At 34.5% G+C, this 115,343-nt stretch carries 89 protein-coding genes, 1 pseudogene and 2 riboswitches (2 of these 92 running past the window's edge); of the genes and pseudogenes, 47 read left to right on the plus strand and 43 right to left on the minus strand.

Features of this window, described 5'->3' with window-relative positions:
* Positions 1–745, plus strand: partial view of an ATP-binding protein gene (locus PL77_RS05760; RefSeq protein WP_172665805.1) — the 3' portion only. Its footprint begins 845 nt before the window's first position; 745 of the gene's 1,590 nt are visible here — the last part of the coding sequence; its start codon lies off the left edge, out of view; it ends in the stop codon at positions 743–745.
* Here the strand turns inward: PL77_RS05760 and PL77_RS05765 are convergent.
* Entirely contained in the window at positions 737–949 is a 213-nt protein-coding gene (locus PL77_RS05765; protein ID WP_156152258.1) for a hypothetical protein, read from the minus strand. The two genes, PL77_RS05760 and PL77_RS05765, sit on opposite strands and share 9 nt — an antisense overlap.
* A gap of 55 nt (positions 950–1,004) precedes the next feature.
* Positions 1,005–1,111: riboswitch (SAM-I-IV-variant riboswitch) on the minus strand.
* A gap of 149 nt (positions 1,112–1,260) precedes the next feature.
* On the opposite strand from PL77_RS05765, the gene PL77_RS05770 reads away from it, so the two are divergent.
* Positions 1,261–2,364 (plus strand): cytochrome-c peroxidase, encoded by a 1,104-nt coding sequence (locus PL77_RS05770; RefSeq protein ID WP_044202691.1) that lies wholly within the window; start codon positions 1,261–1,263, stop codon positions 2,362–2,364.
* 322 nt (positions 2,365–2,686) lie between these two features.
* On the opposite strand, the gene PL77_RS05775 is transcribed toward PL77_RS05770, so the two are convergent.
* A complete protein-coding gene (locus tag PL77_RS05775; RefSeq protein WP_044202694.1) occupies positions 2,687–4,018 on the minus strand; it encodes an MATE family efflux transporter in 1,332 nt (443 codons plus the stop codon).
* A gap of 226 nt (positions 4,019–4,244) precedes the next feature.
* Here PL77_RS05775 and PL77_RS05780 point away from each other — a divergent pair, with 226 nt between their 5' ends.
* Positions 4,245–4,826: an alkylphosphonate utilization protein gene (locus tag PL77_RS05780; protein WP_044202696.1), complete on the plus strand. Its 582-nt coding sequence runs from the start codon at positions 4,245–4,247 to the stop codon at positions 4,824–4,826.
* A gap of 274 nt (positions 4,827–5,100) precedes the next feature.
* Entirely contained in the window at positions 5,101–5,439 is a 339-nt protein-coding gene (locus PL77_RS05785) for a hypothetical protein (RefSeq protein WP_044202698.1), read from the plus strand.
* A gap of 8 nt (positions 5,440–5,447) precedes the next feature.
* Here the strand turns inward: PL77_RS05785 and PL77_RS05790 are convergent, their stop codons facing one another.
* From PL77_RS05790 to PL77_RS05805, 4 genes are all read right to left on the minus strand, one after another.
* On the minus strand, positions 5,448–6,305 hold the full coding sequence (locus PL77_RS05790; RefSeq protein ID WP_044202702.1) for a sterol desaturase family protein: 858 nt from the start codon (positions 6,303–6,305) through the stop codon (positions 5,448–5,450).
* Positions 6,306–6,499: 194 nt separating this feature from the next.
* Complete coding sequence (locus PL77_RS05795) at positions 6,500–7,045, minus strand: hypothetical protein (RefSeq protein ID WP_156152259.1); 546 nt, start codon at positions 7,043–7,045, stop codon at positions 6,500–6,502.
* A gap of 2 nt (positions 7,046–7,047) precedes the next feature.
* Complete coding sequence (locus PL77_RS05800) at positions 7,048–7,905, minus strand: hypothetical protein (RefSeq protein ID WP_156152260.1); 858 nt, start codon at positions 7,903–7,905, stop codon at positions 7,048–7,050.
* 799 nt (positions 7,906–8,704) lie between these two features.
* Positions 8,705–9,676 (minus strand): C40 family peptidase, encoded by a 972-nt coding sequence (locus PL77_RS05805; RefSeq protein ID WP_172665806.1) that lies wholly within the window; start codon positions 9,674–9,676, stop codon positions 8,705–8,707.
* Positions 9,677–9,978: 302 nt separating this feature from the next.
* On the opposite strand from PL77_RS05805, the gene PL77_RS05810 reads away from it, so the two are divergent.
* The gene (locus tag PL77_RS05810; RefSeq protein WP_172665807.1) at positions 9,979–12,507 is read left to right on the plus strand and encodes a LysM peptidoglycan-binding domain-containing protein; all 2,529 of its coding nucleotides are present in this window, start codon (positions 9,979–9,981) and stop codon (positions 12,505–12,507) included.
* An 88-nt stretch (positions 12,508–12,595) separates the two neighbouring features.
* Here the strand turns inward: PL77_RS05810 and PL77_RS05815 are convergent, their stop codons facing one another.
* The 3 genes from PL77_RS05815 to PL77_RS05825 form a co-directional block, all read right to left on the minus strand.
* Positions 12,596–12,847, minus strand: a complete 252-nt coding sequence (locus tag PL77_RS05815) for an acyl-CoA-binding protein (RefSeq protein ID WP_044202716.1) — start codon at positions 12,845–12,847, stop codon at positions 12,596–12,598.
* A gap of 125 nt (positions 12,848–12,972) precedes the next feature.
* The gene (locus tag PL77_RS05820) at positions 12,973–13,365 is read right to left on the minus strand and encodes a DUF2147 domain-containing protein (protein ID WP_044202719.1); all 393 of its coding nucleotides are present in this window, start codon (positions 13,363–13,365) and stop codon (positions 12,973–12,975) included.
* A 193-nt stretch (positions 13,366–13,558) separates the two neighbouring features.
* Positions 13,559–15,244: a caspase family protein gene (locus PL77_RS05825; RefSeq protein ID WP_044202722.1), complete on the minus strand. Its 1,686-nt coding sequence runs from the start codon at positions 15,242–15,244 to the stop codon at positions 13,559–13,561.
* Between the two features lie 90 nt (positions 15,245–15,334).
* Between PL77_RS05825 and PL77_RS05830 the strand changes: the two genes are divergently transcribed.
* Both PL77_RS05830 and PL77_RS05835 read left to right on the plus strand, forming a co-directional pair.
* On the plus strand, positions 15,335–16,063 hold the full coding sequence (locus PL77_RS05830) for a VC0807 family protein (protein WP_044202725.1): 729 nt from the start codon (positions 15,335–15,337) through the stop codon (positions 16,061–16,063).
* A 2-nt stretch (positions 16,064–16,065) separates the two neighbouring features.
* Positions 16,066–17,025 (plus strand): L-threonylcarbamoyladenylate synthase, encoded by a 960-nt coding sequence (locus PL77_RS05835; protein ID WP_044202727.1) that lies wholly within the window; start codon positions 16,066–16,068, stop codon positions 17,023–17,025.
* Here the strand turns inward: PL77_RS05835 and PL77_RS05840 are convergent.
* The 5 genes from PL77_RS05840 to PL77_RS05860 form a co-directional block, all read right to left on the minus strand.
* Positions 17,017–18,870: a HAMP domain-containing sensor histidine kinase gene (locus PL77_RS05840; RefSeq protein ID WP_044202730.1), complete on the minus strand. Its 1,854-nt coding sequence runs from the start codon at positions 18,868–18,870 to the stop codon at positions 17,017–17,019. The genes PL77_RS05835 and PL77_RS05840 overlap by 9 nt on opposite strands.
* Before the next feature lie 146 nt (positions 18,871–19,016).
* Positions 19,017–21,242: a PP2C family protein-serine/threonine phosphatase gene (locus PL77_RS05845; protein ID WP_044202733.1), complete on the minus strand. Its 2,226-nt coding sequence runs from the start codon at positions 21,240–21,242 to the stop codon at positions 19,017–19,019.
* A gap of 174 nt (positions 21,243–21,416) precedes the next feature.
* A complete protein-coding gene (locus PL77_RS05850) occupies positions 21,417–22,103 on the minus strand; it encodes a hypothetical protein (protein ID WP_156152262.1) in 687 nt (228 codons plus the stop codon).
* Between the two features lie 70 nt (positions 22,104–22,173).
* Positions 22,174–23,367, minus strand: a complete 1,194-nt coding sequence (locus PL77_RS05855; RefSeq protein ID WP_044202736.1) for a DUF1501 domain-containing protein — start codon at positions 23,365–23,367, stop codon at positions 22,174–22,176.
* A gap of 11 nt (positions 23,368–23,378) precedes the next feature.
* A complete protein-coding gene (locus tag PL77_RS05860; RefSeq protein ID WP_044202738.1) occupies positions 23,379–24,764 on the minus strand; it encodes a DUF1800 family protein in 1,386 nt (461 codons plus the stop codon).
* A gap of 212 nt (positions 24,765–24,976) precedes the next feature.
* Between PL77_RS05860 and PL77_RS05865 the strand changes: the two genes are divergently transcribed.
* Entirely contained in the window at positions 24,977–25,240 is a 264-nt protein-coding gene (locus PL77_RS05865; protein WP_044202741.1) for a hypothetical protein, read from the plus strand.
* Positions 25,241–25,399: 159 nt separating this feature from the next.
* Positions 25,400–26,560, plus strand: coding sequence for a sigma-54 dependent transcriptional regulator (locus PL77_RS05870; RefSeq protein WP_044202743.1), 1,161 nt, complete (start codon positions 25,400–25,402; stop codon positions 26,558–26,560).
* Between the two features lie 60 nt (positions 26,561–26,620).
* On the opposite strand, the gene PL77_RS05875 is transcribed toward PL77_RS05870, so the two are convergent.
* The 7 genes from PL77_RS05875 to PL77_RS05905 form a co-directional block, all read right to left on the minus strand.
* Positions 26,621–27,034, minus strand: a complete 414-nt coding sequence (locus PL77_RS05875) for a molybdenum cofactor biosynthesis protein MoaE (RefSeq protein WP_052444203.1) — start codon at positions 27,032–27,034, stop codon at positions 26,621–26,623.
* 29 nt (positions 27,035–27,063) lie between these two features.
* A complete protein-coding gene (locus PL77_RS05880; protein WP_044202745.1) occupies positions 27,064–27,303 on the minus strand; it encodes a MoaD/ThiS family protein in 240 nt (79 codons plus the stop codon).
* 91 nt (positions 27,304–27,394) lie between these two features.
* Positions 27,395–28,006 (minus strand): NADH:ubiquinone reductase (Na(+)-transporting) subunit E, encoded by a 612-nt coding sequence (nqrE, locus tag PL77_RS05885; RefSeq protein ID WP_044202746.1) that lies wholly within the window; start codon positions 28,004–28,006, stop codon positions 27,395–27,397.
* A gap of 29 nt (positions 28,007–28,035) precedes the next feature.
* Complete coding sequence (locus tag PL77_RS05890) at positions 28,036–28,683, minus strand: NADH:ubiquinone reductase (Na(+)-transporting) subunit D (protein ID WP_044202747.1); 648 nt, start codon at positions 28,681–28,683, stop codon at positions 28,036–28,038.
* 43 nt (positions 28,684–28,726) lie between these two features.
* Entirely contained in the window at positions 28,727–29,458 is a 732-nt protein-coding gene (gene nqrC, locus PL77_RS05895; protein ID WP_044202749.1) for an NADH:ubiquinone reductase (Na(+)-transporting) subunit C, read from the minus strand.
* Positions 29,445–30,644, minus strand: a complete 1,200-nt coding sequence (locus PL77_RS05900; protein WP_044202751.1) for an NADH:ubiquinone reductase (Na(+)-transporting) subunit B — start codon at positions 30,642–30,644, stop codon at positions 29,445–29,447. Before PL77_RS05900 ends, nqrC begins: the two co-directional genes overlap by 14 nt.
* 41 nt (positions 30,645–30,685) lie before the next feature.
* Complete coding sequence (locus PL77_RS05905; RefSeq protein ID WP_371199164.1) at positions 30,686–32,032, minus strand: Na(+)-translocating NADH-quinone reductase subunit A; 1,347 nt, start codon at positions 32,030–32,032, stop codon at positions 30,686–30,688.
* A gap of 252 nt (positions 32,033–32,284) precedes the next feature.
* On the opposite strand from PL77_RS05905, the gene PL77_RS05910 reads away from it, so the two are divergent.
* A complete protein-coding gene (locus PL77_RS05910) occupies positions 32,285–32,671 on the plus strand; it encodes a hypothetical protein (RefSeq protein ID WP_156152263.1) in 387 nt (128 codons plus the stop codon).
* 117 nt (positions 32,672–32,788) lie between these two features.
* On the opposite strand, the gene PL77_RS05915 is transcribed toward PL77_RS05910, so the two are convergent.
* Entirely contained in the window at positions 32,789–33,523 is a 735-nt protein-coding gene (locus PL77_RS05915) for a nitroreductase family protein (RefSeq protein WP_052444204.1), read from the minus strand.
* Between the two features lie 137 nt (positions 33,524–33,660).
* On the opposite strand from PL77_RS05915, the gene PL77_RS05920 reads away from it, so the two are divergent.
* Positions 33,661–34,146, plus strand: coding sequence for a hypothetical protein (locus PL77_RS05920; protein WP_044202759.1), 486 nt, complete (start codon positions 33,661–33,663; stop codon positions 34,144–34,146).
* A 38-nt stretch (positions 34,147–34,184) separates the two neighbouring features.
* Here PL77_RS05920 and moaA read toward each other — a convergent pair whose 3' ends face one another.
* The 4 genes from moaA to PL77_RS05940 form a co-directional block, all read right to left on the minus strand.
* The gene (gene moaA, locus PL77_RS05925) at positions 34,185–35,153 is read right to left on the minus strand and encodes a GTP 3',8-cyclase MoaA (protein ID WP_044202761.1); all 969 of its coding nucleotides are present in this window, start codon (positions 35,151–35,153) and stop codon (positions 34,185–34,187) included.
* Between the two features lie 110 nt (positions 35,154–35,263).
* Complete coding sequence (locus PL77_RS05930) at positions 35,264–35,452, minus strand: hypothetical protein (protein ID WP_044202762.1); 189 nt, start codon at positions 35,450–35,452, stop codon at positions 35,264–35,266.
* A 1-nt stretch (position 35,453) separates the two neighbouring features.
* A complete protein-coding gene (locus tag PL77_RS05935) occupies positions 35,454–36,161 on the minus strand; it encodes a NapC/NirT family cytochrome c (RefSeq protein ID WP_052444206.1) in 708 nt (235 codons plus the stop codon).
* A 21-nt stretch (positions 36,162–36,182) separates the two neighbouring features.
* Positions 36,183–38,465 (minus strand): molybdopterin-dependent oxidoreductase, encoded by a 2,283-nt coding sequence (locus PL77_RS05940; RefSeq protein ID WP_216595887.1) that lies wholly within the window; start codon positions 38,463–38,465, stop codon positions 36,183–36,185.
* A gap of 229 nt (positions 38,466–38,694) precedes the next feature.
* Here PL77_RS05940 and PL77_RS05945 point away from each other — a divergent pair, with 229 nt between their 5' ends.
* A complete protein-coding gene (locus PL77_RS05945; protein ID WP_044202764.1) occupies positions 38,695–40,023 on the plus strand; it encodes an alginate export family protein in 1,329 nt (442 codons plus the stop codon).
* A gap of 179 nt (positions 40,024–40,202) precedes the next feature.
* On the opposite strand, the gene serA is transcribed toward PL77_RS05945, so the two are convergent.
* Both serA and PL77_RS05955 read right to left on the minus strand, forming a co-directional pair.
* On the minus strand, positions 40,203–42,095 hold the full coding sequence (gene serA / locus PL77_RS05950; protein ID WP_044202767.1) for a phosphoglycerate dehydrogenase: 1,893 nt from the start codon (positions 42,093–42,095) through the stop codon (positions 40,203–40,205).
* A 129-nt stretch (positions 42,096–42,224) separates the two neighbouring features.
* Positions 42,225–42,581: an MmcQ/YjbR family DNA-binding protein gene (locus PL77_RS05955; RefSeq protein WP_044202770.1), complete on the minus strand. Its 357-nt coding sequence runs from the start codon at positions 42,579–42,581 to the stop codon at positions 42,225–42,227.
* 221 nt (positions 42,582–42,802) lie between these two features.
* Here PL77_RS05955 and PL77_RS05960 point away from each other — a divergent pair, with 221 nt between their 5' ends.
* The 17 genes from PL77_RS05960 (at position 42,803) to PL77_RS30300 (ending at position 66,251) form a co-directional block, all read left to right on the plus strand.
* Positions 42,803–45,205, plus strand: a complete 2,403-nt coding sequence (locus PL77_RS05960) for a TonB-dependent receptor (protein ID WP_044202773.1) — start codon at positions 42,803–42,805, stop codon at positions 45,203–45,205.
* A gap of 125 nt (positions 45,206–45,330) precedes the next feature.
* A riboswitch (SAM riboswitch) is annotated at positions 45,331–45,434 on the plus strand.
* 102 nt (positions 45,435–45,536) lie between these two features.
* Complete coding sequence (gene metX / locus PL77_RS05965; RefSeq protein ID WP_256380330.1) at positions 45,537–46,610, plus strand: homoserine O-acetyltransferase; 1,074 nt, start codon at positions 45,537–45,539, stop codon at positions 46,608–46,610.
* 84 nt (positions 46,611–46,694) lie between these two features.
* Entirely contained in the window at positions 46,695–46,874 is a 180-nt protein-coding gene (locus tag PL77_RS31715) for a hypothetical protein (protein WP_156152264.1), read from the plus strand.
* Positions 46,875–47,019: 145 nt separating this feature from the next.
* Complete coding sequence (locus PL77_RS05970; protein WP_044202778.1) at positions 47,020–47,847, plus strand: protein-glutamate O-methyltransferase CheR; 828 nt, start codon at positions 47,020–47,022, stop codon at positions 47,845–47,847.
* Between the two features lie 17 nt (positions 47,848–47,864).
* On the plus strand, positions 47,865–48,461 hold the full coding sequence (locus PL77_RS05975; protein ID WP_044202781.1) for a chemotaxis protein CheB: 597 nt from the start codon (positions 47,865–47,867) through the stop codon (positions 48,459–48,461).
* A 51-nt stretch (positions 48,462–48,512) separates the two neighbouring features.
* Positions 48,513–49,550 (plus strand): GAF domain-containing protein, encoded by a 1,038-nt coding sequence (locus tag PL77_RS05980; protein ID WP_044202783.1) that lies wholly within the window; start codon positions 48,513–48,515, stop codon positions 49,548–49,550.
* A 78-nt stretch (positions 49,551–49,628) separates the two neighbouring features.
* A complete protein-coding gene (locus PL77_RS05985; RefSeq protein ID WP_253273970.1) occupies positions 49,629–53,069 on the plus strand; it encodes a PAS domain S-box protein in 3,441 nt (1,146 codons plus the stop codon).
* A 129-nt stretch (positions 53,070–53,198) separates the two neighbouring features.
* Positions 53,199–53,747 (plus strand): SiaB family protein kinase, encoded by a 549-nt coding sequence (locus PL77_RS05990; protein ID WP_044202789.1) that lies wholly within the window; start codon positions 53,199–53,201, stop codon positions 53,745–53,747.
* 6 nt (positions 53,748–53,753) lie between these two features.
* Positions 53,754–54,116, plus strand: a complete 363-nt coding sequence (locus PL77_RS05995) for a DUF1987 domain-containing protein (protein ID WP_044202790.1) — start codon at positions 53,754–53,756, stop codon at positions 54,114–54,116.
* Between the two features lie 189 nt (positions 54,117–54,305).
* Entirely contained in the window at positions 54,306–57,446 is a 3,141-nt protein-coding gene (locus PL77_RS06000; protein WP_044202791.1) for an ATP-binding cassette domain-containing protein, read from the plus strand.
* 62 nt (positions 57,447–57,508) lie between these two features.
* Complete coding sequence (locus PL77_RS06005; protein ID WP_044202793.1) at positions 57,509–58,411, plus strand: hypothetical protein; 903 nt, start codon at positions 57,509–57,511, stop codon at positions 58,409–58,411.
* 34 nt (positions 58,412–58,445) lie between these two features.
* Entirely contained in the window at positions 58,446–58,874 is a 429-nt protein-coding gene (locus PL77_RS06010; RefSeq protein WP_044202794.1) for a hypothetical protein, read from the plus strand.
* Between the two features lie 161 nt (positions 58,875–59,035).
* Positions 59,036–60,109 (plus strand): prephenate dehydratase, encoded by a 1,074-nt coding sequence (gene pheA / locus PL77_RS06015; RefSeq protein WP_044202796.1) that lies wholly within the window; start codon positions 59,036–59,038, stop codon positions 60,107–60,109.
* A 66-nt stretch (positions 60,110–60,175) separates the two neighbouring features.
* Positions 60,176–61,396 carry a hypothetical protein gene (locus PL77_RS06020; RefSeq protein WP_044202798.1) on the plus strand — a complete coding sequence of 407 codons (1,221 nt, stop codon included), beginning with the start codon at positions 60,176–60,178 and terminating at the stop codon, positions 61,394–61,396.
* Between the two features lie 138 nt (positions 61,397–61,534).
* Entirely contained in the window at positions 61,535–63,700 is a 2,166-nt protein-coding gene (locus PL77_RS06025; RefSeq protein WP_044202801.1) for a PD40 domain-containing protein, read from the plus strand.
* Positions 63,701–63,703: 3 nt separating this feature from the next.
* The gene (locus tag PL77_RS06030; protein WP_082026416.1) at positions 63,704–64,276 is read left to right on the plus strand and encodes a YfiR family protein; all 573 of its coding nucleotides are present in this window, start codon (positions 63,704–63,706) and stop codon (positions 64,274–64,276) included.
* Between the two features lie 46 nt (positions 64,277–64,322).
* Positions 64,323–66,251 (plus strand): response regulator, encoded by a 1,929-nt coding sequence (locus PL77_RS30300; protein WP_052444208.1) that lies wholly within the window; start codon positions 64,323–64,325, stop codon positions 66,249–66,251.
* A 33-nt stretch (positions 66,252–66,284) separates the two neighbouring features.
* Here the strand turns inward: PL77_RS30300 and aroQ are convergent, their stop codons facing one another.
* Entirely contained in the window at positions 66,285–66,704 is a 420-nt protein-coding gene (gene aroQ, locus PL77_RS06040) for a type II 3-dehydroquinate dehydratase (protein ID WP_044202803.1), read from the minus strand.
* A gap of 93 nt (positions 66,705–66,797) precedes the next feature.
* On the opposite strand from aroQ, the gene PL77_RS06045 reads away from it, so the two are divergent.
* Positions 66,798–68,342 carry a hydroxymethylglutaryl-CoA reductase gene (locus PL77_RS06045; protein WP_044202806.1) on the plus strand — a complete coding sequence of 515 codons (1,545 nt, stop codon included), beginning with the start codon at positions 66,798–66,800 and terminating at the stop codon, positions 68,340–68,342.
* Between the two features lie 87 nt (positions 68,343–68,429).
* On the opposite strand, the gene PL77_RS06050 is transcribed toward PL77_RS06045, so the two are convergent.
* A complete protein-coding gene (locus PL77_RS06050; RefSeq protein WP_044202809.1) occupies positions 68,430–69,737 on the minus strand; it encodes a hypothetical protein in 1,308 nt (435 codons plus the stop codon).
* Between the two features lie 404 nt (positions 69,738–70,141).
* Here PL77_RS06050 and PL77_RS06055 point away from each other — a divergent pair, with 404 nt between their 5' ends.
* Positions 70,142–72,382, plus strand: a complete 2,241-nt coding sequence (locus tag PL77_RS06055; protein ID WP_044202812.1) for a hypothetical protein — start codon at positions 70,142–70,144, stop codon at positions 72,380–72,382.
* Between the two features lie 93 nt (positions 72,383–72,475).
* Here the strand turns inward: PL77_RS06055 and gcvP are convergent, their stop codons facing one another.
* On the minus strand, positions 72,476–75,376 hold the full coding sequence (gene gcvP, locus PL77_RS06060; protein ID WP_044202817.1) for an aminomethyl-transferring glycine dehydrogenase: 2,901 nt from the start codon (positions 75,374–75,376) through the stop codon (positions 72,476–72,478).
* A gap of 138 nt (positions 75,377–75,514) precedes the next feature.
* Between gcvP and PL77_RS06065 the strand changes: the two genes are divergently transcribed.
* The 3 genes from PL77_RS06065 to PL77_RS06075 all read left to right on the plus strand — a co-directional run bounded on the left by PL77_RS06065 (position 75,515) and on the right by PL77_RS06075 (position 78,994).
* The gene (locus tag PL77_RS06065; RefSeq protein WP_044202819.1) at positions 75,515–77,038 is read left to right on the plus strand and encodes a CotH kinase family protein; all 1,524 of its coding nucleotides are present in this window, start codon (positions 75,515–75,517) and stop codon (positions 77,036–77,038) included.
* 244 nt (positions 77,039–77,282) lie between these two features.
* Positions 77,283–78,434 (plus strand): MFS transporter, encoded by a 1,152-nt coding sequence (locus tag PL77_RS06070; RefSeq protein WP_371199166.1) that lies wholly within the window; start codon positions 77,283–77,285, stop codon positions 78,432–78,434.
* A 149-nt stretch (positions 78,435–78,583) separates the two neighbouring features.
* On the plus strand, positions 78,584–78,994 hold the full coding sequence (locus tag PL77_RS06075; RefSeq protein ID WP_044202825.1) for an acyl-CoA thioesterase: 411 nt from the start codon (positions 78,584–78,586) through the stop codon (positions 78,992–78,994).
* A 7-nt stretch (positions 78,995–79,001) separates the two neighbouring features.
* Here the strand turns inward: PL77_RS06075 and PL77_RS06080 are convergent, their stop codons facing one another.
* The 7 genes from PL77_RS06080 to PL77_RS06110 form a co-directional block, all read right to left on the minus strand.
* Entirely contained in the window at positions 79,002–80,114 is a 1,113-nt protein-coding gene (locus tag PL77_RS06080; RefSeq protein WP_082026418.1) for a lipid A-modifier LpxR family protein, read from the minus strand.
* A gap of 36 nt (positions 80,115–80,150) precedes the next feature.
* Positions 80,151–81,020, minus strand: coding sequence for a DUF302 domain-containing protein (locus tag PL77_RS06085; RefSeq protein WP_172665809.1), 870 nt, complete (start codon positions 81,018–81,020; stop codon positions 80,151–80,153).
* A gap of 246 nt (positions 81,021–81,266) precedes the next feature.
* Positions 81,267–82,166 carry a hypothetical protein gene (locus tag PL77_RS06090; protein WP_044202830.1) on the minus strand — a complete coding sequence of 300 codons (900 nt, stop codon included), beginning with the start codon at positions 82,164–82,166 and terminating at the stop codon, positions 81,267–81,269.
* Positions 82,167–82,319: 153 nt separating this feature from the next.
* Entirely contained in the window at positions 82,320–83,630 is a 1,311-nt protein-coding gene (locus PL77_RS06095) for an ammonium transporter (protein ID WP_052444210.1), read from the minus strand.
* A 311-nt stretch (positions 83,631–83,941) separates the two neighbouring features.
* Positions 83,942–84,583 (minus strand): pyridoxamine 5'-phosphate oxidase, encoded by a 642-nt coding sequence (pdxH, locus tag PL77_RS06100; protein WP_044202833.1) that lies wholly within the window; start codon positions 84,581–84,583, stop codon positions 83,942–83,944.
* 6 nt (positions 84,584–84,589) lie between these two features.
* Positions 84,590–86,191 carry an NAD(P)/FAD-dependent oxidoreductase gene (locus tag PL77_RS06105; protein ID WP_044202836.1) on the minus strand — a complete coding sequence of 534 codons (1,602 nt, stop codon included), beginning with the start codon at positions 86,189–86,191 and terminating at the stop codon, positions 84,590–84,592.
* 144 nt (positions 86,192–86,335) lie between these two features.
* Entirely contained in the window at positions 86,336–87,106 is a 771-nt protein-coding gene (locus PL77_RS06110) for a hypothetical protein (RefSeq protein ID WP_156152265.1), read from the minus strand.
* A gap of 437 nt (positions 87,107–87,543) precedes the next feature.
* Here PL77_RS06110 and PL77_RS06115 point away from each other — a divergent pair, with 437 nt between their 5' ends.
* Together PL77_RS06115 and PL77_RS06120 are read left to right on the plus strand one after the other, a co-directional pair.
* The gene (locus PL77_RS06115; RefSeq protein ID WP_044202841.1) at positions 87,544–88,731 is read left to right on the plus strand and encodes a glycosyltransferase; all 1,188 of its coding nucleotides are present in this window, start codon (positions 87,544–87,546) and stop codon (positions 88,729–88,731) included.
* Positions 88,706–89,962, plus strand: coding sequence for a glycosyltransferase family 4 protein (locus PL77_RS06120; RefSeq protein ID WP_044202844.1), 1,257 nt, complete (start codon positions 88,706–88,708; stop codon positions 89,960–89,962). The genes PL77_RS06115 and PL77_RS06120 overlap by 26 nt, the downstream gene beginning before the upstream one ends.
* Positions 89,963–90,166: 204 nt before the next feature.
* On the opposite strand, the gene tig is transcribed toward PL77_RS06120, so the two are convergent.
* Entirely contained in the window at positions 90,167–91,507 is a 1,341-nt protein-coding gene (gene tig, locus PL77_RS06125; RefSeq protein ID WP_044202847.1) for a trigger factor, read from the minus strand.
* Positions 91,508–92,137: 630 nt separating this feature from the next.
* Here tig and PL77_RS06130 point away from each other — a divergent pair.
* Both PL77_RS06130 and PL77_RS06135 read left to right on the plus strand, forming a co-directional pair.
* Positions 92,138–94,357: a bifunctional (p)ppGpp synthetase/guanosine-3',5'-bis(diphosphate) 3'-pyrophosphohydrolase gene (locus PL77_RS06130; protein WP_044202849.1), complete on the plus strand. Its 2,220-nt coding sequence runs from the start codon at positions 92,138–92,140 to the stop codon at positions 94,355–94,357.
* Between the two features lie 248 nt (positions 94,358–94,605).
* Positions 94,606–97,659, plus strand: a complete 3,054-nt coding sequence (locus PL77_RS06135; protein ID WP_044202852.1) for a GAF domain-containing protein — start codon at positions 94,606–94,608, stop codon at positions 97,657–97,659.
* An 81-nt stretch (positions 97,660–97,740) separates the two neighbouring features.
* On the opposite strand, the gene PL77_RS06140 is transcribed toward PL77_RS06135, so the two are convergent.
* Positions 97,741–98,289, minus strand: a complete 549-nt coding sequence (locus tag PL77_RS06140) for an SRPBCC family protein (protein ID WP_044202854.1) — start codon at positions 98,287–98,289, stop codon at positions 97,741–97,743.
* A gap of 253 nt (positions 98,290–98,542) precedes the next feature.
* Here PL77_RS06140 and PL77_RS06145 point away from each other — a divergent pair, with 253 nt between their 5' ends.
* Together PL77_RS06145 and PL77_RS30305 are read left to right on the plus strand one after the other, a co-directional pair.
* The gene (locus PL77_RS06145) at positions 98,543–100,522 is read left to right on the plus strand and encodes a hypothetical protein (RefSeq protein ID WP_044202857.1); all 1,980 of its coding nucleotides are present in this window, start codon (positions 98,543–98,545) and stop codon (positions 100,520–100,522) included.
* 73 nt (positions 100,523–100,595) lie between these two features.
* Positions 100,596–101,966 carry an alpha/beta fold hydrolase gene (locus PL77_RS30305; RefSeq protein WP_052444211.1) on the plus strand — a complete coding sequence of 457 codons (1,371 nt, stop codon included), beginning with the start codon at positions 100,596–100,598 and terminating at the stop codon, positions 101,964–101,966.
* Positions 101,967–102,006: 40 nt separating this feature from the next.
* On the opposite strand, the gene PL77_RS06155 is transcribed toward PL77_RS30305, so the two are convergent.
* From PL77_RS06155 to PL77_RS06165, 3 genes are all read right to left on the minus strand, one after another.
* Entirely contained in the window at positions 102,007–103,848 is a 1,842-nt protein-coding gene (locus tag PL77_RS06155; RefSeq protein ID WP_044202860.1) for an OmpL47-type beta-barrel domain-containing protein, read from the minus strand.
* Positions 103,849–104,163: 315 nt separating this feature from the next.
* Positions 104,164–105,372 (minus strand): NAD(P)-dependent oxidoreductase, encoded by a 1,209-nt coding sequence (locus PL77_RS06160; RefSeq protein ID WP_044202863.1) that lies wholly within the window; start codon positions 105,370–105,372, stop codon positions 104,164–104,166.
* 174 nt (positions 105,373–105,546) lie between these two features.
* Entirely contained in the window at positions 105,547–106,122 is a 576-nt protein-coding gene (locus tag PL77_RS06165) for a TerD family protein (protein ID WP_044202865.1), read from the minus strand.
* A gap of 288 nt (positions 106,123–106,410) precedes the next feature.
* Here PL77_RS06165 and PL77_RS06170 point away from each other — a divergent pair, with 288 nt between their 5' ends.
* The 7 genes and pseudogenes from PL77_RS06170 to PL77_RS06200 all read left to right on the plus strand — a co-directional run.
* Positions 106,411–107,535 (plus strand): FAD-binding oxidoreductase, encoded by a 1,125-nt coding sequence (locus PL77_RS06170; RefSeq protein ID WP_044202868.1) that lies wholly within the window; start codon positions 106,411–106,413, stop codon positions 107,533–107,535.
* A 170-nt stretch (positions 107,536–107,705) separates the two neighbouring features.
* Complete coding sequence (locus tag PL77_RS30310; RefSeq protein WP_082026419.1) at positions 107,706–108,332, plus strand: cytochrome c; 627 nt, start codon at positions 107,706–107,708, stop codon at positions 108,330–108,332.
* 244 nt (positions 108,333–108,576) lie between these two features.
* Entirely contained in the window at positions 108,577–109,044 is a 468-nt protein-coding gene (rimP, locus tag PL77_RS06180) for a ribosome maturation factor RimP (protein WP_044202870.1), read from the plus strand.
* Between the two features lie 43 nt (positions 109,045–109,087).
* A pseudogene (gene nusA, locus PL77_RS06185) lies at positions 109,088–110,332 on the plus strand (transcription termination factor NusA); the annotation flags it as partial.
* A 695-nt stretch (positions 110,333–111,027) separates the two neighbouring features.
* The gene (infB, locus tag PL77_RS06190) at positions 111,028–114,234 is read left to right on the plus strand and encodes a translation initiation factor IF-2 (protein WP_044202872.1); all 3,207 of its coding nucleotides are present in this window, start codon (positions 111,028–111,030) and stop codon (positions 114,232–114,234) included.
* A 591-nt stretch (positions 114,235–114,825) separates the two neighbouring features.
* Positions 114,826–115,131: a Bor/Iss family lipoprotein gene (locus PL77_RS06195; RefSeq protein WP_044202874.1), complete on the plus strand. Its 306-nt coding sequence runs from the start codon at positions 114,826–114,828 to the stop codon at positions 115,129–115,131.
* Positions 115,132–115,333: 202 nt separating this feature from the next.
* Positions 115,334–115,343: the 5' end (the start) of a hypothetical protein gene (locus tag PL77_RS06200; protein WP_044202995.1), read on the plus strand. It continues 413 nt past the right edge of the window; 10 of the gene's 423 nt are visible here — the first part of the coding sequence; its start codon is at positions 115,334–115,336; its stop codon lies beyond the right edge, outside the window.

Consider the following 115,343-nt stretch of genomic DNA (forward strand, 5'->3'; position numbering starts at 1 on the left):
CTTGAAGAAACAACAGGACCGTCTTAGGCATACTCAACTTTTGCTACAAAAATCCAATAATGAACTTGATGCGTTGATCTATCATATCTCCCATGATTTAAGAGCCCCTCTTGCCTCTGCTCTAGGACTCGTTTTTGTCAGCCAACAAGAGCACAAAATTGAAGAAGTAAAAAACCAATTAAAGCTTCAGCAAAAAAGCTTAGAAAAAATGGACAACTTTATCAGTGAAATCTTGGAATTTGCTAGAATTGCAAGAAAACCGAATGATAATGTAACCATTGCCATCGAACAATTAATAAAAGATACAATCCAATCTACCTCAGATGCACTAGACCAAAAACTTGAGGTTACGATTACATCACATCAAAATTTCCCTTTTGTGAGTGACATTAAAAAAGTCACTTCTATTGTTCAAAATATCATTCATAACGCTTTCCAATTCAGAAGTAGAAACCGCTTCAATGAGAAAAACCTCTTAAACATTTCCATTAATGTGGAAGAAAATGACACCTGTATCATCTTTGAAGACAACGGGATTGGCATTCCACAAGAATACGTCCACAGAGTAACAGAAATGTTTTTTAGAGCACATACTGAATATGTAGGTTCTGGTATTGGGCTTTATATTGTGGATCAAGCCATCAAAAGATTAAGAGGTCACCTTTCGATTATTTCTAGAGTAGATCAAGGTACTACACTTATTGTGTGGCTACCCAATCACTACTTTAAAAAAGCTCTAACTTAACCTTTCTTCTATCTTCACTAATAAGTGATGACCATAAAGTTTAGGGCTTGAATGATCATTTGTATTTCTTAATCCTAAAAGTCTTTCCGCTTGTAGCATGGTTAGATTTCTATATTTCACCTCTGAAGGATTCGTTACAAATTTATCCTTCAAAATATCATAACACTCTTTTAAAGTTAAGTCGAAAGGTGATTTTTCTAGCATTTTTTTAATGTTTATAATGTTGAACAGTACAAACATCAAGCTTTAATTAAGAGGGGGGATTCTGTTTTTTTGTCGTGAATCAGACCACATCTATTTTACCACCGTGGCTTTTGCATGCTCGGTTGGTACCTCTTCTTAAGAAAAGGTGTCTTGATGTTTATATATATTTGGTTGCAAGTTTACAACAGACAATACAGCTTTCCAATATCTTTTAAATAATTAACATAATGCAACATGGTTGTGATAACAGCATTCCTAAACAATTTTATTATTCATAAAAAAATTGTATTTTCATAGCAAACCAAAGTAACATGCAATCTAGAAAATTCATCTTTTTATCGTTGCTTTTATCACTATTATCCAGTTGTGAGGAGTCAGAACCAATCAACAACCCACCTTATGTTTTAGATATCCCAGCACATTTTGGTAAGCAATATGTTTTACCAGAAGATAACCCAATGACTGTCAAAGGAGTTGAGTTGGGGAGAATGCTTTTTTACGACCCTCAATTATCAAGGGATTATTCTACATCTTGTGGTACCTGCCACCAACAGCAATTGGCCTTTACGGATGGTAAAGCGAAAGCAGAAGGTATTCATGGCAGAACAGGCGACTTCAGTAGTATGTCTACTGTCAACTTGATGTGGACCGGAAAATTCTTTTGGGACGGTCGTGCTCCTAGTATAGAAAGTCAAGCACTAGATCCAATTGAGAACCCTTTGGAAATGGATATGACGTTAGCAGAAGTAGTTGAAAGACTATCACAAGACGAGAAATATCCTCCAATGTTTAATCTTGCATTTGGAAGTTCTGAAATTACTGCAGAAAAAGTAGGGAAAGCAATTGCTCAATTCGAAAGAACATTGATTTCTTCTAATTCAAAGTACGATCAAATAGTCAAAGGAACTTACACTCCAACTGAACAGGAGAAACTAGGAATGGACCTGTTCCTTACTCATCCTATTGCTGGCGAAATCCGTGGAGGTAATTGCGGTGATTGCCACCTTGGGGTACTTACATCAGGTGACCCTGTCAGTTTCAGAGGATTCCATAATAATGGACTAGACGATGATACCAACTTGAAAGAGGGTTTGATGGGCGTTACAGAAAATCAGTTTGACAAAGGGAAATTCAAAGCCCCCACTCTGCGTAATATTGCCCTTACTGCCCCTTATATGCATGATGGAAGATTCAATACTTTAGAAGAAGTGTTGGAACATTATGATGAACATGTAAAGAAAAGTCGAACACTTGACCCTTTGATCCAAGAGGCTAGTAATGAACCCATTTTCCCTGGTGATCCTATAAAACTACACCTTACTCAAAAGGAAAAAGAAGCCATTATTGCTTTTCTTCATTTACTAACAGATGAAGAATTCATCAATAATCCAAATCATTCTAACCCTTTTGAATAAGTAGAAAATGAAATATACTGTAAACTAAGTTTTTGTTATTTTACAATCGGTATTTCTACAAGCTTTTATAGGAACTACTCTCATGTTTCCTTCTTCTTCATTTTTGTCTTAACACAAAAACGAAGCACAAAAGTCAAGGCTTTGAAGGGGTTAGATCTACCAAACTAAAAGAGTAGAAAACCCACTGAGTGAATTTTAAGCTTTAGCAGCATTTATGTTCTATAAATCATAAGAAATCCAATGATTCCTAAATGCCATAAATAATCGAAAACTTAGTTTACAATGTATGAAGACTTCAACTTTAGGTTTGAAGACTTCATTTTTATAATCGTCTTAAATGTTTCCAATACAAAAAGCCGGAAACACATAGCGTAAATACTTCTGACAGTACTATCGCATTGATAATACCTTCACCTCCATAAAAATGAGTTAAAAGGAGAATTAATCCCACTGGTAAAATTAATGTTCTCAGTAACGAAATAATTAATGAAGGCTTGGGATGGTGTAATGACGTAAAAAATGCTGAAAGTAGGATATTCACACCTAAAATCACTACTATTGGTGCCGAAGATAATATAAACTGACTTGTTAAAACTTTTGTTGATGGACTGTCATTTTCTAAAAACAAATCTATAAATTGATCTACAAATAAGGTCGTTGTCAAAGCAAGACATCCACCTAATACTACAGCCGTCACTAAAGCTATTTTTAAGAAACGCTTCACTCTATCCATCAATTGAGCTCCAAAATTTACACTCACTATAGACTTCAATGCATCTGACATACCATAACTGAGCATTATCATAAAATACATCAAGTAGCCTACAATAGCATAAGCTGCTACACCTTCATTCCCATAGTATTTTATCATTTGAAGATTGATAAGGTAAAATAAAAAACCACCAGACAATTCACTCAAAAACTCAGAGGAACCATTATAGGAAATTGCACTCAACATCTTCCATTCCAACTTCTTAAACCTAAACTTCAAGTTTCCATTTCCTTTTATGAATGGCGGAATTAATAATATTGGCAATACAAAATAGGATAATGAAGTTCCCAAAGCTGCACCTTTTACTCCCCAATTCAATTGAACGATAAATACATAATCCAAGATTGTATTAATCAGGGCCACTAAAAGTAAAGAGATAAAGCTCAAATTAGGCTTTCCATCTACCCGTGTAAAATACGTTAACGCATAACATGATAATACAGGAGACATACTGATAATAATATACAGATATGTAACAACTAATGGCTTAATAGTATGATCTGCTCCTAAAAAATCAGCAATTTCTTCAATAAAAAAAAGGCCTAAAAAAGTCAATATAAAGCTGATTACAGCTATAATAACAAAGATATTTGTAAAAATAATTCGGGCTTTTTCAAGCTTCCCCTCACCTATAAATTTACCACAAAACACCTCGCCTCCAACCGAAAAAAGTATCGGAAGCCCGAATAGCAAAGAGTAGATTGGAGAACATAAAGAAATGGCAGCCAATGCTTCTGCTCCAACATAATTTCCTACAAACATTCCATCAATTATCCCCGCTGACGTCACTGCCAACATTCCCAATACGGTGGGTATTGAAAACGACAAGAATACATTCAATACACTACCTTCAAGTACCTTGGTATTATTATTATTCATCATCTAGATTTTTTATATCATGCGAACCTAAAATTACTAACTCTTACTTCCTTGAAAGGGAATTTTTGATGGAATTTCATTTAAAATTGTGTTATTAAAATTGAATACTCGAAATAAAAAATAGTGGCATTCCATTAATATTCCTTTATGAATTATCATATCCCTTATTTTTTCAGCAATTTTGATATGTTTTATGAAGCTAAGCAAGATTTAAAATATATATCCTAAAATGAGTTTAGAAAAAGAACTTCAGAAAAGAAGTAATGGTGTTTGTGAACTATGTGGATCTACGGAACATGTATCTCCTTTTTTAGTTGAACCGAAAAATTCATCAGACAGTGGTGATCATGCCTACATTTGTTCTACATGTCAAGAACAAATTAATGATAAAGAAAAAATGGATGTTAATCACTGGAGATGCTTAAATGACAGTATGTGGAATGAAAATGCTGCCGTTCAAGTATTAGCCTGGAGAATGCTTTCTCGTTTAAAAAGTGAAGGCTGGCCACAAGATTTACTTGATATGCTTTACCTTGATGAAGATACTCAAACATGGGCGGAAGCAACAGGAGAAGGTATTGATGAAAGTGATAAAGTGATTCATAAAGACAGTAATGGTGCTATTCTTTCTAATGGAGATAGTGTGGTTTTGACTAAAGACCTTAATGTGAAAGGTGCTAACTTCACTGCGAAAAGAGGAACTGCTGTTAGAAATATTACTTTAGTACATGACAACCCTGAACACATAGAAGGAAGGGTAAATGGTCAACACATCGTCATTCTTAGTAAGTTTGTAAAGAAGAACTCATAACAAATTATACAAGAAAGAGCCTTCGTTGGCTCTTTTTTGCTTTCAATACGCAACCGATTGAAATCTAATTAACTATAAATTTCACTCTATTTTCTAATTAAATACTTAAGGAATACAAAATGTATATTGTTATTAAAATCTCTTCACTAAAAGATTGTTATTCTTTAGTAAACTTCATTGTTTCATATGATATTCCTCTAGTATCTTTGAATTAAAGCAAAATCAGAACTATTCATGCCAAATTAAATAAAAGACCTTTTAACCCATTTTTAATATGACTTATGCCAATCATATTGAAAGTATACAGAAAATTATTTCAAAAGAGTATGACGCACAATTGACCATCTCTTTGAATGATATTATTTCTAGTTATACTGTTGGTTTTGACTTTCAGGACAAGAAAGACATTACCGAAAATATTCTGTTGATCTATAACATCGATTATAGAAATCATGCAATGTATTTGAATGATACTTCTTTTGTGTTGAAAAAAACAATTGAAGAACACCTTATTTCCTTGAATGTTGATTTAGAAAAGAAAGAAGAACAGTGGAAAGATTTCTTAGAAGCTGTAGAAATGGAATCTATGATTTACAAGAAAAATAATCGATAGTTACGTCATCAAGTATTATCCCATTCATTATTTTCATTCCTCTTCTTATTGTCTCTATACGTCTGAAATGGAATTTTGAGAAGGTTAGCAATCATGCTATTTTCTTCTGGCTTCATGTGCGTATCAACGCCATACACTAAGGTATTATTATCCGCTTCAGCATAAGTTCCAAAAACTCTATCCCAAGTGGAAAAGATGTTACCGTAATTTGTATCGGTAAGGGGCTGCTGGTAATGATGATGAACATGATGCATATTGGGTGTCACTATCACCCAACTCAATACCCTATCTAACTTTTTAGGTATCACAATATTGGCATGATTGAACTGGGAAAGCATCACTGAAAGTGACTGGTACAAGAAAATCATCCAAATAGGGGCTCCAATGAATAAAACTCCTAGTATTGTTGCTAATAACCTTAAGACACTTTCTCCTGGGTGATGCCGGTTTGCTGTTGTAGTGTCCACATGTGTATCAGTGTGATGAATCAAATGAAAAAGCCAGAACCATTTAATTTTATGATTCAAATAATGAATACTATAAGCACTGATCAAATCCATTAAAGCCAAGCCTGTAATCAATACAATAGGTAACGGAAAATCAGACATCCATTGCATATAACCAAAATTATGAGCTAAAGTCCAGTCAGAAACTTTGACCATTACAAATGCTAATGACAAATTGATCACTGCTGTTGTAAGAGTAAAAAATAGATTAGTTAATGCATGCTTCCATTTGTTGTGTCCTCTAAACTGGAATAATGGCTGAAAGCCTTCTATGACCCAAAAGAACATAATTCCACCCACCAATAAAATAGAGCGATGAAAAGAAGGCATCGTAGAAAAGTAATCGATTAAGGTTTGCATTAAAATAGTAAGTTAAATAAAAAATTGGCTTAAGATCAATATTATACTTGATCGCAGTGTTGTGTTGTCTTCATTGAATGTAATAAGAATCAACTGATTGTCAAAATCTTTATGACCTACCTTATTGAATGCAAACCCCTCTATTAAATAAATTATTCTACTGATCAGAGACCATATATTAGTCTAAATTTTTGTCAGTTCATTATTTTATAATTTCTCTTTCCGTTGATTGTGATATGCTTAAGTTTATTCATTTTTTCAGCATCAGAAATTTTGAAATAAAATGACATCTTGAATTTACAATCACAAGAGCAATCTGTACCATAACTCTGGGAAATTAAATCTAAAGTTTGTTCATTTATAATCGTGTAATCGATAAGAAAGTATTGACAACAATTGGAAATTTTATCGATATCTATTTGAAAGGACTCTTCTGAGAAATTGAAGTTCGTCACTTTTTCAATGTAATACTCCTCTTCAGAATGATCACTTTTATTGCTTTCTGTATTGTCATCGTCAACTAAAACGACCACGGTTTGAGGTTCCTTGCAAGAGTGGATAATCACACTATCAAGGTAAACCCCACAACCCCAAGCTATTTTTTGATTCCAGGTATTTTGTAAAATATAGTTCCCAGAAAAACGGTCATCAACCGTCACTTTTTTATTAAAATCAATATTTTGAGCTTCTACTTTGTGGTAGCTGATTACCATTAAGCTAAAAAGCAGAATCCACTTCATCTTTAGATCGTGTCTAAGATCACAACTCCGTGTTTTGCAGATGTGCCATAAATAGCCTGTAAACCTGCATTCGATTTCATAACATCAAACTTCTTCACCTCTTTGAGAGAGTACTGATTCAAATCTGCTATTTTAGACAACTCTCCATTGATCATCACTAGTGGGTATTCCCATCTGTTTGTTGTACTGCTAACACTCAACTGTTCTTTGATATCTCCCTCTACTCTATTGTAAAAGTCTGTTTTTTCGATATCATCACCTAAAAAACGATCGATTCGAAGAGTTGACATTCCCCATTTGTACCTACCTGGGGCCAGTGAATTTAAAAAAGTATGCACTAGATCATCATAATTAACCTTAGAATATAAATTATCTAACAGGGCTACCACCGCTTTACAATCTTTATTTCTTGATGCATTTGGAGACCAATAGCTTACCACTTTGTATTTCTCTTTTGTAGCGATTTCAATGTATACAAAGCTTCCATCAATTCCTCTAGTATTATCATTTTGTAATTGCATCATCTCAGAAGGTTTAAAAAAGTCTATTAGATCTGCAGTCATTTCATCTGAAAAAGCCGTAGTAGTATATACAGGGCTATCACTGGTCGTATGTAATTTGTATTCAGAAGATGATGTTTGAGTATCATTAAGAGTAAAAATGCTATGTTGTTGCCAAATTCTAACATTAAAAGCATCATCTGATGATCGAAGGTCTTTTAAATTAAACGCTTCTAACTTTGAGGGTAATTTATCCATAAAAACCTCGACAACCTTCGTTTGAGGAATGTCAACGCTTTTTTGACCATATACAGGGCTCAATAATAAAAATAGTAAAGCTGTTTTTAGTAGTTGTTTCATTTTTGCATAGTTTGATCTTGAAAGAATAATTAAAGGTAACAAGAATATCTGTTTTTGATTCCTGGCTTCATTCGTTTTCATTGATAAATTATGTTAAATACAACTCGAATAATTTTTTATTATCAGTGTTTCAGCACATAGTTTTCAAAAAAATCCATTTTCTTTAAAAATTTATATTATTCATTTATAAAATGCAATTTATTGGAATATTTAAATATTTATCTTGAAATAATTATACTAAAACAGGGTAAATCAACCTCCCAAAAACACTTTTTGACATGATTAAGGCTATCGAAAAACATAGATTTGAAAATATTTACAACCTTTTTTCAACCACTCCGTTCATTAAACCACAACACATCAATTAACAGTTATTATCACTAGAGATTTCACACTGATTAGCACCTAGAATAACTGATTTTATAAATCCCAACCCATTTACAAGAAATTTACATCGGATAGACAGATGTCTAATGGTGACTCATTTTTTACCCCAATTTTACTATTATCTTATTATTGTATACTATCACTTTTACTGCTTGCAATGGGAGGGTGTAAAACACACCTTCTCCATTGCCTAAAAGAAGATTTTACGACCTATTAATCAATTAATTTGTATTAGTATTACAAATAAAAATTTAATACTCTTATTTTTTCGTTACTTGATAATACTTTAATTATTGATTGGTTAGATCTTATGATATTATTTTCGTAAGCACTTTGAATGAGGGTTAGTCCTCAAAAGAAAACACACAGTAATTTTATTAAAAGCTCATCATTAAATGATGGGCTTTTATTTTTATTTCAATAATCGTTCTTGCTCTAAAGTTAAAAGTCTTTTGATGAAATAAGGTCTCGATTCCCAATACCCATCTGTTAAAGGAGCTACAATAACACCTGTACTTGTACCACAATGTATCATTTTTACTTGATCCTTTTCAATTTTATAAATCATCCCTAAATGAGATATCGAAGCATAATCATTAGAATCATTTGAACCGAAGCAAACAATGTCACCTTCCTGTACATTTTCTAAGGTGATTGTTTTACCCAGCATTGCGATTCTCTTAGTATTGTGTGGAAATTCAACTCCAAATTGCTTATAGACATATAATACAAATCCTGAGCAGTCAAATCCTTCATAAGGATTTTCTTTCGCATATTTATAAGGAACTCCTATATAGTCATCCGCTTTTTTTGCTATTAAGTAAGGCGGAATATTAATATTCTCTGCCTTGAAAAAGGTCTCATAACCACCTTCTTTGTAAGTAAACGAAAAAGGTGAAAACAATTCTTTATCCTCTTTTACCGATACTATTTTTACTGCAGTAGCAGTTTCATCAATCTCCAAAACAAAAACATTTTCACTGAGCTGATTAATCTCTCCCAAACGTACATCATTCTGATCTTCTAATGCTTTTTTTCCGAATTCTGTTAGAAATAAGGTGAGTTTATTTTCTAAAGTAGCTAACGGTTTATCTGAGGAAGATTTCAGTTTCTCATACCTCACATAATGTTCTACTGATCGTTTTAAATATTTCCATTGGGTGTCAGAAAATTTTGGAAAAGCTTGTGCCTTAAACCAGCATGCCCAACTCATATATTTAGACGGATAGGCTTCATTATAGAGTTTTTGATGCGCTTTCATCCCCTGCTTCATCACTTTATCATACTTCCCTTTGTTTAAAAGTTTTTGGAGTTTTTTGTCGCTTTGGGCGTGAGAAGTTAAAACGAAACCTAATAAAAAATAAAAAATGAAAATGTATTTCATAATTACCGTATTAAACTGTTCCATTTTCTACCGAATCAAAATTATGTTGATTAAATTGAGTAAAAAATGGATATTATAAGTGTTTGTTTAAACAATGTATGAATTTTTAATGGAAGAATAATACTTATGTAAGTTTTTTAATCAGGGCTTATTGGAAACATAATTTTTAATATCTTGATTATTGGCTAAAATTCAATAAAAAAACTTAAGTATAAGATTTCTAAAACATTACATTACATCTTATAGTATCAATGTGCCTTATCAAGCATAAGCAAAAAAATACGCCAAAACATATTGTTTTTATGAAATATACTGTAGTTGCAGGAGATACTTTATATGGTATTTCAAGAAAGAATAATATATCAACCCAAGAAATATTAGCTTTAAATGGATGGTCAAGTGCACCTCCTTTACAAATTGGTCAAGAAATTATTGTAGCCAAAACGAGTAGTAATACACCTCCTTCTACAAATTCAAGTACAACAAATACAAGTACCTACACTGTAGTAAAAGGAGATTCATTGTATGCTATTGGAAGAAAAAATGGCGTAACTCCTTCTGAAATTTTGGCTCTTAATGGATTGAGCCCTTCAGACGGTCTATATATTGGACAAGTATTGAAGATCCCATCAAAAGATAGTTCTAATACAAGTAGTAGTACTATTACTCCTACCCCAACGACATCTACTACAGGTAGTCAATCTAATCAAAAAACGCATACGGTTTCAGCAGGGGAATCACTGTACGCTATTTCAAGAAAATATAGTACAACACCTCAAGCTATTTTAGAGGAAAACGGATTAGGTAATAATGCTCCTATTTATATTGGGCAAACACTAAAAATACCTAGTGCTACCCCAAAGCCTGCACCTGCTACATCTACCACCACTGTAAAAAGTACTTCAACTCCGCAAGATAAAATTGTATACACTGTACAACAAGGTGATACATTATATCAGATTTCTAGAAAAGTAGGACTAAGTCCTCAGCAAATATTGGCATTAAACGGGCTAGATGGGAGCACCCCTATTTATATTGGGCAGGAATTAAAAGTAAAAGGTGTTCCGAAAGTAGCTCCAGAAGTGACAACTCCTACTCCAAATGAAAGTAGTAAAACACATACCGTTCAAAGAGGTGAATCATTATATGCCATTGGGCGAAAATATGGATGTAGCCCTGCAGAAATTCTAGCGGCTAATAATATGGCTATTGATGCAACAATTTATATTGGCCAACCCTTAAAAATACCGGCTAAATCTACAGCTAAACCTGTTAGTCCGATAACACCCCCACCCCCGGTTCGTCCTACACCAACTCCCCCTGCCCCAACCAACAACTTTAGGGTTTATACTGTTCAATCCGGTGATTACATTTCTAAAATTGCCAAGAAGTTCAATATTACTCCCCAAGCTTTAGTGGCGGCAAATAAACTACCTCAAGGTAGAATTTATGTTGGACAACAATTGATGATCCCATCTTCTTCAACACAAACGCCTTCTCAAGGTTCAAATAACATCAAAAACCAACAAGGGCGTAGTATTTACCAACTGAGTAAAGTGGATGGAAAAGGCGTGTTCACGAGTGGTTTAAGAGGACCTATTGGTAGTAACTACAGGATGTCACCAGATGATGTTCAGAAAGTTCAGCAACGTTTGGTACAATTAGGCAGTTTGTCAAGTATTCATAACGAAAATGCTCATGCTATCGCTCAAAGGTCTGGAGGTGTAGTACCTGGCAATGGTATTCCAAAAACGCTTGCAGCTATCAAAAATCTGCAAAATAAATATCGATTGAATTGGTGGGTAGAATCTCCAACAAGGGCTCAAATGATGGGGACCAATGTATTTAAATATGGTGAAATTCAACCGAACGATATTACGTTTAAATTCTTAAGAGAGTTTACGAAATTCAGATTACAATTCCCTCATCCGATTACAGGAAATACAGAAGTAGCTGAATTTACCAATTTTGTAAGAAGTGGGTATAATCAGTATTATGATGGAGTGGGTTATGTCGGTAAATCATTGCCTTCAAATGTACCTTTAAAAGTTTATACCGATGTGGGCCTTTCTACGACTTTAGCACAAGCGATGCAAGTTGTTTCAAGTCATGAAGGTAACTTTGATGCGATCAACAGTTATGATAAAGCCTTTTTCTCTTATGGTTTTATTCAATTTGCTGGAGGAGGAAGAGGTTTAGCTCCTGTTATTGCCCGAATGAAGGTAAGTCAACCTGCACTTTTTAAATCCATTTTCCAAGCAGCAGGTATTGATGTGACTTATACTACTAGGAACAACGATATTCATCAAGGAGAATTAATTATTCAATTTCCTAACCGTGGTACTCTAAAAGGAATTGAGGCTGAAAAAGCACTTCGTGGTGACCATCAGCTTTATGGACCGTTTATCAGAGCGGCTTTCCACCCGGATTTGATCAAAGCACAAATTGAGCAATCAGTCAAAGCTTATGCTAAACCTGCTCTGGGTATCAAACTCAATATTCAAACGAGTGGTTTTAGATCAAGTACAGTACCATTGACCGATTTTATCAATTCTGCAATGGGATTGGGATTTGCAATTGACATGACCGTAAATAAATGGATTGTAAAAACTGGACAAATGTTCTCCGACGCCATCAATTCAATAGCACGAAAAAGAGGTTATGTTTCTTATGAACAATTGGCATTGATTGATGAAAGAGAGGTCATCCAAGAAATAGTAAATAAAGAAGGTCCAGCAGATAAGAGAGTTGCTGACCGTGGAAATAGCATGATGAAATCTGGATTAAGCTTTGCCAAAAGTCCTTCAAAAGGTAGCGGTATGATTGCTTAATTGTTGATTTTTCTTTCATAACAAAAAAAGTGAAGTTTTAAGGCTTCACTTTTTTTTGTTACTTATCTTTTAGTTAAACATTAAAAGCTTAACCTTCCAATTGATTAACCAATGTGATGTATTTCGATTCAGCGTCTTCTGCTGAAGTTCCTTCAATTTTTTTCCATGCATCCCATTTCGCATTTCCTTTAAAATCGAAACCTCCAGGTCTTTCTGTATTCACATCTCCTTCTGTTGCCTGCTTAAAAAAAGCATACAACTTCAATAGATCATCATTTGATGGTCTTTCTGATAATTGATTGACTCTTACTTGCGCGTCTTTAAAAGCATCTGATGCCATAGTGTATAAAGTGTTGTTTATGTTGATAAAATGAAAATATTAGAAGATCAATAGATCTATTATTAGAACAAAATAAATCTGATTAATGCACCTGATTTCTTCAAATCATCGGTTTATATAAAAAATTAATCGTTGACTCTTGTCCAAAGTTCTGTTCTACCAAAAAGTTTGATACCAACATAACCTCTCATTTTTAATACGTTTGGCCCGGTACTCTGAATACTTCCACTATACGTTTTTCCCGAATCTGGATCATAAACAGACCCATTTTCCCACGTTCCATTGCCTTTGTATTCAAAATCAATTAAGATATACATATCTTCTAATAATCGTTCTCTCAAAGAAGAATCTGGGTTTAGCTTATCAATTCTTGGACCTCCATCTTCTTCCTTATCTCTTTCCATCCAAACAATTCTACCTTGTGCTTTTCCGTTGTCATCTACTTCAATAGCAACATGTGCATCTTTAAGGCCAGTTAACCAAACGCCTTCAATAAAATTTTGTTGAGAATCAGTCATAAGTTAAGTTTTAATTAGTGTATTAAAAGAGTGATTATTCATTTTTAAATGTAATAAAAAAAAAGAACCGATACTAAATGAATTTAAATTTTCATTCAGATCGGTTCTTTTTTAGTTTTCTTTGTTCAAGAATTTATACTCAAAGTGATGTTTTATAAAAGTCAACAATGGAATGTTACTTCCATACACTTGATTATTTTCTGATAAAGATAAATCCACCTCCTTCATCGCCAGTTTGATTGATTACACCAAACTGAGGCACATTTTCACTGTTGTTCATCACTGCAACTCTAAAGCTATCAAATAATGATCTTGCACTGATAAATTTTTCCTGATTGCTGACCAAACGTTTCTGTAAATATTTCACAAATACACTTTCATCAGGTACTTCCTTTAATGTACCCGATGTCATTGCTTTTCTTGATGGCAGTTCCTCTAAAGCTTTAACTGATTTATCAGCTCCATCAAAAGCTGCTCTAGTTTTGAAGATAGAACCGGAGAAACAAGCATCAGAAATTAATAATACGTGCTTTGCTTTAAAAGAAGCGACATATTCTTTTATTGTCGAATTTCTCACCCAATTGGCAGTGCTTTTTGCTTTTGCATCTGAAGGCAACCAATACCCTGCCTTACGTCTTTGATCCCAATGTCCATGTCCTGCATAAAAAATCAAGATATGATCGTTCTCTGAAGACTCCTCCATCATGGCATCAAATGTTTCAATAAGGTTTTCCCTTGTAGGGCTAAGTAATAGTTTCACATCCTCTTTTCCGAATGAGTAATATGTCGTCAAAATTTCTTGTAAAGAAGAAGCATCTTTTTCAGGATTATCCAAACTGGCAATTTTACCATCATTGTAAGTATTGATACCTATGATAATTGCTTTGTATTTAGGTTCTGGTACGTAATCTTTAATATCAAAACCTAAGTCAGAAAACGAAGATACAGTAGAAGGCTTCTTAGCAGGTGAAGCTTCTTTTTTCTCAGATTGATCACTTTGTGTTGAAGTATCTGTATTTCTACTCAAAGCAACTTCCTTCTTCACTTCCGTAGTAGTCTCTATTACTTTATTTAAAGGAATTTCCATCAACTTCCCTTCTTTAGAAAAATACGCTTTCTGACTCACTCCATCAATACAAGGAGGGTGATTCAATTTACTTTGGTTGATAGACAAAACTGGTTCAGGGTCTGACCAAGTACCGTCATCATTTTTTCTAGCCATCATTACATCATAATCAAAACTCTCATCACTAATCTTTGAAGTGAACATTAAAGTTTTGCTATCAGGAAGTATTTTTGGTTCTTTCTCACTATACAAATTCACTCCTTCCGGTAACTTTACAGGCTCTCCCCATTTTCCATCACGGTCCAATTCAGAATAGTAAATAGCATATTTCAAATCCATGGGATCAGAAACATCATCCAAACGAGAAAAATAAAGTCCTTTTCCATCCTTTGTTAAGGATGGGTACATTTCATAACCGCTTGTATTTACTTTTCCTTCAATTTTCTCAGGTTTTCCCAGTCGGCGTCCCCATCTCTTCATACGATAAATATCACTACCTGATGTTTCTCCTTTAGCTGAAAAGTAAATCCAACGTCCATCATAACTGATCATCGGGCCAGTTGGATAAGGTAGATCTTTTGGAAGCATTAAAGTAGTTGGAGGCATAAACTTACCATCAATCTTATTGGACAAATGAAAGGTAAAACCTTCTTTGCTTTCTCGTGCAAAAAGGAGCACCTTCCCATCTGAAGTTATACTTGGAAAACGCTCATCTCCTTCCAAATCAAAAGATGGAGGAAATTCTGATTGAGCTTGAATACCTATTGAACTAAAAAATAGGATGAAAAAAAATAAAATTTGACGTCTATTCACAATGCGTATTTTCAATGGTTTTTTTATTCTGTATCTTTGTGAGATTTTATTACAATATAAAGAAGTGAACAAACTTCATACCTCAAAAAAATGCAATTAGAAAAAAAACAAAAGAAAAAGGAATCCCCCGTAGTAAGTTTATTACTGAATATCGTTATTCCTTCATTTGTGATGAGCAAATTGAGTGACCCTGAATACTTAGGCGATTTATACTCAGTCCTTATTGCCATCGCTTTTCCTCTTGTATATGGTATTTATGACTTTATCGTTCGTAAAGATATTAGTATCATAGCTGTGTTAGGTTTAATCAATGTGGCCCTAACGGGAGGAATTAAATTGCTGCATTTACCAGCTGACTATATTGCAATTAAAGAGGCAATGATTCCAGGTGTTATCGGTGTGATCGTTTTCATCTCTACTTTTACAAAGTACCCTTTGGTGGAGAAGTTACTTTACAATGAAAACTTCTTGGATGTCAAAAAAATTGAAACCCAATTAAAGTTTAGAAATACTCGTGAGCTTTTCGAAAAGCGTTTAAAAAATACTTCTTTCATGTTGGCGGGATCGTTCTTTTTATCATCTGCATTGAACTATATTTTAGCAAAAGTGATTGTAAAAAGTGATTCCGATACTGTTGAGTTTACAAAAGAACTTGGACAAATGACAGCATGGAGCTGGGTAGTCATTGCTATTCCTTCTACCATTGTGATGATGGGCGCATTGATGTACCTTATCAAAGGGGTGAAAGAATATACTGGATTTGAAATGCAGGAGGTTCTTGTAGGGTTTGAAGAAGTTGAAAAAGAGAAAGAAAAATAAAAATGGCTTTAATTGATCATTCCATAGAGAAGGCAAAAGAGGTATTAGACAGTGGTCAACTTATTGGGTTGCCTACGGAAACGGTGTATGGACTTGCAGGAAATGCGTTAGATCAGAAGGCGGCTTCTATGATTTTTGAAGCAAAAGAACGTCCTAGTTTTGATCCACTCATTGTACATAGTAATTCATTAGAACGTCTAAAACCTTATATTTCAGAATTGCCTCCCCAAGCTGAAAAACTAGCAGCAGCTTTTTGGCCTGGCTCTTTGACAATGGTTTTACCGAAGTCCGATCAAATTCACGATCTTATTACAAGTGGATTGGATACTGTAGCCGTTCGTGTTCCTAATCATGAACTTACTTTGTCGCTTCTTGCGTCATTAGATTTTCCTGTTGCTGCACCAAGTGCCAACAAGTTTGGGTATATTAGTCCCACTACTGCACAACATGTGCAAGATGGTTTGGGAGATTTGATTCCTTATATTTTAGATGGAGGCGCTTGTAATGTAGGTGTAGAGTCTACCATCGTTGGTTTTCCAAATGGTGAACCGACAATTTACAGAAAAGGTGGTATTCCGGTTGAAGAAATAGAAAAGGTGATTGGACCTGTAAAAGTCAATGCACAATCCTCTTCTCAACCTAAAGCACCAGGAATGCTCCACAGACACTATGCTCCAAATGCTACTCTTTTATTAGGTGACATCAAAACACTATTAAAAGAGCATGATGGAAAAGATGTTGTCACGCTTTCTTTAAAAACAAAGTTTGATGAACTTCCAGAAGAAAAACAATTTGTGCTTTCAGAGGATGGTGATTTGAAAGAAGCTGCACAAAACTTATTTAAGTATTTAAGAGAAATCGATCAACTCGGTCCTCAATATATTCTTGGCGAATGGATGCCAGAAGAAAGTTTGGGTAGAGCGATCAATGATAGAATCAAAAGAGCAGCATCCTTAGGATAGCTGCTCTTGCTTTATAGTTGTATTTTCTTCTTCGGCTATTAGATCAAATAAAACGGTACACCTTGTTCCTACTCCCTCTTGTGAATCGATAAAGAGTTTCGCATTATTCCTTTTTACAAAATCTTGTACTAGAATCATTCCTAATCCCACTCCCTTTTCTCTTGCAGTTCCTTTCTTAGAAAACTGTACCATTGGATCAATCAGTTTTTTCAACTCTACTCCAGACATTCCAATCCCATTATCAGTGATCGTCACCTCTAACTTCCCTCCACGTTCCATGACCGAAATACTAATAATTCCTTTTCCATTTGCAGATGTAAATTTCAATGCATTGGAAAGTAGATTTCTAATTACACAATCAATGCTGTTTTTATCAACTTCAACATAAAAATCCCCATCTACCTCAGAAAGCAGCTTAATGTTTTTCTCAATAGCATTAGGCTGTAATAAACTAACATTTCTATTGATGATTTGTGTAATATTGAACTTCTGTATATCAAACTTTATAGCATCAGAAGCAGACCTAGACCACGAAAGTAAATTTTCCATCAAAGCCATCATGTTTTTCATAGAGTTCAACATGTCTTTGGAAAGACTTTGAATCTCATCAGGAGAAAAGGCATTAGACCTTTCCATTAATAACTTTAAGAAACCAATCTGAGTATTGATAGGCCCTTTCAAGTCATGAGAAATAATGGAGAAGAATTGATCTTTCACTCTATTGCTCTCCATTAATTTTTTCTTGGAACTTTTTAATTTTCGATTTCCCTGTTCCAGTTCTGCAAACTGGTTTTGGATCATCTCATACATTTCCTGAAACGAATCAGCCAATGCTGCAACTTCTCTAGTTGGTTTGTTTAATTCTTTAAAGTCAACATCATCTCCCTTCGCCACATAACCATTTTCAATAATTCTTCTCGTCTTATCCTGTAATACAGTAATTGGCATTGAAACGCGTGAAGCGGTATAATATCCAATGATAACTGTAAATAAAACAGCGGCTAAAGACACCAGTAAATAAGAAAGTTTGACTTTCCACATTAAAGAGATAAATCGGCGAGATACTTCTGTCCCTAAAGAATCAAATTCTGATTCTATATAGGAAGCCGTACTATTTAACTTTCCTTTTAGACCTTCATTATTGCTTTTCCCTAACTTGTAATAGATCAATACAATCTCATTATAGGCCGAGAGGTAATCATCTACGGCCTCTATCAGAAACTTATTTTTGGAAGGGTACATTTCAAGTTCTTGCTGTAACTGCCCGGCAGACTTATTGATCTCTAAAACAAAAGATGTCTTTGGGTCCAATAAGTATTTCATTCCATTCAGTTGCATTTGATCGAACAACCTCATGTGTTCTATGTTATTAAGCTGACTTAAGATGGTAGCATTCTGATACATTTTACCGTACAAACCGGTTGTATCAGAGCCTAAATCTTTTTTGGCCTGCATTAGATTAACTACTTGATCATTATATCGATCAATTAAGCTATCAATAAACATCAAATGCGGTTCTAATTCCCAATCTTTTATTTGTTCATGATTAAGCAACTTATCAATACTTACCGATACAAGATGTACTCTATTACTCCTTTTATTAATAAAATCATTTAATGATGATTCATTGTAATAGTTTGAAGAAAGGTCGTTTGAAATATCAGTAGCATCTCTTTTTATCAAATCCAAAACACTAACCTCCAAGTGCATTAACCATGCTTTCACTTGATCGAGTTCTTCACTTCTATGAATATATTTATAAGTAATAAATGATATGCAGCTAAATAATACTGAAAAGGAGATAAACACAGTAAGAATTCGGCCTCTTAAACTTCCATTATTCATAATCTTAAGTTAGTCTACTTTATTCCAAGATAATTAATATTCTTACCATTACCAATTTCAAGGCTTTGCAAAAGAAAATAGAAGATATAGATCATGTTTGGAGATTACCAATTGATCTATACCTTCTATTTATCAGTCGGGAAAATTTAAATTAGTTTGATCCCTAAAATTGAAGCGTCATCATTTTGTGGATGATCGCCCTTCCATTCTATAAATGTCTTTTCTATATATTCTTTCTGAATGTTTAATTCCTCAGCATGAACATCAATCAATAACTCTTTGAGTCTTTTCTGAGTAAATGAAGCTTGTTCGCTGTTATTTTGATGAATTACTCCATCTGAGAACAAGTAAAGCTCAACATTCTTGACTCTGTTTAATGGAATATAATGTGTATTTGCTATAAATTGACTTTCTGAAGAGCTAGCATTATTCGTCAACTCATCCCCGATTAATTCTTCAAAGTTCTCATCACGAATTACAAATACAGATTGATTCAACCCAGAGAATTCTACCATTTGTTTTTGTCGATCCCAAACACAAACCGAAAGCTTTAAACCATCATTGAAGATAAGGTCTTCTGATTTTGTAAGCTCAAACAAGCTTTTATTGATTGCTTCAAGAATTCGACTCGCAGAAGCCAAACGCTTTACATTTACTACTTCATTGATGATTGAAGTAATGACCATTCTACTCAATGCAGCTTGTATACTGTTCTTACCGGTATCTCCTAAGAAAAAGAAAACTCTACTATCTCTTTCATAAGTACAGATAAAATCACCTGAAATTTCTTCTTTTGCCTTATGAATATGGAAATGATTTTCAAGCGACAAATGATAAAGACTGCTATCGTACATTCCTAACTTCAAAATCTTCTTTACCGCTTTATAGTGAGTATCTATTTCTAGTTCTAAATCTTTTATCTGATGTGTCAACTTTTGATTATCAGAAATTAAGTTCTTTTCTCTTGAAGAAAGAGTTTCATTTTTCTTATGCTGTTGACTCACTATATCAGAGCTTTCCGAAAGCTTCTTTTCCATTTCTCTTTGCAACTTATGCAATCTTTTCACTTCACTTCCAATAACATCCATTTTTTGAAGCATATCATTAGAAATCCCCTTCTCTGAAAAATTCATATAATTAAACGTCAAAGGCTGGTCTGCTAAATCATCTAAAGCATTTTTTAGGGCATAAATAGGTCTTGCTAATTTTCTACCGCCGTAAATTACACCCAACAAAAAGAAGACTCCAATCACTAACAATAAAGCATTTAGGTAAAATCTTACCTTATACCATTGTGCAAAGGCTTCATCTTTTCCCCATTCAACTACTACTCTCCAATCAATGCCCTCACTTTTCAACCAATGTGTCATAAATATTGCATTCATACCATTGACAGAAACACCTTCGGATAAACTTATAATATTGTTATTACTCGCTGTTGTAATATCTTCAGCTACTTGTAATAGACCAATAATTGAATTGCTTTTCTTTGCCTTTCCCAATTCGCTTTCAGCAACCCCTTGTTGTGAAAGCCTTAAAAGTACTTCGCTAGGGTTTTGATTAAATGACCTAATAGAAGTTCTTAATTTACCGTCTTTGCCAATAAGGTAAATATCTACGGTTTCTGATGCTTCAACATTACTTAATTGGGCGTTAAGGTTCCATTGATTTGCATCATAAACATAAAGTAGAAAATGCTCTTTTGAACCTGTATTAGGAATCTTTGATAGTAAAAACACTCTTTTACCTACATTCAAATAAGTTACTAAATCAATCCATTGATAGTTTTTGTTATCCAACAGCTTGATATGACTGTTTAAATTCAACGCTTCTAAACCTGCTCCATTCGTAGGTTTACCTATCAATTCTTTTCTGTTAGATGACGCAATAATTCTCTCCTTATTCAATAAAATAACCTCTTCTACAGCAGCGATTTTTTGAAAATGATGCAGTTGTTTTACCAATTCGGTAAGATTCTTTTTCTTTTGTTCTGAAGCTTTATTCAGCTCATACTGAATGATCGATTGTAATGAATCGTTATTTGATTGTTTATAGAATGAAGATGATTTGATTTTTTCCCATTCTTTTTTTGATCGCTTTTTATCAGAATAATCCGAAAAACGTTGTTCTATTTCATCAATATTATCAGTAGGTAGTGTCTCAGAAAGTAAATACGCTGTTTTCACTTCACTACTGATTGTTTTCTCAAGGTAATCAGCTATAGCAAGCGTTACATCTTCCAACCTCTCCTCTACGGCTTTATTTTCAAAACGAGTTAAAATACTATTTACAACAACAACTAATACAAAAAGGGCTAGAACTACTATTGTAAAAAAATAAGAAAATATACTTGATTGTATCTTTCTAAACATAGGATCTTATTATTCTGTTAATTCTTTTTTTTATAAAAGTAGTCAATTCTATGGCACAATTAAACTTATTAGGGGGATAAAAGTTTATTGTGTTGCATTATTCAAAAATTCACACAAAAAAAGGTGGCTTTCAATTGTCATGAAAACCACCTCTTCATTTTATCTTTTAAATGATTATTTCTCTTCGATTTCAATCATTTTAATTTTGATTTCATTGTTGCCTTCTTGCATCTTAAACTCATCATCAGAATTTCTTTCGATCACTTGCTTTAAAGTTTCTCCATTTTCAAGTGTAACATCTGCTTCTATATACGTCTTATCGTCATCAATAGAAACATTCATCGAATTAATATTTTTCACCTTTCTGTTGTGTTCGTCTGCAACTGCTTTTTCTATCTCAGATTTAAAAAGTTGATCATGTTTTTCCTCCGCCGTTTCACCCGTTTTTTTTATTTTAATGACCTTGTTACGTGATGAATCAGATTGCGTTATATTGATATCAACTTCCTCTTCAATATTCAAGTTGAAATCTAAGGTTACTTCCTTGGTAAAGCTCTTAACAATTTTCTCCATTTCTTTATTAGAAAGTGTCACTGTTCTGACTTCTGTTTTTCCAGACTCAAGCTTTACTTTTCCTTCTAGAAGAATACCGTCTGCATCACTATTGATTTTAATCTCATCAACAGATACAACGTCATTGCCAAATCGTTTTTTAACATCCGGCACAAAAGTGGATTCATTGAATTCAATTGCTGTTGATAAATCTTTCTCAACATTCACTTTTGTGACATCATCACAACCAAAAATGGAAAGAAATACCAAGACTAAAAGCGATATGTAATATTGTTTTTTGAAATTCATATTTTGAATCATAGCTGTTAGCAAATGTTTTACAAATAACTAATATTTTCATAAATGAACAATAAATCACTTAAACCAACCTCAAAGTATTAATCTTTTTTGACAAAATTTCCGAACTACTAACATTCAACCAATTATCCAAAAGGTCTGCATAAATGCTTCTAAAATCAACAGAATAAATTAGATCACCTTGATGCAAATTAGATAGGTCAGGATTTTCATTTACAATCCCTTTTGATTTCAAATTTTTGCCAATTAAAAATACATTATTAGCGGCTCCATGATCAGTTCCTTGTGAAGCATTTTGAGCCACTCGTCTTCCAAATTCTGAAAAAGTCATGATAATTGTATCATCGAAATTCCCACTTTTTTCAAGTTCTTTTACAAAAGCTGCTACTGAATCAGAGTAATCTCTGAGAAGTCGATTTTGGGAATTTTTTTGATTAACATGTGTATCAAAACCTCCTATTGTGGCATAAAAGACTTTCGTATGAATTCCTGATTTAATGAGTTCAGAAATACTCTTTAAGCTTTTTCCTAAATAAGAATTTGGAAAATGTACATCCGACTTATAGATCCTGCTTTTTTCATAGATATATTCAGCAGACTGACTTGCTTCAGCAAGCGTTTTATAGAGGTAACCTTTATTATTTTCATCCAAAGTCTCTTTGCTTGCCGCCCCCTTTGCTAGTTTATCAAATTGGTCTACTTTTAGACTATTATAAAAAGTATAAGGTTGATCTACTGCCACTCCTTTCATATTCGCCCCTTTTAATGCTAATGAAAGTGTATTGTCGTACTCAATTACTGCATCAACACTTTTACAGTAAGAGTCTAAATATCTACCAAGCCAACCCGTTTGTATATACTCATTACTATCAGAAGCTGTATGCCAGATATCCATACTTCTAAAATGAGAACGATTGGGATTAGGATAACCCACATTATTGATTACTGACACATACCCTTTATCATATAGTTCAGCAATACCTTTCATGTTCCCATTTATCCCTAAATCATTGTCCAATTTAAAAACTTCAGATTCTTTAAAAGATAAAGTTGGTCTTGCTTTATGGTATAAATCATCCAAGTAAGGTACAATAGTATTTAAGCCATCATTTCCTCCAGAAAACTGAATGATCACTACTCTTTTCCCTTCGAATGGATCCGTGTTCTTCCCAAGAGTTTGTTGTAAAAAAAGTGGAGTAAACATGGTTCCTGCCGTTAAAAACGAGGCATTTTTGATAAAATCTCTTCTTTTCATAGTCGTAATAATTAACAAAGTTGATATTCAGGTAAGGACAGAATTTGTATCATTTGATCTTTAAAATCTGTCAATTGATTTTCTGAGAGGTACTTTTGCCCTTCTTCAGAAAGTTCTCCTCTAATCATTAATTCGACTAAAGAGCATTTTTTATCTGTATAATGGAGTTTTTCAATATTTCTCCAATCAATATCACATTGGAACTTTCGATACTGTTTCGTTCTTCTTTTATTTTCCATTGGGTCTTTGTCATAATCTTCTTTGTAAGCCAATGGTATCTGACCATTATTCAAAAGTACCGAAGGTAACCTTAGGCGTTGTGCTAATCTGGAAGCATCAATCCAACTCTTATCTCCAGGCCACCCCGCAACGTTAGGAGGATTATAAAGTACCTGATCTAAGTTACGCTGAATGATCATCCATGATTTCTGATTTTTAGGAGTCAAATCAAATTGTTTCTTCAAAGTGACCATTAACTCAATAGGACTCTTGATTTTGACTCCTATATTTTTGTCTTGATAAAACCATGAAGAATTGAAGATGTAAGCCATCGTTTTTCCAATATCATAGTCATAAGAATACATTCTTTCAGCTACTTCTCTTACTCGCTTCTCATCCGGAACCGGATTAACGAAGTATCTGTATATCTTAGATGAGATAAAATAGGCACACTCTTTTTTCTCTAAAATGAAGTCAATCACCTCTTCGCCATTGAAATTACCGGTTTTACCAAAAACTGTTTTTTCTCCTTTATCATGCCTTTTTGCCAAAACAACAAACTCAAGCTTTTGATTAGAAAACCAACCTGTAAAACATCGGGCTATTTCTTTAACATCTTCTTCTGTATAGCCATTATCTCTCCCTAAAGTGAATAGCTCACACAATTCTCTTGCAAAATCCTCATTTGGACTCTTCTTCTTGTTTTGTTTCAAATGAAGATAATCAATCATTGCTCTTGACTTTGAAACCTCTAGTAATAAAGATTTGAAATCACCCAAGCCTTTTAGTCGTAAAGCATCGGTATATTGAAGTGCGATGTATGGGTCTTGAATTCTACATGCAAAATGACCATGCCAGAACAAAGCCATCTTTTCGGCCAAATCACATTCACCTGACTGCATTTGATCAATCCAGTCAAGCAACACTTCTTGAGTATATTCTCTACTCATTTTTCTAGATTCTTGCCTGTCTTCTTTAGACATCATTTTCATTGTAGAATAAGCAGGCATTACCTCTTCTATAGGAGGAATATCTATCTCTAAAGGTTTTAATTCTGATAGATCCAAAAGAGGTGATACAATATCTTTTTTTTGGAGTAGTTCGTCAGCTCTTTTACGGTTTATTCCAAAACCAGCTCTGGAATATAGGTGCAATAGCTTTTTATAAGATTTATTCATAAGATAGTGATTATAAGTAGTTAATTCGTATTAACCCATTCAATTCAAAATAGACCTAATGGTTTAAAGTGTGCTTTTATTGTCTCTACAAGCTACTAAATAATTAAGTTAAAAGTTATTTTTTTTCATATTTTAAACTTCAGTCAGTCATAGATAATGTATATTTGAAATCTGAATAAATTAGAAGTTATTTTTTATTAATTCGAATAGAAATGAGAAGAAATTTCAATGCTTACGGTGCAGATTTAGTATCCTTAAAAGAAGATCTCGAAAAACAATGTCTACATTTTCAAAAGAATATCTCTTCTCAAAGTCTTGAAGTTGCTATTTTATCTCCTAATGGAAAAAAAGAGCTACAATTAATGGAATCGGCTAAACTAATGGAAGTCCTTACAAAACACTTTGAAGAATCTGAAATGGATTTTGAATTTGGAAGTTGTGAGGGTAACGAATATTGTGTTGATGTAAACTGGTAAAAAAGTACTAATACACACATCAAACTATTAATTTTAAGTCACTATTTTAATATTAGGCCATACCAAAGTCTAAGAAAAATAGGATTCCAAAAGTTAAAACACAATTTATATTTGCCCTGAAATTTAAGAGCATATATTTTTTATTTAAGTAAAACTATCATGGGAAAAAAAATTCTAATCATAGATGACGAACAGAGTATTCGTTATACCCTAAGAGAAATATTAGAATTCGAAAACTACGATATTGACGAAGCTAAGGATGGAGAAGAAGCTCTTGAAAAATTAGTCGTTAATAACTATGACGTTGCTTTATGTGATGTAAAAATGCCTAAAAAAGATGGTATTGAAGTACTTCAAAAGGCAATGGAAATGGGGAAAGCTCCTCAATTCATTATGATTTCTGCACATGCAAATATTGATATTGCTGTAGACGCTACAAAAAAAGGTGCCTTTGATTTTATTTCTAAGCCACCAGATTTAAATAGACTTTTATTAGCGATTAGAAATGCCTTAGACAAGTCATCTTTAGTTCAACAAACTAAAGTATTGAAAAAGCAAGTTGCTAAGAAGTACGATATTATTGGAGAATCTGAAGCGGTGGTTCACATGAAAGAAACTATCGAAAAAGTTGCTCCAACGGAAGCAAGAGTTTTAGTAACAGGACCAAATGGTGCTGGTAAAGAATTAGTCGCAAGATGGATTCACGGTAAAAGCCCTCGTTCGAAACAATCTCTTGTAGAAGTAAACTGTGCTGCGATTCCTTCGGAATTAATTGAAAGTGAATTATTTGGTCATGAAAAAGGGTCATTTACTTCGGCACACAAACAACGTATCGGTAAATTTGAACAAGCCAACGAAGGTACTCTTTTCTTGGATGAGATCGGTGATATGAGTCTTTCTGCTCAAGCAAAGGTGCTTAGAGCTTTGCAAGAAAATAGAATCACTAGAGTGGGTGGTGATAAAGAAATCAAAGTCAATGTGAGAGTTGTTGCTGCAACAAACAAAGACTTAAAAGCCATGATCAAGTCAGGTGATTTCAGAGAAGACCTTTACCACCGTTTGAGTGTTATCGTTATTAAAGTTCCTTCTTTAGCGGATAGAAAAGGTGACATTCCTTTATTAATTCAGAAGTTCTTAAAAGATATTGCTGGAGAATATGGAAAACCTCAAACGAAGATTACTGAGGAAGCCTTGGAGAAAATGAAAGAACCTGAGTGGACTGGTAATATTAGAGAACTTAGAAACGTTGTTGAAAGACTTACGATCATGAGTCCTAATGAGATTACAAAAGAAGATGTAGAACGCTACGCTTTCTTATAATCCCACTTTTATATAAAAATAAAATCCTCAATTCTTTTATACTTAGAATTGAGGATTTTTTTATGGGTGAGAAAAAACCCAATGAGAACCATCTTCAAAATATTCTCTTTTCCAAATAGGAACAGTTTCTTTTAAAGTATCAATCGCATACTCGCAGGCTTCAAAACTGGCTTTTCGGTGTGGAGTAGAAACGGCAATCACTACCGCAATCTCCCCTACTTCACAATCACCTACAGCATGAACAATACTTACTTTATCTGCTTTAAACTTCTCTTTTACTGTATCCGCTATTTTCTGTAATTCAGATACTGCCATTGTTTCATAAGCTTCAAAAAATAACTTAGTCACTTTCTTTCCTACTAAATTATCTCTTACAGTACCAATAAATACATCTATTGCACCGCAATAGTCTGATTTTACACTATCTATAATTGAAGCAGTGTTTATCTCTTTTGTCTCTTGTAAGGCAATCATAATTAGATCTTAAGGTCATTCAAAAAAAATCATCCTCCACTCATAGGAGGTATAAGAGCAACTTCATCTCTGTCAGAAATTACTTCTGTACCATTTGCATGCTCTCCATTCACTGCTAAAGCAATAGACCTCAGCTTACTTAATTCAGGGTACTTTTCTTTTAGAATACCTAAAAGTGATTCGGAAGTCAAATCCGTTTGATCTATTGAAAAATCAAGCGTTGAACTTCCTATAATATCCTTAGTGATACCAAATAGCAATATTTTCATAATTCGAAAGTGCTAATATTTACCTAATTTTCAAAGCATAAAAAAAGGCATACTCCGAAGAATATGCCTTTTGGTGATATTTCTATATATCTTATAAAGCAATACCCATGAATGACATAAATGCCAATCCCATCAAACCAGTGATGATGAAAGTGATACCTAATCCTCTTAAAGGAGCTGGTACATTTGAATATTTCATCTTCTCACGGATAGCTGCTAACGCGATGATCGCGATTAACCAACCGATACCTGATGAGAAACCATAAACACCTGCTTCAACGATAGAGTACTCTCTTGGCACCATAAAGAATGCTGCACCTAAGATTGAACAGTTTACTGCAATCAAAGGAAGGAAAATACCCAATGAACCATAAAGTGATGGTGAGAATTTCTCAATAATCATTTCCACCAACTGTACTGTAGATGCTACAACAGCGATGAAAAGAATATATGTTAAGAAGTCTAAGCTTACGCCCGCATATTGCTCGCCTAACCAAGTTAATGCTCCTTCTTTTAAGATATAGTTATATACTAACCAGTTTAGTGGTACAGTAATCGTCAATACGAACGTTACCGCTAAACCAAGACCTAATGCTGTGTCGACTTTCTTAGATACGGCCAAATAAGAACACATTCCTAAGAAGTAGGCGAACACCATGTTGTCGATAAAGATCGACTTAATTGCAAGATTTAATAAATCCATTTTGTGATCGTTTTTTTAAGATGAATGTTCTAAGCCTCTTCTACGTAACCGTTTCTTGCACGTTGTACCCAGATGATTATACCAATGATGATGAATGCACCTACTGGAGATGTCATTAAACCATTGTTTACATAAGCTTCTGGTAAAACGCGGATATCAAATAAAGTACCTGATCCGAATAACTCTCTAAAGAAAGCTACAACCAAGATTACCCATGCGTATCCGAATGAAGAACCAAGACCATCAAGAATTGAATCGTAAGGCTTGTTGGCCATTGCGAATGCTTCAAGACGTCCCATTACAATACAGTTTGTAATGATTAGACCTACATATACACCTACTACTTTTGATACATCATAAAGGTAAGCTTTCAATACTTGGTCTACAATAATTACAAGTGATGCTACAATACCCAACTGCACGATGATACGGATACGTTGAGGAATTGCATTACGTAAAAGCGATACGATTAAGTTAGAGAAGATAATTACGAATGTTACCGCAATTGACATTACCAATGTTGGCTCTAACTTTGAAGTTACCGCTAAGGCAGAACAGATACCCAATACTTGTACAGTTACTGGGTTATCATCGTCCAAAGGATCAGTCACGATTGCTTTTCTTCTCTTCGAGAATAAAGCTTCTGACTTTTTTGCTGCTACAGTTTCTGTGCTCATTTTTTTCGTTTTTTGTTATATTCAATAGTGAACAAATTGCGAACTACTGGGCCATTGAAACCGCAGAAGCACCTTTTTCCAAGAATGGTTTATATTGATTCAAGTATCTATCAACCATTTCATTAAGACCAATTGCAGTAAGAGTTGCACCAGATAAACCGTCTACCTCATAATCAGGTAAACCTGTTTTACCTTCACCTTTTACCATGAAAGTAGGCTTTAACTCACCATTAACAAAGATCTTTTTACCAATATATCGGTCTTGTACCTCTTTATCACCAATTCTAGCTCCTAAACCAGGAGTTTCACCTTTGTGAGAGAATACCACACCTTTTACAGTGTTCATGTCAGACTCTAAGGCAAAGTAACCCCAGATGTCATTCCAAAGACCATAACCATACATAGGTAAGATATAACTTTCTACACTACTACCATCTTTACTCATGAATTTGTAAATAGGTAAAATTGCAGGTTGGTTTTTCTTTAATTTTTTCCACTCTTTAGAAATATCTAATTTCTCAAGAACAGCAGCGTCAATTGCTTGACCATCGATACCAACAACTTGGATACGACTATCATATACTTTAGCAATTTCTGACTTTGGAGATTCGCTCATTTCTGGAAGTACTGAAAGCATAATCTGCTTTTTAGTATCCAAAGCTACTTCTTCCTTTTGTCTCTCATTAAGAGAAACTGCAGTAAACGACAAGATACCACCTAGGATAACTGTCATTGCTACCGCAAAACCGATGACATAACCGTTAGACTGTTGCACGTTTTAATCTTCGTTTTTTGTTTGCATTTACTACATAATGGTCGATCAATGGAGCTAATACGTTCATAAGAAGAATAGCTAACATGATTCCCTCAGGATACGCTGGGTTTAACACACGGATAATTACCGTCATTACACCAATTAACGCACCGTAAATCCACTTACCTGAGTTTGTTTGCGAAGCAGAAACTGGGTCTGTCGCCATAAACACAATACCGAAAGCGAAACCACCAATAATTAAGTGGTAGTAAGCTGGCATTTGTAAGTAAGTAGCACCTTCTGGAGCAAGAACGTTTAATAAAACACCCATTGCTAATGCACCTAAGATACCAGAAATGATGATTCTGTAATCAGCTACTTTTGTCCAGATTAATACTAAAGCACCAATCAAACACATTAAAGCAGAAGTTTCACCAATTGAACCTGGGATCGTACCGATAAATAAGCTCATTGGATCTGAAGCCCAGTGAGCTGTTTTACCAACAAAGTCTGCAACAGCAACACCTTGGTTTTGAGCCTCAACAGCTAAACCTAAGAATGTAGCACCAGTGAAACCATCTACAGTAGATGTTCCTTCACCAAGGTATGTCCAAACTTTATCACCTGAAATCGCTGCTGGATAAGCGAAGTATAAGAATGCACGAGCAGTTAATGCTACGTTCAAAATATTCATACCTACACCACCGAATACCTCTTTAGCTACTAATACAGCAAAAGCTGAAGCCAAACCAACTTGCCATAATGGAATAGTTGCTGGTAATACTAATGGAATAAGGATACCTGTTACTAAGAAACCCTCTGTGATAGGGTGATTTCTAAATACGGCGAAAGCGGCCTCTACAGTACCACCCGCTGCATAAGAAACGATGATAATTGGTAACGATAATTGTAAACCAATTAAGAATTGCTCTCCAACTGATGCAGCTTCACCAGTTGCAATGTGGTGTTGGTAACCTACGTTCCATAAACCGAAAATGATAGCAGGAAGAAGTGCGATAACTACAGTCATCATCACACGCTTTAAATCTACTGCATCACGTACCTGAACACCTTTCGCTTTAGTCACATCCGGAGGAGTGAACATAAACGTTTCACCTGCTTCGAAAACATAGTAAAGCTTCTCCAGCTTACCACCTTTTTCGAACATAGGCTTTTGTTTTTCTATGAGATCGTGAATGAATTTCATGTCTTATAAGATATTAAACTAATTTTTAATAGTACACCAAATTAATCCAAACGCATTGTATCTAAACCTTGACGTACAATCTTTTGAATATCGTGCTTAGAAACGTCAATGAATTCACAAAGAGCTAAATCCTCTTCTGCTACTTCATAGATTCCTAATGCCTCCATATTCTCATAATCATAAGCAAGGATAGCTTTTAACAAGTACATTGGATAAATATCCATAGGTACTACTTTTTCGAAGCTACCTGTTACAGCAAATGGTCTGTCTTGACCGTTTGTGTTAGTATCAAGTGCATACTTCTTAGAAGTGCTACCTAATAAACCGAACGCTTTGTGGAAGCTTAAACGGCTTGTGATTGGTGCTAACCACCCATCTGATAAGAAGAAACGTGCTTTGTTTCCTTCCTCAAGGGCAGTAACCATGTTAGAATAATAACCCAAGAACCCGTTTTTACCAACAGCATAACCTGTTAAAACGTTTCCTGAAACTACACGAACATTATCACCTTTGATTTTCGCTGCTGAGATTGTCTCTAAGTTTACACCTGCATATGTTTCAACATACTCTGGCTTATCTACTTTAGGACCAGCTACTGCAATGATTCTTTTGGCATCATATTTACCTTCTTTGAAAAGTTTACCTACTTGAGCTAAACCTTCTGGAGAAATAGTCCAAACTACATCATTAGCACTTGTAACAGGTGCAGTGTGGTGAATTTGTACACCTACGTTACCTGCTGGGTGAGGACCTGAGAATTTGTTTTTCTCAACGCCTGCAAGACCATCAAACAATGCAGAAGATTTTGAACCACTTAATCCAAGGTACACCTTAGGAGCAAACTTTTTCAATACATCAATACCTGCTTGAATAAAGCTTTCTTGACCTTTTAAAGTAAACTCATAATTTGGTGCCAAAGGATGGCTATCAAATGCAGAAACAAATAAAGCTCTCGGTGTATCTGAAGGATTAGCAACAATAGCATATGGACGACGCACTAATTGCGGCCACACCCCACTTTCAAGAAGAATAGCTTGTGCTTCTTCTTTGCTAACCTGATCGATAGGTTTCACTGGGAACTCTTTGTATTCAACTTGCGCGTCAGCTTTCACTACGACTGCAAGTAACTTACGGCGTTCTCCACGTTGGATTTCAACGATTTCGCCGCTTACAGGTGATGTATATTTAACTTCTTCTAATTTCCCATCTATCAAGATTGGGTCACCTGCCTTTACTTTCTCGCCTACTTTAACCACAGCCTTAGGACGAATCATCCCAGGGAAGTCCTCTGGTTTAATGGCAAATGTTGTGGGTGTATCAATATTCTTAGCGATGCTTTCTGCAGCCTCGCCTACTAGTTTGATATCAAACCCTTTTTTTAATTTCACGTTATTAGACATCGGATATTATCGAGTGACAGAGTAAACGCTCCTATATTTTTATGTGCAAACTTAATAAATTCATATCTGCTTTGAAACTTAATTGGCTAGTGATTTTCGTCAAATTTTCAAAAAATCCTGAATAACAATGAATATCTTTTTAGGAATTAACAAATTATTTAAAATGACTATTATATCATATATTGTATATTGAAACGTTATAAAACAAAAACAAAGTTCGAACAACAATTTTTTAATACCGTGAATAATACCGAAATTTCCGCAATTTGGGAACAAATCAGTCACAGAAAAGACGTTGCAAAGGTCTCTAACTTACACTTTATCAAGGTCGTAAGTAAACAATTAAAGAACCCACATCTTATCACTTGGGATTTTTATAACAAAGAAGTTCTAATTTCAGAAGTAGCCTATATTAATACAGTTGATGATGATCCTATTGATCTAAAAGACTACAAATACTTATGGGTAAAGGAAGAAAACCCCAATGAGCAAGCCTTATTTAGAATCTTACTAAATAACGATGGACAAACGATAAATCTGAAAACTTTATTCCATCCATCACACAAAAACAGCAATCTGACTGTAAAATACTTAGGCTTGATCGAAGAAGAAGTTATAACGGAATAAAAGAAGAGCTATCAATATTTCATTAAAAAGCTATTAGAGTGATATTTTTAGTTTAATATCAATCATAATAGCTTCCTAAAATAATGATAGCTCTTTCTATAATATTATTGAATAATCCTATTTTTCAAAAATTACTTTTTCCTTCGAAACCCTAGTTCTTTCATTGTAAATACCACCTTCAGCGGCGGCTCCACAACCAATCACCATACTGATTTCTGCATCTTTTGGAAGATCTAAAAGCTTCTTGATTCTTTTACTATCAAATCCTTCCATTGGACAAGTATCATACCCTTCTGCTTTCATACTATACATGAAAGTCATTGCCGCCAATGACACACTCTTATGCAATGTGATGCGAACGTCCGTTTTGGTCACCTGTCTGTACATGGGCTTTTTAAACCCAACGTACCATGCATATACTTTTTTGAAAAAGCTTTTTAATCCACCAAAATTATCGTTGTTATACAAGATAGGGACCAACTTCTCATAATAACTCAAAGCTCTGTCTTTGTCTTTTTGTGGCATATCTTCTGGAAAAGAAGCCTTCATTTTTTCAAGGTTGAAAGCAGCTCTTTCTTTCCATAGCTTTGGTCTAACAACAAATAATACCAATTCTCTAGCAGTTGTTGCTGCCTTTTGACGCATACAATTTTCCGCTACTTCCTTTTTTAAGTCCTCAGAAGTAATTCTGTAGAACTCCCACATTTGCATATTAGAGCTGTTTGGGGATAGAGTTGCTCTTTCAAGACTTCTTTGTACTGCGTTATGATCAAAATCTGATTCTTGATCATAAATACGCACTGATCGCCTAGATTGAACAATCTCATCAAAATATTTTGCACTGTTAGTCATTTTTCTTGTCCGATTAAATACTTTAATTGTCAGTTTTATTAAACGATTATTATTTTTGTCTTAATCATTATTTATTTAATAATTCAAATAACTAATCATCCAATTAGTACAAATTTAATCATTTAGAATAATTCATCATGTTAAAATTAATTTCTAAACTCATACTGTTCATCTCAATTCCTTTATTTATTATCTCATGTAGTAGTGACGGAGAAGAAGAAATCATTCCTGGAGACATTTCATTTTGGGCAGATAGCAACTCTGGTTTCTTAGGGGACCAAGCGATTACTATTGTAATTTTTGACAGTAAAACCTCAACTGAAATCACTAGAGGAGTTTTAATTCAAGCAGCAAACAACCCTGCTTGTGGTGGAACAACAATGAGTAGTATTTTCACTGCTCAATTATCTCCTGGGAAATATATTGTACAAGCTTTTGAAGATGACTCTGAAGCTGGAGCTGGTGATGGTGCGTGGTTTAATGGCCCATTTGGTCAGGAAATTGAAGTTCTTGGAGGAACTTGTAGATCATACAGAATGGGTGATGATCCTTTTGAAGCTCAACGTGCTTCCAACGCTAGAACTAGAGGCATCAAATTTTATGGTGTTTACGAAGTTCAATAAAGCATAAAAAAAAGAGGTAATTTAAATTACCTCTTTTTTTATCCCCCAATTAAAGACATGGAGTCCAAATCCTTATTATGATTCTTTTCTTCATCAAAACCTGAAGCCTTTTTCAACAACAAGTGCTCTTGAACCTTTTGAATAAGTTCGTCATCCGAGCACCCCTCTCTTATTATTGCTTTAAGATCCATTCCTTTTTGAGAGTATAAACAATTCCTCAATTGTCCCAAAGAAGTTATTCTTAAACGATCACAAGTTCCACAAAAAGTTCTCGTAAAAGCAGGAATAATGCCTAATGAACCTATTAATTTCTTTGAATGATATACTTTGGCTGTTGACGAACCCTCAAGTTCCTTTAAATCATTGAACTCTTTTTGTAGTTCATTTTCAATATCTATGTAATTCCAGCTTTTAGAAACTTCCTTTCCTTTACCGTTAAATGGCATCTCCTCAATAAAACGGATCTGAATTGGGTAAATTTCAGCAAACTTAGCTAATGGAATAATCTCTTCGGTATTCTTACCTTCCATGACCACCATGTTCACCTTGACTTTAAACCCTTTCAAAACCATCATTTTAAGAGAGGACATTACTTTATCAAAATCATCTCTACGAGTTATTTCAAAGAATTTTTCTTTGGTTGTCGCATCAAGACTTAGATTAATATCTTTTATTCCTATTTCATGAAGTTCATCTAAGTACTCATCTAGCAAAACTCCATTTGTAGTAATTGCCACTTTCTTTATCCCTTCTATCTTCACTATTTCTCTCAGAAAATTAATCAAGCCTTTCCTTACAAAAGGCTCCCCTCCAGTGATTCTTACTTTTTCTACACCATGTTTTGCAAGAAGACTTACCAGTCTCAACATTTCTTCAAAAGACAATAGCTTATCTTTCTGAACGAATTTCATATGTTCAGGCATACAATAAGTACATCTTAGATTGCATCTATCTGTGACTGCTAATCTTAAATATTTGATTTGTCTTTGAAACTTATCTGTTAACACGTGATTGTATTTGTTGTAAAATGAATGTGCAATTTAATAAATAAAAAGGTCTTGTATTCTAAATAACGGAATACAAGACCTAATATTTAAAAAGATTAGCCGAAATATTTCTATAAAATATCTTTACTCGTCAAATCTTTGTAGACTTCCCATAGTACTAATGCGACTGCCACTCCAATACAAGGTTGAGCAACAAATACAAATAAGAACATTAGATAAGGGTTCGGAAAAATGATGTAGGGAATAGAGATTGCTAAACCAACAATCACCAACATACTTTCTATAAATACTTTTCTCATGTTATTTTGATTGTTCTGCTGAAGCAGCAAGTGTATTAATGTAATCTTTAACTTCTTGAGCATTGACAACTTCCTTCACTTTTGGATCTGAAAGCCATTTATACTCTTTGCTACCAGGAGTTCTTTTCGAAGGTTCCGGGTGAGCTCTTCCGTGACAATTTAAACAAGAAATTGAAGGATCATCACCCATTAAATTCTCAACAACTGGAGCATGTTCATCAACCGCTTCAAAAGTTCTTGATCCCTGGTGACACCCATAACAGTTCATTGAATTAAATTCACCTCTGTAACGAATAGGTTCTGTATAAGTCTTCGTTACATATCTCATCAAGTGACGGTAACCATCTAACTTCGCTTTCATAGTTCCTTGAAAACCATAATCCGCGTGACAGCTATAACACTCATGCTCGGCAATCCATCCATTTTGGTAATGTCTAGCTGCTAATGTTTGAGAATGTGAATCAAACATCATATCATTTGCCATTGGAGACATTACGTGACAGCTTTGGCACGTTGTAGACTCTTTTGACGACACAAAAACATGGTAATTACCTAATAATAAGGCTAGTAATGGGAATACAATAATCCCAAAAAGCACCATCGACCTTACTTTAGCACTTAACTCATGCCTGTTTGCTCTTAATTGATACAGCAATATAACTTCTACGATAAGCACAAATATTGCCAATACATCTAATATTGTTTCCATAAATCTTAAGAAGTTAATTTGTTATACCTTTTTTACTTTAATTGCAGTCACCTTGTAGTCAGGTTCCTTTGAAATTGGGTCATGATCATCCGACACAACATTGTTAACAAGAAACTTCGCATCATAGAAGGCTCCGAATACAACACCTGGAGTTTCATGATCTGAAATATCTACAATACCTTGCATTTTTCCACGACTACTTTCCACTTCGATTGTATCTCCTTTTTTGACATTGTTCAATCCTGCATCTTGAGGATGGAAAACAAAACGACCAGGACCTGCTGAATGATTCAATTCAGAGATTCTATAAGTCATTGTTCCTGTATGCCATTGTGAAATTACACGGCCAGTCGTCAAGAATAAAGGTTTATCCGCAGATACATCTTCATTACCTGCTTTATAAGGTCTCGCAAAAACAACTGCTCTACCATCAGGTTTTCCATAAAAATGAACCTTATGATTTGAATTCACATGTTTATCTGCAAATGGATCTCCTTTAATATATCTTCTCACGGTACCTGGATGGTCTTCCGTAGGACAAGGCCATTGAATACCTCTCTCCTTCTTTAAACGATCATAAGTGATACCACTGAAATCGTATTTACTTGCTTTTGAAATATTTCTATATTCATCCCAACATTCATTAGGAGTTTTATAGGTAATCAGTTTACCCTGCCCCATTCTATTAGCAAAGTCTACTATAATATCAAAATCAGAACGAGCTTCACCTACAGGCTCTCTCAATTTCTCAATGATTTGATATCTTCTTTCCGTTTGACCGTATACACCTTCTTTTTCAATGTATAATGCAGCAGGTAAAAGAATGTCAGCAAATTTTGCAGTTTCTGTATCTCCGAACACTTCCGATACAACTAAGAAAGCTTTTTCCATACCTTCTCTGTAATAACGGTTGTTCGGTAAACTTTGTGCTGGGTTTGTACACATGATCAACGCTGCTTTCACATCGCCTTTTACCATACCATCAAACATAGCTAAGGCATGTCTACCAGGCTTTGGTGAAATAGTACCTTCTGGAACTTTCCACAAACCTTCCATTTCCTTACGATGTGTGGCATTCGCTACCATTCTACCATTTGGTAATAAGTGAGCTAAAGAACCTGTATCTCTCACACCACCACAAGCATTCGATTGACCTGTCAATGAAAGAGGAGTAGCACCAGGACGACAAATCTGACCTGTAATTAAGTGCAACGAGTTCAACGTATTATTTAAGAATACACCTTGTACTCTCTGATTAATACCCATTGTCCATAAAGACATCGTTGCTTTTGAACTTGCAAACTGATAGGCCACCTCTCGGATTTCTCTTGGAGTAATCCCTAACTCATCTGCTACTTTTTCAGGACGATAATCTTTTAAGAACTCTTTATATTCTTCTAAAGATATTTTTTGTTTTCCGTCATTGAAACTAACATACTTAGAGACAAAATCATCATCTAGCAACTCCAACTCTGACATTACTGAACACATAGAGTTCAATAACAACATATCTTTACCTGGCAATACTGGCAAGTAAATATCTGCATGCTCGGCTGTTTTTGTCTTTCTTGGATCAACTACAATGATTTTTACATTCTTGTTGGCCTTTTTACGCATCATGATTCTTTCCCATAATGGCGGGTGACATTCATAAGCATTAGAGCCAATCAAGAAGAATGTTTCTGCATGGTCTATATCATCATAAGCCCCAGGAGGTTCATCTTTACCAAAAGTCTGAGTATACCCTACAGCAGCTGACGCCATACACAAACGAGGATTCCCATCCACATTATTTGTTTTGAAGCCTGCTTTAAATAGTTTGTTGGCTGTATAAGACTCTTCGATTAATAGTTGACCAGAGCCATAGAAGCCGATGCTTTCAGGTCCATGATCTTGCAAAGCCTCTTTAAACTTCGAAGTCATCAAACTCATTGCTTCCTCCCATGAAGCTTCTACAAACTTCCCGTCTTTTTTAATTTTTGGAGTTTTAAGTCTACCCGGATCCTTCATTAATGAATCCAACATAGAACCCTTGATACAGATTACGCCTTTGTTGTGGGCTTCTTGATCTCCACGTACTCGAACTAATTTGTCTTTGTTCATACCTAGCATTACACCACAGCCTGTACCACAATATCTACAAACTGATTTGTGCCATGATTTCACTGGTCCTTCATCAACTATTAATTCTGTGAGACCCCAACCACTTAAAGCAGCACCGCCTACAGCAACCGTACCTCCAGTTAGTTTTAGAAAATCTCTCCTAGATAGATTCAGATTCTCTTTGTCGTTTTGTTTCCCCATTGACAATAAGTATTTGACTTTATTTATATGTGTCTTATTCCTTAATAGAAATTAACAATTTTAGAGTTATGATGTAAATTTGTGACACAATTTCTCATAAAAATATGATGGAAGTCATACCTTTCTAACATTATTGATTATTTGCAAAACATTTTTCGCAGAAAATTGTTCCCAAATTTTTTTTAAGATATTTTAGCTTCATCAATATTAATCTAACTAATTTTATAGTATGTTAAGAAAATTACTACTACCTGCAACAATCCTTTTGCTGTTTAGTAACTTCGCTCTGGGTCAAGACTTTACGATTGATGCCCAACTGAAACCTCGTTATGAACATAGAAATGGTTTTGGTCAGCTAAGACCATCAAATAGTAACTTGGACCGTCCTACCGATTTTGTATCTCAAAGAGCAAGACTACGCTTTTTATTCACTGATAAAAGTGAGAAGTTCAAAATGGGTGTTTCAATACAGGATGTTAGAACATGGGGAGAAGTAAATCACTTCGCTAACAAAGACAACGGTAACTTACATGTACATGAAATGTATGGTGAGTTATTTTTCACTGAAGAATTCTCAGCCAAAGTAGGTCGTCAAGAATTAGTATATGATGATCACAGAATCTTTGGTTCTGTAGATTGGGCTCAACAAGCGAGAAGCCATGATGCTGTAGTTTTAAAGTATGAAAAGAGCTTCAAACTACATGTAGGTTTCGCAGTAGCAACTGTTGGAGAAACTAATTTCTACACTCCTTTAGTTCCTGGCACAAACAATAGTTACAAGAATATGCAATACTTATGGTTCAATAAGAAATTTGAGGACTTTAAGCTATCTGCTTTATTTATGAACTTAGGGCTTGAACAATTTGATCCAACGATCAACAATCCTGCTAGAACAGATTACGAAACAGTTTATCAACAAACATTAGGGGCTCATGGTGAATGGAGACCTGGTAAGTTTGGTTTAAATGCTTCAGTATATTATCAGTTTGGTAAAACTGGTGTTGCAGGAGCAGAGAAAACAATTGGTGCATACAATGCTTTACTTGAATTATTATTCAAACCATCAGACAAAGTAGGTTTAATTTTAGGTGCTGAAATTCTTTCAGGTACTGCCTATGATGCTGACGCTGATCAAAACAATTCATTCAACCCTTATTTTGGTACTAACCACAAATTCAATGGTCACATGGATTACTTCTATGTTGGTGGCAGAAACCCAGCTGGTGGTTTAACTGATATTTACATTGGTGCTACTTATAAAGCAAATGACCAATGGAACTTCTATGGTAGATTACACCAATTTATGTCTGCAGCTCAACTTGGAGACAGCAGCACTGGCACTACTTATAAAAGTAACCTAGGTACTGAATTTGATTTAATCATCAATCATAAATTCAACAAGTACATCACTATTCAAGGTGGTTGGTCAGGTATGTTTGCTACAGAATCAATGCAATATGCTACAGCTGCTAACGCAGGTGGTGACCACGAAAAATTCAACAACTGGGGTTGGATGGGCTTAGTAATCAAGCCAACTTTATTTACAACAAAGAAATAAATAGCCTACAACCTTTATAAAAGGTATAAAGCTTAAAAATACAGAAGCGGTTATCTCGTTGTTGAGATAACCGCTTCTTTTATTTCAAACCATGACCACCATAAACGAGGAACCATAACAAAAAAAGGCTTATGATACGAAAACCATAAGCCCTTTCTGTATTTCTAATCAAATGATGATTAATATAAAGTTCTAAACTTAATTGTATTATCAATTGATCTTAAATCTTCCAATAATTCTGGTTGGTACGTTTGATCAATATCTGTAATTACATAACCAATATCTTCATTCGTTTTTAAGTACTGACCTAAAATGTTACATCCATGTTTTGCAAACACGTTGTTCATTTTTGCCAAGATACCTGAAACGTTTTTGTGGATATGCAACATACGGTGTCCGTTCTCCAAACGAGGCAATTGAACATTCGGGAAGTTCACACTGTTAAATGAACTACCTGTATTTACATATTCAATCATTTTACCAGGAACAAAATCTGCAATATTTTCTTGTGCCTCCAATGTTGATCCACCAATGTGTGGTGTTAGGATTAAGTTATCCACATCTTTTAATGGAGCATCAAAAGTATCATTATTGTTTTTTGGCTCTACAGGAAATACGTCGATCGCTGCACCTGATAGGTGACCACTTTGCAATGCTTGTTGCAATGCTTCTAATTCAACAACTGGACCTCTTGCTAAGTTTACAAGGATTGCTCCTTTCTTCATCTTAGCAATGTGCTCACCTGTGAAGTATCCTTTATTTTCAGCACGACCGTCTACGTGAAGTGAAATCACATCACATGTAGCTAACAACTCGTCCAATGAATTCAATTTAGTAGCATTACCCAATGCTAGTTTTTCTACTACATCATAGTAATACACATCCATACCCAACATCTCTGCAAGAATAGATAATTGAGATCCGATATTACCATATCCAATAATACCTAATTTCTTACCTCTTACCTCAAAACTTCCGTTTGCAGATTTGCTCCACTCACCTCTGTCCATTTGACGCATTCTTCTTGGGATCTGACGCATCAATAAGATAATCTCACCAATAGCCATTTCTACTACTGAACGCGTGTTACTGTAAGGTGCATTGAAAACACTTACACCGTGATCAGTACATGCTTGAAGATCGATTTGATTGGTACCGATACAGAAAGCACCCACCAACATTAAACGATCAGCTGCCTCAACAACTTTACGTGTTAACATCGTTTTAGAACGGATACCTAAAATATGAACACCTTTGATTTTTTCACAAAGTTCGTCTTCATCTAAAGCACCACCCAATAATTCTACTTGGTAGCCCTCATCTTCTAACTTCTGCTTTGCATCTTTATGGATATTTTCGAGTAATAATACTTTTATTTTACTCTTTGGAAATGAAGTCGCCATAGGATGTTTAATTGAATATAGTATTTCATCAAAACTACTTGCTTCAATATCAGCTTTAGCAAGTACTTTTTCTCTTTTAATATTTTCAGTGAAAGCATAGAATGTCTTAGCCAAACCTGCTTCTCTAATTTCATAATCAGTATAACCATCACCAATTACAAGAACATCGCCATCCAACGACAGTTCTTCCATCAGTTTTACTTTACCTTTATGTTCAGATAATGGGTTGGAAGCATCAAAACCAGTCACTTCATCTTTCTCATTGTAAGTGAAAGTGTTGGCATAAATATTTTCTTCCTTAATACCGAAATCAGCTACAACTGGAGTGATAAAATCTTTGAATCCGGAAGAAACGATCAATACGTTATCCTTCTCCTTTGCAAAGAATTCTTTATTTCTCTTTACCGACTCTGATACTAATTTTTTAAGTTCCGATGAAAGTTGATCTACATCTTTCTTTGTTGCATCCAATAAGGCCAATCGTTGTTCTAAAGCTTCTCTAAAAGACAACTCACCAGCCATTGCTTGGTCTGTAAGTTCTTTGATCTTACTTCCAATTTCTTCCTTTTTGTCAGTACCCTCGTAAAGTATATCACTCAATACATCAAGTGCTTCTACTTTTGTGAATGTACTATCAAAATCAATTACAAAAAATCTCTTATTCGCCATGTTCATTTGTCTTTTAGTTACAACCGCTATTCAAAAGTATTATTTTATAATGACATTTGAATATATTTTAGGTATTTATTGTAATTTTCATAAAAAAAAGACTCATTTTTTATACTTATTGAACATTTTTCAGCTTTCATTCTCTATTTCTGCCCTGATTTTCTTAGGTAATTTATTATAGACCAAATCATAAGAGTGATCAATAGATTTATACATTTCAGCTTCTGGTAAATCTCCAAAAACAGTAATGGTATTCCAGTGTTTTTTATTCATATGGTAACCTGCTTTTACGGCATTATATCTATCTCTCATTTCCAGTGCCAATTCCGGGTCACACTTCACATTAAAACTTTCAAAATTGTCAACATCCGTCAACGCAAACATTTTTCCTGCCACCTTAAACACTAATGTTTTTTCATCAAAAGGAAACTCTTCTGTGACTGCTTTCTTGTTCAAACAATAATCTCTAAAATCTTCTATATTCATACTTAATAATATTTAACAATTTATTAACATTTGCAAATCCTTAATTGCAAAGCAATTACACTTCAATTCACAACGTAAACTTTATAACACCCTTTTAAGATGTGATTTTTCTTTTCAAATGTTAACTTTTACACTTTACTTTGCACCATAAAATCTAACAAATATTCTAAACAATTAACCTATTTCACTGTTTAAGCGATATACTTAGACAAATTACAATTATGAAATACTTACACCTTATTTTTTCAATTTTTATTATCTCCTCTAGTGCATTTGCCCAAAAGGGAATCATAAGAGGTACGGTAAGCGAAAAATCTAACAACCAAACTGTCCCCTATGCTACTGTCGTAATACAAGGTACTACAACTGGCGCAACAACTAAAGAAGACGGTTCATTTGAAATCAAAAATTTACAACCTGGCTTGTATAATTTAGTAGTAAACTACGTTGGTTATGGGCCAGAGTCAGTAGAAGTAGAAGTATCAAATTCACGACCAGCTGTTGTAGATTTTAAACTAACACCTTCTACACAAGAACTAAACGAAGTAGAAGTTGTTGCAAATGGTTTTTACAAATCAGACGAATCCCCTGTTTCTGTACAAAGAATCGGAGTTACAGAAGTCAAAAGAGCTCCTGGAGCTAATAGGGATATTTCAAGAGTATTACAATCCTTGCCTGGGGTTGCTTCCACCGCTTCTTTCAGAAATGACATTTTAATTAGAGGTGGTGCACCTAACGAGAATAGGTTCTACCTCGATGGAATTGAAATACCCAATATCAACCACTTTGCAACTCAAGGTGCTTCAGGTGGCCCAGTGGGCATGATCAACGTTGATTTCATTAAAGACGTTGAATTTTATTCAGGGGCTTTTCCTGCAGGAAGAGGAAATGCCTTATCATCAGTAATGGAATTTACGCAAAAAGACGGTCGTACTGATCAACATACTACAAATGTTATTATAGGCACCTCTGATATCGGATTAACATTCGAAGGCCCTGTTACAGAAAAATCATCAATTGTGGTTTCTGCCCGTCAATCTTATTTACAAGCACTTTTCAGTGTTCTTGGCTTACCTTTCTTACCTACCTACAACGATTTTCAGTTAAAATATAAGTATAAGCTAAACCAAAGAAATCAAATCTCAATAATAGGTCTTGGAGCCATTGACCAATTCAAACTAGCAGATTCTCCGGGTGACCCTACTGACGAGGATTACGAGCAAAATCTTTATACTTTGAATAACACTCCCGAACAATCACAATGGAATTATACTATTGGTGCTAAGTATGAACACTTCAGAGACAATTCAACATTCACTTTTGTGGCTTCAAGAAACATGTTGAATAATGCTCAATACAAACACCCTGACAACGACACAAGTCAACCAAGAATTTACGATTACAAATCGCAAGAAATAGAGAATAAGTTTAGAGCAGAAGGTGTAACATTCACTAATTCAGGTTGGACATTCAGTTATGGCTTGAATTATGAATATGCAATTTATAACAACAGAACAGAACAGACTCTTTATGATTTCTCTTCAGGTGATCTAGAGACTATTAATTTCAAATCTGATTTAAGTTTAAATAAATGGGGTGGTTTTGCAACTGTTAGTAAGAAGTTAATACAAGATCAACTAACGCTTTCGTTAGGTGCAAGAGTTGACGCTAATGACTACTCTAGTTCCATGTCAAATTTATTGGATCAATTCTCACCTAGATTTTCTGCATCTTACCAATTCACACCTAGATGGAGCTTAAACTTCAATACAGGTATTTACTACCAACTTCCAACCTACACTACGTTGGGTTATAAAGAAGGAGAAGACTTTATCAACAAACAAAACAATTTATTATACATCAGAAACAAACAATTAGTAGGTGGATTTGAGTATAAGATTCCAGAGAAAAACGTCAAGTTTACTTTAGAAGCATTTGAAAAGGTATACGATCAATACCCTTACTCTGTCAACAATCAAATCTCATTAGCCAATTTAGGAGCTGACTTTGGTGTGATTGGTAGTGAAGAAGTGACAAGCACCTCTAAAGGTCGTTCTAGAGGTATTGAATTTATGGCTCAACAGAAGTTCTTTAAAGGATTCTATGGTATTTTTGCTTACACATTTGTAATGTCTGAGTTCACGAATGCAAATCCTGATGTATATGCTCCTTCATCTTGGGACAGTAGAAATATTGTAAGTTTGACGGGAGGAAAGAAATTAGGTAAAAACTGGGAAATCGGAGCAAGATGGTTATTCTCAGGAGGAACACCTTACACCCCTTATGATGAAGAAGCGTCTATGCGAAGAGAAGTTTGGGACAATGAGAAAAGAGGTGTGAGGGATTACTCACAAGTCAATACATTACGTTTAGATCCAACTCACCAATTAGATGTAAGAGTCGATAAATATTATTACTTTGACAAATGGAGTTTAAACTTCTATTTAGACATCCAGAATTTATATGGATACAAAGCAAAAGGACAACCAATTCTTACCACAGAATTGAATGCTGATGGTACTCCAATGGTGGACCCTAACGACCCTTCTCGATACGTTCCGAAATATATAGAAACTACGAACGGAATTGTTCAACCTTCTATCGGAATCATCATAGAATTGTAAAATTTTAAAAATATCACACAAAAACCTTCATTTCTATCAATTTTAGAGATGAAGGTTTGTTTTTTTATAAATTGTCGACTTATTTTGAACCTGCATACCATTTACATCTGATAGTAAGACGTAAGTGTTTATAAAGAAGAGGTAAGAGACTAGGCTCAACGACCCTCTAGCAACCATCTATTATTGATAAGGTGCTACATCCTAGCCTAATTATTAGGACATATAAACGATAGAATATTTAGACGTCTGAAAGTCAATACAAATACATTCTGCTCAATTATATCCACTGTAATTACGCTACTGAAGGTCATCCTACACTCTCCTACTCTCCATTTCTTATTTTAATAAAAAAGAAAAGAAGGTAATGCAAGAGCATTTTTTCACATATAATAAAAAATTCGAGCTCGAATTAGGAGGAGAATTAAATGACTTAACACTCGCCTATCAAACTATGGGTCAACTCAATGATGACCAATCAAATGTCATATGGGTTTGTCATGCACTTACAGGAAATGCTGAAGTTTCAGATTGGTGGAATGGACTGTTTGGTGATAATTCTATCTTCAATCCAAAGGAACATTTTATTATATGTGCCAATGTGATTGGGTCATGTTATGGTTCAACAGGACCACTATCGATAAACCCTGACACCAACAAACCTTACTATAATTCCTTCCCTTCGATTACAATACGTGACATTGTAAAATCTCTTGATTTACTGAGAAAGGAGCTAAAGATTGAAAGAATCAATACCCTCATTGGTGGTTCATTAGGTGGTCAACAAGCATTAGAATGGGCAGTCTCTCAACCTGACTTAATGGAAAACCTTATAATTTGTGCAACAAATGCGAAACATTCTCCTTGGGGAGTCGCCTTTAATGAATCACAAAGGTTAGCTATCCAAGCAGACCCAACATGGGGACAAGAAGACCCACATGCTGGAAGTAGAGGTTTGATTGCTGCAAGATCCATTGCAATGCTTTCTTACAGAAATTACAGCACGTACGAGAAAACACAAAGCGAGGATTCTGAGTCAGTCACGAACAACTTTAAGGCTTCATCTTATCAAGAATACCAAGGTAAAAAGCTTCTGAGTAGATTCAATGCATATTCATATTGGACACTTTCTAACACCATGGATTCCCACAATTTAGGTAGAGGAAGAAAGTCAATCGAAGACGCTTTGAGTACTATAAAAGCCTACACACAAGTTATCGGTATTACTTCAGATGTGCTTTTCCCAGTTTCTGAACAACGTTTCATTACACAACACATTCCTAATGTCACATATGAAGAAATTTCATCATTATATGGGCATGATGGATTTCTCGTTGAAACACACAAAATTGCAGGAGCTATTCAAGCATTCTTTAAGCAAAAGAAGAAAAAGAAAATAATAATGTAGTATTTAGGCATACATTTTGTATCTTGGATTGCTAAGCAGTCATTATTGACATCAAATGAGTATCCATATTAGCCAACAGCTACAATGAAAAATATTAAAAAAAGAATCTTATCATCAATCGCATTACTTACTTTAGGTGCTTTGATCTATTCATGTGCTCCGACTAATTCTGCGAGTGCGAACTACTTCAACAAGGAAAGAAAGAAATATGAAATTATGGATATGCATTCAGAATGCCCTCAGATTGTAAACTCGAGGCGATAATTTCATATAACCATACTATAAAATCCTTTTCTCATTATCACAAAATCATGAGGAAAGGATTTTTTCATACCTTACACTCACGATAACCATAATTTTTTCATAATTTTGGCTGTCAAAAAAACTGTCATCATTTTTTAAGCAAAATATGCAACGTGATATTGAAATAGCAGAATTAAGAAGATTAACCCAATATATAGATGATAATTTTGATTACGATTTCAAAAATTATGCAATGTCTTCCTTTACCCGAAGAGTACGAAGAGTAATCGAACTGTATAAATTCACATCTGTCGAAGCACTAATCAAAAAATTTAAAAACAATCCATCTTTCTTCCAAGAATTTGTTTCTGAAATCACCGTCAACGTTACAGAGATGTTCCGTGACCCTACTTTTTGGAGCAGCCTTAGAGATGAAATTATTCCTGATGTAATAAAGGAACATCGCAAAATCAGTATATGGCATGCAGGATGTTCATCAGGCGAAGAAGTCATTTCAATGTGTATCCTTTTGAAGGAGTTAGATTGCCTTGAAAGTGCTACAATTGTAGCTACTGATATCGATCAGTCCATTATTAATAAGGCTAAAAAAGCTTCATTTTCTGCCAAAAACATGGAGCTCAACAAACAAAACTACGAGCGCTATGGTGGAAAAAATGATTTCCTTAGCTACTTTGTAGAAGATGAAGGTTTTTTCTATATCAAACCTGAACTAATTGAAAGAGTATCATTCCGTGTTCAAGATTTAGTGAAAGGCAATCCTTTCTCTAAGTTTGATTTAATTTTATGCAGAAACGTAATGATTTATTTCAACCAAACTTTACAAAACGAAGTACTTAAAAAACTACATGGTAGTCTTTTTAAATATGGAAATCTTGCAATTGGATCAAAAGAATCTTTGATTTGGTGTGATATTGCCAATAAATTCGTTGTAGTTAACAACGAAGAAAAGATTTATAAGAAGATCAAAGATTAACTTCCACACGCTACTCAATGAATTCTTCATTTTTTCATAATAAATATAAAGGAATAGTAATTGGAGGTTCAGCCGGCAGTTTTAAACCTATTACAAAATTGCTCGCGGATTTACCAAAGGACTTTCCTATACCAATTTTTCTTTGTCTTCATAGATTAAAGCATGTTAGGCATGGTTTTATAGAGGCTTTATCTATAAAGAGTTCAAAGCCTATTCTTGAGCCTTTAGATAAAGAAATAGTTAGGCCTGGCATGGTTTACCTAGCTCCTGCTAATTATCATTTATGCATTGAACTAGGAAATACTATGTCTTTATCCACTGAAGGTCTAGTAAACAATTCAAGACCAGCCATTGATCTAACTTTTAAAAGTGCAGCTTATGTTTATAAAGAAAAACTTATTGGAATCTTATTTTCAGGAGCTAACAAAGATGGAGCTTTAGGTATGAAAGCCATCAAAGATAAAGGTGGTGTAACCATAATTCAGGACCCTGAAGAAAGCATGATGAATACCATGCCTTTGTCTGCAAAGCAAGTAACTGAAATAGATTTTTGCCTTGAAGCTGAAAAAATTACAAATTTTCTACTAGATTTATACAAGGCTTACCAAAAATAAGCGTTACTTATTAAGACTTGTGAAACTTTTTCAAGCAAACTAATTAGTATTTTGAAAACAACACAGAAAAGAACAAATATTAGAGAGAAGAATATTCATACGGTATACAAAGTTCCTGCGATCGTTGTAGCTTCAATTTTTGTGTTTATTTTCTCGATGATTTTAATATTTGAAAATCAATTTCCGGGAAGTGTAAAAACTTTGATCTTAGGAAACGGGGAATACAATAGAGAAAAATACCTATTGACTTTAGGGTATATCGATTTAGTATTTGTCATAATATTACTTTATCTCATATTCAGCAGTCGCCAGGTTTTTAATATTATATTAGGTGTAATTTTCCTATTCTTGTCCTTCTTTTCTACCTCTAGATTATACAACCTACCTGAAGAAATATTGAGTGCTTTAGAGAGGAAAGATGATAAGACCTATCTTCAGATAATGGATTTAAGCACTCCAACTTTTTATACGCTAGGTTTTACTTTTGCAATACTAATATTCCTTTTATTTAGGTTAATTTCCGAATTAATGAAAGATCCAGAGGACCATATCATTTATGTTCCAAAGTACTTTTCTAAGGAAAGCCAAAAAAGAGAAGAAGAAACAAAAGATACATTTAGAGAAAGAGGTCAACTCATCAAAAAGAATATTCAAGCTTCTATTCTCAACATAGATGATGGTGATGATAAAGAACAAATACTATTAAATTCAATTTGTCGCGAATTCCAAGTCAGTACAGGTATTTACTATAAAACAACTGTCATTGATGGAAAGAATATGATTTCCTTTTCTAAAGGTTTTTCTTTTTACTTACCAGAATCACAGACATTGGCATTTGAATTTGGAGAAGGTCTTCCTGGTCAGGTTGCATCGACTAGATCTTCTATCATTTCGAATACAATTCCAGAAAACTACATAAAAGTGGTATCCGGATTAGGTGATTCAACACCAAATTCACTAATGATTGCTCCAATCTTAGATGCCGAATCTAATTTATTGGGAGTAGTTGAACTTGCCTCTTTCAAAAATTTCACTCCTGAGGATCGTGAAATTCTAGACAAAGTAACCATTTGGTTTACTGAAAGTTAAAAATATTGATATAAACAGTAGGACTTTATATATATGTTTTTCCAAGACTTAAAGATACGTACTAAAATTACTATTATAATGTTACTCGTTGTAACCATTACTGTAGTAACTATTAGTTCCCTCTCTTATTTTCAGACTGAAAATTCAGTTGAAAGAAGGTTCTCTCAAACTTTTGATGTTATCAGTACACTGAAAGCAGAACAAATTGACCAAAAATTCAAGTACATCGAACAAAACTTGAAATATATGGCAAAGTCTGCTTTAATTGTAAATAACGCTACAAAGTTAAAGTACCTCTTTCAATCAAAATCAAGATCGTATAAAGATTCTACCTACTACGAAATAAAAAGAAAACTTGATAATGAACTATTCCCAAAACAAATTGTGAATGGTTATTCGAACATCATCATTACAGATAACAAAGGAAATGTTCTTTATACTAGTTACACTTTCCCAGCGTCTGTAATTGTAGGTGACAGAAACAAGAAGTTTGAAAAAATCATTAAGAAAGCGAAAACCAAAACCTATTTTTCTGAACCTTTTAATACTGAAAAGGGTGCTCACATTTATGTTGTCTCTCCAAGAATGAAATCAAGATTTGGGGAATTAGGGCATGTGATTATTCTTTACAGCCTCCAGAAAAACATATATCCAATAGTTGAAAATAGGACAGGACTTGGCGATACTGGTGAAATATTACTTTCTAGATTATCAGACAATCAATCAAGCAATGTTACCATTATATCTCCATTAAAAGGCAGTTCAAACTTATTAACTGAAGTAATTAGTCTTGGTGATCCTTCTAATATTGCTATTCAAAAAGCGGCAAAAGGTGACTCCAAAGATTTTAGTTATGATATTGACTGGAGAGGTGAAAAGACCATTTCCTATTGGAACTACATCCCAACCACCAATTGGGGTTTAGTTGTGAAAATAGACTACGACGAAATTAAAAGCGGCTTAAACGGTCTAATAAGAACCTTCTTTTACACCGCAATTGTGATCATCTTCATTTCTATGATGATTGCTGTCATTTTCTCTAAATACCTTACAAACCCAATTATCACTCTAAAAAACAGGCTAAACCTCATTGCAAAAGGTATCCTTCCTCATGAAGTAGTAAACCTTATTCATAAAGATGAGATTGGCGAAATGTCTATGGCCGTACAAGAAGTGGTAAACGGTATGAAGAGAACTGCAAACTTCTCAGAACAAATTGGTGAAGGAAATTACGACGCTTCTTATACATCACTTAGTGATGATGATACACTAGGTAATGCCTTAATTGGCATGAGGGATAGTATTCAAAGAGCTGAAAAAAGAGATTCTGAACGTAACTGGATTATTACTGGTGAAGCAGAAATCGGTCAAATTCTTCGCAATCACAATGACCTGGTCGAACTAGGTAATGAAGTTATTGCTTTTACTACTGAAAAAATTGACGCAGTCCAAGGTGCCTTTTATGTTGTAGAAGGTGTGACTGATGAACTTCCATTAGAAGAACAAGAAATTAGGCTAATAAGCACCTATGCCTATAATAAAAGACGTTTCCTCCAAAAGAAATTTAAATTTGCAGAAGGTTTAGTTGGACAAGCTGCAATTGAGATGGAAATGATCTTAAGAACCGAGATTCCTAGTAGTTATTTATCGATTACATCAGGTTTATTAGGTGAGCAAAAACCTAAGTCAATTCTAATTATGCCTCTTATCGCGAATGATAAAGTATTTGGTATTTTAGAATTCGCCTCTCTAGACAATTTCTCAACGATGAAGTTAGATTTCGTAAAAGAAATCTCACAAATTATAGCTCGTACAATTTTTAATATCAAAATTAACGAGAGAACAGTAAAACTTCTGAAGGAGTCTCAACAGATGAGTTCTGAACTTTCTGTCCAGCAAGAAATTCTTCGCCAGAATGCAGAAGAGATGGAAGCTACTCAAGAAGAATTACAAAGAACCAATCACCGTCTAGAGGAACAAGTTGAAGAGGTAAAACGATCTCAAAATAGATTACAATCCTTATTAGAGAATGCATCTGAGGTAATTACAATTTTTGATGAAAACGCAAAAATTAAATTCGTCAGTCCTTCTTCGAAACATATCTTAGGGTACAAACCGGCAGATTTAATTAACCTTTCTTACTTAGACAACTTACATAAGGATAGTGTAGATGAAGTTAGAGATTTCATTACCTCATTATCGAAGTCGAAGAACGAAGAAACTTTAAGTGCACAATACCGATACAAACTTCAAGACGGAAGGTACATTTGGCTAGAAGCTACGGGTATTAACCTCACAAAAGATCCTGCTATCGAAGGTATTGTAATCAATGCACAAGACATCACTGAAAGAAGAAGAGCAGAGACAGAGAAACGTATGCGTACACAAATGCAAGCATTATCTGAGAACTCTCTCGACTTAATTCAACGATTAAATAAAGAAGGTCTAATCTTCTACACCAACCCAATTATTGAAGAGCTTACAGGCCTATCAGCCGATTTATTCTTAAATCAGAAGATTGAAAACACTGCATTACCAGAACATATTATTTCTGAATGGAAAGATATGCTTATTGAAGTGTCTTCGAAGAAAGAAAAATCTACTCGGGAGGTTGAATTCCCTACTGCAAGTGGCAACCGTTTTATGACGGTTACTGCAATACCAGAATTCACTGAAGATAATGAATTCGAAAGTGCTTTATTTGTCTCGCATGATATTACTGAACGTAAGAAATCAGAGCTTGAAATCTTGCTTAAAAACAAAAAAATCACGGAGAGTATTAATTATGCCAAGCGAATTCAGGGTGCAATCATTCCAGAAACGGAAATTATTAAAAGAGATCTCAATGATTGCTTTATCCTCTACAAACCTAGAGATGTAGTCAGTGGCGATTTCCCTTGGTATTTCAAAAAAGACAATGACATTTATATCGCAGCTGTAGATTGTACAGGACACGGTGTACCAGGTGCTTTAATCTCATTAATTGGTTATTTCATCCTTAATGACATTGTACAAAACAACCATCAAATTGCTCCTGGCGAAATATTAGACTTACTGCATCAAGGAGTTACAAAAACGCTAAGACAAGACTCTAATAGTAGTACTAGAGATGGTATGGATATTGCAATTGCAAAGATAGATATTAACGCTAAAAGAATTGAATACGCAGGTGCACATAGACCGCTATTCTTATTTAAGACTGAAACAAAAGATTTCATTCAGGTTAAAGGAAATAAATTCCCTGTTGGAGGGGAATACAAAACAAGAACAAACTTTACAACTCACGAAATTCAGTTAGAAGAAGGAGATGAAATCTTCTTATTCTCTGATGGCTATCCTGATCAATTTGGAGGTCCAGAGAACCGAAAGTTCGGTGCTAAAAGAATACGTGAGGTGATTTCCAACTCTGATCATTCAAACATGGAAGAAATTGCGCATACTCTTCATCAAACATTTGTTGATTGGAAAGGCAATGCAAAGCAAACTGATGACGTTATAATGATAGGGATAAGATTTTAGCAAAGAAAAACTTGTTAGTTTCCTACGTTTAGTTATATTTGAAAATATTTTTTTTACGTCTAAATCTATTATTCGTAAGAATAAAGCTCCAACAATTATTAAGTTGGTTAAAAAATTCTGTTCGGACATATGAAATACATCTACGAACTTCACAGGACAATGCTTGACAAAGATCTCATACTCGTTTATGAAGGAGAGATTACGCAAGATATAACCAAATCTGTATTATCCATGGCGGAAAGAAACATGGATTCATATGGTGAACAGTCTAAGATCAAAAGAAAGGTCTTTAATGTTATGGTAGAGTGCTTGCAGAACATCAGTAAGTATGCCGTCCCAATGGAGAAAACATCTGACAAAAAAAATAGTGCTGTCTTTATGATTGGAAAAGAAGACAACTCTTATTTTATCACATCAGGCAACCCAATACTTTCTAAGAATGTCAGAGACATTGCTCAAAGATTAGAAAGAATTAATGACCTCGACAAAGACGGTCTCAAAGATTTATATAAAGACATTATTAAGAATGGTAAGATCTCTGCCAAAGGAGGCGCGGGTCTTGGCTTTATTGATATGGCTAGAAAATCAGGCGAGAAACTACGTTTTGATTTTGAACCCATCAATGATGAGTTCACATTTTTTTCTCTTAAAACGACAATTCCAAGAAATCTAAAATAACTTTACATGAAAGTCCTTAATCTTGCAGGAACAGAGGATACGCCAAAAGTCATCTTGGACAAAGACAACGAACTATTCGAAATTTCGGGTAGATCCCTTCCAGAAGACTCAGCAGAATTCTTTGCTCCTATCCTAAAATGGATAGAAGAGTATGCTGAAAATGCAAATAGCTCAACAAAGTTTTTATTTAAACTTGAATATTTTAATACAGCTTCATCTAAATTAATACTAGATGTTCTGTCAGCATTAGAAGAGATAGTGGGTACTACAATTGTATGGTACTATCACGAAGATGATGAAGATATGCAAGAGGCTGGAGAAGAGTTTGAAGAATTAGTAGAACTTGAATTTGAATTCGAAACATACTAATATGTATCTTTTCTCAATAAAAAACACTTGGCTTTTCCTTTAAAACCAAGTGTTTTTTATATTTATCTAATAAATAACGGTTTTTGATGCAATATTTAATAGCATAATTGCATTAATTAGATGTATACTCAATGGAGTATATATTATTTTTTGTTTTGAATTGAATTTCCGAACTATTGTCGGCAATCTATGAGTGAAGAAATATTAAAAGCACTTACGCAACTTTTTGCTATCATCTCTACACAAGATGAAGGGTTAACTGAAACAGAAAGAAATTTTGTTATCAACTTCTTGAACCAAGAACTTGAGAAACGTTCTGTTGAAGAATATATTGAGCTATACGATCAACTTATCAAAGATGAAGAAGATCGTATTGCAAAAAGAAAAGCAAAAGCTGCAAAAAAGAGAGCTGCAAGAGGCGAAAATGCTGACGACACAGTATCTGATGCTGTATCGGTGAGAAACTCGGTAAGAACACTTTCTCTTTGTAGAAAAATCAATAAGACACTTGACCAAAAGCAGAAAATCATCGTAATGGTGAAGCTATTGGAACTTGTGGCCTCAGATAAATCATTTACCCCACAAAGAATGGATATTATACACACAGTAGCTGATGTATTTAATATCCCTTCTCCTGAATACAAATTATTAGAACGTTTTGTCATTGAAACACACTCTTCAAAAATTGATAATGAAGACATTCTTATTTTCGATGACGAAATGCCTCCTGAAGGAAGTAAAATCAAATTTATTGATTCTGGACTTTTAGATGGTGAAATCATTTTCATCCGACTAAAGAGTGTTGCTTTATACTTCACAAAATATACAGGTAAAGATACTATTTACTTAAATGGTCAACCTGTAGCATCAAATACGGTTCATTTATTTTCTCCTGGTAGTATTTTCAAGACTCCTAAAGGAGCTCCACTATACTACAGTGATTTAGTCAACAAATACAACTCTGATGAAATTGGTGGTAACATCTCTTTCATTGTTGAGAACTTAGAATATAAATTCCCTAATGGACAAGTTGGTCTTCGCGATATTAACTTTGGTGAAAACACCGGTCAGCTTGTTGGAATTATGGGAGCCTCTGGTGCAGGTAAAACAACCCTTCTTAATGTACTTGCTGGATTGGAGACTCCATCCAATGGTGAAGTAAGAATCAATGGGTACAACCTGCATAAAGAAAAAGATAAAATTGAAGGCGTCATTGGTTACATTGCTCAAGACGATCTTCTAATTGAAGAATTAACAGTATTCCAAAACCTTTACTATAACGCAAAACTTTGTTTTAAAGACATGAACGAAGCGGAGCTAACAGACAAGGTAAACGAAGTACTACTTAGTTTAGGTTTAGATAGAATTGCACACTTAGTAGTAGGTAATGTTCTAAACAAAAAGATTTCTGGTGGTCAGCGTAAACGTCTAAACATTGCTTTAGAGCTTATTCGTGAGCCAGCAGTGATGTTTGTGGATGAGCCTACTTCAGGTTTATCTTCTAGAGATTCTGAAAATGTGATTGACCTTTTAAAGGAATTATCACTAAAAGGTAAATTGATATTTGTGGTAATCCACCAACCTTCATCTGATATCTATAAGATGTTTGATAAGATGTGGCTGTTAGACACAGGTGGATATCCGGTATTCTATGGTAATCCAATTGAGGCCATAACACACTTTAAGAGTGCTGCAGGACAAGTGGATAGTGACCAAGGGCAATGTAACACTTGTGGTAATGTGAACCCCGAACAACTCTTCAACATCATTGAAGCTCAAGTTGTAGATGAATATGGTGAGTTCACTAACAAAAGGAAAGCTACTCCTCAGGATTGGTATAAAGTATATTCAGAAACATTCCAAAAACAAGAAGTTGAAGAAGTACATATTGATCCTCCTAAGACCTTAAGGATTCCTTCTAAGATAAAACAAACTGTCATTTTTACGATTCGTGATTTCTTAGCGAAATTTAGTAACAAACAGTATTTACTTATCAACTTATTAGAGGCACCTTTCTTAGCTATTTTACTTTCTTGGGTTATTTATTACATCAAAGATAATGACTCAGATTATGTATTTAGACATAATGAAAATGTCCCTGCCTATATCCTAATTGCTATTTTGGTAGCGTTGTTTATGGGTATGACAGTCAGTGCCGAGGAGATTATTAAAGACAGGAAGATCAAGAAAAGGGAGTCCTTCCTAAACCTCAGCCGATCTAGTTATCTGTTCTCTAAGTTGATCATATTATTTGGGTTCTCCGCTGTACAAACATTCACTTTTGTACTTATTGGCAACACCTTATTGGAGATTCCTGATTTGACATATCAGTATTGGTTAATACTATTTACTGTTTCTTGTCATGCCAATTTGATCGGTTTGAACATTTCTTCTGCATTCAATTCAGCAATTACGGTATATATATTAATTCCAATTCTACTGATTCCTCAAATGATTTTGAGTGGCTTAATATTTGATTTTAGCAAATTAAATAACACCATCAGTGAACATGGTAAAACACCCCTAATTGCTGATATTATGGCCTCTAGATGGGCTTATGAAGGTTTATCTGTTGAGCAATTTAAAAACAATAGATATGAGAAACCGTTCTTTGAAGTTGATATGCAATTAAGTCAAAGTAACTACAAGAGTGCATATTGGGAACCAAGAATGGAAGAAATTCTTTATAATGCTCAGTTAAATAGTAAGAATACGAATGATAGTACTGCTAAAATATTAGCCGATGACATTCTTACATTAACCAATGAAATTAATTCTGACTTATTCTTCACGACAAATAAGGAGAAAAAAGCAACTGTAATGTCTTTCATAGAAGATGGAAAGATCACTTCTAGTGAAGGCAATCAGTTCAGAAAAATTCTTTATGAATCGTCTATTTTCTATAATGACTTCTTGATCAAAGCAGAAGAACAAAGAGATGCTAAGATCTATGAAATGAAGAAGGAATTAGGTGAAGAATTCAATTTATCGGAATCAAAAGATAAATATTACAATGATCAACTAGAAACTTTCGTGAAAAACAAAACTGTTCTTAATAGAACTGTTGTTGATCATAATAGAATTGTGCAACTTATAGATCCAATTTTCTTTATTAAAGAGAATACTGCTGGAGTTTTGGATTATAGAACTCACCTTTTTGCCCCTGCAAAGAAATTTTTTGGCACATATATTGACACATTTACATTTAATGTACTGTGGATTTGGATGATGTCTATTCTTTTGTACTTCACTCTTTATTTTGAATTATTAAAGAAACTGATTGAAGGGGTTGAAGTAATTTTTACAAAGATTGTCTCTAAAGAAGCATAAACACAACTGTTAATTATCCTCTTATATTTTGGATAGCAACTATCTTAGAAAACCAGAATAAGATGAAAACCAAATATCTTAATACATTAGCCGCATCGGTACTCTTAGCTTCCTCGTTCGCTCAAGCTGGAGAATTACCTAGTGAAAAGGTAAAAAATACAAACATCGGGGTATACCCTTCTCACATTGAACAAGAGATATTACCAGTAGGTGAGGTTTTAGAATCTATCCCTTCTCCTCTTGAAATTTCAGTTCTAATTAAAGAGAATGGAACAGTTTACAATAAAAGCGATTTGAATACGCCTGACGCTGTTTCAAGATATAACACTACTTTTCAAAAAGCATTAAACCTAGGAATTTACGGTACTGACCTTGGCTTTGCGAACATTTATGGAAAAAATCAGGATGCAATTAGCTTCTTAAACTCAGTAAAAGATCTTGCTGACGGTTTAGGAATTGGAGCATTTTTTGACTACGAAACAATTAAAGAGTTAGCAGAAAGTTCAAATAGATTAGATGAACTTATTCAAACTACTACTTTAAACTTTGAAAAAATTAATAACAACCTTGCTGAAAGAAAAAGAGAGAATGTTAGTGCTCTGATTTTAACAGGTGGTTGGATTGAGGCAGTTTACCTTACTGCAATGGTAAATGCACGTGAACCAAATGATCTTTTAAAAGATAAAATTGGTGATCAAAAAATTGTTTTAGATCAATTACTTCTAGTTTTAGATATATATAAATCAAGCCCAGGTTTTGAGGACTTGATTAATGACCTCACTGCTTTACAAGAGATTTATGATCAAATTGAAGTGGAGGTAATCGTAGGAGAACCTACTATGGAAGAAATTGATGGCGTACTTGTTGTTACAGATGGTACTAGAAGTGTAGTCCATGTAACTGACGGTGATATCCAAAAAATCACAAGTTTATTGAAATCTATCCGTAACAAGGTAATTAGATAATAGGATTACTTCTTAAGTGAAAAAATACAGAACAATGAAAAAGATATTCTTAGCATTCTCATTAATCTTCGCTCTTTTTGCATTCAATGAAGCTTCAGCGCAATGTAACGCAGAACTTTATGTAACAAAAAGTATGAAGGAATTAAACCCAGGTTTCCAATTCTCAAAAAGTTACAGAATTGATGGTAGAAATGGTACTAGACGTAAAATTGAGTATACTTGTGTATTAGCAAAAGACACAAGCTACCAAATTACTATCTCAGGTAAAGATGGTGGTGCGCAAGGTTTAATCAGTACATTATACAATGCCAAAAGACGTAGAATCATTTCTAGTTTTTACAATAACCGTTTCTTAGGTACTTGGACTTACAAATGTACTTCAACAGGAATCTATTATTTAAGTTTTACTTTTAAAGATTCTAAGAGTTATTGTGGTGCTGCAGTACTTGGATTCAAGAGATAAAACATAAAAAAATACAATCAGGGCAGAAGACATTGACTTCTGCCCTTTTTTTTGCTTTTTTTTTATAGTTTTGTAGGATGTAACTATTATGAAGTGAGTGAGTAATTGTAATTTATCACCACTTTAATTCATATTTTATTTTCACTAAAGGTGCGGTTAAGATGGACTTACTGTCGTTAAGAAATCAAATAGATGCTATAGACAATCAAATTCTTCGTTTGTTAAACGAAAGAATGAATGTCGTAAAACAAGTCGGAGAGTTAAAAAAACACGAGAAAACGGCTATTTATAGACCTGAAAGAGAAAAATCAATCATTGATCGATTACACTCTATCTCAAAAGCAGACGAAGGCACATTAAATCATGCCGCAATTGAAGCTATCTTTTTAGAAGTTTTTGCAGTAAGTAGAAATATTGAACTACCAGAGAAAGTAGCATTTTTAGGACCTGAAGGAAGTTATACACACCAAGCTGCAGAAAGCAGATTTGGTGCAATGAGTGAATACATTTCCTTAAAAACTATAAAATCTGTTTTTGATAATGTTGAAACAGGAAGGGTACGTTTTGGTGTAGTTCCAATTGAAAACAATCAAGAAGGAACTGTAGCTGAAACAATCGATCAACTTTGCTATCGTAATGTGAAGATCGTAGCCGAATTGCCGTTATCTGTAAATTTCACTTTGGCATCAAAAACAGATGATTTATCTAAGATTAAGAAAATATATTCTAAAGATATTGCGTTTAGACAGTGTAGACAGTTTATTGAAGATTATTTCGATGAGGACATTCGCCTTATTCAAGTAGCGTCAACTTCTAAAGCTGCTAAACTAGCATTGGAAGAGGAAGGTGCTGCTGCTATCTGTTCACAAATTGCAGCAAAACTTTATAAATTGCCTATCATTTACAACAACATAGAAGACAGTCAAGACAACACTACTAGATTCTTGATTCTTGCCAAAGATCTTGTAAATCAAAAATCTGGAAAGGACAAAACCTCTATTCTTGCAAAAATTGGCAATCACCCTGGAGATTTGGCAAACTTCTTGGAAGAATTTAGACAACGTGATATTAACCTTACTAAGATTGAAAGTAGACCTGCCAAAGAAAAAGATAATTTCAAATATTGGTTCTTGATTGATTTTGATGGTCACTATGAAGAAAGTAAAATTCAGGAAGTTATAAGAGTATACCCTGACACCATTACCTTCTTAGGAAGTTACGTAAAAATGGTTTAATAGAATAAAACTTAATTTTGGTCGTTGTAAAGATGAGATGTCTTCAAAAGACCTAAATAATCTAGAATGAAAAGAAACTTTTTTATACTACTACTTATTGGTTTATTAACCTCAAGTTTTGGATTCTCAACTACCCCACCTACAAGAATTCTATCGAGTTTTAACAAGGTGCTTGGTGGCGGAAAGTATGATATTGGAAGAGCAATTGTAAAAGCTCATGACAATGGATATGTTATCGCTGGACGTTCTATTGGGACAAGTGGTAATATGGACATGAGTTTGTGGAAAGTGGATGATGGAGGAAATGTCATATGGAATTTTAAATTTGGAGATACTGAAACAGAAGAAGTATATGATATCATCCAAACTAAAGATGGTGGTTACATTACTGTAGGAAGTTCAGATTCTTATGGATTTAGTGTAGACATCAAAGATACTTGGGTGGTGAAAGTTGATGCTAGAGGTAAATTGGTTTGGAGACATACTTATGGCGACCAAGTTTCCATTGAAGAGGGAACGTGTATAAAAGCCACTGAAGATGGTGGTTACATCATTGGAGGTAAGATTATCACTTTAGATAGTGAAGATCCTAGCGGCGATGCTTTCGTCCTAAAAATTGATGAAAACGGTACCGAAGAATGGAAAAAAACTTACGGTGGAGCTAAAAATGATGAAGCCGTTGATATCGCTATTTCTGAAGGTGGTTATACAATCATTGGAAACACTGAATCATCAGGAAAAGGAAAGTGGGACATTTGGATGTTTAACATCGGGTTAGATGGAACATTAAAATGGGAAAAAACATATGGTGGTGGTGACACTGAAAAAGCGAATCAGTTTGTCCAAACTCCTGATGGTGGTTTTGCCATCGTGGGTTACTCCTATACTTTTGCGGAAGCAAGTTTAGACTGCTGGGTAGTAAAAACAGATGCTAGCGGAGTGCAACAATGGCATAAATCTTTCGGAGGCCTTAGCTACGACGAAGGTAATGGTATTACAGTAACTAGCGATGGTGGTTTTGCAGTCGTAGGTTATACTGAAGTATGGGTTCCTGATGAATATGGAGATAATACTAGTTTGGACGGTTTTAATACATTGCTTGTAAAACTGGACGCTAATGGTAATAAACTATGGGAAAAATCTATTGGGGGTGTAAAAGAACAAAGAGGTTATGATGTTCTTGAAGCTGCTAATCAAGATCTGATCATAGTTGGATCAAAGCAAACAAGTGACCAAAATAACTTTGGTATCTTATTGATAAGAACAAATCCAAATGGTTCTATTTAAACAATCGAACTTCTGAATTCAAGAAAGCACTATATAGTTTTTATTCTCCTTCTCATTTTATCACGTTCAGTAATTGCACAAAATGTAAGTATTGAAAATGCTGATAAACTTTTTGAAGAAGGTCAATATTATGAAGCTTTGGCGTTATACGAGAAAATTGCCGTCAAAGATATCACTTCATGTTCTATTAAGTATAAAATAGGAATTTGTATTTATCAGTCTCCATTTTCGAAGGCTGGTGCTGAACCTTATTTTAAATACTTAATAGAACATTCGTGTTCCGACATTCCTGCGGAAAAGTACTATTATTATGCGAGGTTACTTCACTATAAAGAGAACTATATTGAAGCAATCAACTATTATAATGAATACCTAGAAGCTTACGAACAAGCTGTTGAACAATCCGTTTTTAAAGATGCAAGGTTAAGAATTGAACAATGCGAAAATGCTATTAACCTTTCAAAAAAAGTAGCAACAGCCAATACTACGTCATCACAAGTCATGGAAATTCCCATAAATACGTCTTATGATGAAAAATCTCCAATCATTTCTAAATTGGATAATTTCTTAATTTTCAGTTCGAAAAGACAAAGAGATAGCTTCAATTATGTATATGGAGATCAGTATCGCTTCCTTCCCGAAAAACTACAAAGTAACGATGATGACATTTACCTCTCTTACCGAAAGGGAATTCAGTTTCATCACCCCTACCCTCAATTTAACGAAGACTTTAGAGATATTTACCCGCTTTATATACAAGACGGGTCTTATATGCTTTTGTACATTGAATACCTTACCGATCCTATTGGCAAAGGAAACATCTATGAAACAAAAGTCAAAAAGGGAAGATGGTTAAGACCTAAAAAGCTGAATGACAAAATCAATTCAGAATATAATGAAAAAGGAGCCTTCCTAGCTAATAACGGAACTACAATTTACTTTTCTAGTGATAGGCCTGGAGGACAAGGAGGTTTTGACCTTTATAAATCCATTAAAATTGGTAAAGATGATTGGTCTAAACCAATTAATCTAGGACCAACGATTAATAGTGAATATGACGAAATCTACCCATTTGTACATAACGATAATAAAACCCTTTATTATTCTACAAATGGTACACTTTCGATCGGTGATTTTGATTTAGTCACATCCGTAAAAGAAGGTGCTACTTGGTCAACTCCTCAAAACTTAGGAGTAACGATAAATTCTCCATATGATGAATTACAATTCTCTCAAATTCCTAGTAAAAGATATTCCTACTTTTCATCTAATAGGCAAAATAAAGATGCAATAGGTGGATTTGACATCTATTCAATATTCAAGCCTGTTCATAAAATGAAAAGAGCTATTGTAACAGGAAATATTGAAGTAGAGAAAAATGGTCAAAAAATACCAATTAGCCTTACGGTAAAGGATCAGGACAATATAACTTATAAGAAATATGTTTATGACCCTGATCCTACTACGGGTAAGTTTTTCATGATCCTCTTACCTGGAAAGAATTATACAATTACGGTTACTCATAATGAGTTAGAGTTATACAACATCAAAATTGATTTACCGAAGGATACTTATAGATATCAATTGATCAAGACTTTCAAAATGAAAGACATTGTGGTTCTGAACAAAACGGTTGGGTATGATATCATACCTGAAGAATCTCAATTTGAAGTTACCACTTTTGATCAGATAAAAGATAAGAAAGAAGACATCGCAGATGCTCGATACGACGCCCTATTGATGTTGATGGATATGATTGTTGATCGAACAGATAAGGACGGCTTAGCATCCTTAAATGCTTTGGATGATCCGGCATTGGACCCTGTCATTTCTCAACAAGCAAAAGGTAGTCCTGACCCTTATTACACTCCTTTATTGGATCTGATTGAAAGAGCATTTAATGAAGCGAATCCAGATCTATTAACTTCCCTAGATAGTATGAGAGGTGATACAGGTGATAAAGTAGTACGTCTTTCCAAAGAAAATAATAGCATATTAGATCAGAGGTATTATTTCGTAGAAAACGAATTTGACATCTCTAGAGAAGATCAGAAAACACTAAACGACATCGCTTCATTCATAAAACCAAGGAGTGATTTAAGGCTGGAAATCATTCATTTTTCTCAGGAAAATGAGAATCACGAAATTAAAGAAACTGACACTTTAACTCAGATGAGAATCAATTCCATCAACAATTACCTTGCATCTAAAGGTGTAGAACAATGGAAAGTTAAAGTCGTTGAAAAACCTAAAATGAGTTCAGATGACATCGGTTGTCTGAAATTATCTATAATAATCAAATAAGTTTTGAAAAAACCTTTTCTAAACATATCACCACTTCAATTAGTACCTGTTATTGCAGTGCTCTTCATTCTTGTTTTTCAACAAGAAAGTAGAGCTCAATTCGATGAATATGAAAGAAAGGCTGGTATCATCAATACTTTTGCAAAATATGTCAATTGGCCTTCTAAAGCATTTACGGAAGGTGACAAGCTTGTACTTGGTATATTAGGAGACGATCCTTTTGGTGATGTGATTGACAATATGTTTAGAAACAGATATGTCAACGGACGAGCTTGGGAAATAAGAAGAGCTAAAACGATTAGAGAGCTAAAGGGGTCTCACATTGTTTTTATGGCTCAAGGGTTTAAGGAAGAAGAAGTGAAGACATTTCTTCAAGAAATTTATAGTAGAAACAACTCTTTTGTATTGACAATAGGAGACAATATCCCTAACTTTTGTAAAAATGGGGGTATTATCAATTTAACTCCTAATGGGCTATATACTCTAAACATTGTTTCCGCCAATAAAGCACAATTAACAATTGATGTGAAGCTCCTAAATCTTGCAAGTGACATCATCCCTTATGACCCAAATTAAAAAAATATTATCCCAATCTTTGAGGTATAAACTGATAGGTATTATCATGTTTGTAAGTTTAATCGCTTCCTCATTCTCAACGATTCTTTTTTGTGCTTACGATTTTCAACAGTATAAAGAAAACTTCATTAAAGAGACCAAACAGTTAGCCAAACTAATTGGTGATAACAATGATGCCTCTGTTGAACTACAGCAGTTTACTCCCGCACAACGAAATTTAAATGAACTCCTCAATAATAATACACAAATTGTAACAGGAGTGATCTTTGATAAAGAACAACGGTTATTTGCAATCTATAGTAAAACTGCACTCTTACAAGCTAAGGATAAAAACAATGAGCTGTATGATAAAGTTATTTTAGATAAGGATTGGCAAATTTCTCATGCTGAATTTATCCCTAGTTTCTCACAAAACAATACTACTTTTGCTCTTTTAGAAAATTACTTAGATATCTATGTTAGTACTTTTGATGAAAACGGAAGAATAAATACCGTTTATCTCAGGTCTGATTTGACATCAATTAGAGAACGTATTACAACATACTTTTTTATGTTTTTCCTAATTGTTGGATCCGTTTTAATATTCGTATCAACACTTTCAGTTCCTCTACAAAGAAGTATATCAAAACCAATTCTCGAACTTGAGCGAATAGCTAACATTATCTCTAAGAAGAAAGATTATTCTATTAGAATTAAAGACCGTAGAGATGATGAAATTGGATTATTGATTGATGCTTTTAATGGTATGCTTTCAAAGATTGAATTACAGAATGAATCGTTAATTCATGCAAAAGAAGTCGCTGAAAGTTCTGCAAAAGCAAAGCAAGAGTTTCTCGCCAATATGTCTCATGAAATCAGAACTCCAATTAATGGTGTGATGGGAATGACAGATTTATTACAGGATACAAAACTCAATGAGGAACAAAAACACTTGCTTAAAGTATTAAAAAGTTCGGCTTCTCACCTATTGGTCGTCATCAATGACATATTAGATATTTCTAAAATTGAGTCTGGTAAACTTTCTTTTGAGGAACAAGTCATTGACGTCAAAGAAGTCACATCTTCTATTATAGATGCTTTTTCTATCCAAACCAACCAAAAGGGATTAAATACAATTCTTGATATTTCTAAAAAAGTTCCAGAAAAAATAGTTGGAGACCCTGTTAGATTGAAACAGGTTTTGATTAACCTTTACTCAAATGCGGTTAAATTCACTTTTGATGGAAGTATTATTATTTCGGTAAGAAATAAATTTGAAAACGATAAAAAAGTAACACTACAATTCTCTGTAAAAGATACAGGAATTGGTATTGAGAAAGATAAAATAGATCACATTTTTAATAGTTTCACTCAGGCATCAAATGAAACAACTCGTAAGTTTGGTGGAACAGGTTTGGGACTTAGTATCTCAAAACAACTAGTAGAACTTCAAGGAGGTCAAATGTATATAGAAAGTACGGTAGATTTAGGAAGTACCTTCTACTTTGAAATCACCTTTAAAAAATACACAGCTACTGTAAAGGAGGTTGCTAATGCCGCTTCTCTTCAAAAGAACACTACAAAAATAAAGGAAGAACCATCAAGTAAGAAGATATTACTTGTTGAAGATAATGAAGTAAATCAAATGCTTGTACTTCGCCTTTTGAAAAAGTGGGGCTACGTTTCAGATTTAGCTGAAAATGGAAAAATTGCCTTAGAAAAATTGAGCGAGACAGATTATGATCTAATTTTAATGGATGTTCACATGCCAGAAATGGATGGATATTCAGCTACAAAAGAAATCAGAAGTTCATTCCCTGCAGCCAAAAGAGATATCCCAATTATCGCAATGACTGCATCTGCACTAAAAGGAGAATTTGAAAGATGTAAAAAAGCGGGGATGAATGATTATATCTCGAAACCGTTTAAAAAAGACAACCTACTTCAGAAAGTTCAAGATTATACAAATTCTAAAGAACCTCTTAAAAGCGAATAAGAGAATAATCATTCATTTATTTTGGCTTATTTTCTATTTCTCAACAAAATATCTAGCGGCTAATTCATAGCCTTTTAAGCCTAACCCTGCAATTGTCCCTACACAATTTTTTGCCATGTAACTTTTATGTCTGAATGCTTCTCTAGCATGTACATTAGAGATATGCACCTCAATTACAGGTGTTTCTACTCCAGCAATCGCATCAGCAATCGCTACTGAAGTATGAGTATAAGCCCCTGCATTTAAGACGATTCCGTCATAACTGAACCCTACTTCGTGAATGATATCAACCAACGTTCCTTCATGATTACTTTGACGATATTCCATTTCAACTTCAGGTAAGGTAGCTTGAAGCTGCTCAAAATATTCTTCAAAACTTGTATTTCCGTAAATCGTTGGCTCTCTTTTACCTAGCAGGTTTAAATTGGGGCCATTTAAAATTAAAAGCTTCATTTTATATATATATTATTAAATTGCTTATACAATACGGTCTAATATCGTTTAATGATAAACTTTATTATTACACACTGCAAAACCAAATAAACTATGTTTATCCCAAGTATGCTGTTGAAGCAACTATACACACGTGGCAGCCTTAACAACACTGAACGTGGAATTGAGTTTTCGATCAAAAATAGACTCAAAGACGCTGAAATAAAAGAACTTCTCCATATTAAAATTGATGGACACGAAGTCAGTAATGAAAAAATTGTGTTACACACTTCAAATGCACAAGATGTAAAAGCAACCAACATTAATTCTAAAAACCGATTTGATTTTCCTCTAAGGGCAGTGATTAAAATTGAGGTATTGGATCATCCTCCACTAGCGATAGAAAAACATGAAGTAGAGATTTCCGTGAAAGCTTCTCCGTTTGGATCGCTTAAATTTTCGGTCACTGATGCTATCACACTGAAAAAAGACACTGAAATCAAGATCCCAAGAGATGAAATGGATGATTATGGCGACCCCATTATTAAAAAAAGACAAGAGTTTGTAGAAGAATTTACAGGTGCTAAAATCGATCACATTGGAAAGTATTCTATTGATCCGCATGAATTAGGAGGCAATATAGAGCACTTTACAGGTGTTGCACAAATCCCAATGGGGTTTGCTGGGCCAATTAAAGTAAACGGTGAACATGCTATTGGTGAGTTTATGATACCAATGGCTACTACAGAAGGTACTCTTGTTGCCTCTTATAATAGAGGAATGAAAGTCGCTAATATGTGTGGAGGCATAAAGGTTTCAGTAGTTGACGATGCCATGCAACGTGCACCGGTTTTTGAATTTATTGATGCTAGAGGAGCTAGAGATTTTGTTGCATGGATCAAATTGAATTTCAATAAAATCAAAGCAGAAGCAGAAAGCACATCTTCTATTGCTGACTTAGTGTATATTGATCATTTCTTATCCAATAAGTTTGCCTTCTTACGATTTAATTTCAAGACAGGTGATGCTGCTGGACAAAATATGGTTGGCAGAGCTACTTTTGCCGCTTGTAGTTGGATTTTGGATCAATATTCAGGTATTCAAAATTTCTTCTTAGAATCTAATTTCGCCACGGACAAAAAAGCTTCTCAGATAAATATTATGAGAACTCGTGGTAAGAGAGTAACAGCAGAGGTTACATTAAAGAAGGAGGTTTTACAACAATATATGAGAGTTGATCCGGAACAATTAGATCATCACTCTAGAATTGCAGCTATTGGCTCTTTCTTATCTGGTGTAAACAATACCGGGCTACATTCTCCAAATGGCATTACAGCAATGTTTATAGCCACTGGTCAAGATGTTGCCAATGTATCTGAATCTAGTGCAGGTATTATTTATACCGAACTGACAAATAAAGGCGATTTATACCTTTCCATTACCATTCCTTCCTTGATTATAGCCACATATGGTGGAGGAACAGGTATTGGTACTCAAAAGGAAAGCCTTCAACTGTTGGATTGCTACGGTAAAGGAAAAGCACATAAATTCGCTGAAATTGTAGCAGCGGTTGTATTAGCAGGTGAAATTTCTTTAGCATCGGCCATTTCTTCATCGGATTGGGTGAGTTCACATGAACAATACGGAAGAAACAGATAATAGAAAATACAAATTTTGATTTGAATTATATACGGAAAACTCCCTACACGATACTTCATCATGTAGGGAGTTTTTTATAGCATAGATTTAAATATCGTCAGAGATAAAGAATAACTTTCCTTCGTAGTGAAAACTGACAGTGGCCTTCTCCCCTACTTCTTCATGGTCTGTTGTGACTTTATGAATATTAAACTTTGCATCAATTACAAAAGTCCTATCTTTTCCTTCTTTGACGGTAAAACTCTCAACCGAAAGACCATCACCATGATCTTTTAAGTACAGTGTAAACTCATCATTGATCATTGTTGTAAGACCAGCAAACTGTACTCCATAATCAGAAGCAGAGGTAGCTTCTTCCCACTCACCACCTGATGAATAATTACCAATTAACTTTTTAGGATCATCTGCAGAAGTTGTTATCCCAACTGAAAGCATATTACCGATAAATTCATCTCCCTCATATTCGTCTAATTTCTCTAAGACTTTTACATCTTCCATAAATACCAAGTCAAAGAATCTTCCTGATGAATCGTTATCAAAAACTTCATTTTGTCTACCTGCAGCGCCCACAATTTTGAATAATTCTTCTCCATCAATACTTACACTACCTTTACCGGCGATAAAGCTAGGCACATTGTATTCCTCGTCATCATCTTTCTTATATTCTCTTCCAACATGATCCATTAATTCCTCATAGTCAGCTCGAACGAGGTTAATAGTATCCGTGTAAGTCACTCCTTCCACATCAAAACTTAATGTAAGATCTATACTTTCTTCAGTAAGGGTTAATAGATTTATCTGGAAAATATCATCTGTGATTTTTGCTTTAATTGTTTCCTCTGTATCATCAGTCCACTCCCAAATACCATTACCATCAGAACTAATAATCGCTCCATCTTTGGTAAAAAATACATAGAAGTCATCTGCTGCATCTTTCCATACATTTGCTAAAAAAGCGGTTCTTTCTGAAAATTCTTGCTTATCGACTTCAACCGACATATTTATTTTTTGCTCTGGATTATCTTCTTTGATTAATTCAATTTGAATCTCACCATCAATATTCAACAATTTAACGGTTCCATATCCTTCCAGATCAATAATTGTATCAGATTCAACTGTATATTCACCATAAAACAATAGATCTTTTTCTTCTACTAAAGTTCTAGCATTGGATGCTGTTCCTTGTATTGTTGCTAAACCTTCACTTGTAAATGCCATACTTGATATTTCTCCACCTGTAGTGATATTCCAAGTTGCATCAAAGTGCTCATTTTGTGTTAAATCAACGGATCCATTATTAAATGTTTCTGGAGTAACTTCGTTTTCTTCTGTTGTACATGAAATGATAAAAATAGATGAAATAAAAATTAAAATTAGGTTTTTTAAATTTTTCATAGCGTATAGTTATTGGGGTTAATTTGTAGTATCTGTACGGCGTGGTTTGATTTTGTTTTCAAAATAAAGAAATATTCAAATCATGTTCTTGGAAAAATACAATTTAAATCAAAAAAAGACCCTAAAACAGGTCAATTAAAGCAACTAGTAAATTACTTTACATTTATAAAAAACAACTAGAAGTCGATTAATCTTACTTCTAAGAACGGTAGTAGGTTTAAGACATTTCTTTCAAAATTCTCTCTTTTAAAACCTAAACAACGCTTCAGCTCTAAATAGTACGTGGTGCCATTGTGTAGAAAGGACTATAGATTTGTTCTTCGATTTTATATTTCATAATATTGATAAGCACTGAAACAGTATGTGCTTACTCTATTTTTTTATATTGATATTAAAAGCTAATTATGAACTTATTAAGCTATCTCCCTAAAATCACCAATACAATACAATCAATGACTACTCCACTTAGCGATGTAGAATTTGAAGTAGTCAATAATCAACTGTTTGAAGCTCCATACAAGAAAAACCTACCCGTATTTGATGACAATCTATTTATTGATTTGAATACTAATAGTAGTTTTAGAATCAGCGTTTTTAATAGTAGTGATGATTTTGAGGAAAATGACAATGTTATTTTAACCAATGATCACCCCTACAAAAAACTTATTTCCAACCATGCCATTATTGAATACTTAATTGAAGGGCATTTAAAAGGAAATGCCAATTCATCTGCATCAAAATACTTTTCATTGGAAGTTGAGGGCAAACAAGATATTACAATCAATTGGTGTAAAGTTCATCCAAATCATAAAAGTACTGTGGAGACTATTGCTAATGAGGTACATAGTTTAAAAGAAATTTTCACTGAATGCAAAAACAGTAACTTCTGGAATTCTTTTGAAGAACATGAAGGGGTTGGTTTCTCATTAAATGGTGAATTTAAAGGTGCTTTATCAATTGATCTTGTTGAAGTATTATCTTCTATTTTAGCACCTGTTTTTGCACTAACAAGTTGCGGACAATCCAATGCATTTAACGTGGGAGCTTCTTCTACTATTGGTTTTTCATTCTCTAAAAAAGATGCATTTAACTGTTTTATTCGAAAAACTGATGATACGTTTCATATTACATTAAACAAGCAGAAGAAAAGTACAAAAGGAATTGGATTATCAGCCTCTGTTGGTATTTCACTTGCTCCCAAATCAATCGAAAAAATTGAATCAATCATTGACGACTATATCATAGATTATCTAGGTGACTCTATTGATAAGGTAAAAGAGAAAATACAAAACAATACCGAAGATGTTTATGTACAAGCCATTCTTCAAAAAATTGATATTCCAGCATTAACACCCATCGAGGAAGTTTTAGACTTCTTGGATGACTATGAAGAAAAGGTACAGAAAGCAAAAGAAAAAGTGATGCTTCTTCTAAAAGCGAAGTTGGAGCTAGGACTAGAATATTCTTACAGAAAATCCGTAATGGAAAGCAGTATGCTAGATGCTTATGTTTCTAGTGATATTCTTTCAAAACATATTTCTTCTTTATTGAAATTAGATATTTCTGGTTTGATCCAGGAGAAGAGTATTAAGGTCAATCATTATATGTCGGGTAAAGGATTGGAAATTAGTCAATCTTTATCAGTGGGCATCAAACTAGGAAATTGGAGTGTTGGACGTAAGGTATCCCATAATGAAACATTCATTGACCTTAAACATGGCCGAGATATTATTGAGCGAGAAGTAGTATATGGTTTAGAGAAAAGTATTAGCTCAGATCTTACTGGAAATAGAAATGCTTCCTTTCAGCTTATCATGGATATTGAAACTCCTACACCAAAGGAAAATTTGAGCTACGATGACTTAGATTATACACTCACATTACAAAACACCTTTGAAGATAAAAGAGTACAGGATAAGGATCAGAAAGGCATCCAACGTTATCTATTCTCATCCGTGATTTGGGGAATTATTGAAGAAGAAGAATACCCATTGATCATTGATACCATCTGGAATGAAATCAATGCTTCTAGCTATTATAAAATAGAAACCATTTTCCATGTTCCGCCTATTGTATTAAAAGATTTACTTCTCGCTTTAGGACAAAAGGTGACAATTGAAGACTTCTCAAAGTCCCTGGCTGTCGCCGTACTTCCTACCAAAAAAGTGGAAAAGAGTAATTACTCAGATAATCGAAAAGCCTTTTATGGACCGGTCTTATCCAAAATGGTACAAAAGCAATCCACTGATTCCCTCCTGAATTCACCTTATTACAAAAAGGACAATAGAACCTGGAAAAACAAAGACCGATTTATCAGTAGAAATAAACCTGACAGTTTCTTTGACAGATATGAGGCCACTCTCCTCTCTTTCAAAATTCTTAATACTTATTTTGATCAGAATGTTCCACTACCAGAAAAGTTAGTCAATTCTCCTTTGGATATTGTTTTTGATAGAATGAAAGAAATCTTTACGAAAACCAGTTCTGGCAAAAGGAGAAATAATGGATATGAGGAAAGATGGTTTGGGCATTTGCTATATGCAACAGCAGAGAAATATCTACCTAAAAAGTCTGATTTAATTGAGAGATCAATGGTGATTAAATATGAGAAAGAAGGAAAAGAACATAGTATAATAATAGGTTAATCCCTCATTTCTATAAAGTAAAAATCCCTTCCAAACTTAAAGTAGGAAGGGATTTTTGGTGTCTAAAAAGGTACTTTAAATTATATTTTAAATTTAAGCTTCTGCTTCTTCGTAATCACTTACTGGAATACAAGCGCAGATTAAGTTTCTATCTCCGAAAGCACTGTCAATACGACGTACTGTAGGCCAGAACTTGTTAGCTTGAACATAAGGAAGAGGATAAACGGCCTTCTCTCTTGAATAAGGAAGTGTCCACTCTCCTGTAATGGTCATAGCTTGTGTATGTGGAGCGTTTTTCAATACGTTCTCAACTGCATCCGCTTTACCGTCGATCACCTCTTGGATCTCCTGACGGATTGCGATCATTGCATCACAGAATTGGTCTAACTCTGCTTTGCTTTCTGATTCTGTAGGCTCGATCATCAAAGTGCCTGGTACTGGGAAAGAAACCGTTGGAGCATGATAACCATAGTCCATTAAACGTTTTGCGATGTCTTCCACTTCAATACCTGCTGGTTTGAACTGACGGCAATCTACGATCATCTCGTGAGCGTTACGTCCGTTGGCACCAACATATAATACTGGATAATGCTTCTTCAATCTCGACTGCATGTAGTTTGCATTCAAGATAGCAATTTTTGTAGCATTTGTTAATCCCTCAGCACCCATCATACGGATGTAAGCATAAGAGATTGGTAGAATACTAGCAGAACCCCAAGGTGCTGCTGAAACTGCTGAAGCTGCATTTTCACCTACATTGTTGTCAATTACAGCGTGACCTGGTAAGTATGGAGCAAGATCTGCTACCACACCGATTGGTCCAACACCTGGTCCACCACCACCGTGAGGGATACAGAATGTTTTGTGTAAGTTCAAGTGACAAACGTCTGCTCCAATATTAGCAGGAGAAGTTAATCCTACTTGAGCGTTCATGTTGGCACCATCCATATATACACGACCACCATTGTCATGGATAATTTGACAGATTTCAATTACTGACTCTTCAAATACACCGTGTGTTGAAGGGTAAGTGATCATCAATGAAGAAAGGTTTTCAGAGTGTTGCTCTACTTTAGCCTTTAAGTCTTCTACATCAATGTTACCTGCCTCATCACATTTCACGATTACTACTTTCATCCCTGCCATCACTGCTGATGCTGGGTTAGTACCGTGAGCTGATGAAGGAATAATAGCAATATTTCTATGGCCTTCACCTTGTGCTTCGTGGTAAGCACGGATCGTCAATAATCCTGCGTATTCACCATTTGCACCAGAGTTTGGCTGTAATGACATTGCATCAAAACCAGTAATCTCACATAACCAAGCTTCCAAGTCTTTGAAGATTTCTTGGTAACCTTGAGCTTGCTCTTTAGGAGCGAATGGGTGCAACTGACCGAATTCTGGCCAAGTTACAGGAATCATTTCTGCTGTTGCATTCAACTTCATAGTACATGATCCTAATGAGATCATAGAGTGTACTAATGAAAGATCCTTATTCTCTAAACGCTTCAAGTAACGTAACATTTCATGTTCAGCGTGGTATTGGCTGAATACTGGATGTGTTAAGAACTCAGATTCACGTTGTAAAGCAGAAGGAACTGCAACTACAATATCATTGGCTAACGCCTGAACATCTACTGCTACATTTAAGCTCAATGCATCTTGGAAGATATTAATAATATCCTCGATGTGAGAAACATCTGTTGACTGATTCATTGAAAGACCAATCGATCCGTCTTCGAAATAACGGAAGTTAGCCATTCTTTCTTCAGCTAAAAGACGAATTGCTTTTGCTTGTAGAGGCGTTGTTTTAATCTTAATAGTATCGAAGTAGTCTTTGCTTTCTACTTCAAGACCTAATTGCTCCACTCCTTTTACTAAAAGGTTGGCCATACCATGCGTACGGTGAGCAATTGTTTTCAAACCTTCAGGACCGTGGTAAATTGCATAAGCAGCGGCCATTACACCTAACAATACTTGTGCTGTACAAATGTTAGATGTTGCACGCTCACGTTTAATGTGTTGCTCACGAGTCTGTAAAGCCATACGGTACGCTTCATTACCGTCCTTATCTTTAGAAACACCGATAATACGTCCTGGAATCTGACGTTTGTAAGCATCTCTAGTTGCTAAGAAACCAGCGTGAGGTCCACCGTATCCCATAGGAACACCGAAACGTTGAGCAGAACCTACTACAGCATCTGCATCCATTTTACCTGGCTCTTTTAACATAGTTAGTGCTAAAAGGTCTGAAGCCATAGCCACTAAAACACCGTTTTCATGAGCTGCCGCAATGAAATCAGTATAATCACTGATTGCACCGTTAGTATCTGGGTATTGTACCAATACACCAAACAAAGTAGGATCAGTAACGTCTAATTCAGCTACATCACCAATGACTAACTCTACGCCAATTGGAGTACAACGTGTTTTTAAAAGATCTAAAGTTTGCGGGTGGCAAGTTTGTGCAGCAAAGAATTTGTTGGCTTGTTTTTTCTTCGCACCTTTTCTAGCGCCATGGAACATGTGAACTACTTCACCTGCTGCAGTCGCTTCATCCAATAAAGATGCATTGGCTAATTCCATACCAGTAAGGTCAGTGACCATGGTTTGGAAGTTTAAAAGCATTTCTAAACGTCCTTGGGCAATTTCAGCTTGGTAAGGCGTGTAAGCAGTATACCAACCTGGATTTTCCATAATATTACGTAAGATTACTGGAGGAGTAATCGTGTTGTAATACCCCATACCAATATAAGAACGATAAACTTTGTTCTTCTGAGCAACTTCTTTGAACTGACGAAGGAATTGATACTCAGTAAGTGGTGCAGGAAGGTTTAAAGCCTTTTTTAGGCGGATCTTTTCAGGGACAGTCTGAGCAATCAACTCATCAATATCTGATACCCCTAATGCTTTTAACATCTCTTCGATTTGAGTATGGTTGGGCGCATTATGCCTTGCCTCAAATCTCTCGAAGTTGTTTAAATCAATCTTCATCGACTATGGTTGTGTTGTGGTATTTAACAATGTGTATTGCAGGTTAAAAGAAGAAGTGGTAAATTAAGCCCGCTACTTCCCTGTAATAACACGGCAAATATAGTTAACTTTATTTACGAAATAAACTTACTGTTAATAATGAAAGAAATTTTAATGACAATAAGTCTTTTAATTTCATATACTATAACACTTGCTCAGAGTGTTAACCCTTCTGATGGAATTTTGTTTCCTGAAGGTGAAGTTAGCCGTGTGGATTTACAAATGAACATCTGGGATCTTGAATTCTTATTAAGATCTGGTAATGAAGAAAGCACTCAATTTAAAGAATGTACTTTTCGTTTTTCAAACTCACATTTCACTGATTCCTTACAAAATGTAGGAGTACGTTTAACGGGTACTACCTCAAGATATGCAGCAAAAAAGTCTTTTCAGATTGTTTTTAATCATCTCGATCATAAGAGGACTTTTCAGCATGTCGCTCAATTGAATCTCAAAGCTCAAAAAAATGACCCTACGCTTTCAAGAGAAAAAGCTATCCTAAAACTTTTGAGAGATGAAGACATTCCGGCTGCTCGTTCTAGTCATGTTACACTATATATTAATGATGTTTATTTTGGACTTTATCTTAATACAGAAGAAATAGAAAATACCTTTTTACACTCAAGGTTTTGTTCCAAAAATGGCATTTTGGTAAAGGGAAACTACGGTGCAAATTTGATCAATGATCCTAATATTTATTGTAATAAGGAAATTTATCAAATTGAGAATAATGAAACCAAAGGAAGGGAACTACTTTCTTCATTTTTGGATAGCGTTAATATTTTAAGGGAAGATCAGTTTATCAATTATATAGAAACTCATTTCAACATTGATCTGTTTATTAAAACTGTTGCTATTGAGCATCTAACGGGGCATTGGGACAATTACTCTTACAATAAAAATAATTTCTATCTCTATTGGGAAGAAGATCTGAAACGTTGGAATTATATCCCTTATAATTTGGACAACTCTTTTGGTATAGATTGGATAGGTTATGATTGGGCCACCAAAGATTTGAATGATTGGTATCACACCATTGAAGCAAGACCTTTGATCAGTAAAATTTTATGTATTCCAAAGTACAAAAACGAATACAATAAATACATTTCCTATTTGATTACTCATCGTTTTAATAACGAAATACTCGATCCCTATTTTTTATCACAACATCGTTTATTAAAACCTTTCCTAAAATTTGATATATTCTATACCGCTAGTTATGGTTGGACAATTGACGATTTTGACTGTGCCTTTAACCAGCCAATTGGGGGACATGTAGAATATGGTATTAAAGACTATATCAATACCAGAGTAAAGTCTGCCCAAAAGCAAATTAAAGTTATCAATATTGAAGAAATTATAAGTAAAACTAACATCAAGGTCTATCCTAGCCCAAATAGTCAACAGGTAATTTTAGAATTTGATGAAATCCGCTTTAGAAGGTGCTTGATCTCATTGATGAACCTCAATGGAAAAACAATCAAAAGATGGAGTAAAAAACCAAGTGAAATCATGGATATCTCTACTCAAAATATTCACCATGGCACATACATTTTGTCCATTGAAGTAGAAAATGAACAAAAAAGTTGGGTAAAACTTCCCTCTAAAAAAGTAGTCATTTAGTAAAATGAAACAAAACCTTAATACAAACCTTCATCATTCTCATTCTTTTTCAATTTAAATTCGTGCCTTTTCAGAAGAATAAATAAAAAACAAGGTATCAACCTTCATGTTGATTCATAATACGCTTTAACAAAACCAATTCAATAGCAATATGACAATCCCAGCATCGATTCAAAAAAACACAATGTACTGGCGTTTCAGTATGTATGGGTTTCTAAAAAATTTAAGGTTTTTCGATCCTTTTATGATCATTTATCTTTCAGAAATGGAAGTCTCATATACTCAAATCGGCACACTGTATGCCATTCGAAAGTTAGTGGCCTTCTTTTTAGAAATTCCTACGGGTATACTTGCTGACCTATTGGGAAGAAAATTGTCGCTTGCGGTTTCTTTCTTTGCTTATATTATCGCTTTTATCTCTATTTATTATTCCACAAATTTTTATTTACTAATTACCGCTTTCTCTATTTTTGGTTTGGCTGAAACATTAAGAAGTGGATCTCACAAAGCCATTATTGTTAGTTATCTAGAAAAACAAGGATGGATGAGTTTAAAAACTGATTACTTTGCCAACACAAGAGCTTGGGCCCAATTTGGCAGTGCTATCTCTTCTCTTATTGCTGGTTTTCTAGTATTATTCAGTGGTGAGTTTAAAAGTATATTCCTCTATTCAGTCATACCTTATATTATCAACTTCTTCAATTTACTTTCCTATCCGAAATACTTAGATGAAGGTGGTAAAAAGAAGAAGAAAAAGGCACAAATCAATTTTATCAAGCAGCTTTGGCTCGTCTTAAAACAAAAGCAATTAATCAAAGTCATTACAAATGCTACAATTTTATCTTCTTTTTTGGGAGCCTCTAAAGATTTTATCCAACCAATGATGGCTACTTTTGCTTTAACTTTACCCTTTTTAGGTTTTATTGATGATGATAAGCAAAAAGTAGGACTAGTAGTAGGAGTGCTGTATTTTGGTATATATATGATGACCTCCAGAGCTGCTGTTATTTCTAAATCTGTTAAGAAGAAAATACCTCATCAAGAAAGATTTATTACCTATACCCTTATCATAGGTTTGTTACTTGGTGTATTTGCTGGGGTTTTGTATGAAGCCAATCTAACTTTAATCGCTATTTTTATTTTCACCCTAGTCTACATCACTGACAGCTTGAGAAAACCAATTCTAACAAGTTATATAGCAGATGACAGTCCTACAGAAATGCTCACAACGGTATTGTCTGTAGATTCATTTGTACTAACTGTTTCTACTGCGTTACTTTCATTTACTTTTGGAGTACTTTGTGATTATTTAAGTATAGGTAACGCTTTAATTATTTTAGGTATCTGTCTAGTGAGTTTTTATTTTATTGTTAGGCTCTTTTTCGGGAAAAAGTAATTTATCATTTAATATACCATACAAAATAGAACTCATTAAGATCAGGACATTAAGTTTAGCCTTCGTAATTATTTTGAATATACATTCATTATTAATTTACTTTCCATTAAAATCTCCATAACTTCCCAAGCAATTTGTTCAAGAGAGTTATGGAAGAAAGAATAAGAAAAACAGTTACTAGACAGTGTAGAGCTATATTTCCAAATACATTAAATGCAAACAACACTTTATTTGGAGGAGAAGCCATGAAATGGATGGATGAAGTAGCATATATCACTGCAACAAGGTTCACACGACAAAAAATGTTTACCTTAAAAACAGAGGATATTAAATTTTTGAAATCAATTTCACCTAATAGTATCGTAGAAGTGATTGGTAAAGTAGAAAAAGCAGATCCAATAAAATTACGAGTAATTCTAGAAATGTATTCCGAAGATATGTATTCTGACTCCAGAGAAAAAGTAATGGAAAGCGTATTTATTTTTGTTGCTTTAAATGATCATAACAAACCTGTTCGCATCGATTATAGCAGATTGGAACAAGAATTCGAATTGGTATAATACACTTTTAAAGATTTAATTTCAGGTTAAACCTACCCCATTTTGGATAATAAGGCGGAAATTTATCTTCAGGTTCAAAAGTAATTCTATCCCAGTTGTACTCTAAATTTCCGAACTTATATGAAAATACAATTCCTGCAGAAAGCCGATGTTGCCAGTTTGGTATCAAATCGGCTGCAATTGTATAGTGAGACGACTCAAAGGGAATAAGACTTCCTTGCATTTGTCCATCATAAGCATTGAAAATACCTCCGCTTATAAATTTCAAATAAATTTGTAAAGGCTTAAAGTTTCTTGAAAGCCATGATGTTGTTGCTTTTTCTCTCAAATTAGGATCTTCGGACCACATTGCACTAGGAAATTTCATTCTAGTAAAAGGTTTATCTTGAAGATTATAAAAAGGGGAAACATTGGCTTTTGGTGTATAAGGCCTTTCCCCTTGAATAAAAAAGTCGTTAAACAGCCCCACTCTCAAATAGATAAAACCCTCAAAAGATATATCCATTGTGCCTACAGTGCCTCTTGCTCCTACAAAAGCTTCTGCAAATGAAAAGGAAGAAATAAGGTTATGCATTAAAGTGGCGGTATAATTCAAATATAACCCATTCCCAATCTGATTATCCCAACCTGCCACCTCAGTATTGCCAATTGCTGAATGGAAACCATTTTGAAAGCTATTACCTCCCGATATTTCACCCACTACTCCCACGTCAAGTTTTGTCATTAATATCAACCCTTGAGAAGGGTTTAATGAGAAATGCGTCAATGAAAGATAAGTTTCTCCACAATAAGGAATATCAGTAGAGTCTACGTCCATTCGATGTATGTCACGAGGAGTGTACATTTTATGCACTATACCCAATTTAAATAATTGATGACTGTTGGGAAGTTTTGGTAAAATTGTGTTGGTAAAATTATTATCAAGCCCTGCCCAACCGAAATGTATTCCAGTGCCAAAAGAATAAAATTGATCCGTACTTTTTAAAAGAAAAAGATCCTCATCGACATTCAACTCAAAATAAAAAGGATGTTTATCTTTTTTTGCCTTACTCTGACCATACACAATTGAAATCAGCAATAAGAATAATAGTAAGAGAAATAGTTTTTTAGTAGTTACCATATTTCATCAATTCCAATCCCCTCTCAATCATCAGCATCATTCTACGGCACCTCCTAAAGTAGTTCCTAATCTATAATTGATAATCATTTGAGGAAATGTTTTAGTATCATAATAAAGGTCTGAAAATGCTTCTATATCATTGTATGCAATAAAAACATCTCCATTTTCCTTTTCAAAAACCAATAATTTTTGACAAAACGCATCTAATCCTATTCTAGGTGTATTTTTCATGGCCTTTCCTCCTGGTGCTGGACCTCCAAACAATATTAAGTACGTTGGTGGAATATCTACACCTACTTCTTTCGACTCTTTTTGAAAATCAATATCAGCAAACATTTGAGTATCACCTTGAGAAAGAATAGCTGACTTTAAATCAACAATCGTCTGCTTAAAAGGTTTTGTAGATTGGTGGACAATCAACCCATAATCCTCTTCAACTTTAGAGGAAAAATCTTTAGCATAAATGGTTTCCGGAAAGTTTTTGATTACTTGACCTAATTCGTTTTGGAATTCCTTTACATCTTCACCTGACAGTGCATGCCTTCTTTGGATAAATTCCGCTGAAGTATAGGCTAATGTTACTTTTTGAGTATCAGGCTCTGAATATAACAAAACTTTGAATGGTAGATCTACGCCTATTAACTGATCTCTTTGTAATAATTGAGCATTAATTTTTTTATCTGAAAAAATGGTCACAACAGAAGGAGGTGTATAAACACCCGCATCTTTCGCCAATCGTGAATGATCGATTTGAGTAATACTATTAAAAGGATGAATAAAGTTTTTTAATTGTTCTACTTCAACATCTACCTTTTGACGAACATCCAAGGCTGTATATTCTGTAAGTCTTTCATGAGAACAACTAAAAAAAATGGCTAGTAATGAGATATAAAAATAGGATTTCATTTTCATTGCAAACGGGTTGAGACAATAGCTAATTCGAAAGTACTTACATTAATTTAAAACGAATAAAGAAAGATCTCAAAAAAAATAACTACCCAATAATCGTTTATAAAAATTGTCCTATGATATACATCTAATAATCTATTTGAGCATTAAACAAAAAAGTATTCCAATTAATGAATTAGAATACTTTGTAGAAATCAAGAACCTGACAGATGAATTTTTAATTTTCACCTTCTTATAACAACTTTAAAAATGATAATCTCTATGCTTTACTAGGTAGTGCAAAATACCGTCTTTTAAACCTACCCCTGGCACAATGATATTTTCAGCTCCTACGATTTCCATACAAGTCATGTATATGTTAGAAGCAGGAATAATCACATCTGCCCTATCTTCATTCAACCTCAATTTACTTACCCTTTCTTCATAAGTGAACTCCTGCAACCAATTGCTGATTTTTTTCAACTCTGCCAAGAAAGTAGTTTTATCATCACTTTTCTTTTGCTTAGAGAGATTAAATAGCTTGTTGATATTACCACCAGTACCAATTGCGACAACCTCCTCACCTTCTCTGATGTAAGGAGAGGATTCTTGTTTGTACCAATGTCTAATTTGATCAAACATTGCTTCCAAATCTTCTCCACTTAATCTTCTGACACTACCCATTCGGAAGGACCTCGAAGCCACTTTCGTCTTATGACGGTAGATATTTAACTCAGTACTTCCTCCTCCAACATCAATGTGTACTACATTACCCATAGGAATATAAGGGTCCAAAGTCAAAGCAATCATTTCTGCTTCTGTTGTACCTCTTATTATATCGATTTTAAGACCTTCCTTATAATATATTCTATCTACGATCTCCTTACCATTTTCTGCTTCTCGCATTGCAGAAGTGGCACAAGCGATGTAATCTTTGACATCATACAGATCGAGTAAAGTAGAAAAAACCTTCATCAGTTTTACTAATTTCTCTTCGGTTGGTCGTAATATTTTTCCACTTTTAAATACATCCTTCCCAAGTCTGAGGGGAAAACGCATATATTCTATTTTCTTAAAAGCAACTTCATCTGCTTTATCAATGTGTGTTGTTACAATCTGGAATCGTATGGCATTAGAGCCAATATCTATAGAAGCTAGTCTCAACGTATAAAAAATTAATGTGAACAGTAATCATCTCATGTACTTGGTACATAGATGTAAAAAATATATAAGTATTGTTAGAAGTTAAAAATATAAAAAAAAGAGGTATTACATGACGCAATACCTCTTTTTCTTCCTTAAGGATATATTTTTTTATTACATAGAGTCGAAAGATTTCTCTCCGTGGTATGACTCATCAAGTCCTTCTGACTCAGTGTGAGCATCAATTCTACCACCTGCTGTAAGTAAAGTACTCAATTTGAAAAGGATTGCTGAAGCTACACCTGCAAATACAATAGTAACTACAACTGCTTTTAATTGAACTAAAACCTGACCAGGGTTACCATATAATAAACCTGCTGCACCGTTTACTTCAGGGTTAGCAAATACACCTGTTAAAATTGCACCTACAATACCTACTAAACCATGAATACCAAATACATCAAGCGTATCATCGTATCCTAAAGCTTTCTTTAATTTCACTACACCATAAAAACCAACTACACCTGAAATCAAACCGATAGCTAAAGCACCTGATACATCTACAAATCCTGACGCTGGAGTGATACCAACCAAACCAGAGATTACACCTGATGCTGAACCTAATAAGGTAGGTTTTCTTTCTTCAGTCATCCACTCGATTAATAACCAAGCCATACCACCTGCTGCTGCTGCTACGTTTGTTACTAACATTGCATTAGCTGCTACAAAATCAGCTGCTAACTGGCTACCACCGTTGAAACCGAACCAACCGAACCACAATAAAGCACTACCAAGTACCATTAATTTGATTGATGAAGGTTTCTCTGATTGCTCATCACGGTGAGAAATTCTGTTACCAAGCATTAAGGCTAAAACTAAACCTGAAATACCTGCATTAATATGGATAACTGTACCACCTGCAAAATCTAATTCACCATCGTTGCTTAGGAAACCACCGCCCCATACCCAGTGGGCAATTGGAGAGTAAACTAATGCAACCCATAATGCTGAGAAGATCATCCATGTAGAATATTTTACACGTTCAATGATTGATCCACTTACAAGTGCAACTGCAATGGCTGCAAATGTACCTTGGAACATAATAAATAAGATTCTTGGAATTGTTCCTGCCACGTCAGTGATTTTGACGTCAGCTAATAAGAAAGAAGTAAAATCACCAATGTAAGCGTTTCCTTCTCCGAATGCTAAACTATAGCCAATGATTACCCATACTAGCGTACCAGTACAGAATGCAGTGTAACTCATACCAATAGTATTCAATACTGTTTTACGTTGAGCTAAACCACCGTAGAATAAAGTTAGACCTGCAGGAGTCATCAACATTACTAATGCTGTAGCGACAAGCATCCATGCCGTATCTCCTGAATCAATTGTTGCTTCCTGAGCAAATGTTAGTGAAGGCACTAAAAATGCGGACAGTAATAAACCTAGACCTTTAAGGCCTACCTTTTTAATAGAAATCATAATAAATATAGGTGAGTGTGAGTATTTTTTTATTTCCGATGGTACAAATTTATATAATTCATAATGATTAATACAAATCTTTACGACATTTTTTAAACAATTAAGCATTAAAATAACACCTAATTATCTGCTTTTAATCATATTTTACACATGAACAGATGAAATAAAACCCTTGAAACCTAAATAAAAACACATTTATCATTTATTTGGTTCATTTTTCAACTTAAAGGTCGATATTTATGTTTTAGCAATAAAAAAGGCTTAACCACAACTTGTGATTAAGCCTTTTTGAATTATTTATGAAGAAAAAACTAAGGTGCAAGTCTATTTTTACCCCAGTTTCCCTGATCATCTTTCAAATATTCGATTCTATCGTGCAATCTTGAAGGTCTCCCCTGCCAAAACTCTATTCTTGTTGGAGTAATAGCAAATCCACCCCAATGTGGTGGACGAGGAACTTTTGTGATAAATTTCGCTGCATATTTAGCAAATCGAGTAACTATTACATTTTTGGAAGAGATAACACTACTCTGTTCAGAAGCCCAAGCACCTACTTTGCTTTTATAAGGTCTGCTTTCAAAATAGGTATCAGAAGTTTCTTCACTCACTTTTTCTACAGTACCTTCTATACAAACCTGTCTTTCCAATTCAGGCCAAAAAAAGTTTAATGCTGCTCTTTTAGACGCTTGAAGAGATTGTCCTTTATTACTTTCGTAATTTGTATAGAAAACAAAGGCGTTCTCCTCTACTCCTTTTAATAAAACAATTCTTGAAGAAATTCGACCTTCATTATTCACTGAAGCAACATTCATAGCTGTAGGCTCATGTACTTCAGCATTGATTGCCTCCTCTAACCAAATTTCAAATTGTTGAATTGGATTTTCTAAAACGTCTTTTTCATCTAAATCTTTTTGGGAATAGTCCTTACGGATATCTGCAATTTTAGATTTCATCTATCTTTATTTTAATGATGCGTCTTTTACGCCACAATATAATTCTGCTATTCTATTGGCACATAGCTCACCATCCATAGCTGCTGATGCAATACCTCCAGCATATCCAGCTCCTTCTCCACATGGGAAAAGTCTCTTTAATGCCACGTGCTCACAAGACTCTTTCTCTCTTGGAATTCTCACCGGTGAAGAAGTTCTACTTTCCACCCCAACAATTTGAGCTTCATTGGTCATATACCCCTTCATTTTTTTACCAAAATCTTTGAAACCAAATTTCAATCTATGAGCAATCGCTTCCGGTAAGACTTCCCTCATGTCAACTGATAACAAACCAGGTTGGTAAGATGTTTCATTAAGGCTTGAAGAAATTTTACCATGTACAAAATCAGCTACTCGTTGCGCCGGTGCAACTTGAGTACCACCCGCTACCTCACAAGCTCTTTTTTCCACTGCAGCTTGGAATTCCATAGCCGCAAGGTTCCCATATTTCTGAATGTAATCTGAAAAATCCTCATCGTCTACACTCACTACAATACCTGAGTTCGAAAATTTAGAATCTCTTCGAGAAGGAGACATACCATTCACAACTACCTCGCCTTCGGCTGTCGCAGAAGGGACTATAAAACCACCGGGACACATACAAAAAGAAAAAACGCCTTTCTTCTGCCCTTTATAACCCACTTGTGAAACCAATGAATAAGCCGCTGCTGGTAAATATTCACCTCTATCTCGATTATTCAAGTGATATTGAATTTTATCGATTAAACCTTGCGGGTGTTCAATTCGAACGCCTAAAGCAAAAGGTTTACGCTCAATTTCTATTTCCTTTTGATCTAGTAACCTAAAAATATCACGAGCAGAATGACCCGTCGCTAATAATACTGCTTCACCCGTAATTTGATTCCCATTTTGTGTCATTACACCTTTGATTTCATCTCTTTCAAGGATAAAATCTTCTACCCGAGTTTCAAAGTGTACTTCTCCACCTGCATTCAAGATACTTTCTCTCATTTCTTGAATTACTTTCGGTAATTTATTAGTACCAATATGCGGATGAGCGTCTACAAGAATTTTTTCTGAAGCAGAGTGAGCGACAAAAATCTCGCAAATTCTTCTGAAATCACCTCTTTTCTTAGAGCGTGTATATAATTTACCATCAGAATAAGTACCTGCTCCACCTTCACCGAAACAATAGTTAGAATCTGCATTGACAATATTCTTTTTATTGATATTGGCTAGGTCCTTTCTTCGTTTCTGCACATCATTTCCTCTTTCAATGACAACTGGCTTGATCCCTAATTCGATCAACCTTAATGCTGCAAATAAACCTGCTGGTCCTGCCCCTACAATCACTACTCTTTTGGCATCTGCCACATTAGGGTACTCTTTTTTGTAAGTGATATTTAATGTAGGCTTTTCATCCACAAAAATTTCAGCCTCTACATTTACCTTCACCTTCTTTTTTCGAGCATCAATAGATCGTCTTGTCATCCGAACCACTACATTTTCTGCATCATTCAGGCCTTCTTTTTTGGTAATAAACGCCTTAAAATTCTCATCATCGAAAGCAACGTTCGAAGAGACAACATATTGAGATACTTTTTTCATTTAATGTCTGTTCTTTATTTTTAAGAAAAAGATTCCACAAAATTAAGGAATGCAATCTTACGAAACAGCATGCACAACTTCATTAACAAAAAAAGCAGGCAACTTTCGCTACCTGCTTTCTCTTATATTTCTTTCAATACTGAATTAGTCAATTTTTTCTGACAATTCTTGTACCTTATCATAAGCATCCTTACGGCCCGCTTCAAAAGATTTTTTATACAACTCTAATGCCTCTGCATAAGTTGCTTTCTTTTTCTTAGGAGCCAATTTTGTTCTTTTGGCAGCTTCTTCTAAAGCTTCAGCTTGAGCATAAAATGCATCAGCTTCAGTCTTTTTCGCCTGAACCATTAATTCTTGTATTCTATTTTCTAGTAAAGACAACTCTTCTTTTTTCTTTTGAATTTGAATCTCTTTATCAGAAAGCTCTTTTGCCTGAAGGTCAACCGTCTTAATTAACGCCTTATTTTCTGTTCTGTATTTATCAACTTGCTGTTTTAAATCAGAGATTTCTTGTGTTTTCTGATCTAATTGTTGTCTTAACTTTCTAATAGTATTCGCGTAAGCACTATTTTTAGTATTTGCTTTAGCTAAGCTCGCTTCCATTTGCTCCATACGATTTTCAGATTCTTTCATATAAGCATCAATCGCACGAATTTTTTCTTCATATGTTTTACCAGAAATACCTCTTTCCATATCAACATACAAAAGGTTTCTTGACACATCAATAGAGTCAATCAATGCACCTACTTCATCTAAAGTCTGAGCTGCAGCTTCAGCTCTAGCCAAATCTTCCTGAAGTTTTGCATTTGTAGCTTTTAGTTGATCATTTTCTTCTTGCATGCCACAAGACACAAAAAACAATGCAATAGCACCGGAGAAAAAGAATGAAAATGATTTTGTAATGTTATTTGTCATTTTTACGATCTATTTTAAATAGCTAAAAAGCATTAAGTACCTCATCAAAAGTAAAATCTCTATTTTCATACAATTTTCTATGAGGCATGCTAGTGTAAACTTACAAATAGTTTTCTCATCTTAAAAATTTACATTAATGCACACAAAAAATTCCCTCAATAAATAGAAATAGACTAACTTTGACCTAATACTCGGTAAAAGTATATGCTTTTTGAAATGTATCAAAGCAAGATTGCACTTTTCATTTTTCTAAAACTAAAAAAGACAAGCTTTAATTCTTGATTTTCACATTTTTTGGAATTTTTATACATATATTTGTGCGGTGATTATTAAAAGTTTGAAGTTTTTACTCTGTTTTATTAGGTAATCACCTACAACATACCTAGAGTCCCATATCTTTTTTTAACACCTTAAGTAGCTTATCTTTCATTTCATTGATGAAAAAAACAAAAATTCTTAGAATAATTGCTAGACTTAATGTCGGCGGCCCTGCGATTCACACTGTTTTACTCACTGATCAATTACAAAACGAAGAATTCGAATCGAAATTGTATGCTGGCCCCGTACCTAGCAATGAAGGAGATATGTCTTACTTGGCTTCTGAAAGAGGAGTTGATGTAAACTACATACACGAATTGCAACGAGAATTATCGTTAAAAAATGATCTCAAGGCACTTTTCCAGATCTTAAAGGTCATGTTGAAGTACAAACCAGATGTTGTACACACACATACCGCAAAAGCAGGATTTATAGGCAGAGGTGCTGCATTGCTCTATAACATTATTTCCAATTCAAAAACCAAAACGGTTCATACATTTCATGGGCATGTTTTCCATGGATATTTTTCTCCTCTAAAGACAAAATTATTTCTTTTCATAGAGCGAAGCCTTGCTAAAAGTACTGATAGAATTGTCACTATAACAAACAAGCAACAAGAGGAAATTTTAGGATTTGGAATCGGAAAAAAAGAACAACATAGTATGATTCCTTTAGGTCTTGACCTGAAGAAATTCTATATAAATAAAAATAAAGATTTTTTACATGAAACTTATTCAATACCGAAAAACAAGAAACTTATTGGCATTGTTGCACGTTTTACACAAATAAAGAATCTCGAAATGTTTATTAGAGTCGCTTCATTAATTCATGAAAAAGACACTAATACTCACTTCTTTATGGTAGGTGACGGAGAGGACAGAACTCACCTCGAATCTTACTGTAAAGTGAATAATGCTTCAAATTTTATCACTTTCACCGGCTTTTTGAAGAATTTACCGGATATTTATGCGAGTTTGGATTTAGTTTTGCTAACTTCAAATAATGAAGGATCACCTGTTTCAATTATTGAAGCCATGACAAGTGGCACATCTGTTGTTTCTACTGCAGTCGGCGGAGTACCTGATTTATTTACAGAATTTGGTCAAAATTATCTTGTTCGCACAAACGATGACGAAGCGATGGCTTCAGCATCACTTGATATTTTACATTCCGAAGACAATAACCATCGTTTTGTAACAGAACATCAAGACAAAACTTACAAGAAGTATAGTTTTGATCGATTAGTACAAGACCTAACCGAAACGTACAAAGAGTTAACTTATGAATCAATTAACATTATTGCTTAGCCTAATTTTAGGTGCAGTTATATCTTTTTTAATCACTAGGGCGCTTATTAAACAAGCTGTAAAGTTTAATATAGTTGACAAACCTAGAGCTGATCGTTTCCACACCAAAACTACCGCTCTAATGGGAGGCATAGGTATTATGATCTCCTTTATTATTGTCTCTACTATTATAGAGATTTTGCCAATTTGGTGGTCAGTACCTGTCACTGTTGGCACCCTTTTAAGCGTTAGTTTTTTATTCCGAGACAAAATCAAAATTTCATACGTATCTAGTACACTTACCGTTATCACAGCTATAGGTAGTATTTTTTACATGTACGGAATGGAAGCTTTTGAACAAAAAACCTTGTGGTTATATTCAGGTTCTTTGATTATCTTCTTCACAGGAGCTTATGATGATAAATCAAAAGCTATGGAACCAAAAGTGAAGTTATTTTTCCAATTATTAGCATCTTCCATTGCTATTTTTATTGTTGGATCAGTATCTTTCTTACCACCAGTAGTAAGCCACCTTTTCACTTTCTTTTGGATTATTGGTGTAATTAATGCTTTGAATCTTGTAGATAATATGAATGGCTTATCCCCTGGATCAGCTGCAATTGCCTCATTATCATTTGGTGTACTTTCCATTATCTATTTCCACAATGAAGAAGTAGCATTAATCAGTTTAGTGTTAGCCGCTGTATTGTTTGGGTTCTTACCAAACAACTATCCTAATGCTAAGATTTTTATGGGGGATTCAGGAAGTATGTTTTTAGGGTATATGCTTTCCATGATCGGCGTGATGCAATCTTGGACTGCGACCACAACTATTGACATTAGCATCATCACTCCAATTTTACTTTTGGCCTATCCTATTTTTGATGTCACATTTGTAACAATAAATAGAATTAGATCTGGAAGACCTATTTACGTGGGAGGAAAAGATCACTCTTCGCATTTACTAGTAAAGTTTGGTTTAACACCAGCAAAAGCAGTACTCTTTTTCTACTGTTTATCAATTATCACTGCTGTAATCTCTTATTATATTAATACCTTAGACTTAGGTTATGCAGGATCAGCTTGTGCCATTATACTTTCAACATTCTGCTTATTAGGGTACACCTTAACAAAGTTACATGACAAAGAGTATATGCCTTCAACTAAAAACGGAGAACAAGAAGATACAAATGAAAATGTGGAAGTAATTACTGTTCCATCTCAACGCAAACCTTACAAGAAAGCGAGATAGAACAAAAAAATATTCAATTAGATAAAGTGGCTGAGATTTCCTGTAAATCTCAGCCACTTTTTTTTATAAGCAAACAGCAATAAACAGCACATAACAATGCACTGTTCATTACCACCTTTCTACCTCAGCTACTAAAAATTAGAACAAAAAAAGGGGATACCTTGTGACAGATATCCCCTTAATTTATCTAACAAAAAGCTCTAATTACTTAGCAGCTTCTTCGTTTCTTTTCGTTAAGAACTCTTCGAATTGTTTCAAGTCTACTTCTTCAGCATTTAAAGCTACTTTTTCTTTTAATGCATTGAATACTTTCTCGTTGTAAACTTGCTCATAAGTTTGCTCGAAGTACTTACCGTTTTCAGCTTGCAAGTAGTTTTGAACAAAACCAGCCATTTGCTCGTCATCCTCACCCATGAAGCTACCAAACTGAGATTTGATGGCTACTAAAGCTGCTGCTTCAACATCTTCTTTCTCAACTTTGATATCGTTATCAGTGAAAACTTTATCAGAAATTGCTCTCCACTTTACAGCTTCTTCAAATTTCGGTAAGCTCTCAGACAACTCCTCTTCTTTTGCTTGAGGATTGTTCTGTAAGTATACTTTCTTCACTAACTCAGCAGGCAAAGAAATTGAAGTACCTTCAACAACTGCATTTCTTACGTTGTCGTTAGTCACGTTATCAATTGCTTGAGTGTTCACTTCAGCAATTGTGTTCTTCAATTCAGCTCTGAACTCTTCTTCGTTTGATACTTTATCTGGACCGATTACCATATCAAAGAATTCTTGATTTAACTCAGGCTCTGATGAGCGAGTGATTTTAGTGATTTCGATAGTGAAGTCACCTTTATAAGCTTCAGCTTCTTCTTTATCTCCACCCAAGAATAAACGAAGACGGTTGTTATCCTCATACATTGTCTCAATGTCTAAAGTCACAACGTCACCTACTTTCTTACCAGAGAATTTTCTTACATTACCTGTAATTAATTTGTCATCAAGATCAAATGCTGCACCTTCTTTTTCGAAATCACCTTCAACTGATTTGAAAGTTGCAGTAATCAAGTCACCTTTTAATGCTTTCTCAACGTCCTCTTTCTTAGGGTATGATTCTTTTAACTTAGCGATTGTATTTTCAACATCTGCATCAGTTACAGTTAAGTTGAAAGTTTCAGCTTTTAAAGCCTCTAAGTTTAAATCAAACTCAGGAAGTAATAATTCGAATTCAACAGTTTGTTCTGCTCCAAGTTGCTCAGGAGTGATAAAGTCTCCCTTGTACATTGGTTGGAAAAGAGGTTTGATACCATTGTCATTCAAGTAAGTATCTACAGCTTTACCTACAGACTCGTTGAATGTTTCCATTTTCAACTGCTTACCGTACATTTTTTGTACCATTGACATTGGCACTTTACCCTTACGGAAACCTTTCATATTTGCATTTTTAGCATATTGCTTCAATCTGCTCTTATATTCTGGCATGTAATCCGCTTCAGCAACAACTACTGAAAGTAAACCGTATGAGTTCTCTTGTTTATCTAATTTGAATTCCAAAGTTCTATGATTTTTGGTGTAACAAAACTCTAAATAAAAATAATTTCTTGTGTAGAAACCATATAATTTGTGTGTTGAACTAAAAAATCATTGATTATAAATTCAACAACCTCCTACCCTCCACAAGACTAGATTTCAAGACAAGCAAAATCACTAACACACTGAAAAACAAAATGTAAAATAGCAATTTAGCCCTTTCAATCTACTCAAAATGAATCATAATAACACATATCCTCATTTTAAGCGATGCAAAGGTAATCAACTCATTATTAAAATCATTGCACTTTACCTAAAAAAATGCAAACAACTGTTATAAACAAACCTATTAATAGTTAGGAAATTGACTAAAAAAGAAGCAGTGAAATTCCTGTTTTTTAAAGGAAAAATACCATGAAATTCATGCTATATTTGACCTAGTTTTAATAATAACCTTAACTAAAATAACTATAACATCAATTTTTAGAATTCTTAAAAATTAGAACTTAAAAAGAAGGGAAGAATAGCACTTTCTTAGTATTATGTAGGTATTATTGCTTTTTTTTTGCAACTTAAATTTTCAAGTAAAAATAGCATAATGTGATTTTTACTTACAACTGAGATTGAATCTAAAAATTGTTGGGAGACTTGAAGATGAATATCGATCTAGAAAAGGAAAGAAGGGAACTATTATCAATGTACGCAAATCTTTTGCGCAAGGCACGTCCTTTCTTGAACGATAGTGACGATGTAAAAAACATTAAGAAAGCATTTTTGTTTGCTACAGACGCTCATAAAGAAATGAGAAGAAAGTCTGGCGAACCTTTTATATATCATCCTGTTGCAGTAGCTACTATTGCTACTGAAGAAATTGGATTAGGTACTACTTCCATTATGGCAGCACTACTACATGATGTGGTGGAAGATACCGATCATACTATAGAAGAAATTGACGAACTTTTCGGGCCTAAAGTAGCATTAATTGTTAATGGCTTAACGAAAATTTCAGGAGCTGGTAAAAAAGGAGGTTCGCTACAAGCAGAAAACTTCAGAAAAATGTTATTAACAATTTCTGAAGATGTAAGAGTGGTATTAATCAAGATTGCAGACCGTTTGCACAACATGAGAACACTCATGTCAATGCCAAAGGATAAGCAACTGAAAGTAAAAGCCGAAACTGAATATATTTACGCTCCTTTAGCACACAGATTAGGACTTTATAATATAAAGTCTGAGTTAGAGGATCTTAGTTTAAAATATTCTGATGGACCTTTATATGATGAAATCACCAAAAAACTAAAGGATTCAGAATCTGCAAGGGTTCACTTTACTAACGAATTCAAAACACCACTTACTGATACTTTAAACAAACAGGGATACAAGTATACCATCAAGTCAAGAACTAAATCAATCACCTCTATTGCTAATAAAATGAAAAAGCAAAAGGTGCCTTTTGAAGAAGTTTTTGATTTATTTGCCATCCGTATCATTTTTGAAAGTCCAAGAGAAACTGAAAAATCTACTTGTTGGCATATCTACTCTATTGTTACCGACTATTATACACCAAATGTCAGTAGACTAAGAGACTGGATCAGCATGCCGAAGTCCAATGGCTATGAATCATTACACACTACTGTAATGGGACACAATGGACACTGGGTAGAAGTTCAAGTCCGTTCAAAAAGAATGGATGAAATTGCAGAAAAGGGGTATGCAGCTCACTGGAAATACAAGGAACAAGGTCAAGCTAGTTCAGAAAAAGGTATCGAACAATGGCTTAATGAAGTACGTTCTTTGATGGAAAACGACAAAGTCAATGCCGTTGAATTCTTAGATGACTTTAGAACAAACCTTTTCAATAAAGAAGTTTTTGTTTTCACGCCAAACGGAGATTTAAAAGTTTTCCCATTTGGTGCTACAGTATTGGACTTTGCATTTGATATACATACAGAAGTAGGTGCTAAATGTCTTGGTGCTAAAATCAATGGAAAACTTGTACCGCTTAGTTACCAATTAAATAATGGTGATCAAATTGAAATTCTAACAGCGAATCAATCAAAAGCAAATGAAGGTTGGTTGAAAATTGTTAGAACTTCAAGAGCGAGAGCAAAAATTAAATCTCACCTAAAAGATGATCGAAAACGAATCGGTATGATTGGACGTGAGATCATTGACAGAAAATTCAAGCAACTGAAAATAAAATATGATGATAGGATAGCACAACAGCTGAGAGATTTCTTTAATCTGAGCAGTGAAAGTGATCTCTATTATCAGGTGGGGGAAGGAATTATCCAACACAAGGAAATCAAAAAATTCAAAGAACACCTTGACCACACCAACAATGTTAAGAAGAAGAAAATTGTCCCTGATTCCGCCAAAGAGTTTAAAACTAAAATCAAGGAAGTTCGCAAAAGCAATGATGATGATGAATTGGTGATTGGAGAAGATATGGATAACGTCCATTATTCAATTGCAAGTTGCTGTAATCCAATCCAGGGCGATGATATCTTTGGTTTCATTACCATTAATAATGGTATTAAGATTCACAGAACAAGTTGTCCAAACTCCGTTGCAATGATGGCTAACTATGGTTACAGAATCATAAAAGCACGATGGGCAAGTGAAAAAGAGACTTCATTTATTTCAAAAATTGCTATTGAAGGTACTGACCGTATTGGTTTAGTGAATGATGTTACGAGAATTATAACAAGTAGAATGAAAGTAAATATTCGTTCTATTTCAATCGAATCAAATGATGGTATCTTCAGAGGAAATATTGAAATTTCTGTCAAGAACTTAAACGAATTTGAAAAAGTAATCAAGGAAATATCTGATATTGACGGTATTATAAAAGTCACTAGAAAGGACGACTAAATTACTTTTCACTTCAAAATATTCTTAAAATTTACTTAGCGATAGTATCTTCAGGTACTATCGCTTTTCATTTTATAACGTTAATAAACTGTACCTAAAGGTGAAAAATTAGTACTTTGGAGATAAATTTATTAAATTTAAGCCGGTGTAATACAGTTACATTCAATTTGTTGCCCACTTCAATTAGGAGCTCGAACGATTGTCTACACTAGAAACTTTTTGAGGTTACCTTATTTTTTCATTTGTCTATGAAAACAGGATATTTAGATCAAGCATTAACAATATACCAAGACCTTTCTAAAGAACTCACTTTAAGTGGTTTATGCGGAAAAGTAATTGAATTAACCAAGTCCAAAACTATAGCAGAGAAAGTTTGCATCATTATTAATGATGATAACAATTTCATATTGAAAGCTAGCGGTTTAAGAAGTCAAGACGAAGTATCATTTATTGAAAGTGATCACTACGCCTATGCGGATCAATTACCATTGACGGTATTAAAACAGTTGATTTCTAGCAAAAACCCTGTTGCAGTAGACTTAAATAAAGTAGGAGATAAGGTTAAGGAAGATCCATACATTAAAAAAGCCGCTCCATCCTTCTTAGACTTTATCCCTTTAAGAATAGACGAAAAGCTGATTGGATTCTTGATGCTTGAGCAGACGCAAGAAGTAAACGTTACGGCAGAAAGCCTTAAGTTTATTCAAGTGATTGCACCTCAAATTGCTATTCTAATTCAAAACCTATCTCAATACACACCATCTGAGCCTGTTTCTCGCAATTCAGATAATAAGAGTAATGCTTCTACGAAAGACGGGATTCTTTCAAAAGAGGACCTGATAACTCTTGGTGAAATTGGACAAGTGATTGCAACTACCTCCTCTATTGAAGAGATGGTAGAAACAGTATACAATAAAATCAACACAATCGTAGATGCTCAGTTTCTTGACATTGGAGTATTAAACGAAAAAGAACAAAGGTTAGAATTCCCTGGATCGTTTGAAGATGGGGAAAGACTACCTTTTAATTTCTGTAGTTTAAAAGAGGAAAATAGATTAGCTACCCTTTGTTATAATACACGCAGAACAGTATTTATCAATGACTTTGACAAAGAAATAAAGGATTATATCCCTAATTATGTCAACACCGCACCAAGAATTGGTAAAAAGGTAAAGTCAATCATCTACGCTCCTATTATGGATGAGAAAAACGTAATAGGTGTAATGACTGTTCAAAGTTCGAAAAGTAATGCATACACGGAGTCAGATGTTTATCTGATTAGAAGTTTAAGCTCTTATCTTGCCATTGCAATTGACAATTTACAATTATCAAAGCAATCTAAGGTAAAGGATGAAACTCACCTCATCACTACTAAAAAGCAGGAAGAACAACTTTCAAAAGCCTATACAACTTTGAAGAGTTTAGGTGAGATTGGTCAGGACATCACATCCAACTTATCCATTGAAAGAATTGCTTATACTGCCTACGAAAGTTTGAACAACTTAATCGATGCTCCACTTTTCTCTATTGGTATTTATAATAAAGACAGAGGAGTAATGGATATCATTGCCAACATTGAAAATGGTGAAAAACTACCACCTAAGGCAATCTCTTTAAATGATAATAGTAAGCTATCAATATTATGTTTCAGAACATTAAAGGAGATTGTGATCAATGATATCATTTCAGAATACTCAGTACATTTACCGGACTCAAAACTGAATACAGACAATTCTGATTCATTACCAAAATCGGTAATTTACTTGCCTCTTATTGGTAAGGAAGGAACTTTAGGTTTTATTACTGTTCAGAATTATAGATTAAATGCATTTGCCGATACGGACCTCAATGTATTAAGAAACATTGCTATCTATATTGGTATTGCCTTAGATAACGCCCTGACATATGAGGGACTAGAGGAAGTTGTATCAGAAAGAACAGCAGAACTTCAACAACAGAAAAATGAGTTGGAGGAAAACAAAGATAAAATTGAACAGTCTTATAAAAACGTACAATTATTATCTGATATTGGTCTTACACTTTCTTCAAGTTTAAGTACTGATAACGTTATCGAAACTGTATATGAAAATGTGAATAACCTTATGGATGCCACAACTTTTGGTATTGGTATTTATTCGCATAGAAAACAACATATTGAATTTATTGGTGCCATTGAAAAAGGAAAAAGACTCCCTGAGTTTATCCACCAAATGAACGATGACACCAAGCTATCTTCTTTATGTTTGAGAGATAATAAAGAAATCGTAATTTCTGATATCACCACTGATGTTTACGATTATATCGATACTCAGGAAGAAATTGTAACAGTAGGTGAAATGCCTTACTCTATTATTTATCTTCCACTGAGAACAAAAGAGAAATTAATTGGTGTAATTACAGTACAAAGTTTTAAGAAAAATTCTTATTCGGATTTACAAGTAAATCTACTTCGAAATATTGCCGTATTATCTGCGATTGCCATCGACAATGCAGTACAATACGAGAAAATTGAGAGACAGAAAGAAGAACTTCAATCTACTTCTCAGAAGATCACTCAATCCATCAAATATGCGAAGCAGATTCAAGGTGCTATTCTCCCTAACCGTACTTACATCAAGAATATACTTCCAAACTCTTTCATCTTCCATAAACCTAAAGATATTGTATCAGGCGATTTCTTCTGGTTCCATGAAAGTAACCAAAGAGTGTTTATTGCAACAGTAGACTGTAATTCAAATGGTGTACCTGGTGCAATGATGAGTATCATTGGTACCTCTTTATTCAGAGAAATTGTAGAAGTAAGAAACATTACTTCTCCTGATGAAGTTCTTGATGCAATGAATGAAAGAATTACAATTCATTTGAATCAAAAAATCAATGACAATCAAGATTCACTAGACATCTCTCTTTGTGTAATTGATAGAAAAAATAACACATTAGAATTCGCCGGAGCCAATACATCAATGGCTAGAATTAAGGATGGTAAATTCTTCATCATCAAAGGTACTCCTTCTTCTATCGGAGGTAATGGAGACGAAGAAACTTTCTTTAACAAGCATACCTTTAATTTAGATGATGATGCTGAATACTTCTTATTCACAGATGGTTATCACAAACAGATTGGAGGGGAACATAAACAAGCTTTCGGTAACGAACGTTTCTTGAAAATGCTATTTGATAATAATTCGGTAGATATGTCTAAAAAGAGAACAGCTGTACGTAGAGCATTTAACGACTGGATGGACGATGAATTAGTTCAAACTGATGACGTACTTGTTTTAGGTTTCAAAGCAAATGAGTAAAAATCATTTTTAGTGATACAAAAAGGGCTTCAGAATTTTAAAATTCTGAAGCCTTTTTTATGCTCGAAAGACCTATTCTACCTACTGCTGTTCTGATGTTTTTTGATCTACCGCCTTTTTTAATTCTTCCAAAGCTGCTTTATACTGTTGGCTCACTTGAACTTCATAATCTGCAACAAAAGCAATAACTCGAGTAACTAATTGAAAGCCAAAATCACCCTTCTCTTCCCATGAAACCACTGTACCTCCATCGCTATCTTCTAAGGTAAATGTCATTTCCGATACAAATGTCCCTTCATTAGTAGACATCTGAAGTTGTATTTTATCATAAGGCTCTGCAGACAATACTCTCAGTTCTGCACTTGAACCATCATAAGACTTCCAAGTATGTGTTGCCCCTTCCCCCTCATCTGGGCCATGGTATTCAGGACTCAATCTGCTTCCTTCTTCTTCTAGTTTAAAAGCCCAATCATTCCATTTCCTTAAATTTTCGATGTAAGGAAAAATATCTTTTGCTGGAGCATTAATATAAACATGCTCTTTGACCGTATATTCAGAAGGCAATAACATTGCACCCCCTGCAAATAATAATAAAACGGACAATACCCCTAAAGAAAAATATCTAATCATTATAATATTAAGAACAAACCTTGCTAATCAATTAAATTACGTACAAGAAAAAGCAAATGGAGTTTGTGAGAGCAACAAAGACAAAACAACTTATACACATGATAATGTATCAATTCCATTGATTTAATTTTACTTCAATAATCCAAATAGCATTTATCCATGATTAACTTATCACAAAGTTAATCATGCACATTAATATTCGAATATAAATTTATTAAATTGCATTACTGTTTTTATTTTTTAAAGTTACTCAATGAGGCAATACCGCCATCTTTTAATAGTATTATTCATAACTTTTAATCTTTCAAAACTATTTACTATTGAAGTAAATGCTCAAGTACAAGATTCTACTTTACAAAAGGTAAAAGTGAAGGCTTATGTCCCTATTGTATTAGGAGACTCCGTCTATAAATTTACACATGACACTACCTTATTCTTACCTCCTGGACTCATCAATCAAGATTCTGCAGCAATACTGCAAACTGAAGAATTTTATAACAAACTACATAAAGTACTAGGCAAAAACAGATTTACTAAAGAGCTTTCCAATCTTCTTTTAGTAAAACAAAGACAAGAAGAAGACTCTGTAGATATGGCCCCTGAAATATTGAGTACAGGAATGTGTTTTGAGGGAAAAATTGTCAGGAGTATTACTTATGTTCGGTTACCTCCTTTTGGTGCTGAGGTCAAAAAACCGTATCCTATTATTACAACAAGAGTCACAAGAGCTGCTAACAATCTACACGCAAAAACACGAGAAAGAGTAATTGACAAAAACATTGTTTTCAATGTTGGTGATGCGATAAATGACGACGACTTTTATGACTCTGAACGTTTACTTCGTGCATTGAGGTTTATCAAGGACGCCAACATTTACGCCTGTAAAGTAGATGACGCTTATATAGACGTATACATTGTCACCCAAGATCAATGGACGATTGGTGTCAACGGAAGCTATCAAAGTATTAATGATTTTGAAGTTGGCTTATTCAATAACAACTTTGCGGGAACAGGTCAATACGCTTATATCGGAGCTGTTGTAAAAAGTGATGAACCGGAACCATTGGGCTATAACTTTGAATATCGTTTTCAAAACATTAACGGTAGCTTTATTGACCTTGATATCATATCCTACAATAACTACTTGGAATCCACTTGGGGTGTAAGTGCTTATAAAGATTTCATTACTTCAAATACTAAAACAGCAGGAGGCTTTGAAGTGGAAAACTTTAATAGATTATACGGTTATACTACCTCCGATAGTGCTTTTATACCTATTGATAGTGCGGACCGATTTTGGGAACCTCTAGAGTATACTTATACAGGGGCTTGGTTTGGGCGTTCTTTTCACCTGAATCAATCGAGAAATGAAAACGTAACTTTTAGTGCAGGAGTCGACAAAGTTTACCTTTTTAAAAGACCTGAAGAAGTAAGTAAAGACACCTTATATCAGTTCCACAACAAGGAACATTACGCATTTAGTATCACGATTAACCAACGAAACTACCGAAAAATGAGTTACCTTCAGGGATTTGGTAGAACGGAGGACGTTCCTTACGGATGGTTGGTCTCTCTCACAACTGGCTGGGAAAACAATGAATTTTTAGGAAGGCGGCCTTATCTTGGAATGGCCATTGATGCGGGACAGTTTACACCCTACGGCTTTTTCAAATTAAGAGGTGAAATTGGCTCCTTTATAGACAATGAATACAGGCAGGAAGTCTTTCACATCAACTTCAGTTACTTCTCCAACCTCCTTGCCATTAAAGATAATTTTTTCCGTTTATTACTCGACATTGATATGATGGGAGGAGAAGATCGAATACCTGGAGATTACTTATACTTTATTGATGATGACGTATTTTCTAATTTTCAAATCAATCGGTTTTCTAAAAAAGGAGTAAAAAGATTACAGCTTAAGCAAGAAAATATATGGTTCACCCCATTATTTTTCTATGGTTTCAAGTTTGCAATGTATCAAAGCTTCCAAGTTGGGGTATTAGCTGACCCACAAAAAGTATCTATATCAAAAGATGATATCTTCACTTCATTTGGAGCTGGAATAAGAACTAGAAATGAAAACCTTGTTTTTAATACCTTAACATTAGACTTGAAATACTTCCCTAATGCTAATTTTGATAATAATGCATTTCAAATATCGCTTACAACGGTAATTGATTTACCACTAAGAGACTTCAAACCTTCAAAGCCGAGATTTTTGAAGTTTGAATAGACTAAAAAGTAAAGCTAATTTCAAAACAAGTGAATTTTCGAATGTATATTCACCATAAATAAACTGAAAAGTAATGGCTATTGATATCATACAAAAATATACAGATGAATATTCTAACTTCATGGAGTTAGAAGGCATGAAAGTGCATTATAAAATAGAAGGAGAAGGGTTTCCAATTGTGCTTTTACACGGTACTTTCTCGTCATTACACACTTGGGATAAATGGACTGAAATTCTGAAAGAGAATTATAAAGTCATCCGTCTTGATCTTCCTGGATTTGGACTCACGGGTCCAAGACCTGACAGAACTTACTCCATTGATATTTATATCAACTTCATCAATAATTTTCTAAAAAAACTTGAAGTCAAAAAGTTCTATCTTGCCGGTTCTTCATTGGGAGGTTGGATTGCCTGGGAATATTCTCACAGATTCAAAGAACAAGTACGCAGACTCATCTTACTTAATGCAGCTGGCTTTAATGACAAAGACTCTATTCCTTTACTTTTCAAGCTTGTTCAAAATCCAATTATAAAAGAATTTAAAATGTTTCATGGGTTTGCTGAGTACCTAAAAGCCCCTAAGAGTTTTATCGAATTCTTTTTAAAAAATGCTTATGGTGATGCCAAAAGAGTGGATAAAGCCACAATCACGAGGTATCATGAGATTTTTACAAGAAAAGGAAATAAAGAAGCCTTCTTAAATATTGCGAATAGTACAATAGAGGATCACTCCGACCTTATCAAACAACTTGACACTCCAACATTAATCATTTGGGGTGAAAAAGACAGATGGATTCCACTTGCCAATGCTTATAAATTTCAATTTAGTCTACCTAACTCTCAACTGATCATTTATGAAGGAGTTGGCCATGTTCCTATGGAAGAAATCCCGGAGAAGTCTGCGAAAGACACTTTATCATTTTTAGAAAACACTACTTTTGACAGTGGGGTAAAAATAGAAACAAGCTACCTCTGTGATCAATTCAGAAAGAAAGTAAAAGTTGCTTCTGGTAAATTTGAAAGAATCGGAAAAAAAGTAGCCTTTCATGGTCAAGCAGTATGTCTCAAAACCAACAACCCTCTATTGGTTTTAGAGCGTTTGGGTGAAGAAAATGGAAAAGGAAAAGTATTAGTAGTCGAATGGCAAAGTGAACAATTAGACGCATTAATTGATGAGGAAATTGCTTATGCACTTCTACATAAAGAATGGGAAGGGCTTATCACTAATGCCAATTATAGACATACAGATGCTCTTAATAAAATGAGAGTTGGAATTTTAGCGAACTCCTGCTATCCAATGAAAGCGTTAAAAAATGATGAACCTATTGAAATTTACCTTCATGCTAATGTGGGAGGAATAGAATTAGTAGATGGAAACTACATTTATGTAGACGAAGACGGGATAGTCAGCAGCGATTATAATTTAGTTGATTGGGAACAATAAAAATAAGGGAAGAAGTGTAGTAAACTTCTTCCCTTATTTTTTAATGTTGCCCTACATAAAACTCTATCGTTTTCATCGATTCATTTCCGAGATTATCATAAGCAACTACTTTTATCTCATAATGCTGATCCTTTTTCAAATGTTCTTTTTCAGAGATATCTAAATTTGAACCACTTGAATAGAGATTCATTGGACCACCATTGATAGAATACTTAATTTCTTTTGTACCAACATGCGTATCAGTAGCTCCTAAATATACTTTGGTAAATGCCGGATAGATATCAAATTCTCCATGTTTACCGATAGGTTCAATACTCATGTTGGCGTGCACCTCCGGTCCTTCATTATCCACGAAAAATTTCACCTCATTTTCAGATTCTTCATTATTGACATTATCTATAGCATGGAATGTCAAAGTTTGATCTCCTTCTTCATTAACGGTAAATGCTCCACTATAAGTTTTATCAGCTTCACCATTTATAGCAAAAAAAGTATCTTTCACTTTAGAATGAGAGTCTAAAGATGTCAATTTCACCTGCGTCTTTGAGGTAACAAATAACGTATCTCGGTGCTCAAATTGTTCTCCAATAAATTCATATGAAGAGGAAGGAGGTACATTATCCATAAATAATATTTCCGTCCCTTCAATAGTCTTAACAGCTGTCATATTATTGACATTATCAGACGCTTTATAACTAATATGGTGCTCCCCTAACTCATTTTTCAACGTAAAAGCTGTCCCGGTGTAAGGCGTATAATTTGCTCCTCCATTTGGACTATATAAAACTTGTTTTACTCCTGCTTTATTATCAGAAGAAGCTATACTGAAAGTAGTCCTTGGTGAGATATATCGAATATTATCGTCCATATATTGATCACCAATAATTGTATGTGAGATTTCAGGAGCAATTTTATCAACATAAAAAGTCAGTGTTTTCTCGACTTCTTCATTATCTACTAAATCAAATCCTTTATAATGAATTTCATGCTCTCCATCTTTTAGGTCTTTCAAAGTAATGGGCTGATAAGTATATTCTTGAAAAGCACTATTATCATAACTGAATTCAATATGATCTACACCAGACATTTCATCTTCACTTTGCAACCTCACAGTAGCATAAGGTGAAACAATATTTTCATTATATACCAAGCCTTTCCAGTGAGCCATAGAATTAGGAGATGTCAAGTCAATTTTGAAAGTAGAGGTACGCACTTCCTCAGGGTTACCTACATTATCGGCCGAATAATAGTAAATAATATGTTGCCCTTCTTCTGTCAACGCTACTGAATATTCATATTCGTGAAAGTTCTCTCCATCCAATGAATAATAGATATTCTTAACGCCTGAATATGTATCATCAGCCACAATGTGCATCATTAGGTTTTTACCGTAAAAAGCCTCAACACCGTTATCATGCAATCGTGTACCATCAAAAGAAATTTTGGAAACGGGAGCTTTGCTATCTGCTATTACTTCATATTTCACTTCTCTCTTGGGTAAGATATACTCTTTCGTTTCTGGATCCACTGCCCATTTTGATCGAATATAATTAGGACCTTCTGTATCTAAATAAAGTGCTTCATTAGGCTTTACTTCTTCTGATTCATTTAATTGGTAATGCTCAGCACTCGCATCTTTAGAAATTGAAAAACTTAAAAATAATGGTAAGGATTTATTGACGTAAGTGCCTGAATGATCAATATACACACTTTTTTGATGGTCTAATCGCTGAGGTGCTGTATTTGATGCCATTAATTGAGGAGCATCTTCTTCAACTTTAATTTCTTCATTAATATTTAATGTGGTAGGAGTTTGAGGGTATATAAATTGAATTGATAATAACAGTATCAAGATGTAGAGTAAAAGAATCTTATTTTTCATTATTTCGGTAAATTAGGTTTTTGTAATGTTGGTTAATATTACTTAATAAAATAGCAAAAGGTTACATATTAGACCTTATCCTTTGGATATACTTTACATCAGCAAAAACCTCAAACCTACTCTAATACATAAAAAAATGACATTTTCGAACTAAAAAGCTTAATTCCCACCAAAAACATTACATGAATATTTTTTTTATCTTTTTTTACATTTACATAAAAAAATGAGACGATCTTTATAAAATCAGACCCTCTCATTTTTTCATTATACTAATATAAGTGCGAGCAAATTAGCACACTTTATATAGAATATACTCTATTCTTTACCATCTACGTAATCTTGTAAATAAGAGAACTTCTCCGTCAACTTTTTATCATGAGTAATTGTTGCACCTGCTACTACCCCTTGTTGAGTCGTAAAAAGATCTTCTAATACATTATCGATCATCTGACGACCAAAAGCTTCAGAAGCATCTCTTGGCAATTCATTTGGTAAATTATCAACCGCCATCACAGTAATATTATCCAAACTTGTAAATGCCGCCTCATCATTTCCTGTAGATGGGTTATAATCATAAATTGGATCAGCGATAGTCGATGGTCTTTTCGTACTAGGAATCGACCCCTCAATATCACAAGTTACATCTGCGATCACTTCAATTTTAAAATCGTCCTTTTGAGCATCTTCTTTTGTAAATAAAACAGGAGCATCAGGATGCCAGAACGCACCTGCCACCAACATATTTGATACTGAAATAAATTCTCCAAATGTTGAATTATAATCTGATGGATTAGCGAAGAAATCTTTAATTTCAAAAGCACTTCCATCCTTTTTTTCATGGTAATCTTTTGATCTCAACTGTACAAAGACAGGTCCTTCAAAAGATTCATTCAAATAATCTTGTCTACTTACTTTTTTAATACCTGCTGCCAATAAAGTTTCAACGGCACCATTTGACACACGACCACTTCCCGTTAAAGCAATCTTGAAATCGTTCGGTAGCTTTACTTTTTTACATTCAATCCACATTTCATTCAAATCGTGGCATAGATGTGCAGGTTTAAGATCATAAATGTTATGGCGTTTACCATACGCTAACAAACCATTATAAGCACCAACAAGTCCTGCAAAACGGCCAAATGCGATGACTCTTGATCCATCTTCTCTTACTAAAACCTCATAATCTACAATATCGATATTGTTGTTAAGGATTGCTCTCAACAACTCTCTATTGTAAGGTTGTTTTTTGATGGTGTGAGAGAAAAAGAAATATTTTTTATTCGGAACCAATTCTGGAATAGGAACCTCTTTAATACCTAAAAGAATATCGCAGTCGTCTACATTATCTACTACAGCAATTCCCATCTCTTCGTATTCTTGGTCCGTATAGCATCTGATGGGGCTTTTCTGTACGTAAATCTCTACGTCAGGATATTTTTCTAAAACTTCCTCACATTGGGCTGGAGTAAGTGCCACTCTTTTGTCCTCAGGTACTTTTCCTTCTTTAATGATTCCTACTTTCATGCTATTTTTTAGATCTATGTATTAAATTTTGGCTGTATGTAAATAATTTGTTTCTAAGGGATTATTACAACAAGTACAGAGATGGTCAACACCTCAAATTGTCACTTTGAGCACTTTTGCACTCATTTTTGCGAAGATGAGAAAAAAATTATGATGAACAAAAAGTAAAATGGATTACAATTCTGGAATAAATTTATCGACATAACCCTGCAGGCCTATTTTTGTACCATAGCCAGTGGGTACAAAACGCCAACCATCATCTTCTCTTTTCAACCTTGCAAACTCTACTTCGGTATCGTCTCCAAAATCTGCGTCAAGGTCATAGTGTAATACTTCTACTTGGGTTTCTAAGTTTAAAACTCGAATATAAGCTTCATCTAAATTGCCGAAATTATGCCTTCTACTTTTAGCATCATAAATACTCACAATAAAAACCAACTCCTTGACTACAGGTGAAATGTAGGGTAAATTCAATAAAATTTCCTCATCATCTCCGTGGCTATCGCCTGTTCTATTATCACCTCTATGTCTTACCATCCCATCAGGTGACTCTAGATTATTATAAAACACGAAATATTCGTCACTAGGAAGTTTTCCATCCTCTCCTAACATAAATACTGATGCATCTAAATCCAGCTGTCCTCCTTTTCTTACTTCCCAACCCAAACCAATTTTAATTTTACTGAGTTTTTTCTCTGCTGCATCTTTCAGGCGAATTCCCTTCCCCTTTTTTACAATTTTTGTTGCCATTTGTTGATTCCTGTTATTTGAAAGTAAGTATAAAGACGAAATTAACTGTTTACAAATTCTAATTCCTGTTTTGTGGAGAACTACACTGCAAAAGAAGTTTTTTTAATTAAAACTGAGGAAAGAGGTATTCCCTTTTTTGAGTTAGCACTTAGTTTTATAATTTGTACATAAGAAATACTTTAAACTTCATTAGTACCTGTTCAAAATTATCTATAGTTGATAACGATCAGCTACTTACTCGAGAATATTTCAATCAAAATAACCAATTCTCACAAAGACAACAAACACATGATTAGCTATTGGGAAAAAGAAAGTTTTGTAAACTATGACTTCATTGTAGTAGGCAGTGGCATTGTCGGACTAACCGCTGCTATTGAGTACAAAGAAGCACATCCAAAAGAAAAAGTTCTGATTATCGAAAAAGGCATTCTCCCCTCAGGTGCTAGCACGAAAAATGCAGGTTTTGCTTGTTTTGGAAGCCTAACAGAAATATGTGATGATTTGGAAAGTATACCTTCTTCAAAAGTATTAGAAACAATTGAAAACCGATACAGAGGACTCCAAAAACTTAGAAATAGACTAGGTGATAAAGCTTTTGACTTTCAACCATTAGGAGGTTATGAATTGATCACCAATCAGCAAAAGGACTACCTAGACAGAACTTCGGAAATCAATAAAATGCTATACCCGATCTTCAATGATAATGTTTTCTCTCCTGCTGATGAAAAAATTGGAGCTTTTGGCTTTCCTCATCAAACAGTAAAACATCTCCTTTTTAATCAGTTTGAAGGGCAGATTCATACCGGAAAAATGATGAAAGGTTTGATCGATTTAGCGAGATCAATTGATATTGAAATCATTACTGGTACAGAAGTGATCGATTTTATTGATGATGGAGATAGGGTGATTATCAATTGTAAAAATCAATTTCAGAAGGTAGATTTTTATGCTGAAAAAATTTCAATTTGTGTGAATGCCTATGCTAAAAAACTATTACCCCAACTTGAGGTTTCCCCAGGAAGAGGGCAAGTATTAATGACCAACCCCATCAAAAACTTACCTATCAAAGGGACATTCCACATGGACAGAGGATATTATTACTTCAGAAATGTTGGCAATAGAATTTTACTTGGAGGAGGTAGAAATCTAGATTATGAAGGAGAAACGACTACAACTATTAAGACTTCCCCTCAGATTATTAGTCACCTAAAACTTCTTTTAAAGGAAGTCATCTTACCCAACACTCCACATCAAATAAGTATGACATGGGCAGGAATAATGGCCTTTGGAGATCAAAAAGTACCTATTGTGAAATTACTTTCGGATAGAATTGCCATAGGTGTAAGAATGGGTGGTATGGGAGTTGCGATAGGTTCAGAAGTTGGAAAAGAAATCAACTCTCTTTTAGATTGATTCAAAAACAAAAGGTTTCAATCCCTGTTATTAAAGCATTAAAAACAATGTATTTACACAAAACAGTGATATTCGTCACCAAAAATGAAAGCATATTTCAAAAATTAGATGCATATTGCGTCGCATAAAAATTATAGGTTACTAAACTTCAAAAAAACATATCATAAATCATGAATTTACTTCTTACGCACAGAATAATCGTATCCCTATTTTTATTGATTTATCTTATTAAGGCTGTATTAATGTTCTTAGGAAAAGATAAGTTTGAAAAGTTTGCTAAAGCAATCAAAGTTCCTGAAATGATTATTTCATTCTTGTTCTTAGCTACAGGGGGATATTTACTATATGTTATTCCATTATATACTAAGGCTTTAACGATTAAATTTGCTTTAGTTGTTGCTTCTATTCCATTAGCAGTTATCGCTACCAAAAAATTCAATAAGATTTTGATGGTACTTTCGGTATTCTGTTTAGTTATGGCCTATGGTATGGCAGAAATGCACAGAGCTTCAGCAAAGAAACAATTGACTGGAGGTTCAACGACAATCCAAACAGCAGACGGTAATGTTTTATCAGGCAAGGACTTATTCACTAAGAAATGTTCACAATGTCATGGTATTGACGGAGATGCTCAAAGAAGTAATGCTCCAAAATTGTCAGAAAGCAAGCTTAATGATGCTGAAATTGAGCATCTTGTAAGAAATGGAAAAGGAATTATGTTCTCATTTAGTGAAAAAGACATCTCAAATGAGGAACTTAAGGCCATCACGAAATACGCGAAGTCATTAAGAAAATAGAAATTCTATTGCAATTTAATTTCGATTAAGTATCTTTGTGACAACATCACGAAAAAGCATCTAGAAGGGAGCGAATTTAGCTCCCTTTTTTGTTTGCTTTTTTTTAGATGACCTTTAGAATTTTATTTATATTGAGCTGGATTTTAACGCTTTAGTGAATAGTTAATTCTATATTAAAAAGTTGAAGATTATATTAATATTCTTGAGCTGAACTAAATTTTAAAATTTTATACAGTAAAGTTGTATGGATTTAAGTGGACAAATCAAAGAGATCGTTGAAACACATTTAGAAGATGATTCTTTATATGTTGTTAAAGTAGAAGTGAAAGCTGGCCGCCGTATGAAAGTTTTAATTATCTTGGACGGCGATGAGGGAGTAACGATTGAAGCTGTAACAAAAATTTCAAGGAGTGTAGGTCATGAAATTGATGAGAGAGATCTTATCAAAGATGAATACAATTTTGAAGTAACATCGGCGGGTGTTGGCGAACCTTTAGAACTGCATAGACAGTACAACAAAAATGTAGGTAGAAAAGTAACAATCACCAGAGGAAACGAAACAAAGTTTACAGGTGAACTAAAAGCTGTTACTGACGAGGAGGTCACTATTGATGCTGAAATTAAAGAAAAAGGAAAAAAGAAAGTTGAAATTAAAGAAATGATCATTCCTTTCAGCGACATCAAAAGTACAGTTGTAGAAGTATCATTTTAATAATTAATATCAACCATAATCGAAAAAATAAACAGTTGCAGATATGAATAGCATGGAACTAATCGAATCGTTTAAGGAGTTTGCCAAAATGAAAGGCATTGACCGTCCTACAATGATCAAAATCTTGGAAGACGTATTCAAAACAATGATTCGTAAGCAATATGGTGATGACGCTACATTTGATGTAATTATCAACGTAGATGCAGGTGATTTGGAAATTTGGCGTTACCGTCAAATCGTTGCTGATGATGCAGAAGAATTTGATGCCCAAACTCAAATTCACTTGACTGATGCTAAAAAAATCGAGGAAGACTTTGAGGTAGATGAAGAAGTAGCAGAAGCGGTTGAGATTGATTTCTTTGGTAGAAGAATGGTACAAACTGCTCGTCAAACATTAATTCAGAAAGTAAAAGACCTTGAGAAGAAGGTTCTTTTTGATCAATATAAAGAGCGTGTTGGTGAACTAATCATGGGTGAAGTTTACCAAACATTGGGTAGAGAATTAATTATCATTGACCAAGACAACAATGAGCTTTCTTTACCAAGAAACGAGATGATTTCTAAAGATCGTTACAGAAAAGGAGATCACGTTCGTGCAGTAATCGACAGAGTTGAAATGAACAACAACAACCCTAAGATTGTTCTTTCGCGTACTTCACCTTTATTCTTACGCCTTTTATTCGAACAAGAAGTTCCTGAAATTTTTGACGGTTTGATCGCAATCAGAAACATTGTTCGTGAGCCAGGTGAAAGAGCTAAAGTTTCTGTTGAATCATTTGACGATCGTATTGATCCAGTGGGTGCATGTGTTGGTATGAGAGGTTCTCGTATTCACTCTATTGTACGTGAATTACAAAATGAGAACATTGACGTAATTAACTATACTGACAACTTAGACTTAATGATCAGACGTTCATTAAGCCCTGCACATATCAATACTGTAAAAGTAAACGAGGAAGAGAAGCGTGTTGAGGTAGTTTTACCAAAAGATCAAGTTTCTTTAGCGATCGGTAAAGGTGGTCAAAATATCAAGCTAGCTTCAATGTTGGTTGGATATGAGATCGACGTATTTAGAGAATTACAAGAGCACGAAGTAGAAGACTTCGATATTGATTTGATGGAATTCAATGACGTATTTGATGATTGGATGCTTCTTGAACTTAAAAATATTGGATTGGATACTGCTAAAGCGGTATTGGATCACGAAGTGGATGAACTAGTAAGAAGAACTGACTTGGAAGAGGAAATGATTCTTGCGATCATGCATACATTAAGAAAAGAGTTTGAAGATGATCAACAACAGGCTCCTCAAAATCAACCTAACAATAATGCGATGGATGATGATGAAGATTTTGAAGTGGATTACAGTGACGATGTTCTTGATGAAGACATTGCAGAGGTAACCAATGCAGCTGCACAAAATAAAGCAGAAGCTAGTGAGAGCCCAAGTTTAGATGAGTTCAAAAATGACATTGAAGAATGGATCATCGAAGAATTCAAAAAAGTGGGTCTTATTACAAAAGAAGATGTATTGTCACTTCCAAAAGAGGCTGTAATTGAAAAAACAGACTTAGAGGAAGAAACTGTTGATGAAGTAATTGAAGCAATTTCTAAATAATTGAAATCCCTGTTTTAGGATCTTCACTTAGAATACAAAAAGAGGGATTTAGAATTCTATAAATCCCTCTTTGTTATGTTTATTGTTTTTTATCTCTACAAATAATTGTGAACATCACTGCATTTTAGGGGCTTTTTGGAATGAAATCCAATAATAAGTGCAAAAAGGTAGTACTGATATGCAATTTAATTTAAGATTTAAAAAACAAACTTATATCTTTGCACTTTAGGAGTATTCATGTATTTCGGGTTGTCATTGAAATCACTCCTTTTCTTTAAACCTGAAAAGTTTAAAGAATAAAGCTTCGGCTTTAAATTGAATTGCTGTGAAGCAATAATTTGAATTAGTATTACGAAAAGGAATATATGGCAGATCAAAAGATGATCAGAATCGGCCAGGCGGCCAAGAAATTAAACGTTGGACACTCAACGATAATCGAGCAGCTGAAGAAGAAGAATATCGAAATCGATTCTCCTTCTCCAAATGGGAAGATTACGCTTGAGCAATTTGAAATGCTAAAAAAAATGAATGCAAAATCAATGCAGGAAAAAGAAGAAGCATCTCAAATTTCTATATCGTCACAGGTAGGAAATACAGTCATTGAGTCTAAAAAGAAAAAAGGACCAAAAACTGAAGAGAAAGAAGACGATCACCTGATCATCAAGAATTCTGCTACATCCGAAAATAAGAAAAGTGAAAAAGAGGATCAACCTAAAAAGGCTGAACCTGAAACATATAGTGGTCGCCCAGGTCTTAAAGTAGTTGGGAAAATTGATCTCAACGAAAACAAAAAGAAAGCTGAGGCTCCAAAACAAGAAACTCCAAAACCTGAACAGAAAAAGCAAGAAGCTCCTAAAAAGGAAACTCCTGCTCCTGCTCCAAAGGTTGAAGAGAAAAAAGAAGCCAGCTCTCCTACTCCTCCTAAGGCCGAAGAAAAGCCTAAGGAAGTGAAGAAGGAAGTTAAACCTGAGGTTAAAAAGCCTGTTGAAAACAAGCCTAAAAAAGCCTCTAAAGACGCAACAAACGCTCCAGAGAAGAAATCTGAGCAACCAACGCAAGAAGTGAAGAAAAAAGAACAAAATCCTCCGCAGACTCAGAAGGCTGAGAAAGCGAATACGCCTGCAACGGCAAGCGAAAAGCAAGAGCAAACAACTGAAAGTTCAACAGGTGTAACTGACTCTACTATTAATGCAAAAGCCGACGAATTAAAAGGTCTTACTGTCGTTGGTAAAGTCGATCTTTCGTCATTTGAAAATCGCCGTAAGAAAAAGCCGAAACCAGTAGCTTCATCAGATGATAAAGGAGCTCCTCAGAAAAAGCGTAAGAGAAAACGCGTTCCTGTAGGAAACTCTGAAAATCCTCAAGGAAGACAACAAGGTCAAGGCCAAGGCGGTAACAGACAAGGCGGACAAGGTGGTAACAGAAACCAAGGAGGCCAAGGCGGTAACAGACAAGGCGGACAAGGTGGCAACAGAAACCAAGGAGGCCAAGGCGGTAACAGACAAGGCGGACAAGGTGGTAACAGAAACCAAGGAGGCCAAGGTGGTAACAAGCCTGGAGAAAAGACTTTCCGTAATGCGGACGCTACTTCACAAAGAGGACAAGGCGGAAAAGGCGGAAACAACAAGAAGAAAAAAGGTAAATTATCAGAGAAGGATATTCAATCTGGAATGAAGAAAGCGAACCAACAGCTTAATCAGTCTGGATTCAAATCTACTCGTGGTAAACATAAACAAGCCAAAAAGAATAAGCGTGAAGCGGAAAACGAAGCACGTTTACAAAGAGAGGCAGCAGAATCGCATATCATTACAGTTACTGAGTTCATTTCTACAAGTGAGCTAGCAACAATGATGGATATCCCAGTAAGTGATATCATCATGACATGTATGAATAATGGTATGTTCATCTCAATCAACCAACGTCTTGACAAAGAGACAATCGAGTTGATTACAACTGAATATAACTTCGAGGCTAAATTTGCTTCAGCTGAAGAGGAAGTTGATGCTCCTCTTGAGAAAGAAGATAAGCCTGAAGATTTACAAGAAAGAGCGCCTATCGTTACAATCATGGGTCACGTTGACCACGGTAAAACGTCATTACTTGACTACATCCGTGACGCAAACGTAGCTGATGGTGAAGCAGGTGGTATCACACAGCACATTGGTGCTTACGATGTGACTACCAAGACAGGTAAGAAAATTGCCTTCCTTGATACACCAGGTCACGAAGCCTTTACAGCCATGCGTGCTCGTGGTGCCAAGGTAACCGACGTTGCTATTATCGTAGTAGCAGCCGACGATCAGGTAATGCCTCAAACAAAAGAAGCAATCAACCACGCATTATCAGCTGAAGTGCCGATCGTAATCGCGATCAACAAGGTAGATAAGCCAAATGCGAACGTAGATAATATTAAAACTCAACTTTCAGCATTAAATATTCTTGTTGAAGATTGGGGTGGTAAATACCAAGCTTTTGAAATCTCAGCGAAATTCGGTCAAGGTATTGACGAATTATTAGAAGGTGTACTTCTTGAATCTGAAGTATTAGAATTAAAAGCTAACCCTAACAAGAATGCTGTAGGTACAGTAGTTGAAGCATCTCTTGATAAAGGACGTGGTTATTTAGCGACAGTTCTTGTTCAAGCAGGTACAATGAAAGTAGGTGATGTAATGCTTGCCGGTGGTTACTATGGTAAAGTGAAAGCAATGCTTGATCATAGAGGCCATAGAGTGAAAGAAGCAGGCCCATCTACACCAGTTCAGGTATTAGGTCTTTCAGGTGCTCCTCAAGCAGGTGATAAACTGAATGTACTAGATACAGAACGTGAAGCAAGAGAAATTGCGAACAAGCGTGAGCAATTAGCACGTGAGCAAAGCTTAAGAGCTTCTCAACGTCCTAACCTAGACCTATTCAAGCGTCTTGCTCAAGGTGAGTTACAACAATTGAACTTGATCATCAAAGGTGACGTGGATGGTTCAGTGGAAGCATTATCAGATTCATTACTGAAACTTTCTAACGATGAAGTAGAAGTAAGAATTATCCATAAAGGAGTGGGTGCCCTTACTGAATCAGATATCTTATTAGCAGCTGCAGATAAGGAGAACCCTACGATGATCATTGGTTTCCAAGTTCGTCCTACTCCAAATGCTAGAAAGCTTGCTGAAAGCGAAGGTATTGAAGTTCGTCATTACTCAGTAATCTATAACGCTATTGACGATGTGAAAGCGGCTATGGAAGGTCTTCTTGAGCCAGATATGGAAGAGAAAATCGTGGGTAACGTTGAAGTTCGTGAAGTATTCAAAATCTCTAAAGTGGGTACAGTTGCCGGTTGTTACGTTACAGATGGTTACATCAAGCGTAACTCTAAAATCCGCTTAATCCGTGAAGGTGTTGTTATCTACGGAGGTACTGAAGGTGGAGAAATTGGAGCACTGAAACGTTTCAAAGACGATGTAAACGAAGTGAAATTCGGTTACGAGTGTGGTTTGAGTATTGCTAACTACAACGATATCAAAGTGGGTGACGTTGTTGAAGCATTCGAAATTACAGAAACTAAACGTACATTGAAGTAATAGTTTAAGCAATTAAACTTCTAAATATTAAGAGGCTGATTTATTCATTTAAATCAGCCTCTTTCATTTTATATATTTCCAAGCATCTCTCTACTCTCTATACCTACTGTATCAAGTAAAGTAATTCATACTACTTATACATCTTCGTCGAGCAAATAGAAGATTATTTTATATACAGTCAACAAAGGTCCCGTTATCTTCAATCCATTTTTTTGCAAGATTTTATAGTCCCTAACTTTCAAACTTATTTCTTCATTTTATCTTAACACAAAAACGAAGTAAAAATGTCAAGATTTAGAAGTCAAAAGCTAAATTCCATTCCTCTCGCCTATTCTATGAACGAAATATAACTATTATAATAACAATCCAACTCCGACAAGTTCATCTATCAAACGAAATTATTGATTTTGAATAAGTCAAAAGTGGTAAATAAATCATCAACTTCTTTATTATATTAAATGAAATAAAGTATTTATTGCACTATTTAATGAAATGACTAAAGTGTAATATATTATTTTTTTTAGTCTTAAATAGTTGTATAATTTTGATATCAGGAACAAACTTTTTTTAAACTATAAATAAATTAAAGCAATGAAAAAATTAATTTCAGCACTATTACTTGGTACATTACTGACTTCATGTTACAACACAAGACTTCTTGTGGGAGATGTAAAAACTTCTAACTTGAAAACACAAGAGAAAGTATGGACTCACCATGTAATCTTTGGATTAGTTCCATTGAGCAACGCTCGTCAAAACCCTGCTGATCATCTTCCTGAAGGTCAAGAAAACTACGTAGTGAAAACTAGTACTAGCTTTGTAAATGCACTTGTAACAGGTGTTACAGCTGGTATTTACACACCTACTACAACTACTTACTATGTTCCTAAGAAGTAATTAGTACTGAGCTATTACAGCAAAGGGATTGTTATACTATTTAGTTATAACAGTCCCTTTTTTTGTTGAATATTACATGAAAAGCCATTAAATAAAGAATTCTCCCAAAAAAAATTAAATTATTAAAACCATCTAATTGAACATACACTTTCATTATCAAGTACTAGCGTACTTCATGTTTCACACCTTATCAAAAAACAATATGGCAAAAC

The sequence above is a fragment of the Flammeovirga sp. OC4 genome (genome assembly GCF_000812565.1).
Lineage (GTDB): Bacteria > Bacteroidota > Bacteroidia > Cytophagales > Flammeovirgaceae > Flammeovirga.

What these genes read in the sequence shown, in the direction of transcription:
- PL77_RS05765 (WP_156152258.1), bottom strand. Translation starts at nt 949, where the DNA reads ATGCTAGAAAAATCACCTTTCGACTTAACTTTAAAAGAGTGTTATGAT.
- PL77_RS05770 (WP_044202691.1), top strand. Translation starts at nt 1,261, where the DNA reads ATGCAATCTAGAAAATTCATCTTTTTATCGTTGCTTTTATCACTATTA.
- PL77_RS05775 (WP_044202694.1), bottom strand. Translation starts at nt 4,018, where the DNA reads ATGATGAATAATAATAATACCAAGGTACTTGAAGGTAGTGTATTGAAT.
- PL77_RS05780 (WP_044202696.1), top strand. Translation starts at nt 4,245, where the DNA reads ATGAGTTTAGAAAAAGAACTTCAGAAAAGAAGTAATGGTGTTTGTGAA.
- PL77_RS05785 (WP_044202698.1), top strand. Translation starts at nt 5,101, where the DNA reads ATGACTTATGCCAATCATATTGAAAGTATACAGAAAATTATTTCAAAA.
- PL77_RS05790 (WP_044202702.1), bottom strand. Translation starts at nt 6,305, where the DNA reads ATGCAAACCTTAATCGATTACTTTTCTACGATGCCTTCTTTTCATCGC.
- PL77_RS05795 (WP_156152259.1), bottom strand. Translation starts at nt 7,045, where the DNA reads ATGAAGTGGATTCTGCTTTTTAGCTTAATGGTAATCAGCTACCACAAA.
- PL77_RS05800 (WP_156152260.1), bottom strand. Translation starts at nt 7,905, where the DNA reads ATGAAACAACTACTAAAAACAGCTTTACTATTTTTATTATTGAGCCCT.
- PL77_RS05805 (WP_172665806.1), bottom strand. Translation starts at nt 9,676, where the DNA reads ATGAAATACATTTTCATTTTTTATTTTTTATTAGGTTTCGTTTTAACT.
- PL77_RS05810 (WP_172665807.1), top strand. Translation starts at nt 9,979, where the DNA reads ATGAAATATACTGTAGTTGCAGGAGATACTTTATATGGTATTTCAAGA.
- PL77_RS05815 (WP_044202716.1), bottom strand. Translation starts at nt 12,847, where the DNA reads ATGGCATCAGATGCTTTTAAAGACGCGCAAGTAAGAGTCAATCAATTA.
- PL77_RS05820 (WP_044202719.1), bottom strand. Translation starts at nt 13,365, where the DNA reads ATGACTGATTCTCAACAAAATTTTATTGAAGGCGTTTGGTTAACTGGC.
- PL77_RS05830 (WP_044202725.1), top strand. Translation starts at nt 15,335, where the DNA reads ATGCAATTAGAAAAAAAACAAAAGAAAAAGGAATCCCCCGTAGTAAGT.
- PL77_RS05835 (WP_044202727.1), top strand. Translation starts at nt 16,066, where the DNA reads ATGGCTTTAATTGATCATTCCATAGAGAAGGCAAAAGAGGTATTAGAC.
- PL77_RS05840 (WP_044202730.1), bottom strand. Translation starts at nt 18,870, where the DNA reads ATGAATAATGGAAGTTTAAGAGGCCGAATTCTTACTGTGTTTATCTCC.
- PL77_RS05845 (WP_044202733.1), bottom strand. Translation starts at nt 21,242, where the DNA reads ATGTTTAGAAAGATACAATCAAGTATATTTTCTTATTTTTTTACAATA.
- PL77_RS05850 (WP_156152262.1), bottom strand. Translation starts at nt 22,103, where the DNA reads ATGAATTTCAAAAAACAATATTACATATCGCTTTTAGTCTTGGTATTT.
- PL77_RS05855 (WP_044202736.1), bottom strand. Translation starts at nt 23,367, where the DNA reads ATGAAAAGAAGAGATTTTATCAAAAATGCCTCGTTTTTAACGGCAGGA.
- PL77_RS05860 (WP_044202738.1), bottom strand. Translation starts at nt 24,764, where the DNA reads ATGAATAAATCTTATAAAAAGCTATTGCACCTATATTCCAGAGCTGGT.
- PL77_RS05865 (WP_044202741.1), top strand. Translation starts at nt 24,977, where the DNA reads ATGAGAAGAAATTTCAATGCTTACGGTGCAGATTTAGTATCCTTAAAA.
- PL77_RS05870 (WP_044202743.1), top strand. Translation starts at nt 25,400, where the DNA reads ATGGGAAAAAAAATTCTAATCATAGATGACGAACAGAGTATTCGTTAT.
- PL77_RS05875 (WP_052444203.1), bottom strand. Translation starts at nt 27,034, where the DNA reads ATGATTGCCTTACAAGAGACAAAAGAGATAAACACTGCTTCAATTATA.
- PL77_RS05880 (WP_044202745.1), bottom strand. Translation starts at nt 27,303, where the DNA reads ATGAAAATATTGCTATTTGGTATCACTAAGGATATTATAGGAAGTTCA.
- nqrE (WP_044202746.1), bottom strand. Translation starts at nt 28,006, where the DNA reads ATGGATTTATTAAATCTTGCAATTAAGTCGATCTTTATCGACAACATG.
- PL77_RS05890 (WP_044202747.1), bottom strand. Translation starts at nt 28,683, where the DNA reads ATGAGCACAGAAACTGTAGCAGCAAAAAAGTCAGAAGCTTTATTCTCG.
- PL77_RS05900 (WP_044202751.1), bottom strand. Translation starts at nt 30,644, where the DNA reads ATGAAATTCATTCACGATCTCATAGAAAAACAAAAGCCTATGTTCGAA.
- PL77_RS05915 (WP_052444204.1), bottom strand. Translation starts at nt 33,523, where the DNA reads ATGACTAACAGTGCAAAATATTTTGATGAGATTGTTCAATCTAGGCGA.
- PL77_RS05920 (WP_044202759.1), top strand. Translation starts at nt 33,661, where the DNA reads ATGTTAAAATTAATTTCTAAACTCATACTGTTCATCTCAATTCCTTTA.
- PL77_RS05930 (WP_044202762.1), bottom strand. Translation starts at nt 35,452, where the DNA reads ATGAGAAAAGTATTTATAGAAAGTATGTTGGTGATTGTTGGTTTAGCA.
- PL77_RS05935 (WP_052444206.1), bottom strand. Translation starts at nt 36,161, where the DNA reads ATGGAAACAATATTAGATGTATTGGCAATATTTGTGCTTATCGTAGAA.
- PL77_RS05940 (WP_216595887.1), bottom strand. Translation starts at nt 38,465, where the DNA reads ATGGGGAAACAAAACGACAAAGAGAATCTGAATCTATCTAGGAGAGAT.
- PL77_RS05945 (WP_044202764.1), top strand. Translation starts at nt 38,695, where the DNA reads ATGTTAAGAAAATTACTACTACCTGCAACAATCCTTTTGCTGTTTAGT.
- serA (WP_044202767.1), bottom strand. Translation starts at nt 42,095, where the DNA reads ATGGCGAATAAGAGATTTTTTGTAATTGATTTTGATAGTACATTCACA.
- PL77_RS05955 (WP_044202770.1), bottom strand. Translation starts at nt 42,581, where the DNA reads ATGAATATAGAAGATTTTAGAGATTATTGTTTGAACAAGAAAGCAGTC.
- PL77_RS05960 (WP_044202773.1), top strand. Translation starts at nt 42,803, where the DNA reads ATGAAATACTTACACCTTATTTTTTCAATTTTTATTATCTCCTCTAGT.
- PL77_RS31715 (WP_156152264.1), top strand. Translation starts at nt 46,695, where the DNA reads ATGAAAAATATTAAAAAAAGAATCTTATCATCAATCGCATTACTTACT.
- PL77_RS05970 (WP_044202778.1), top strand. Translation starts at nt 47,020, where the DNA reads ATGCAACGTGATATTGAAATAGCAGAATTAAGAAGATTAACCCAATAT.
- PL77_RS05975 (WP_044202781.1), top strand. Translation starts at nt 47,865, where the DNA reads ATGAATTCTTCATTTTTTCATAATAAATATAAAGGAATAGTAATTGGA.
- PL77_RS05985 (WP_253273970.1), top strand. Translation starts at nt 49,629, where the DNA reads ATGTTACTCGTTGTAACCATTACTGTAGTAACTATTAGTTCCCTCTCT.
- PL77_RS05990 (WP_044202789.1), top strand. Translation starts at nt 53,199, where the DNA reads ATGAAATACATCTACGAACTTCACAGGACAATGCTTGACAAAGATCTC.
- PL77_RS05995 (WP_044202790.1), top strand. Translation starts at nt 53,754, where the DNA reads ATGAAAGTCCTTAATCTTGCAGGAACAGAGGATACGCCAAAAGTCATC.
- PL77_RS06000 (WP_044202791.1), top strand. Translation starts at nt 54,306, where the DNA reads ATGAGTGAAGAAATATTAAAAGCACTTACGCAACTTTTTGCTATCATC.
- PL77_RS06005 (WP_044202793.1), top strand. Translation starts at nt 57,509, where the DNA reads ATGAAAACCAAATATCTTAATACATTAGCCGCATCGGTACTCTTAGCT.
- PL77_RS06010 (WP_044202794.1), top strand. Translation starts at nt 58,446, where the DNA reads ATGAAAAAGATATTCTTAGCATTCTCATTAATCTTCGCTCTTTTTGCA.
- pheA (WP_044202796.1), top strand. Translation starts at nt 59,036, where the DNA reads ATGGACTTACTGTCGTTAAGAAATCAAATAGATGCTATAGACAATCAA.
- PL77_RS06020 (WP_044202798.1), top strand. Translation starts at nt 60,176, where the DNA reads ATGAAAAGAAACTTTTTTATACTACTACTTATTGGTTTATTAACCTCA.
- PL77_RS30300 (WP_052444208.1), top strand. Translation starts at nt 64,323, where the DNA reads ATGTTTGTAAGTTTAATCGCTTCCTCATTCTCAACGATTCTTTTTTGT.
- aroQ (WP_044202803.1), bottom strand. Translation starts at nt 66,704, where the DNA reads ATGAAGCTTTTAATTTTAAATGGCCCCAATTTAAACCTGCTAGGTAAA.
- PL77_RS06045 (WP_044202806.1), top strand. Translation starts at nt 66,798, where the DNA reads ATGTTTATCCCAAGTATGCTGTTGAAGCAACTATACACACGTGGCAGC.
- PL77_RS06050 (WP_044202809.1), bottom strand. Translation starts at nt 69,737, where the DNA reads ATGAAAAATTTAAAAAACCTAATTTTAATTTTTATTTCATCTATTTTT.
- PL77_RS06055 (WP_044202812.1), top strand. Translation starts at nt 70,142, where the DNA reads ATGAACTTATTAAGCTATCTCCCTAAAATCACCAATACAATACAATCA.
- gcvP (WP_044202817.1), bottom strand. Translation starts at nt 75,376, where the DNA reads ATGAAGATTGATTTAAACAACTTCGAGAGATTTGAGGCAAGGCATAAT.
- PL77_RS06065 (WP_044202819.1), top strand. Translation starts at nt 75,515, where the DNA reads ATGAAAGAAATTTTAATGACAATAAGTCTTTTAATTTCATATACTATA.
- PL77_RS06070 (WP_371199166.1), top strand. Translation starts at nt 77,283, where the DNA reads ATGATCATTTATCTTTCAGAAATGGAAGTCTCATATACTCAAATCGGC.
- PL77_RS06075 (WP_044202825.1), top strand. Translation starts at nt 78,584, where the DNA reads ATGGAAGAAAGAATAAGAAAAACAGTTACTAGACAGTGTAGAGCTATA.
- PL77_RS06080 (WP_082026418.1), bottom strand. Translation starts at nt 80,114, where the DNA reads ATGGTAACTACTAAAAAACTATTTCTCTTACTATTATTCTTATTGCTG.
- PL77_RS06085 (WP_172665809.1), bottom strand. Translation starts at nt 81,020, where the DNA reads ATGAAATCCTATTTTTATATCTCATTACTAGCCATTTTTTTTAGTTGT.
- PL77_RS06095 (WP_052444210.1), bottom strand. Translation starts at nt 83,630, where the DNA reads ATGATTTCTATTAAAAAGGTAGGCCTTAAAGGTCTAGGTTTATTACTG.
- pdxH (WP_044202833.1), bottom strand. Translation starts at nt 84,583, where the DNA reads ATGAAATCTAAAATTGCAGATATCCGTAAGGACTATTCCCAAAAAGAT.
- PL77_RS06105 (WP_044202836.1), bottom strand. Translation starts at nt 86,191, where the DNA reads ATGAAAAAAGTATCTCAATATGTTGTCTCTTCGAACGTTGCTTTCGAT.
- PL77_RS06110 (WP_156152265.1), bottom strand. Translation starts at nt 87,106, where the DNA reads ATGACAAATAACATTACAAAATCATTTTCATTCTTTTTCTCCGGTGCT.
- PL77_RS06115 (WP_044202841.1), top strand. Translation starts at nt 87,544, where the DNA reads ATGAAAAAAACAAAAATTCTTAGAATAATTGCTAGACTTAATGTCGGC.
- PL77_RS06120 (WP_044202844.1), top strand. Translation starts at nt 88,706, where the DNA reads ATGAATCAATTAACATTATTGCTTAGCCTAATTTTAGGTGCAGTTATA.
- PL77_RS06130 (WP_044202849.1), top strand. Translation starts at nt 92,138, where the DNA reads ATGAATATCGATCTAGAAAAGGAAAGAAGGGAACTATTATCAATGTAC.
- PL77_RS06135 (WP_044202852.1), top strand. Translation starts at nt 94,606, where the DNA reads ATGAAAACAGGATATTTAGATCAAGCATTAACAATATACCAAGACCTT.
- PL77_RS06140 (WP_044202854.1), bottom strand. Translation starts at nt 98,289, where the DNA reads ATGATTAGATATTTTTCTTTAGGGGTATTGTCCGTTTTATTATTATTT.
- PL77_RS06145 (WP_044202857.1), top strand. Translation starts at nt 98,543, where the DNA reads ATGAGGCAATACCGCCATCTTTTAATAGTATTATTCATAACTTTTAAT.
- PL77_RS30305 (WP_052444211.1), top strand. Translation starts at nt 100,596, where the DNA reads ATGGCTATTGATATCATACAAAAATATACAGATGAATATTCTAACTTC.
- PL77_RS06155 (WP_044202860.1), bottom strand. Translation starts at nt 103,848, where the DNA reads ATGAAAAATAAGATTCTTTTACTCTACATCTTGATACTGTTATTATCA.
- PL77_RS06160 (WP_044202863.1), bottom strand. Translation starts at nt 105,372, where the DNA reads ATGAAAGTAGGAATCATTAAAGAAGGAAAAGTACCTGAGGACAAAAGA.
- PL77_RS06165 (WP_044202865.1), bottom strand. Translation starts at nt 106,122, where the DNA reads ATGGCAACAAAAATTGTAAAAAAGGGGAAGGGAATTCGCCTGAAAGAT.
- PL77_RS06170 (WP_044202868.1), top strand. Translation starts at nt 106,411, where the DNA reads ATGATTAGCTATTGGGAAAAAGAAAGTTTTGTAAACTATGACTTCATT.
- PL77_RS30310 (WP_082026419.1), top strand. Translation starts at nt 107,706, where the DNA reads ATGAATTTACTTCTTACGCACAGAATAATCGTATCCCTATTTTTATTG.
- rimP (WP_044202870.1), top strand. Translation starts at nt 108,577, where the DNA reads ATGGATTTAAGTGGACAAATCAAAGAGATCGTTGAAACACATTTAGAA.
- infB (WP_044202872.1), top strand. Translation starts at nt 111,028, where the DNA reads ATGGCAGATCAAAAGATGATCAGAATCGGCCAGGCGGCCAAGAAATTA.
- PL77_RS06195 (WP_044202874.1), top strand. Translation starts at nt 114,826, where the DNA reads ATGAAAAAATTAATTTCAGCACTATTACTTGGTACATTACTGACTTCA.